The 115,343-nt window shown below is 71.3% G+C and carries 100 protein-coding genes, 1 tRNA gene and 1 pseudogene (2 of these 102 running past the window's edge); 41 read left to right on the top strand and 61 right to left on the bottom strand.

All coding sequences use genetic code 11. The annotated features are described in order from the left end of the window. From ABZ865_RS04540 to ABZ865_RS04505, 8 genes are all read left to right on the top strand, one after another. A protein-coding gene (locus tag ABZ865_RS04540; protein ID WP_361223635.1) for a hotdog fold thioesterase crosses the window boundary here: on the top strand, positions 1–234 show its 3' portion. It extends 231 nt beyond the left edge of the window; the window shows 234 of its 465 coding nt (coding positions 232–465); its start codon lies beyond the left edge, outside the window; its stop codon occupies positions 232–234. 169 nt (positions 235–403) lie between these two features. Then, positions 404–904, top strand: a complete 501-nt coding sequence (locus tag ABZ865_RS04535) for a hypothetical protein (RefSeq protein WP_361223632.1) — start codon at positions 404–406, stop codon at positions 902–904. Next, positions 901–1,509, top strand: coding sequence for a Tat pathway signal sequence domain protein (locus ABZ865_RS04530; protein ID WP_361223629.1), 609 nt, complete (start codon positions 901–903; stop codon positions 1,507–1,509). Before ABZ865_RS04535 ends, ABZ865_RS04530 begins: the two co-directional genes overlap by 4 nt. A 288-nt stretch (positions 1,510–1,797) precedes the next feature. Beyond that, positions 1,798–3,036, top strand: a complete 1,239-nt coding sequence (locus ABZ865_RS04525; protein ID WP_361223626.1) for a branched-chain amino acid ABC transporter substrate-binding protein — start codon at positions 1,798–1,800, stop codon at positions 3,034–3,036. Positions 3,037–3,145: 109 nt separating this feature from the next. Continuing rightward, positions 3,146–4,078, top strand: coding sequence for a branched-chain amino acid ABC transporter permease (locus tag ABZ865_RS04520; RefSeq protein WP_361223624.1), 933 nt, complete (start codon positions 3,146–3,148; stop codon positions 4,076–4,078). A gap of 5 nt (positions 4,079–4,083) precedes the next feature. Then, positions 4,084–5,907 carry a branched-chain amino acid ABC transporter permease gene (locus ABZ865_RS04515; RefSeq protein ID WP_361223621.1) on the top strand — a complete coding sequence of 608 codons (1,824 nt, stop codon included), beginning with the start codon at positions 4,084–4,086 and terminating at the stop codon, positions 5,905–5,907. A 5-nt stretch (positions 5,908–5,912) separates the two neighbouring features. Beyond that, positions 5,913–6,824, top strand: coding sequence for an ABC transporter ATP-binding protein (locus tag ABZ865_RS04510; RefSeq protein ID WP_361224385.1), 912 nt, complete (start codon positions 5,913–5,915; stop codon positions 6,822–6,824). Further along, positions 6,821–7,537: an ABC transporter ATP-binding protein gene (locus tag ABZ865_RS04505; protein WP_361223618.1), complete on the top strand. Its 717-nt coding sequence runs from the start codon at positions 6,821–6,823 to the stop codon at positions 7,535–7,537. The genes ABZ865_RS04510 and ABZ865_RS04505 overlap by 4 nt, the downstream gene beginning before the upstream one ends. A 96-nt stretch (positions 7,538–7,633) precedes the next feature. On the opposite strand, the gene ABZ865_RS04500 is transcribed toward ABZ865_RS04505, so the two are convergent. After that, positions 7,634–8,290: a response regulator gene (locus tag ABZ865_RS04500; protein WP_361223615.1), complete on the bottom strand. Its 657-nt coding sequence runs from the start codon at positions 8,288–8,290 to the stop codon at positions 7,634–7,636. A 94-nt stretch (positions 8,291–8,384) separates the two neighbouring features. On the opposite strand from ABZ865_RS04500, the gene ABZ865_RS04495 reads away from it, so the two are divergent. Together ABZ865_RS04495 and ABZ865_RS04490 are read left to right on the top strand one after the other, a co-directional pair. Beyond that, a tRNA-Leu gene (locus ABZ865_RS04495) sits at positions 8,385–8,468 on the top strand. Between the two features lie 80 nt (positions 8,469–8,548). Continuing rightward, positions 8,549–9,337 (top strand): helix-turn-helix domain-containing protein, encoded by a 789-nt coding sequence (locus tag ABZ865_RS04490; protein ID WP_361223612.1) that lies wholly within the window; start codon positions 8,549–8,551, stop codon positions 9,335–9,337. A gap of 13 nt (positions 9,338–9,350) precedes the next feature. Here ABZ865_RS04490 and pyk read toward each other — a convergent pair whose 3' ends face one another. Beyond that, entirely contained in the window at positions 9,351–10,787 is a 1,437-nt protein-coding gene (gene pyk / locus ABZ865_RS04485) for a pyruvate kinase (protein ID WP_361223609.1), read from the bottom strand. Between the two features lie 298 nt (positions 10,788–11,085). On the opposite strand from pyk, the gene ABZ865_RS04480 reads away from it, so the two are divergent. Continuing rightward, on the top strand, positions 11,086–12,906 hold the full coding sequence (locus tag ABZ865_RS04480) for a 5'-nucleotidase C-terminal domain-containing protein (protein WP_361223606.1): 1,821 nt from the start codon (positions 11,086–11,088) through the stop codon (positions 12,904–12,906). 10 nt (positions 12,907–12,916) lie between these two features. Here the strand turns inward: ABZ865_RS04480 and ABZ865_RS04475 are convergent, their stop codons facing one another. Beyond that, complete coding sequence (locus tag ABZ865_RS04475) at positions 12,917–14,314, bottom strand: SidA/IucD/PvdA family monooxygenase (RefSeq protein ID WP_361223602.1); 1,398 nt, start codon at positions 14,312–14,314, stop codon at positions 12,917–12,919. Further along, entirely contained in the window at positions 14,311–15,669 is a 1,359-nt protein-coding gene (locus tag ABZ865_RS04470; protein WP_361223599.1) for an aminotransferase class V-fold PLP-dependent enzyme, read from the bottom strand. Before ABZ865_RS04470 ends, ABZ865_RS04475 begins: the two co-directional genes overlap by 4 nt. A 266-nt stretch (positions 15,670–15,935) precedes the next feature. On the opposite strand from ABZ865_RS04470, the gene ABZ865_RS04465 reads away from it, so the two are divergent. After that, the gene (locus ABZ865_RS04465) at positions 15,936–16,490 is read left to right on the top strand and encodes a GNAT family N-acetyltransferase (protein ID WP_361223596.1); all 555 of its coding nucleotides are present in this window, start codon (positions 15,936–15,938) and stop codon (positions 16,488–16,490) included. Positions 16,491–16,611: 121 nt separating this feature from the next. Here the strand turns inward: ABZ865_RS04465 and pepN are convergent, their stop codons facing one another. From pepN to ABZ865_RS04450, 3 genes are all read right to left on the bottom strand, one after another. After that, positions 16,612–19,092 carry an aminopeptidase N gene (pepN, locus tag ABZ865_RS04460; RefSeq protein WP_361223593.1) on the bottom strand — a complete coding sequence of 827 codons (2,481 nt, stop codon included), beginning with the start codon at positions 19,090–19,092 and terminating at the stop codon, positions 16,612–16,614. Positions 19,093–19,250: 158 nt separating this feature from the next. Beyond that, a complete protein-coding gene (locus ABZ865_RS04455) occupies positions 19,251–19,601 on the bottom strand; it encodes a chorismate mutase (protein WP_361223590.1) in 351 nt (116 codons plus the stop codon). A 56-nt stretch (positions 19,602–19,657) separates the two neighbouring features. Beyond that, positions 19,658–20,536, bottom strand: a complete 879-nt coding sequence (locus tag ABZ865_RS04450) for an AraC family transcriptional regulator (protein ID WP_361223587.1) — start codon at positions 20,534–20,536, stop codon at positions 19,658–19,660. 177 nt (positions 20,537–20,713) lie between these two features. On the opposite strand from ABZ865_RS04450, the gene ABZ865_RS04445 reads away from it, so the two are divergent. Together ABZ865_RS04445 and ABZ865_RS04440 are read left to right on the top strand one after the other, a co-directional pair. Next, a complete protein-coding gene (locus ABZ865_RS04445; protein ID WP_361223585.1) occupies positions 20,714–22,471 on the top strand; it encodes a beta-galactosidase family protein in 1,758 nt (585 codons plus the stop codon). Between the two features lie 110 nt (positions 22,472–22,581). Further along, positions 22,582–23,463 carry a hypothetical protein gene (locus tag ABZ865_RS04440; RefSeq protein WP_361223583.1) on the top strand — a complete coding sequence of 294 codons (882 nt, stop codon included), beginning with the start codon at positions 22,582–22,584 and terminating at the stop codon, positions 23,461–23,463. Positions 23,464–23,916: 453 nt separating this feature from the next. Here ABZ865_RS04440 and ABZ865_RS04435 read toward each other — a convergent pair whose 3' ends face one another. Then, positions 23,917–25,344 (bottom strand): MFS transporter, encoded by a 1,428-nt coding sequence (locus ABZ865_RS04435; protein WP_361223580.1) that lies wholly within the window; start codon positions 25,342–25,344, stop codon positions 23,917–23,919. Positions 25,345–25,470: 126 nt separating this feature from the next. Between ABZ865_RS04435 and ABZ865_RS04430 the strand changes: the two genes are divergently transcribed. Further along, positions 25,471–25,938 (top strand): MarR family transcriptional regulator, encoded by a 468-nt coding sequence (locus ABZ865_RS04430; protein ID WP_361223578.1) that lies wholly within the window; start codon positions 25,471–25,473, stop codon positions 25,936–25,938. 27 nt (positions 25,939–25,965) lie between these two features. Here ABZ865_RS04430 and ABZ865_RS04425 read toward each other — a convergent pair whose 3' ends face one another. Then, positions 25,966–26,577 (bottom strand): TetR/AcrR family transcriptional regulator, encoded by a 612-nt coding sequence (locus ABZ865_RS04425; RefSeq protein WP_361223575.1) that lies wholly within the window; start codon positions 26,575–26,577, stop codon positions 25,966–25,968. 29 nt (positions 26,578–26,606) lie between these two features. Next, entirely contained in the window at positions 26,607–27,332 is a 726-nt protein-coding gene (locus tag ABZ865_RS04420; RefSeq protein WP_361223572.1) for a VWA domain-containing protein, read from the bottom strand. Positions 27,333–27,482: 150 nt separating this feature from the next. Between ABZ865_RS04420 and ABZ865_RS04415 the strand changes: the two genes are divergently transcribed. Then, entirely contained in the window at positions 27,483–28,361 is an 879-nt protein-coding gene (locus ABZ865_RS04415; protein ID WP_361223569.1) for a rhomboid family intramembrane serine protease, read from the top strand. Beyond that, positions 28,358–29,260, top strand: a complete 903-nt coding sequence (locus ABZ865_RS04410; RefSeq protein ID WP_361223566.1) for a chitosanase — start codon at positions 28,358–28,360, stop codon at positions 29,258–29,260. Before ABZ865_RS04415 ends, ABZ865_RS04410 begins: the two co-directional genes overlap by 4 nt. 1 nt (position 29,261) lies before the next feature. Here the strand turns inward: ABZ865_RS04410 and ABZ865_RS04405 are convergent, their stop codons facing one another. Continuing rightward, a complete protein-coding gene (locus ABZ865_RS04405) occupies positions 29,262–30,287 on the bottom strand; it encodes a hypothetical protein (protein ID WP_361223563.1) in 1,026 nt (341 codons plus the stop codon). 35 nt (positions 30,288–30,322) lie between these two features. Further along, positions 30,323–32,185: a polysaccharide deacetylase family protein gene (locus ABZ865_RS04400; RefSeq protein WP_361223561.1), complete on the bottom strand. Its 1,863-nt coding sequence runs from the start codon at positions 32,183–32,185 to the stop codon at positions 30,323–30,325. A gap of 423 nt (positions 32,186–32,608) precedes the next feature. On the opposite strand from ABZ865_RS04400, the gene ABZ865_RS04395 reads away from it, so the two are divergent. The 3 genes from ABZ865_RS04395 to ABZ865_RS04385 all read left to right on the top strand — a co-directional run bounded on the left by ABZ865_RS04395 (position 32,609) and on the right by ABZ865_RS04385 (position 35,834). Continuing rightward, positions 32,609–33,808, top strand: coding sequence for a glycosyltransferase (locus ABZ865_RS04395; RefSeq protein WP_361224382.1), 1,200 nt, complete (start codon positions 32,609–32,611; stop codon positions 33,806–33,808). A 134-nt stretch (positions 33,809–33,942) separates the two neighbouring features. Next, the gene (gene wecB / locus ABZ865_RS04390) at positions 33,943–35,127 is read left to right on the top strand and encodes a UDP-N-acetylglucosamine 2-epimerase (non-hydrolyzing) (RefSeq protein WP_361223558.1); all 1,185 of its coding nucleotides are present in this window, start codon (positions 33,943–33,945) and stop codon (positions 35,125–35,127) included. Further along, positions 35,124–35,834, top strand: a complete 711-nt coding sequence (locus tag ABZ865_RS04385) for a calcium-binding protein (RefSeq protein WP_361223555.1) — start codon at positions 35,124–35,126, stop codon at positions 35,832–35,834. The genes wecB and ABZ865_RS04385 overlap by 4 nt, the downstream gene beginning before the upstream one ends. A 108-nt stretch (positions 35,835–35,942) precedes the next feature. Here the strand turns inward: ABZ865_RS04385 and ABZ865_RS04380 are convergent, their stop codons facing one another. The 3 genes from ABZ865_RS04380 to ABZ865_RS04370 form a co-directional block, all read right to left on the bottom strand. Beyond that, entirely contained in the window at positions 35,943–37,406 is a 1,464-nt protein-coding gene (locus ABZ865_RS04380) for a glutamate synthase subunit beta (RefSeq protein ID WP_361223553.1), read from the bottom strand. Then, positions 37,399–41,994, bottom strand: coding sequence for a glutamate synthase large subunit (gene gltB, locus ABZ865_RS04375; protein ID WP_361223550.1), 4,596 nt, complete (start codon positions 41,992–41,994; stop codon positions 37,399–37,401). The genes ABZ865_RS04380 and gltB overlap by 8 nt, the downstream gene beginning before the upstream one ends. 403 nt (positions 41,995–42,397) lie before the next feature. Continuing rightward, positions 42,398–43,129, bottom strand: a complete 732-nt coding sequence (locus ABZ865_RS04370; protein ID WP_361223547.1) for a VIT1/CCC1 transporter family protein — start codon at positions 43,127–43,129, stop codon at positions 42,398–42,400. 297 nt (positions 43,130–43,426) lie between these two features. On the opposite strand from ABZ865_RS04370, the pseudogene ABZ865_RS04365 reads away from it, so the two are divergent. The 7 genes and pseudogenes from ABZ865_RS04365 to ABZ865_RS04335 all read left to right on the top strand — a co-directional run. Beyond that, positions 43,427–44,437 (top strand): annotated as a pseudogene (locus ABZ865_RS04365) (ADP-ribosylglycohydrolase family protein); the annotation flags it as partial. Positions 44,438–45,912: 1,475 nt separating this feature from the next. Further along, positions 45,913–47,028, top strand: coding sequence for an ADP-ribosylglycohydrolase family protein (locus ABZ865_RS04360; protein ID WP_361223544.1), 1,116 nt, complete (start codon positions 45,913–45,915; stop codon positions 47,026–47,028). An 8-nt stretch (positions 47,029–47,036) separates the two neighbouring features. Then, the gene (locus ABZ865_RS04355; protein WP_361223542.1) at positions 47,037–48,221 is read left to right on the top strand and encodes an ADP-ribosylglycohydrolase family protein; all 1,185 of its coding nucleotides are present in this window, start codon (positions 47,037–47,039) and stop codon (positions 48,219–48,221) included. After that, positions 48,209–49,570 (top strand): ADP-ribosylglycohydrolase family protein, encoded by a 1,362-nt coding sequence (locus ABZ865_RS04350; protein WP_361223539.1) that lies wholly within the window; start codon positions 48,209–48,211, stop codon positions 49,568–49,570. Before ABZ865_RS04355 ends, ABZ865_RS04350 begins: the two co-directional genes overlap by 13 nt. Continuing rightward, entirely contained in the window at positions 49,567–50,460 is an 894-nt protein-coding gene (gene rbsK, locus ABZ865_RS04345; RefSeq protein WP_361223536.1) for a ribokinase, read from the top strand. The genes ABZ865_RS04350 and rbsK overlap by 4 nt, the downstream gene beginning before the upstream one ends. An 11-nt stretch (positions 50,461–50,471) precedes the next feature. Further along, on the top strand, positions 50,472–51,728 hold the full coding sequence (locus tag ABZ865_RS04340; RefSeq protein ID WP_361224379.1) for a CoA transferase: 1,257 nt from the start codon (positions 50,472–50,474) through the stop codon (positions 51,726–51,728). After that, positions 51,725–52,540: a CoA ester lyase gene (locus ABZ865_RS04335; protein WP_361223534.1), complete on the top strand. Its 816-nt coding sequence runs from the start codon at positions 51,725–51,727 to the stop codon at positions 52,538–52,540. Before ABZ865_RS04340 ends, ABZ865_RS04335 begins: the two co-directional genes overlap by 4 nt. Before the next feature lie 72 nt (positions 52,541–52,612). On the opposite strand, the gene lgt is transcribed toward ABZ865_RS04335, so the two are convergent. The 11 genes from lgt to hisI form a co-directional block, all read right to left on the bottom strand. Further along, a complete protein-coding gene (gene lgt, locus ABZ865_RS04330; protein ID WP_361223531.1) occupies positions 52,613–53,614 on the bottom strand; it encodes a prolipoprotein diacylglyceryl transferase in 1,002 nt (333 codons plus the stop codon). 83 nt (positions 53,615–53,697) lie between these two features. Continuing rightward, a complete protein-coding gene (locus tag ABZ865_RS04325; RefSeq protein ID WP_361223528.1) occupies positions 53,698–54,471 on the bottom strand; it encodes a thioredoxin domain-containing protein in 774 nt (257 codons plus the stop codon). 129 nt (positions 54,472–54,600) lie between these two features. Next, positions 54,601–55,419 carry a tryptophan synthase subunit alpha gene (gene trpA, locus ABZ865_RS04320; RefSeq protein ID WP_361223525.1) on the bottom strand — a complete coding sequence of 273 codons (819 nt, stop codon included), beginning with the start codon at positions 55,417–55,419 and terminating at the stop codon, positions 54,601–54,603. After that, positions 55,416–56,699 carry a tryptophan synthase subunit beta gene (gene trpB, locus ABZ865_RS04315; RefSeq protein WP_361223522.1) on the bottom strand — a complete coding sequence of 428 codons (1,284 nt, stop codon included), beginning with the start codon at positions 56,697–56,699 and terminating at the stop codon, positions 55,416–55,418. Before trpB ends, trpA begins: the two co-directional genes overlap by 4 nt. 219 nt (positions 56,700–56,918) lie before the next feature. Continuing rightward, positions 56,919–57,113: a hypothetical protein gene (locus tag ABZ865_RS04310; RefSeq protein WP_361223519.1), complete on the bottom strand. Its 195-nt coding sequence runs from the start codon at positions 57,111–57,113 to the stop codon at positions 56,919–56,921. Positions 57,114–57,134: 21 nt separating this feature from the next. Next, on the bottom strand, positions 57,135–57,944 hold the full coding sequence (gene trpC / locus ABZ865_RS04305; protein WP_361223516.1) for an indole-3-glycerol phosphate synthase TrpC: 810 nt from the start codon (positions 57,942–57,944) through the stop codon (positions 57,135–57,137). Between the two features lie 144 nt (positions 57,945–58,088). Next, complete coding sequence (locus ABZ865_RS04300) at positions 58,089–58,589, bottom strand: DUF2752 domain-containing protein (protein WP_361223513.1); 501 nt, start codon at positions 58,587–58,589, stop codon at positions 58,089–58,091. Between the two features lie 135 nt (positions 58,590–58,724). Then, entirely contained in the window at positions 58,725–58,982 is a 258-nt protein-coding gene (locus tag ABZ865_RS04295; RefSeq protein WP_361223510.1) for an HGxxPAAW family protein, read from the bottom strand. Positions 58,983–59,180: 198 nt separating this feature from the next. After that, on the bottom strand, positions 59,181–59,819 hold the full coding sequence (locus tag ABZ865_RS04290) for a TIGR02234 family membrane protein (RefSeq protein WP_361223508.1): 639 nt from the start codon (positions 59,817–59,819) through the stop codon (positions 59,181–59,183). A gap of 72 nt (positions 59,820–59,891) precedes the next feature. After that, positions 59,892–61,370, bottom strand: coding sequence for an anthranilate synthase component I (locus ABZ865_RS04285; RefSeq protein WP_361223506.1), 1,479 nt, complete (start codon positions 61,368–61,370; stop codon positions 59,892–59,894). An 11-nt stretch (positions 61,371–61,381) separates the two neighbouring features. Then, a complete protein-coding gene (hisI, locus tag ABZ865_RS04280) occupies positions 61,382–61,783 on the bottom strand; it encodes a phosphoribosyl-AMP cyclohydrolase (protein ID WP_361223503.1) in 402 nt (133 codons plus the stop codon). A gap of 82 nt (positions 61,784–61,865) precedes the next feature. Between hisI and ABZ865_RS04275 the strand changes: the two genes are divergently transcribed. Next, positions 61,866–62,501, top strand: a complete 636-nt coding sequence (locus ABZ865_RS04275) for a TIGR03085 family metal-binding protein (protein WP_361223500.1) — start codon at positions 61,866–61,868, stop codon at positions 62,499–62,501. A 43-nt stretch (positions 62,502–62,544) separates the two neighbouring features. Continuing rightward, entirely contained in the window at positions 62,545–62,943 is a 399-nt protein-coding gene (locus ABZ865_RS04270) for a VOC family protein (RefSeq protein WP_361223497.1), read from the top strand. Positions 62,944–63,004: 61 nt separating this feature from the next. On the opposite strand, the gene hisF is transcribed toward ABZ865_RS04270, so the two are convergent. The 8 genes from hisF to hisD are packed head-to-tail and all read right to left on the bottom strand — an operon-like array spanning position 63,005 to position 68,714. After that, complete coding sequence (hisF, locus tag ABZ865_RS04265; protein ID WP_361223494.1) at positions 63,005–63,760, bottom strand: imidazole glycerol phosphate synthase subunit HisF; 756 nt, start codon at positions 63,758–63,760, stop codon at positions 63,005–63,007. Positions 63,761–63,766: 6 nt separating this feature from the next. Beyond that, positions 63,767–64,159 carry a RidA family protein gene (locus ABZ865_RS04260; protein WP_361223490.1) on the bottom strand — a complete coding sequence of 131 codons (393 nt, stop codon included), beginning with the start codon at positions 64,157–64,159 and terminating at the stop codon, positions 63,767–63,769. Next, positions 64,156–64,881: a bifunctional 1-(5-phosphoribosyl)-5-((5-phosphoribosylamino)methylideneamino)imidazole-4-carboxamide isomerase/phosphoribosylanthranilate isomerase PriA gene (gene priA, locus ABZ865_RS04255; protein WP_361223487.1), complete on the bottom strand. Its 726-nt coding sequence runs from the start codon at positions 64,879–64,881 to the stop codon at positions 64,156–64,158. Before priA ends, ABZ865_RS04260 begins: the two co-directional genes overlap by 4 nt. Before the next feature lie 3 nt (positions 64,882–64,884). Then, complete coding sequence (hisH, locus tag ABZ865_RS04250; RefSeq protein ID WP_361224377.1) at positions 64,885–65,529, bottom strand: imidazole glycerol phosphate synthase subunit HisH; 645 nt, start codon at positions 65,527–65,529, stop codon at positions 64,885–64,887. Then, entirely contained in the window at positions 65,526–65,690 is a 165-nt protein-coding gene (locus ABZ865_RS04245) for a hypothetical protein (protein ID WP_361223484.1), read from the bottom strand. Before ABZ865_RS04245 ends, hisH begins: the two co-directional genes overlap by 4 nt. A gap of 2 nt (positions 65,691–65,692) precedes the next feature. Further along, a complete protein-coding gene (hisB, locus tag ABZ865_RS04240) occupies positions 65,693–66,286 on the bottom strand; it encodes an imidazoleglycerol-phosphate dehydratase HisB (RefSeq protein WP_093478416.1) in 594 nt (197 codons plus the stop codon). Next, positions 66,283–67,392: a histidinol-phosphate transaminase gene (locus ABZ865_RS04235; RefSeq protein WP_361223481.1), complete on the bottom strand. Its 1,110-nt coding sequence runs from the start codon at positions 67,390–67,392 to the stop codon at positions 66,283–66,285. The genes hisB and ABZ865_RS04235 overlap by 4 nt, the downstream gene beginning before the upstream one ends. Beyond that, positions 67,389–68,714: a histidinol dehydrogenase gene (hisD, locus tag ABZ865_RS04230; RefSeq protein WP_361223478.1), complete on the bottom strand. Its 1,326-nt coding sequence runs from the start codon at positions 68,712–68,714 to the stop codon at positions 67,389–67,391. The genes ABZ865_RS04235 and hisD overlap by 4 nt, the downstream gene beginning before the upstream one ends. A gap of 249 nt (positions 68,715–68,963) precedes the next feature. On the opposite strand from hisD, the gene ABZ865_RS04225 reads away from it, so the two are divergent. The 4 genes from ABZ865_RS04225 (at position 68,964) to ybaK (ending at position 73,045) form a co-directional block, all read left to right on the top strand. Continuing rightward, positions 68,964–70,541, top strand: coding sequence for an oxidoreductase (locus tag ABZ865_RS04225; protein ID WP_361223475.1), 1,578 nt, complete (start codon positions 68,964–68,966; stop codon positions 70,539–70,541). Between the two features lie 140 nt (positions 70,542–70,681). Further along, positions 70,682–71,770, top strand: a complete 1,089-nt coding sequence (locus ABZ865_RS04220; protein ID WP_361223472.1) for a hypothetical protein — start codon at positions 70,682–70,684, stop codon at positions 71,768–71,770. 11 nt (positions 71,771–71,781) lie between these two features. Continuing rightward, entirely contained in the window at positions 71,782–72,522 is a 741-nt protein-coding gene (locus ABZ865_RS04215) for an LON peptidase substrate-binding domain-containing protein (protein ID WP_361223469.1), read from the top strand. 22 nt (positions 72,523–72,544) lie between these two features. Continuing rightward, positions 72,545–73,045, top strand: coding sequence for a Cys-tRNA(Pro) deacylase (ybaK, locus tag ABZ865_RS04210; RefSeq protein WP_361223466.1), 501 nt, complete (start codon positions 72,545–72,547; stop codon positions 73,043–73,045). 435 nt (positions 73,046–73,480) lie between these two features. Here ybaK and ABZ865_RS04205 read toward each other — a convergent pair whose 3' ends face one another. The 4 genes from ABZ865_RS04205 to ABZ865_RS04190 form a co-directional block, all read right to left on the bottom strand. Next, the gene (locus ABZ865_RS04205) at positions 73,481–74,104 is read right to left on the bottom strand and encodes an AAA family ATPase (protein WP_361223463.1); all 624 of its coding nucleotides are present in this window, start codon (positions 74,102–74,104) and stop codon (positions 73,481–73,483) included. 34 nt (positions 74,105–74,138) lie between these two features. Next, positions 74,139–74,960: an ABC transporter permease gene (locus ABZ865_RS04200; RefSeq protein ID WP_361223460.1), complete on the bottom strand. Its 822-nt coding sequence runs from the start codon at positions 74,958–74,960 to the stop codon at positions 74,139–74,141. A 49-nt stretch (positions 74,961–75,009) separates the two neighbouring features. Then, positions 75,010–76,023 (bottom strand): ABC transporter ATP-binding protein, encoded by a 1,014-nt coding sequence (locus ABZ865_RS04195; RefSeq protein ID WP_361223457.1) that lies wholly within the window; start codon positions 76,021–76,023, stop codon positions 75,010–75,012. Between the two features lie 73 nt (positions 76,024–76,096). Next, positions 76,097–77,311: an NYN domain-containing protein gene (locus ABZ865_RS04190; RefSeq protein ID WP_361223454.1), complete on the bottom strand. Its 1,215-nt coding sequence runs from the start codon at positions 77,309–77,311 to the stop codon at positions 76,097–76,099. 225 nt (positions 77,312–77,536) lie between these two features. Here ABZ865_RS04190 and ABZ865_RS04185 point away from each other — a divergent pair, with 225 nt between their 5' ends. Next, positions 77,537–77,701, top strand: a complete 165-nt coding sequence (locus ABZ865_RS04185) for a hypothetical protein (RefSeq protein WP_361223451.1) — start codon at positions 77,537–77,539, stop codon at positions 77,699–77,701. A gap of 71 nt (positions 77,702–77,772) precedes the next feature. On the opposite strand, the gene dnaE is transcribed toward ABZ865_RS04185, so the two are convergent. Then, complete coding sequence (dnaE, locus tag ABZ865_RS04180; RefSeq protein ID WP_361223448.1) at positions 77,773–81,312, bottom strand: DNA polymerase III subunit alpha; 3,540 nt, start codon at positions 81,310–81,312, stop codon at positions 77,773–77,775. Positions 81,313–81,481: 169 nt separating this feature from the next. Between dnaE and ABZ865_RS04175 the strand changes: the two genes are divergently transcribed. The 4 genes from ABZ865_RS04175 to ABZ865_RS04160 all read left to right on the top strand — a co-directional run bounded on the left by ABZ865_RS04175 (position 81,482) and on the right by ABZ865_RS04160 (position 86,358). Continuing rightward, entirely contained in the window at positions 81,482–82,807 is a 1,326-nt protein-coding gene (locus ABZ865_RS04175) for a DUF2252 domain-containing protein (protein ID WP_361223445.1), read from the top strand. A gap of 68 nt (positions 82,808–82,875) precedes the next feature. After that, entirely contained in the window at positions 82,876–83,619 is a 744-nt protein-coding gene (locus ABZ865_RS04170) for a hypothetical protein (protein WP_361223443.1), read from the top strand. Positions 83,620–83,723: 104 nt separating this feature from the next. Next, positions 83,724–84,539 carry a DsbA family protein gene (locus tag ABZ865_RS04165; protein ID WP_361223440.1) on the top strand — a complete coding sequence of 272 codons (816 nt, stop codon included), beginning with the start codon at positions 83,724–83,726 and terminating at the stop codon, positions 84,537–84,539. 148 nt (positions 84,540–84,687) lie between these two features. After that, on the top strand, positions 84,688–86,358 hold the full coding sequence (locus ABZ865_RS04160; protein WP_361223437.1) for an alkaline phosphatase D family protein: 1,671 nt from the start codon (positions 84,688–84,690) through the stop codon (positions 86,356–86,358). 7 nt (positions 86,359–86,365) lie between these two features. Here ABZ865_RS04160 and ABZ865_RS04155 read toward each other — a convergent pair whose 3' ends face one another. From ABZ865_RS04155 to ABZ865_RS04130, 6 genes are all read right to left on the bottom strand, one after another. Further along, positions 86,366–86,938 (bottom strand): dienelactone hydrolase family protein, encoded by a 573-nt coding sequence (locus ABZ865_RS04155; RefSeq protein WP_361223434.1) that lies wholly within the window; start codon positions 86,936–86,938, stop codon positions 86,366–86,368. A gap of 49 nt (positions 86,939–86,987) precedes the next feature. After that, a complete protein-coding gene (locus ABZ865_RS04150; protein ID WP_361223431.1) occupies positions 86,988–88,574 on the bottom strand; it encodes a Na+/H+ antiporter in 1,587 nt (528 codons plus the stop codon). Between the two features lie 163 nt (positions 88,575–88,737). Beyond that, positions 88,738–89,205, bottom strand: coding sequence for a GNAT family N-acetyltransferase (locus ABZ865_RS04145; RefSeq protein WP_361223428.1), 468 nt, complete (start codon positions 89,203–89,205; stop codon positions 88,738–88,740). Next, the gene (locus ABZ865_RS04140) at positions 89,202–90,146 is read right to left on the bottom strand and encodes an RluA family pseudouridine synthase (protein ID WP_361223425.1); all 945 of its coding nucleotides are present in this window, start codon (positions 90,144–90,146) and stop codon (positions 89,202–89,204) included. The genes ABZ865_RS04145 and ABZ865_RS04140 overlap by 4 nt, the downstream gene beginning before the upstream one ends. An 84-nt stretch (positions 90,147–90,230) precedes the next feature. Further along, the gene (gene lspA / locus ABZ865_RS04135) at positions 90,231–90,875 is read right to left on the bottom strand and encodes a signal peptidase II (protein WP_361223421.1); all 645 of its coding nucleotides are present in this window, start codon (positions 90,873–90,875) and stop codon (positions 90,231–90,233) included. 67 nt (positions 90,876–90,942) lie between these two features. Continuing rightward, on the bottom strand, positions 90,943–92,235 hold the full coding sequence (locus ABZ865_RS04130; protein WP_361223418.1) for a TraR/DksA family transcriptional regulator: 1,293 nt from the start codon (positions 92,233–92,235) through the stop codon (positions 90,943–90,945). A gap of 558 nt (positions 92,236–92,793) precedes the next feature. Between ABZ865_RS04130 and ileS the strand changes: the two genes are divergently transcribed. Further along, entirely contained in the window at positions 92,794–95,937 is a 3,144-nt protein-coding gene (ileS, locus tag ABZ865_RS04125; protein ID WP_361223415.1) for an isoleucine--tRNA ligase, read from the top strand. Between the two features lie 221 nt (positions 95,938–96,158). On the opposite strand, the gene ABZ865_RS04120 is transcribed toward ileS, so the two are convergent. The 16 genes from ABZ865_RS04120 to rsmH all read right to left on the bottom strand — a co-directional run bounded on the left by ABZ865_RS04120 (position 96,159) and on the right by rsmH (position 114,037). Then, the gene (locus ABZ865_RS04120; protein ID WP_361223411.1) at positions 96,159–97,316 is read right to left on the bottom strand and encodes a DivIVA domain-containing protein; all 1,158 of its coding nucleotides are present in this window, start codon (positions 97,314–97,316) and stop codon (positions 96,159–96,161) included. Positions 97,317–97,371: 55 nt separating this feature from the next. Continuing rightward, positions 97,372–97,659 carry a YggT family protein gene (locus ABZ865_RS04115; protein ID WP_100825710.1) on the bottom strand — a complete coding sequence of 96 codons (288 nt, stop codon included), beginning with the start codon at positions 97,657–97,659 and terminating at the stop codon, positions 97,372–97,374. Positions 97,660–97,721: 62 nt separating this feature from the next. After that, entirely contained in the window at positions 97,722–98,363 is a 642-nt protein-coding gene (gene sepF, locus ABZ865_RS04110) for a cell division protein SepF (protein ID WP_361223408.1), read from the bottom strand. Positions 98,364–98,491: 128 nt separating this feature from the next. Continuing rightward, complete coding sequence (locus ABZ865_RS04105; protein WP_361223405.1) at positions 98,492–99,211, bottom strand: YggS family pyridoxal phosphate-dependent enzyme; 720 nt, start codon at positions 99,209–99,211, stop codon at positions 98,492–98,494. A gap of 6 nt (positions 99,212–99,217) precedes the next feature. Beyond that, the gene (gene pgeF, locus ABZ865_RS04100; protein WP_361223402.1) at positions 99,218–99,946 is read right to left on the bottom strand and encodes a peptidoglycan editing factor PgeF; all 729 of its coding nucleotides are present in this window, start codon (positions 99,944–99,946) and stop codon (positions 99,218–99,220) included. After that, complete coding sequence (ftsZ, locus tag ABZ865_RS04095) at positions 99,943–101,151, bottom strand: cell division protein FtsZ (RefSeq protein ID WP_361223399.1); 1,209 nt, start codon at positions 101,149–101,151, stop codon at positions 99,943–99,945. The genes pgeF and ftsZ overlap by 4 nt, the downstream gene beginning before the upstream one ends. 278 nt (positions 101,152–101,429) lie before the next feature. Continuing rightward, positions 101,430–102,224, bottom strand: coding sequence for an FtsQ-type POTRA domain-containing protein (locus ABZ865_RS04090; protein ID WP_361223391.1), 795 nt, complete (start codon positions 102,222–102,224; stop codon positions 101,430–101,432). Between the two features lie 26 nt (positions 102,225–102,250). Further along, a complete protein-coding gene (gene murG / locus ABZ865_RS04085) occupies positions 102,251–103,339 on the bottom strand; it encodes an undecaprenyldiphospho-muramoylpentapeptide beta-N-acetylglucosaminyltransferase (protein ID WP_100825715.1) in 1,089 nt (362 codons plus the stop codon). Positions 103,340–103,345: 6 nt separating this feature from the next. Then, complete coding sequence (ftsW, locus tag ABZ865_RS04080; RefSeq protein WP_361223388.1) at positions 103,346–104,701, bottom strand: putative lipid II flippase FtsW; 1,356 nt, start codon at positions 104,699–104,701, stop codon at positions 103,346–103,348. Between the two features lie 68 nt (positions 104,702–104,769). After that, on the bottom strand, positions 104,770–106,212 hold the full coding sequence (murD, locus tag ABZ865_RS04075) for a UDP-N-acetylmuramoyl-L-alanine--D-glutamate ligase (RefSeq protein WP_361223385.1): 1,443 nt from the start codon (positions 106,210–106,212) through the stop codon (positions 104,770–104,772). Continuing rightward, positions 106,194–107,264 (bottom strand): phospho-N-acetylmuramoyl-pentapeptide-transferase, encoded by a 1,071-nt coding sequence (mraY, locus tag ABZ865_RS04070; RefSeq protein ID WP_361224375.1) that lies wholly within the window; start codon positions 107,262–107,264, stop codon positions 106,194–106,196. Before mraY ends, murD begins: the two co-directional genes overlap by 19 nt. Next, positions 107,264–108,670, bottom strand: a complete 1,407-nt coding sequence (murF, locus tag ABZ865_RS04065; RefSeq protein ID WP_361223382.1) for a UDP-N-acetylmuramoyl-tripeptide--D-alanyl-D-alanine ligase — start codon at positions 108,668–108,670, stop codon at positions 107,264–107,266. Before murF ends, mraY begins: the two co-directional genes overlap by 1 nt. Positions 108,671–108,674: 4 nt before the next feature. Further along, positions 108,675–110,330, bottom strand: coding sequence for a UDP-N-acetylmuramoyl-L-alanyl-D-glutamate--2,6-diaminopimelate ligase (locus tag ABZ865_RS04060; RefSeq protein WP_361223379.1), 1,656 nt, complete (start codon positions 110,328–110,330; stop codon positions 108,675–108,677). 54 nt (positions 110,331–110,384) lie between these two features. After that, positions 110,385–112,388 (bottom strand): penicillin-binding transpeptidase domain-containing protein, encoded by a 2,004-nt coding sequence (locus ABZ865_RS04055; protein WP_361223376.1) that lies wholly within the window; start codon positions 112,386–112,388, stop codon positions 110,385–110,387. Between the two features lie 5 nt (positions 112,389–112,393). Further along, positions 112,394–112,996 carry a septum formation initiator family protein gene (locus tag ABZ865_RS04050; RefSeq protein ID WP_361223373.1) on the bottom strand — a complete coding sequence of 201 codons (603 nt, stop codon included), beginning with the start codon at positions 112,994–112,996 and terminating at the stop codon, positions 112,394–112,396. Between the two features lie 84 nt (positions 112,997–113,080). After that, complete coding sequence (gene rsmH, locus ABZ865_RS04045; protein WP_361223370.1) at positions 113,081–114,037, bottom strand: 16S rRNA (cytosine(1402)-N(4))-methyltransferase RsmH; 957 nt, start codon at positions 114,035–114,037, stop codon at positions 113,081–113,083. Between the two features lie 358 nt (positions 114,038–114,395). On the opposite strand from rsmH, the gene ABZ865_RS04040 reads away from it, so the two are divergent. Both ABZ865_RS04040 and ABZ865_RS04035 read left to right on the top strand, forming a co-directional pair. Beyond that, entirely contained in the window at positions 114,396–115,007 is a 612-nt protein-coding gene (locus ABZ865_RS04040; protein ID WP_361223367.1) for a carbonic anhydrase, read from the top strand. 245 nt (positions 115,008–115,252) lie between these two features. Beyond that, positions 115,253–115,343 carry the 5' end (the start) of a MoxR family ATPase gene (locus ABZ865_RS04035; protein ID WP_361223364.1) on the top strand. Its footprint extends 950 nt past the window's final position, so 91 of the gene's 1,041 nt are visible here — the first part of the coding sequence; the start codon lies at positions 115,253–115,255; the stop codon falls past the right edge of the window.

The following is a 115,343-nucleotide window of genomic DNA, read 5'->3' as shown; positions in this document are numbered from 1 at the left end:
GGCTCGGTCGGCTCCATGCTGCACGGCGGCACCTCGAAGATCGCCGTCGGTGTGGACCTGAACTGCACGCACCACCGCGGGGTCCGCTCCGGGCTGGTCACCGGTGTGGCCACGCCCGTGCACCGAGGCCGGTCGACGGCGACGTACGAGATCGTGATCAGCGACGAGGACGGCCGCCGGGTGTGCAGCGCCCGGCTGACCTGCCTGCTGCGGGACGCGCCGACGGGCAACTAGCGCCTCGAGGGGCAGTGCCTCAACAGGCATAGCGCCTCAACGGGCATAGCGCCTCGAGGGGCAGGGGCATGAGGGCCGGTCCGGCGGACCGGCCCTCGGAAGCGTCCCCGCCGCCGTTGTCCCCGCCGCCCCGTTGCCCCCTCGCCGCCCCTCCCCTTAGCTTCGGCACATGGGACGGCGTGGGGACCCCCGGCCGGGGGTGAGGCTCCTGGTGCTCGGCCTGGCGCTGCCGGCACTCCTGTGGACGGCCGGCTGCGGCGGGACGGACCACGCCGGGCCGGGTGACGAGGGCGGAGCCGGCGACCCCACGCACCCGGCCCGCGGCTCAGCCACCGCCTCCATGTCGCGCACCTCCGCGTCGCCCGCCTCCGTGCCGCCCACCTCCGCGTCGCCCGTCTCCGTGTCACCCGCCTCCGACGCGGAGTTGTGCGAGAGAGTCGTCGCCTACTGGTCGCGCGAGGTGCTCGACAGCGGCACCTACGGCGACTACCAGTCCATGGGGCTGTCCAACGGACAGTACGAGATCCTGCGGGACGTCGTGGACGCGGCGCGGGCCGCCGAGCGGCGCCAAGGGGACGCTGCCGCCGACAAGTTGATCGACCGTCAGGCCCGCAGCGCCTGCACCGAGCGGTACCGGAACGGAACACCGAGCGGAGGCCCGTGGCAGTGAGCGGCATCGGCCCCCTGGAGCCCGGCGAGGGCACGCGGGCGTGGGACACCGCACCACAGGCGCCCCACGGCCGAAGACGCGCCCTGCTCTCGGCCCTGTACGCCCGCCACCGCCGCGCCGTCCTGGCCCTCGCGGCCGCCGCGCTCCTGCTCGCGGGCGGCGGCTATCTCTACGGGACCCGCCCGCAGCAACCGCCACCACCCCAAGTGCCGTACCCCGCACAGGTGGTGGCGATGTCGTTCGTGCGCGAGCGGGCCACCGCGCCCGGCGCTCCGGCCCGCAGCTTCAGCTTCGAGGTGCTGATGAGCGTGGCGTCGGGACCGCCGGTCACCGTGACCCGGGTGACCCAGCCGTACGCCGGTCTCGCGGTGTCCGCGGCGCCACATGCCCCCTTCCGGACAAAGGCAGGCGCTCCCCGCAAGATCACCATAACCATGCATGTGACGGAATGCGGAAAGGTTCCGAAGGACGCCGGGATGCCTTTCCTGGAGGTAACTCTACGTAATACGCGCGCAATGCAGATTCAGAGTTTCATCCTTGGTTCCCGCTACGCACAGCACCTCTCACGCGCCTTGAAAGTCGCCTGCAGCAACAGTGGCACGTAATCACCAAAACCCTTGAGACACCTGAACGGATCACGGTGGGTCCTGCGGGTTCTCACAATGCGGACGGGGCGAATCGACCCGAATTCCGGCGTACCCCCCACGGTGTACCGCTCTGCATTACCTCGTGTCATAACAAGAGCGTCACAGCATTGGTCAGACACTCCTCCACGTTCCCCACACGCGCCTAGAGTCACGGCCAGTCACCGCGCAGTCGGATTCTCACTTCGGCCCGGCGCGCGACTCGACCGTTTCCACGGGGATGCGGTTGTCGATCGGAAAGGACTGATCGTGCGTCAACGTTCTCTCATCGCCATCACCGCCGCCCTGGCGGCGGGTGCACTCACCCTCACCGCCTGCGGTTCGCGCGACAGCGGCGACAAGGGATCGGACTCGGGCAACGGCGGCGGCACCACCGTCACCATCGGCATCGACGCCCCGCTGACCGGCGACCTGTCCGCCCTGGGCCTGGGCATCCGGAACTCCGTGGACCTCGCGGCCAAGCAGGCCAACAAGAAGAACTACGTCAAGGGTGTGACCTTCAAGGTCGAGGCCCTCGACGACCAGGCGCAGCCCTCCTCGGGCCAGACGAACGCCACCAAGTTCGTCGGCGAGAAGGAGGTGCTCGGCGTGGTCGGTCCGCTGAACTCCTCCGTCGCCCAGTCGATGCAGAAGGTCTTCGACGACGCGAAGCTGGTCGAGGTCTCCCCGGCCAACACCAGCCCGGACCTGACCCAGGGCGCCAACTGGCGCACCTCGAAGTCGCGTCAGTACAAGTCGTACTTCCGCACCGCGACCACGGACGCCATCCAGGGCCCGTTCGCCGCCCAGTACGTCTACAACAAGGCCAAGAAGACCAAGGCCTTCGTCATCGACGACAAGAAGACCTACGGCGCCGGCCTCGCCGGCACGTTCACCGACGAGTTCAAGAAGCTCGGCGGCAAGATCGTCGGCACCGAGCACATCAACCCCGACACCAAGGACTTCTCCGCGGTCGCCACCAAGGTGAAGAACTCCGGTGCCCAGGTGGTCTACTACGGCGGCGAGTACCCGCAGGCCGGCCCGCTCAGCAAGCAGATCAAGGCCGCCGGCGCCAAGATCCCGCTGGTCGGCGGTGACGGCATCTACGCCGACGACTTCATCAAGCTGGCCGGCGCCTCCGGCACCGGCGACCTGGCCACCTCGGTCGGCGCGCCGGTCGAGACGCTCGACTCCGCCAAGGAGTTCGTCGCCAACTACAAGGCGGCGGGCTACAAGGAGGCGTACGCGGCGTACGGCGGTTACTCCTACGACTCGGCCTGGGCGATCATCGAGGCCGTGAAGAAGGTCGTCGACGACAACGGCGGCAAGCTGCCGGACGACGCCCGCGCGAAGGTCACCGCCGCCATGCAGAACGTCTCCTTCGACGGTGTGACCGGCAAGGTCTCCTTCGACGAGTACGGTGACGCGACCAACAAGCAGCTCACCGTCTACTCCGTCAAGAGCGGTGCCTGGAGCGCTGTGGAGTCCGGCACCTTCAACGGCAGCTGACCCACACCCGCACCTGCCGAGCCGCGCGGGGCGCTGTTCCACTGGCGCCCCGCGCGGACTCGCATCCGGCCTCATTCGTCGAACTTTCCGAACGCTCGGAGGACATGCGGTGAACGAACTGCCGCAGCAGCTGGTCAACGGCCTGCTACTTGGATCCATGTACGGGCTGGTCGCCATCGGCTACACGATGGTCTATGGCATTGTCCAGCTCATCAACTTCGCCCACGGCGAGATATTCATGACCGGAGCGTTCGGGGCGCTCACGGTCTACGCCTACATCCTTCCCGACGGCACCTCGATGTGGGTGGCCCTGCCGCTGATGCTCATCGGCGCCATCCTCGTCGCCGTCACCGTCGCCGTCGGAGCGGAACGGTTCGCCTACCGGCCCCTGCGCACCGCACCCCGTCTCGCTCCGCTCATCACCGCCATCGGCCTCTCCCTCGCCCTCCAGCAGGCGGTGTGGGCCTGGTACCCGGGCGCCAAGTCCGCCCGCACGTTCCCGAGCATCCCCGGCGGCCCCTTCGAGATCGGCAACGTCACCATCCAGACGGGTGACATCTTCCTGGTCTGCGCGGCGCCGCTCAGCATGGCGTTCCTCGCCTACTTCGTGATGCGCACCCGTACCGGGCGCGGCATGCAGGCCACCGCCCAGGACCCGGACACCGCGAAGCTGATGGGCGTCAACACCGACCGCATCATCGTGATCGCGTTCGCCCTCGGCGCCGCCTTCGCCGCCGTCGGATCCGTGGCCTACGGCCTCAAGTACGGCCAGATCGACTTCCGTATGGGCTTCATCCTCGGTCTGAAGGCGTTCACCGCGGCCGTCCTCGGCGGCATCGGCAACATCTACGGCGCCATGCTCGGCGGCCTCGTCCTCGGCGTCGCCGAGGCCCTCTCCACCGCCTACATCGCCGACATCCCCGGCATGGACAAGTTCGGCAGCCAGTCCTGGGCCGACGTCTGGGCCTTCGTACTCCTCATCCTCGTTCTGCTGTTCAGGCCCCAGGGTCTGCTCGGCGAGCGCGTCGCGGACAGGGCGTGACACCGATGACCACACAGACCACCACCTCCGAGACCCCGAGCACTCCCGCGGCCGCCCCGTCCGGCCTGATCGGCCTGCCCGCCCCGGTGGGACGGGCCCTCGCCACCGGCGGCGGCGTCCTGACGATCCTCTCCACCTTCCTCGCCTGGACCTGGACCGCCGAATTCCCCGGCGACCTCACCGTCTACGGCTACCCGGGCGGCCTTCAGGTCCTCGTCCTGATCGGCGGCCTCCTCACCACCGTCTTCGGCCTCGCCTCCTACGGCGTCAAGGGCCTGAGGTGGCTGACCCCGGGCAGCGCCGACAGCGCGCTGAAAATGTCCGCGCTCGGCGCCTTCGCCACCGCCTGGTACACGGTCATCGCCATCAGCGCCAAGCTGGGCGGCCTCGTGAACCTGGAGGCCGGCGGCTTCGTCGTGGCCGTCGCCACGCTGGCGGCCCTGGTCGGCGCGCTGGCCCTGCCGTTCGAGCGGCCGGCCCCCGACCCCGCCGACCCGGACGACACCGGCCTGGAGGCGTTCCGCCACCGGTCCCGCCAGAACTGGAACACCTTCAAGGCGGCCTTCGCCTCCAAGCCCCTGGCGCCGGCCCCCAAGCTGCCCGCCTACGTCGAGATCCTCGTCATCATCGCGGCGATGGCGGTCGGCCTGATCGTCTTCACCTACGGCATCGGCACCGAATACGACCAGCTGTTCATCGGCTTCCTCATCACGGCCGGCTTCGGCTTCGGAGCCCTCGCCAAGGCCGGGCTCGTGGCCCGGGTCTCGGCGATCACCGCGCGCCACCGCAACATCACCATGACCGGTGCCTTCGTCGCCGCGGCCGCCTTCCCCTTCACGCAGTCCGACGACCAGTACGCGACGATCGGCGTCTACATCCTGATCTTCGCCACCGTCGCGCTCGGCCTGAACATCGTCGTCGGCCTCGCCGGCCTCCTCGACCTCGGTTACGTCGCCTTCCTCGGTGTCGGCGCCTACACCGCGGCCCTGGTCTCCGGCTCGCCGTCCTCGCCGCTGCACGTGCACTGGCCGTTCTGGGCCTCGGCGTTGTGCGGCGCGGCCGTCGCCATGGTGTTCGGCGTCCTCATCGGCGCCCCGACGCTGCGCCTGCGCGGCGACTACCTCGCCATCGTGACGCTCGGCTTCGGTGAGATCTTCCGCATCACCGTCCTCAACATGGACGGCACCTCGGGTCCGGACGTCACCAACGGCTCCAACGGCATCTCGTCGATCCCGAACCTGAACATCCTCGGCTTCGACTTCGGCCAGGAGCACCAGCTCCTCGGCGCCACCGTCGGCCGGTTCGCGAACTACTTCCTGCTGATGCTGCTCATCACGCTCATCGTCGTCGTGGTCTTCCGGCGCAGCAGCGACTCCCGCATCGGCCGCGCCTGGATCGCCATCCGCGAGGACGAGACCGCCGCGCTCGCCATGGGCATCAACGGCTTCCGGGTCAAGCTCATCGCGTTCGCCCTGGGCGCCTGCATGGCCGGTCTCGCCGGCTCCGTCCAGGCCCACGTCACGTACACGGTGACCCCCGAGCAGTACCAGTTCGCCCACGTCGTCCCGCCCAACTCGGCCTTCCTGCTGGCCGCGGTGGTCCTCGGCGGCATGGGCACCATCTCCGGTCCGCTGGTCGGTGCCGCGCTGCTGTACCTGATCCCGGCCAAGCTCCAGTTCCTGGGCGACTACCAGCTCTTCGCCTTCGGCGTCGCGCTCGTACTCCTGATGCGCTTCCGCCCCGAGGGCCTCATCCCCAACCGGCGCCGCCAGCTCGAATTCCACGAAGAGGCAGAAGCGCCCGCCGTCCTCAGCAAGGCAGGGGCGTGACCACCATGACCACCGACACCACCACCCAGGACGCCGCCCCCGGCGCTTCCGCACCCGGCGAGGTCGTGCTCGACGCCCGCGGCGTGACCATGCGCTTCGGCGGTCTGACGGCCGTACGCAATGTCGACTTCACCGTCAACAGCGGCGAGATCGTCGGTCTGATCGGCCCCAACGGCGCCGGCAAGACCACGTTCTTCAACTGCCTCACCGGCCTGTACGTCCCCACCGAGGGCGAAGTCCGCTACAAGGGCAAGGTCCTGCCGCCCAAGTCCTTCAAGGTCACCGCGGCCGGCATCGCCCGCACCTTCCAGAACATCCGTCTGTTCGCCAACATGACGGTCCTGGAGAACGTGCTCGTCGGCCGCCACACCCGCACCAAGGAGGGCCTGTGGTCCGCGCTGCTGCGCGGCCCCGGCTTCCACAAGGCCGAGGCGGCCTCCCGCGCCCGCGCCATGGAACTCCTGGAGTTCGTGGGCCTGGAGGCGAAGGCCGAACACCTCGCCCGTAACCTCCCCTACGGCGAGCAGCGCAAGCTGGAGATCGCCCGGGCGCTGGCCAGCGAGCCCGGCCTGCTGCTCCTGGACGAGCCCACCGCCGGCATGAACCCGCAGGAGACCCGGGCCACCGAGGAACTGGTCTTCGCCATCCGGGACAAGGGCATCGCCGTGCTCGTCATCGAGCACGACATGCGCTTCATCTTCAACCTCTGCGACCGTGTCGCCGTCCTGGTGCAGGGCGAGAAGCTCGTCGAGGGCGACAGCGCGACCGTGCAGGGCGACGAGCGGGTCGTCGCCGCATACCTCGGCGAACCCTTCGAGAACGCTCCCGGCGACGAGGAGGTCGCCGAGGTCGAGGCGGCCGAGGCGCACGCCGAGGCCACGACGGACGCCGCGCCCGGCAAGGAGAACGACCGATGACCGCACTGCTCGAAGTAGAGGACCTGCGGGTCGCCTACGGCAAGATCGAGGCCGTCAAGGGCATCTCCTTCAAGGTCGAGGCCGGCCAGGTGGTCACCCTCATCGGCACCAACGGCGCCGGCAAGACCACCACGCTGCGCACGCTCTCCGGCCTGCTCAAGCCGGTCGGCGGGCAGATCCGGTTCAACGGCAAGTCGCTGAAGAAGGTCCCGGCCCACCAGGTGGTCTCGCTGGGCCTCGCCCACTCGCCCGAAGGCCGGCACATCTTCCCGCGCATGACCATCGAGGACAACCTGCGCCTCGGCGCGTTCCTGCGGAGCGACAAGCCGGGCATCGAGAAGGACATCCAGCGCGCCTACGACCTCTTCCCCATCCTCGGGGAGCGCAGGAAGCAGGCCGCGGGCACCCTCTCCGGCGGTGAGCAGCAGATGCTGGCGATGGGCCGCGCCCTGATGTCCCAGCCGAAGCTGCTCATGCTCGACGAGCCCTCCATGGGTCTGTCGCCGATCATGATGCAGAAGATCATGGCGACGATCGCCGAGCTGAAGTCCCAGGGCACGACGATCCTGCTGGTCGAGCAGAACGCCCAGGCGGCGCTCTCGCTCGCCGACCAGGGCCATGTCATGGAGGTCGGCAACATCGTCCTCTCCGGCACCGGCCAGGACCTGCTGCACGACGAGTCCGTGCGCAAGGCCTACCTCGGCGAGGACTGACCAGCCCGGATACGACAAGGCCCGCGCCCTCTTCTCCAGGGCGCGGGCCTCGTCATTCGCCGGCGTTCGCTGCTCGCCGACATTCGCCGAAATGGATCAGGCCTTCTTGGCCCTCTTCTCCTCGCTGTCCGCGATGACCGCCTCGGCGACCTGCTGCATCGACATGCGGCGGTCCATCGACGTCTTCTGGATCCAGCGGAAGGCGGCCGGCTCGGTCAGGCCGTACTCCGTCTGCAGGATGGACTTCGCGCGGTCGACCAGCTTGCGGGTCTCCAGCCGCTGGGTGAGGTCGGCGACCTCCTGCTCCAGCTGCTTCAGCTCGGTGAACCGGGAGACCGCCATCTCGATGGCCGGCACGACATCGCTCTTGCTGAACGGCTTCACCAGGTACGCCATGGCACCGGCGTCGCGGGCGCGCTCGACGAGGTCGCGCTGCGAGAAGGCGGTCAGCATCAGCACCGGGGCGATGGACTCCTCGGCGATCTTCTCGGCCGCGGAGATGCCGTCCAGCTTGGGCATCTTGACGTCGAGGATGACGAGGTCCGGCCGGTGCTCGCGGGCCAGCTCGACGGCCTGCTCCCCGTCCCCGGCCTCGCCGACGACGGTGTACCCCTCCTCCTCCAGCATCTCCTTGAGATCCAGCCGGATCAGGGCCTCGTCCTCGGCGATGACGACACGGGTCGTCAGCGGAGGCACGTGCGACTTGTCGTCGTCGGGCGCGTCTACGGGCTGGGGCGACTCGGGCGCGGTCACGGAGGCTCCTTGTTCAAGGCAGGGGTCTGCTGACAAGAGCCTACCTAGCTGCGCCTCCCATCGGTGACCCGGTACACTCCTCCAGGGTTACCGAGCCGGGTTGGCGCAACTGGTTGACGCGGAGGTCTCAAACACCTCTGTCCGCAAGGACGTGTGGGTTCGAATCCCATACCCGGCACCTGTAAGCGGAGGATCACGTTCTCGTGGTTCTCCGCTTTTCGCTGCTCGCCGTCACGATCATTGACACAGAGTGGTCGCATGAATGTTCATGGCACTGAAGTGCGACAGAAGGCCCTCACACTGCTGCGCGGTGGAGCGAAGAACTCGGTGGTGGCCCGGAAACTCGACGTGCCATTGGGAACCATCAGCTACTGGAAGCATCTGGACAGGGCCAAGCGCGGCGAATGTCCCGGGCGGCACAGTCCGCCGTGCCCCCGATGCGACGGGCGGGAACTCGATGAGGCGGCCTACAGCTACCTGCTTGGCCTCTACTTGGGTGACGGCCACATCAGCCACTACTCCGGACACCGCGTGCCCAACCTTATGATCACCTGCACTGAGTCATGGCCGGGCCTCATGGACGACTGCGAAGCGGCCATGCGGACAGTGTTCCCCGGCAACTCCGTCTGCCGGGTCCGCAAGGCTGGCTGCCGCAACGTAAAGGTGTACTCAAAGCACCTCCACTGCCTCTTCCCTCAGCACGGTCCCGGGAAGAAGCACGAGCGCCTGATCGCCCTGGAGCCCTGGCAGCAGGAGATCGTCGACGCCCACCCTTGGGAGTTCATCCGCGGCCTCATCCACTCTGACGGCTGCCGCATCACCAACTGGACCACCCGCACGGTCGCTGGCGAGCGCAAGCGCTACGAATACCCCCGATACCTCTTCGCCAACAAGTCGGACGACATCCGGCGGCTCTTCACGGACGCCCTGGACGAGGTCGGCGTCGAGTGGACCACGCTCGCCCGCGGCAGCGACCCGTTCAACATCTCCGTCGCCCGCAAAGCCTCCGTGGCCCTCATGGACGCCCACGTCGGCCCCAAGTACTGACCCCCGCCTCCCACTACTTCGGGCTGTCGTCCTCGCCGATGTGGTGGACGCGGACCATGTTGGTCGAGCCGGATACGCCGGGCGGGGAGCCCGCGGTGATGACCACGATGTCGCCCTTGCGGCAGCGGCCGTATTTCAGGAGGAGTTCGTCCACCTGGTCGACCATCGCGTCCGTGGAGTCGACGTGGGGGCCGAGGAAGGTCTCCGCGCCCCAGGTGAGGCTCAGCCGGGAGCGGGTGGCCGGTTCCGGGGTGAAGGCGAGCAGGGGGATCGGGGAGCGGTAGCGGGAGAGGCGGCGGGCGGTGTCTCCCGACTGAGTGAAGGCGACCAGGAACTTCGCGCCGAGGAAGTCGCCCATCTCGGCGGCGGCCCGGGCGACGGCGCCGCCCTGGGTGCGGGGCTTGTTGCGGTCCGTCAGGGGCGGGAGGCCCTTGGCGAGGATGTCCTGTTCGGCCGCTTCGACGATCTTCGCCATCGTGCGGACGGTCTCGATGGGGTACTTGCCGACGCTGGTCTCGCCGGAGAGCATCACCGCGTCCGTGCCGTCGATGACCGCGTTGGCCACGTCCGAGGCCTCGGCGCGGGTCGGGCGGGAGTTGTCGATCATCGAGTCCAGCATCTGGGTGGCCACGATGACCGGCTTGGCGTTGCGCCTGGCGAGCTTGATGGCGCGCTTCTGGACGATCGGGACCTGCTCCAGCGGCATCTCCACGCCCAGGTCGCCGCGCGCGACCATGATGCCGTCGAAGCAGGCGACGATGTCGTCGATGGCCTCGACGGCCTGCGGCTTCTCCACCTTGGCGATCACCGGGAGGCGGCGGCCCTCCTCGTCCATGATGCGGTGGACGTCCTTGATGTCGTTGCCGGTGCGGACGAAGGAGAGGGCGATGACGTCGAAGCCGGTGCGCAGCGCCCAGCGCAGGTCGTCCTCGTCCTTCTTGGAGAGGGCGGGGACGGAGACGGCGACGCCGGGGAGGTTCAGGCCCTTGTGGTCGGAGATCACGCCGCCCTCGACGACGCGGGTGCGGACCCGGGGGCCGTCGACGGCCGTGACCTCCAGGCAGACCTTGCCGTCGTCGACGAGGATGCGCTCGCCGGGGGCGACGTCGGCGGCGAGGCCGGCGTAGGTGGTGCCGCAGGTGTGGCGGTCGCCCTCGACGCCCTCCTCGACGGTGATGGTGAAGGAGTCGCCGCGTTCAAGGATTACGGGGCCTTCGCTGAAACGGCCGAGCCGGATCTTCGGTCCTTGAAGATCGGCGAGGATGCCGACGCTGCGGCCGGTCTCGTCGGCCGCCTTGCGCACACGCTGGTAGCGCTCCTCGTGCTCGGCGTGCGTGCCGTGGCTGAGGTTGAATCGGGCGACGTCCATTCCGGCGTCGACCAGTGCCTTGATCTGGTCGTACGAGTCGGTGGCGGGCCCCAGAGTACAGACGATCTTTGCTCGGCGCATGATTCGAGCCTAGGCCTTACCCGCGGGTAGAGAATCCGGGCGACGTGACCACTCAACAACCGTTGAGTTAAGGGTTATTGACAAGTGTTGAATTGTGCGGCGCCCCGCTCCTATGAGCGAAATTTTTCAGGCGTCCGTTCCGCGCGCGCACTTGGCGGCCTCCGCCCCGTTTCCCGCGCCGGCAACCGGAGTTCACCGAACAGGTCACCGGATCGCAACCTCGGGGACCTGTTGCCATCGGTCATGGACGGGTCAGAATCTACGCGCGTCGTTGACCATGCGCGAAGGAGAACGAGAGATGCCCTTGAACCGCCGGAAGTTCCTGAAGAAGTCCGCCGTCACCGGGGCGGGAGTGGCGATCGCCGGTGCGGCGGCGGCTCCGGCGGCCCAGGCGGCCGAGGCCGCGGCGACGCAGCCCGCGCACCCCGCCCACCCCGTGAAGCGGTACTCGCTGACCGTCATGGGCACCACCGACCTGCACGGACACGTCTTCAACTGGGACTACTTCAAGGACGCGGAGTACACCGACAAGGCGGGCAACGCCATGGGCCTGGCCCGGATCTCGACGCTGGTCGACCAGGTCCGCGCGGAGAAGGGCCGCTGCAACACGCTGCTGCTGGACGCGGGCGACACCATCCAGGGCACCCCGCTGACGTACTACTACGCCAAGGTCGACCCGATCACCGCCCAGGGCGGCCCGGTGCACCCGATGGCGCAGGCGATGAACGCGATCGGGTACGACGCCGCGGCGCTCGGCAACCACGAGTTCAACTACGGCATCGAGACCCTGCGCAGGTTCGAGGAGCAGCTGGACTTCCCGCTGCTCGGCGCCAACGCGGTCGACGCGAAGACCCTGAAGCCGGCCTTCCCGCCCTACTTCATCAAGACGTTCCACGTGCCGGGCGCCCGGCCCGTCAAGGTCGCCGTGCTCGGTCTGACCAACCCCGGCATCGCGATCTGGGACAAGGCCTACGTCCAGGGCAAGCTGGCGTTCGAGGGCCTGGAGGAGCAGGCCGCCAAGTGGGTGCCGAAGCTCAAGGCGATGGGCGCGGACGTGGTCGTCGTCTCGGCGCACTCGGGCACCTCGGGCACGTCCTCCTACGGCGACCAGGTCCCGTACGTGGAGAACGCGGCCGCCAACGTGGCCCGTCAGGTCCCCGGCATCGACGCGATCCTGGTCGGCCACGCGCACGTGGAGATCCCGGAGCTGAAGGTCGTCAACGAGCAGACGGGCAAGACGGTCATCCTGTCCGAGCCGCTGTGCTACGCCGAACGGCTCACCCTCTTCGACATCGAGCTGGTGTTCAGCAAGGGCAGCTGGGAGGTCGAGTCGGTCTCCGCGTCGCTGCGCAACTCCAACGCGGTCGCCGACGACCCGAAGATCACGCGGCTGCTGAAGGAGGAGCACGACAGGGTCGTCACGTACGTCAACCAGGTCGTGGGCCGGGCGACCGAGACCCTGACGACCGTCGAGGCCCGGTACAAGGACGCCCCGATCATCGACCTGATCACCAAGGTCCAGGAGGACGTGGTCAAGGCCGCGCTGGCGGGCACCGAGTACGCCTCGCTGCCGGTGATCGCGCAGGCCTCGCCGTTCTCCCGTACCTCCGAGATCCCGGCCGGCAACGTGACCATCCGGGACCTGTCGAGCCTGTACGTGTACGACAACACGCTGGTCGCCAAGCTGCTGACGGGCGCGCAGGTGCGGGCGTACCTGGAGTACTCGGCGGGCTACTACGTCCAGACGGCCGCCGGCGCGGCCGTCGACGTGGAGAAGCTGACGAACGCGGGCGGCCGTCCCGACTACAACTACGACTACGTCTCGGGCCTGTCGTACGACATCGACATCGCCCAGCCGGCCGGTTCGCGGATCAAGAACCTCACCTTCAACGGGGCCGCGCTGGACGACGCCCAGCAGTTCGTGTTCGCGGTGAACAACTACCGCGCCAACGGCGGCGGCGCCTTCCCGCACGTCGCCACGGCCAAGGAGGTGTGGTCGGAGTCCACGGAGATCCGCACGCGGATCGCCGAGTGGGTCACCGCGAAGGGTGTCCTGGACCCAAAGGTCTTCGCGTCCGTGGACTGGAAGCTGACCCGCAACGGCACGCCGGTGTTCTAGAGCAGTTGCTCTAGAGCAACTGCTTCGTCTGCCTGGCCCCCGGCACCCGGTTGGCCGTCGCCTCCTGAAGCCCGAAGGTGGTGAAGGCCGTCCGGGTGGCCGGTGGGTACGGCTCCTTGCCCGTGAGGGAGTTGAGGATCGTGGCGCTGCGCCAGGCGGCGAGGCCGAGGTCGGGGGCGCCCACGCCGTGGGTGTGCAGCTCGGCGTTCTGGACGTACACCGAACCGGTCACCGAGGGGTCGAGGACGAGCCGGAACTCCTCGTCGATGCACGGGCGTTCGCTGCGGTCCCGGCGCATGCAGGGTTCGAGTCCGTCGAGGATGCGGTCGACGGGGCGCTCGCGGTAGCCGGTCGCCAGGACGACCGCGTCGGTGGTGAGGCGGGAGCGGCTGCCCTGCTGGAGGTGCTCCAGGTGGAGCTCGACCTGCATGGTGGCGATCCGTCCCGCGGTGCGGACCCGGACGCCCGGGGTGAGGACGGCGTCCGGCCAGCCGCCGTCCAGGGTGCGCCGGTACAGCTCGTCGTGGATGGCGGCGAGGGTGCCGGCGTCGATGCCCTTGTGCAACTGCCACTGGGCGGCGAGCAGCCGGTCGCGCACGGGCTCGTCGAGGGCGTGGAAGTAGCGGGTGTAGTCCGGGGTGAAGTGTTCCAGACCGAGCTTGGAGTACTCCATCGGCGCGAACGCCTCGGTGCGGCCGATCCAGTGCAGCCGCTCGCGGCCGGCCGGGCGGTGGCGCAACAGATCCAGGAAGACCTCGGCGCCGGACTGTCCGGAGCCGACGACGGTGACATGCTCGGCGGCGAGGACGGCGTCGCGGTGGTCGAGGTAGTCGGCTGCGTGCAGGACGGGCACGCCGGGGGCGTCCACGAGGGGCCTGAGGGGGTCGGGCACATAGGGGGCGGTACCGACGCCGAGGACGATGTTGCGGGTGTAGGTGCGGCCCAGCGTCTCGGCCTCCCCCTCGGCGTCGAGCCGGGTGAAGTCGACCTCGAACACGTCGCGTTCGGGGTTCCAGCGGACGGCGTCGACCTGGTGCCGGAAGTGCAGCCCGGGCAGGTGCTGGGAGACCCAGCGGCAGTAGGCGTCGTACTCGGCGCGCTGGATGTGGAAGCGCTCGGCGAAGTAGAACGGGAAGAGCCGCTCGCGGGCCCTGAGGTAGTTGAGGAAGCTCCAGGGGCTGGTGGGGTCGACGAGGGTCACCAGGTCGGCGAGGAACGGCACCTGGAGAGTCGTGCCCTCGATGAGGAGGCCGGGGTGCCAGTCGAAGCCGGGCCGCTGTTCGTAGAAGACGGCGTCGAGTTCGGCGAGCGGGTGGGCGAGGGCGGCCAGGGAGAGATTGCAGGGGCCGATGCCGATGCCGACCAGGTCGCGCGGGGTGTCGGGCTCGTGGCGTGGGGGGAGGGTCATCTGGGGGTGTTTCCTTCGACGAGTTTCAGCAGGTGAGCCAGGTCGTCCGGCCGGGTGTGGGGGTTCAGGAGGGTGGCCTTGAGCCAGAGCCGGCCGTCGAGCCGGGCCCGACCGAGGACGGCCCGGCCCTCGTGCAGCAGCCCCCGGCGTACGGCGGCCACGACGTCGTCGGTGGCGCCGGCGGGCCGGAACAGGACGGTGCTGATGGTGGGCCGGTCGTACAGCTCGAAGCCCGGTCGGTCCCGCACGAGGGCGGCGAACTCCTGCGCGTGGGCGCAGACCTGGTCGACCAGGGTGCCGAGGCCGGTGCGGCCGAGGGTCTTGAGGGTGACCGCGATCTTGAGGATGTCGGGCCTGCGGGTGGTGCGCAGGGACCGGTCGAGCAGGTCGGGGAAGCCGGCTTCGGTGTCGTCGTCGGCGTTCAGGTAGTCGGCGCGCTGGTGAAGTGCGGCCAGTTCGTGCGGGCGGGCGACCGCGAGGAGACCGGCGGCGACCGGTTGCCAGCCGAGTTTGTGCAGGTCGAGGGTGACGGTGTGGGCGGCGTCGAGACCGGCGAGTTTCTCCCGGTGCCGGTCGCTGAAGAGCAGCCCTCCCCCGTAGGCGGCGTCGATGTGCAGGCGGGCGCCGTGGGCCGCGCACAGGGCGGCGATCTCGGGCAGCGGGTCGATGAGCCCGGCGTCGGTGGTGCCGGCGGTCGCGGCGACCAGCAGCGGGCCGGGGAGCCCGGCGAGGGCCTGGTCGAGGGCGGCGGGGTCGAGCGTGCCGTTCGGGGCGGGGACGACGACCGGGTCGGGCAGCCCGAGCAGCCAGGCGGCGCGGGGCAGGGAGTGGTGGGCGTTCGCCCCGCAGACCAGCCGGACGCTGCCGCCGTGGGCCTCGCGGGCGAGCAGCAGGGCGAGCTGGTTCGACTCGGTGCCGCCGGTGGTGACCAGGGCGTCGGCCAGGCCGGTCTGCCGGGCGAGGGCGCGGGTGACCTCGGCCTCCAGGGCGGAGGCGGCCGGGGCCTGGTCCCAGGAGTCCAGGGAGGGGTTGAGGACGCTCACGGCGAGGTCGGCGGCGGTGGCGACGGCGAGCGGCGGGCAGTGCAGGTGGGCCGCGCAGAGGGGGTCGGCGGGGTCGGCGGCGCCCTCGGCGAGGGCGTGCACGAGGGTGCGGAGGGCGTCGGGGTCGCCCTGGTCCGGGAGGGCGTCGCCGAGGGCGGCGGTGACGCGTGCGGCGACGGCCTCCGGCCCGCCGGCCGGCAGGGGGCCGCCGCGGGCGCGGGCGCCGGTCGTCAGGGCGTCGAGGGTGGTGTCCAGGAGGGGGCGCAGGGCGTCGGGGCCGGCGGGGCCTGAGGCGAGGGGCGGCTTGCGCATGGGCTCTCCTCCGGGCGGTGGGTGCGGGTGCGGGTGTTTTGGGTTCCCACCCGCACCACCCGTGCGGCTTTCATCGTCGGGTGCGGGTGGCCCTTGTGGGGCGGATTCGCCGTCGGCGGGTGCGGGTGGTGCTCGTGGGGGGTTCCAGGTTGTACGGGAAGGGGCGTGTGTGTCCGGACGGGACAACGAGTGGAACTCGAAAGTGGGTACTGCCGTACGGGGAAAACACGTTGGAACGATGAACGCCCGCGGTTAGCGTCGGTCGGATGGTGGACGCGTGGATGATCGACGTGCCCGGTGAGCGGGTGCTGGTGCGCGAGCCCGGCCCCGCGGACGAGGCGCCGCTGCTGAGGCTGTTCGAGGAGTGCGAGGACTGGTTCATAGCGGCGACGGGGTTGCCGTCGGGGCCGGGGGACGTGCAGAGCCTGTTCTACTCGCTGCCGGAGGGTGCCGGCCCGGACGACAAGGTGCTGCTGGTACTGGAGCGGGACGGCGTTGTCGCGGGCCTGGTGGACGTCGTACGGGACCATCCGGAGCCGGGCACGGTGGCGGTGGGCCTGTTCCTGCTGGCGCCGTGGGCGCGGGGGCGGGGCCTCGGCCGGGCGCTGGCGGAGTCGCTGCTGGCCCGCGCCGCGGACGCGTCCCGGGTCGTGGCCACGGTCCCGCCCGGCTGGCGCCCCGGCGAGCGCTTCCTGGAGCGGATCGGCTTCACCCTGGAGGCTGCTCCGGCGACGCAGCGGTCCGAGGTGGGCAACCGGCGGGCGGGACCGCGCGAAGGGGGCGTACGGCGAGCGGAGTTGCGGCGCGGGGTGGTGCGCTGAGGACAGGGCGTGTGCGTGCCGGGCCCCGTGACGCCGGGATGATCCAGCCGCCGCCCCCGAGAAAGTGCGGCCGGTCCCCCCTTGCGGGTGTCGGGGACCGGCCGTGGGTGAGGTGGTGGGGCTATGCGCCTCGGACCCGCAAGGCGCGTGCCAGGTCGTCCAGTTCGTCGACGAGCTTGCGGCGGAGGGCGACGACCGGGTCGGCGTCGCGCAGGCAGGCCTCGCCGAGGGCGAGGTTCTCCGCGTCGACGGCGTGGTGCGGGAAGGCCCACTTGCCGGCGGCGACGGCGATGGCGGGGCCCCGGCGGGCGGCGACCGCGACGACGTCCTCGTAGTAGCGCGGCACGTACTCCCGGACCAGGTCGGCCTGTTCGGGCTGCCAGAAGCCCTGGGCGGTGGCCGTGAAGAGGTAGTTCGAGAGGTCGTCGCCGGCGAACATCGCCGCCCAGGCCGCACGCTTGGCCTCGGGGTCCGGCAGGGCGGCGCGGCAGCGGGCGGCGCCCTCCTGGCCGGTGGCCGACGGGTCGCGCTCCAGCTCGGCGGCGATGGCGGCCTCGTCGGTGGCGCCGAGCACGGCGAGCCGGCCGAGGATGCGCCAGCGCAGCTCGGGGTCGAGTTCCGGGCCGCCGGGCACCGTGCCGTCGGCGAGCCAGGCGGCGATGGTGTCGGGGTGGGCGGCGACGTCGATGAAGTGCCGTACGGCGATCAGGCGCAGCCCGGGGTTGTCCCCGTCCTCGGTGCGGCGCAGCAGGTCGCGGCAGAGGGAGCCGAGGGTGGCGAGGGCGGCCGGGCGGTCCTCCGGCGTGACGTAGCGGTCGGCCACGTGGGCGGAGGCGAAGGCGAGGACGCCCTGGACGAGGGCCAGGTCGGTCTCCAGCGGGAGGTGGGCTCGGGCCGTGTCCAGGTAGGCGGCGGGCGGGAGTTCGCCGTCGCGGACGGCGTCCCTGAGGGCGTTCCAGACGACCGCGCGGGTGAGCGGGTCGGGCAGCCCGGACAGTCCGGTGCGGATCGCGTCGAAGGACTCGGCGTCGAAGCGGACCTTGGCGTAGGTCAGGTCGCCGTCGTTGAGCAGGATCAGCGCGGGGCGCTTGCCGAGGGGCTGCGGGGCGGCCTGCGGGATGTCCAGGTCGACGCGCTCGCGCAGGGCGAGGCGGCTCTCGTCGCTGAGGTCGCGGTCGTACAGGCCGACGGTGATGCGGTGCGGGCGCTCGCCGGCGCGGTCGACGGTCAGGGTGCGGTCGCCGTCGTCGGACCCGATCACGGGGGTGAGCGTGTCGACGCCGGTGGTGCGCAGCCAGGCGTCGGCCCAGGCGGGCACGTCGCGCTCGGTGGCCGCGGCGAGGGACTCGATGAAGTCGGCGAGGGTGGCGTTGGCGAACCGGTGCCGCTTGAAGTGGATGTTGATGCCGGCGAGGAAGTCCTTCTCGCCGAGCCAGGCGACGAGCTGGCGCAGGGCGGAGGCGCCCTTGGCGTAGGAGATGCCGTCGAAGTTGAGCAGGGCCGAGGCGGTGTCGGGGACGTCTTCCGGGGCCACGGGGTGGGTGGAGGGACGCTGGTCGGCGTCGTAGCCCCAGGCCTTGCGGGTGACGCCGAACTCGACCCAGGGCTCGGTGAAGCGGGTGGCCTCCAGCGTGGTCTGGTAGCCCATGTACTCGGCGAAGGACTCGTTGAGCCAGATGTCGTCGAACCACTTGAGGGTGACGAGGTCGCCGAACCACATGTGGGCCATCTCGTGCGCGATGACCATGGCGCGGGTCTGCCGCTCGGTGTCGGTGACGGCGGAGCGGTAGACGAAGTCGTCGCGGAAGGTGACCAGGCCCGGGTTCTCCATGGCGCCCGCGTTGAACTCGGGGACGAACGCCTGGTCGTAGGAGTCGAAGGGGTAGGGCTCCTCGAACTTCTCGTGGTACCGGTCGAAGCACGCGCGCGTGACCTCGAGGATCTCCTCGGCGTCGGCGTCGAGGTACGGCGCGAGGGAGCGGCGGCAGTGGATGCCGAAGGGCAGGCCGCGGTGCTCGGTGCGCACGGAGTGGTAGGGGCCGGCGGCGACGGCGACGAGGTAGGTGGAGATCAGCGGGGTCGTGGCGGCCCGCCAGCGGCCCTGGCCGACGTGCTCGGTGACGCCGTTGGCCAGCACGGTCCAGCCCTCGGGGGCGGTGACGACGAGGTCGAAGACGGCCTTCAGGTCGGGCTGGTCGAAGGCGGCGAAGACACGCTGGACGTCGTCCATGAACATCTGCGTGTAGACGTACGTCTCGCCGTCGGAGGGGTCGGTGAAGCGGTGCATGCCCTCGCCGGTGCGCGAGTAGGTCATGGCCGCGTCGACGGTCAGTTCGTGCTCACCGGCGGTGAGGTTCTTCAGCGGCAGCCGGCCGTCGTGCAGGGACTCCGGGTCGAGGGGGTGTCCGTCGAGCGTGACGGCGCGCAGCTCGGCGGGCTTCAGCTCGACGAACGTGTCCCCGTCGGACCGTGCGGTGAACCGGATCACGGTGCGGGAGTCGAAGGTCTCGTCCCCGGTGGTGAGGTCGAGCTCGACCGTGTAGCGGTGGACGTCGAGGAACTGTGCTCGGAGCTGCGCTTCGTCGCGCGTGAGTACGGACATGCAGGCCATGCTGCCTGATGGCACCGACACCGCACAGGGGTGGATCGGTACACGGCATATGTCCGGTCCTGCCGACACCCTCCCGTCGCCCTGCCGCCCCCTCCCGTCATCCCCTCCCGTCGCCCCCGCCGGTCCCCAGTCCGCAGTCCGCGCCGGGTTCAGTCGGTCGGCGCGGGCTGCCCGTTCGCGGTGTCCTCGGCGATGCGCTCGTGGTGGCGGATCACCTCGGCGACGATGAAGTTCAGGAACTTCTCGGCGAACGCCGGATCGAGCCGGGCGTTCTCGGCGAGGCTGCGCAGCCGCTCGATCTGCCGGGCCTCGCGGGCCGGGTCGGCGGGCGGCAGCTGGTGCACCGCCTTGAGCCGGCCGACCTGCTGGGTGCACTTGAACCGCTCGGCCAGCATGTGGACGACGGCCGCGTCGATGTTGTCGATGCTCTCGCGCAGCCGCTCCAGCTCCTGGCGGACCGCGGGGTCGACGTCACCGGTACCGGTGTTGCTGATGGTCATGGGCGTCCACCCTAAAGGGAGCGGCGGGTCCCGATCACCGGCTGTTCGGCATGCGGTCAGCCGTCGATCGTCGGGGGGTCGTCGGGGTCCGGTATCCGGTCGCTCCAGCCGCCGGGGACGGTGCGGCCCTGCTGGGCGCGGAAGCGGACCGGAGCGAGGCCGACACGGCGGGTGAACAGGCGGGAGAAGTAGGCGGGGTCGTCGTAGCCGACGCGGCGGGCGACGGCCGCGACGGGCAGTTCGGTGCCGGCGAGCAGCTCCTTGGCGCGGCCGAGGCGGATGCCGAGGAGGTAGTCCTTGGGGCTGCAGCCGGCGGCCCGGCGGACGGCGCCGCGCAGCTCGGCGGGGGTCATGCCGTGCACGCGCGCGTGGTCGGCGACGCTCATCGGCTTGCAGGCGTCCCGGGCGAGGGCCTGGAGCACCTCGTCGCCGTCGGGGGCGAGGTCGGCGCGGGCGCGGCGCAGGGCGACGAGGAGTTCGTGGACGGCGGCGCCGGTCTCCACCTCCAGCAGGGGGTTGCCGCGGCGGGCGGCGCGGGCGATGCGGGCGACGACCGCGCGGGGCGCGGAGGCGTCGGAGAGCGGGACGACGGGCCGCTCGGGCTCGATGTAGCCGAGTTCGGTGTAGGTCGCGGTGGCGGGCCCGGCGAAGTCGACGAAGCCCTCGTCCCAGCCGGTGTCCGGGTCGGGCCCGTAGTGGTGCGGTACGCCGGGGGTGAGCCACAGCAGCGCGGGGGCGGTGACGGTGGTACGGCGGCCGTCGGCGCCCCGGTACCAGCCGCCGCCGGTGCTGATCACGACGGCCACGTGGTGGTCGAGGGTGCGCGGGCCGACCGTGGGCAGGGCGCCGTACTGGAGGCCGACGCCGAGGCAGACCAGGCCCAGGCGGTGGTGGGCGGCGCCGGGGCTGAAGAACCGCATCCAGGTGTGGTACATCGGCGCTCCTCCCGGGGCCGGCGGCGGATTTCCGTCCAAGCGGCGTGCTATCCAGGCGGCGTTCTGCCCGAGCCACGCTTCGCCCAAGCCGACGTTTTGTCCAAGCCAACGTTTTGTCCAAGCAGCGCCGATCTTCGTCCATGGCGTCGATCACCGCCAGGGGACGAGGGTTGGCCCATGAGCCAGTTCACGGTGGGGGAATCCGGCTTCCTGCTGGACGGGCGCCCGGTGCGGCTGCTGTCCGGGGCGCTGCACTACTTCCGGGTGCACGAGGAGCAGTGGGGGCACCGGCTGGCGATGCTGCGGGCCATGGGCCTCAACTGTGTGGAGACGTACGTCCCGTGGAATCTGCACCAGCCGCGCGAGGGGCTGGTGCGGGACGTGGGGGCGGTCGGCCGCTTCCTGGACGCGGTCCGTGCGGCCGGGATGTGGGCGATCGTGCGGCCGGGGCCGTACATCTGCGCCGAGTGGGAGAACGGCGGCCTGCCGCACTGGGTGACCGCCGAGGCGGGCGCACGCGCGCGTACCCGCGACGAACGGTTCCTGTCGCCCGTGCGCGGCTGGTTCCACCACCTGATGCCGGAGATCGTCTCCCGGCAGATCGACCGCGGTGGGCCGGTGATCATGGTGCAGGTCGAGAACGAGTACGGCAGCCACGGCTCGGACGCGGAGTACCTGGAGCTGCTGGCCGGTCTGCTGCGCGCCTCGGGCGTCACGGTCCCGCTGTTCACCTCGGACGGCCCCGAGGACCACATGCTCACCGGGGGCTCGCTGCCGGGGGTGCTCGCCACGGTGAACTTCGGCTCCCACGCGCGCGTGGCCTTCGAGACCCTGCGCCGGCACCGCCCCGGGGGGCCGCTGATGTGCATGGAGTTCTGGTGCGGCTGGTTCGACCACTGGGGCGGCGAGCACGTCGTGCGCGATCCCGGGGAGGCGGCCGGGACGCTGCGGGAGATCCTGGAGTGCGGTGCGTCGGTGAACCTGTACATGGCGCACGGCGGCACGAGCTTCGGGGGCTGGGCGGGCGCGAACCGGGGCGGCGAGCTGCACGAGGGGCCGCTGGAGCCGGACGTGACCTCCTACGACTACGACGCCCCGGTCGACGAGTACGGGCGCCCGACGGAGAAGTTCCGGCGCTTCCGCGAGGTGCTGGCCGCGTACCACCAGGACCCGCTGCCCGAACCGCCGCCCGCGCCCGCTCAGTTGGATTTCCCGACCGACGTGGTGCTGACCGAGTGGTCGCCCCTGGACGCCGTGCTGGAGGCGCTGGGCGGCCCGGAGACCGTCACGCCCGTACCGCCCTCCTTCGAGGAGCTGGGTGTCGCCCGGGGCGTCGTCCGCTACGAGGTGGGCGTGCCGGGGCCGCGCCGGCCGTATCCGCTGACCGTGCGCGGGCTGCGGGATCTCGCCGTGGTGTACGTGGACGGCGAGCGGGCCGGGGTGCTCACCGAGGAGGAGGCCCGGCTGAAGGAGCCCGTCGCGGGGCCCGCGCGCGTCGAACTGTGGGTGGAGTCCCTGGGGCGGGTCAACTACGGGCCGCGCACCGGTGAGGCGAAGGGCATCACGGGGGGTGTCCTGCACGAGCGGCAGTATCTGCACGGGGTACGCGCGCGTGGGCTCGATCTGGACGCGTTCGAGGGCGGTGTGGAGCGGGTGCCCTTCGGGGCGCTCCCCGAGGACGGCGCGCCGGGCCTGTACCGGGGCACGGTCGAGGTGCGCGGGGCCGGGGACGCGCGGCTCGAACTGCCGGGTCTGACCCGGGGCTTCGTCTGGATCAACGGCTTCAATCTGGGCCGCTACTGGTCCGTGGGCCCGCAGCGGTCCCTGTACGTGCCGGGGCCGGTGCTGCGGGAGGGCCGGAACGAGGTGTGGGTGCTGGAGCTGGCGGAGGCCGGTCCCGGGGCGCCCGCGCCGCGCCTGCTCGGCCTGCCGTGACCCGGCGCGGACGTCGGGCTGCGCCTTTCCGTGGCGTGTCGGAGCATGCGGGGGCGTGCCGGGGCAGTCATACAGTGGAGAGGAGTTCCGGCGTCTTTGGGGGTGCGGGCGTGGCGAACGGTGGACCGGTCGAGCACGGCTACCCACATCTGGACACGGTGCGGGCCGCCGTCACCGCGCTGTACCGGCGGCTGTCGTACGACACCGTCCAGACCTTCTCCACCAGCGTGGCCCCCGTGGACGTGGCCTTCTGCGACACCGACGATCTCCACCTGGGCGCGCAGCGCGTGGCCCGGGAGATCGTGCGGCACTTCCGGCTGCCGGACGCCCGGCTGATCGTCGGCTTCCGGGAGATGACGCACGCGGCGAACGTCGAACTGACGGCGGGGCCCGAGTACTTCGTGGAGCTGAACGACCGCTTCCGCACCCACCGCAGGGACATCGGCGCGGCGCTCGCGCACGAGGTGGCGCACGTCTATCTGCACCGCCTGGGGCTCGCCTTCCCCACCACGGCGGAGAACGAGATCCTCACGGACACGGTGACGACCTATCTCGGCGCGGGCTGGCTGCTGCTGGACGCGTACCGCGAGGACAGCGTCACCTCCCAGAAGCTCGGCTATCTCACGCCGGAGGAGTTCGGTTACGTCCTCGCCAAGCGCTCGCTGTTCTTCCACGAGGATCCCTCCGTGTGGTTCACCAGCCCGCAGGCCTACACGGCCTACGCCAAGGGGATGGCCCGGGCCCGCCGCGACGAGCAGCAGCCTCCTCTGAAGGCCGCCGGCTGGGCGGGCCGCCGCCGCTACGCCCACGACCGCCGTCAGGCGCCCCAGATCCCCCCGGACACGCCCTACGCCTTCACCTCCGACAGCGGCGGCCACCTCCGCGTGTCCTTCCCCTGCCCCATCTGCCACCAGCGCATCAGAGTCCCGGTACGGGGCCGGGTCCGCGCCAGATGCAGCCTCTGCCGAACAGTCCTGGACTGCGACACCTGACCGTTCCTATGAACTGAGCAGGAATGAGCCTACTCAGCCGCACGCCCCGAACGGTCTTGGGCGCACTGGTCCCCGGCGTACTCGACCCCGGGGCGGCGACACGCATCCCGTGCGTGGTCCGATCCCGGGAGGCCGGCTCCCTCACGACCTGGCCAGATGGGTACGGCCAGAGGCGACGGGGAGGCCCTGAACCATCACTCCGGTGGAGCAGGGGCCCCGCACGCCAGCACCGTAACCGGCGTCCCAGATCGCACGATCACCGTAGCCCGAACGGCCCATGACGCCGCAAGCCCGGAAGCCGAGCACCACACGATCGAGTTAAACCGCCCTCGCGCATGCTCCTCGGCCGGCACCAGCAACTTCTCGGCATGCCGAGTCGGGTGGTGGGTGGGCAGGGGTGCCCGGGGTCCCAGGGGGCGGAGCCCCCTGGGACTGAGTGGGCAGGGTGAGGGGTCAGTCTGCGGCGCGGCGGGGCAGTGCGGCGCACAGCACTGCGCACACCACGAACCCGCCCACGACCCACGGCATCGACGCGGTGAGCGCTCCGGTCAGGCCTTGCCCCACGTGGCCGAAGAACACCGACCCCACGACAGCCGCCCCCAGCGCCCCGCCGAACTGCTGAGCCGTGGAGAAGATGCCCGACGCCCCGCCGGCCAACTCCCCCGGCACGGCGGACAGCACGACGTTCACCAGCGGGACCACGAGGAACCCGAGCCCCGCCCCGGCCACGAGCAGCCCCGGCACCAGCGGCCACGCCCCCGCGTGCACGGCCGGCGCCCCGTCGATCGCCGCCCACACCCAGCCGAAGCCGCCCGCCATCATCAGCGCCCCGGCGCCGAGCACCGTCCGCCCGTACCGCACCGCCAGCCCGTCCGCCGCCGGCGCAGTGAGGAAGCCGCCGGCCGAGAAGGCCACGGTGACCAGCCCGGCCTGCATCGGTGTGTAGCGCTCCCCGCCCTGCAGCCAGATCGCGAAGACGAGGAAGAATCCCTGCATACCGAGGGAGAACAGCAACTGCACCACCACACCCACCGAGAAGGCCGGCAGGCCGAAGGCGCGGGCGGGCAGCAGCGGAACCGTCCCGGGCCGGTGCCGCCGGGCCTCGTACAGCCCCAGCCCGACCACCGCGACCACCCCGCCGGCGAGGCAGAGCCAGCCCCACAGCGGCCAGCCGTTCTCCCGCCCCTGCACCAGCGGCAGCACGACCGCCACCAGACCGCCCGCCAGCAGCACACTGCCCAGCACGTCCGGCCGCCCCGCCGACCGCTCGCGCGTGGCCGGCACCAGCAGCAGTCCACCCACGAAGGTCGCGACGGCCACGGGCACGTTCACCAGGAACACCGACCGCCAGCCCCAGCCGAACAGATCGGCGTCAGTGAGCACCCCGCCCAGCAGCAGCCCGACCGCCGAGGCGAACCCGGCGACGGCGCCGTACATCCCGAAGGCGGCCCCCCGCTCCTTGCCGTGGAACAGCGTGCGGAACGAGCCGAGCACCTGCGGCACCAGCACCGCCGCCAGCACGCCCTGCACCGCCCGCGCGGCGATCAGCTGCCCCGGTGACTGGGCGATCCCGCAGGCCAGGCTGGCCAGTCCGAAGCCGGCCGTGCCGACGAGGAAGAGCGGGCGGCGGCCGATGCGGTCGCCGAGGTGACCGGAGACGATCAGGGCGGCCGCGAAGCCCAGCAGATAGGCGGAGACGAGCCACTGCAGGTCGCTCGGTGAGGCGTGCAGATCGCGGCTGATGGACGGGACCGCCACGTTGACGATCGTGCCGTCCAGCAGGTCCATCAGCGCCGCGATCATCATCACGACGGCGGCGGCCCAACGGCGCGGATACGGCTCCGCCACGGCGGGCGGCGATGTGGTGAGGGTCGTGGACATGGACGTCTCCCCCTGACTTCGGTGACTCGGATTTATTTCGTTCGGACTAACGAAAGACTTGCACCGGGACGGCCGTGATCGCAAGTCATTCGTTCGGCCGAACGAAATATTTGTTAGGCTGGGTCCATGACCGAGGGAGACGCGAAGCGGGCCGAGACCTTGCGGCGGCTGATGGAGATCGGCCGGGAGCACAGTGCCGTGACGGTCATGTTCCATTCGGCGGTCGCCGCGAAGCAGGGGCTGAACGCCACGGAGGAGAAGACCCTCGACTACCTCCAGCGCCAGGGTCCGCTCACCGCCAAGGACCTGGCCGGACTGACCGGGCTCGCCCCGGCCTCCGTCACCGGCCTGCTCGACCGCCTGGAGACCAAGGGTTTCGTCCGCAGGGTCAAACACCCGACGGACAAGCGCCGGGTGCTCGTCGAACTGAACCAGGAGAAGATCGGCGAACTCGCCGTCTTCTTCGAGGACTGGGCACGTGACGTCGTCGACGCCTGCGAGGAGTTCGGCACGGACGAGCTGGACACCGTGGTCCGCTTCCTGTCCGTGATGAGCGAACGTCAGCGCGCGGCCGCCGCCCGCCTGACGGACTGACCCCGCTGCCCCACGTCCCGCGTCACGTCATGCGCGTACGGCGATCCCGTCCAGCACCATCGACAGGTACTGCCGGGCGATCTCCTCCGGGCTGTGCTGTCCGCCCGGCCGGTACCAGGACGCGGCGACCCAGACCGTGTCGCGCACGAAGCGGTACGTGAGCCGGACGTCGAGGTCGGCGCGGAAGACCCGTTCGGCGACCCCGCGTTCCAGCGTGCCGAGCCATGCCTTCTCGAACCGGCGCTGCGATTCGGCGAGGAACGCGAACCGGTCCTGCGCCGCGAGCTGCCTGCTCTCCTTCTGGTAGATCGCGACGGCGGAGCGGTGCCGGTCGATCTCCCGGAAGGACTCGGTGACGAGGGCTTCGAGTGTCTCGCGGGGCCCGAGATCCGAGGCCAGGACGGTGTCGTAGCCGTCCCACAGCTCGTCGAGGAAGGTGCGCAGGATCTCCTCCAGCATCGACTCCTTGGAGTCGAAGTGGTAGTAGAGGCTGCCCGCGAGCATCCCGGCGTGGTCCGCGATCGTGCGGACGGTGGTGGCGTTGTAGCCCTGCTCGGCGAACACCTCGGCGGCGGTGCCGAGGAGTTCGCGGCGACGCTCGGACGCGGCGGTCACCTGGGGCTTCTTCTTGGTCGGCACGGACCCATTCTGGTCCCCCGGGGCGCGACTCACGCCGGCCGCACGATGCCCGCGGCGCGTGCGGCGGCCAGCCAGTGGGGGAACTCGCCGACGAGACGGTCGTACAGCTCGGCGTCGGAGACCCGCCGGGGATCCTGTCCGGCGTGGAAGAAGCCGGCGTTGTCCACGATCCGCTTGCCGGGAACGGCCAGTTCGTCCAGTTTCCGCAGGAACTCGAACTGCCGGCTGCCCGGGTCGCCGAAGCCGATGAACTGCCAGAACAGCGGGAGTCCGGACGCCTTGCACAGGTAGCGCTCGGCGGCGAGCTTGTTGATCGGGCCGCCGTCGGTCTGGAAGACGACGAGGGCGGGATCCGTGGCGCCGCTGTCGAGGTAGTGGTCGATGACGGCGTCCATCGCCAGGTGGTAGCTGGTCTTGCCCATGTGTCCGAGCCCGGCCGCGATCCGCTCGATGCGGCCCTCGTGGCCGTCGAGGGCGATGTCGGTGACCGCGTCGATGTCCGTGGAGAAGAACACCACCGGCACCCGGCCGTCGTCGTCCAGGTGCGCGGACAGCCCCAGCACGCGGTCGGCGAGCGTCTGCACGCTGCCGTCCTTGTAGTACGGCTTCATGGAGCCCGAGTAGTCGACGACCAGGTAGACGGCGGCACGCAGCCCGTCCAGGCCGTGTTTGGTGAGCGACACCCCGGCCGCCTTGTACGCGCCCACGAGCGCGGGCGCGGTCTCCTCCACCTTGCGCAGACTGATCGCGGCCATGGTTCCCCCCTTGGCTGTGCGGAAAGCCGAGCCAGCCGAGCCTAAGGGATCAAGAGCCCCCAGCGGTCGCCCCGTCACCACAGTTCGCTATTTTGTTCGCCGCCGTCCCCACCGGCTCATCCTGTCCCACGCTTCCCAGAGGAGCCGGCCGTGACCGCCGAGTCCGCCGTGACCACGTGCTTCCGTCATCCCAAGGTGGAGTCGCACGTCCGTTGCACGCGCTGCGACCGCTACATCTGCCCGGACTGCATGCGCGAGGCCGCCGTCGGCCACCAGTGCGTGGAGTGCGTGAAGGAGGGCGCGCGGTCGGTACGGCAGGCGCGCACGGCCTTCGGCGGCCGCATCAGCGCGGTGCCGGTGGTGACGTACGTCCTGATCGGGCTCAACGTGCTCGCCTACCTGGCGGAGCTGGCGCGTCCGTCGGTCGAGCGCCGGTTCGGCATGCTGGGCACCGTGCCGGCGGGCTACTACCCGGAGGGCGTCGCCCACGGCGAGTGGTACCGGCTGCTGACCGGCGAGTTCCTGCATCTCATGCCCACCGAGGGCATGTTCGGCATCGCGCACATCGTGATGAACATGCTGGCGCTGTGGAGAGTCGGCCGGGTGGTCGAGGCGCAGCTGGGCCGGGTGCGCTATCTCGCCCTGTACCTGCTGTCGGCGCTCGGCAGCTCGGTCATGGTGCTGCTGCTGGCCCCCGAGACGCCCACGGTCGGCGCCTCCGGCGCGCTGTTCGGGCTGGGGGCCGCGTACTACGTCATGGGCCGTCGCCTCGGTTACGACATGCGCGCGGTCAACCAGGACATGGGCAATCTGCTGCTGTGGCTGGTGATCTCCGCGTGGGTGACCTCCTGGCAGGGGCACCTCGGCGGCCTGCTGGCGGGCGGGGCGGCGACGCTGGCGTACGCGTACGCGCCCCGGGACAATCGCCGCGTCGTGATCCAGGCGGGCGCGTGCGTGGCCCTGCTGGCGCTGCTGCTGCTCCTCGCCTGGGTCAAGGTCTCCGATCTCACGGGAGGCGCTGCCGCATGAGGCGAGCCGGAATCCTGCTGTTCGCGGCCGTGCCGTTCGTCGTCACGGCCGTGCTGTACGCCGCCGGCTCCGATCCGTCCGGCTCCTCGGCGGGCAAGCCCCTCTCCGCCGCCCAGCGGGCCCGTGAGGAGGCCAAGGCGCGGGCGGAGTCGGCGCGGGCCGCGGACGCCGAGGTCATCGCCGACGCGCCGCCGGGCCTGGCCGCGCCCGCCAAGAAGGAGCTGGCGCAGCGGATCGTGGCGAGCGCGGAGAACTCCACGCTCGACTGGCGCGCCGCCTACGGCTACATCGAGGACATCGGCGACGGGCAGGGCTACACCGCCGGCATCATCGGCTTCTGCACCGGCACCCACGACCTGCTCGCCCTCGTCGAGCGCTACACCGAGGCCCACCCGGGCAACGGCCTCGCCGCCTACCTCCCCGCCCTCCGCGAGGTCGACGGCACGGACTCCCACAAGGGCCTCGGCCCGGGCTTCACCACGGCCTGGAAGGCGGAGGCGAAGCTCCCGGCCTTCCGCAAGGCGCAGGACGACGAGCGCGACCGGGTCTACTTCGACCCGGCCGTCCGCCTCGCCAAGCTCGACGGCCTCGGCACGCTGGGCCAGTTCGTCTACTACGACGCGATGGTCTTCCACGGCCCCGGCACCGGCCCCGGCAGCTTCTACGGGCTGCGCGAACGCGCCCTCCACGAGGCCGACCTGCCCTCCGAGGGCGGCAGCGAGAAGAACTACCTCGACATCTTCCTGGACGTCCGCCGCAAGGCCATGAAGGCCAAGAAGCCCACCATCGACACCTCCCGCATCGACACGGCCCAGCGGCAGTTCCTCTACGACGGCAATCTCGGCCTGGACACCCCGCTGGAGTGGCGGGTGTACGGAGAGCCGTACCGCATTCCGTAGGTCAGCGGGCCCACGTCCGGCGCAGCACCTCCTCCGCGGGTTTGCCGTGCGGGGTGTACGCCAGGCGTGCCGGTGTCTCTCCACTGTCCGGCCAGTCGTCCCACATCCACCAGCAGACGCCGGCCCACCACGCGCGGCCCTCGAAGGAGTCGAGGAGCGCCTGGTAGGCGGCGGCCTGTTCGGCGTACGCCGGATGGTCGCTGACGGTCCAGGAGTACGGGGCGGTGGTGGAGCCCCGCTGGCTGACGTAGCCGGCCTCGGTGAACAGGATCCGGCGGTGCTGGCGCCCGGAGTACGCGGCGAGCTTCTGCCGGATGGGGGCCCAGGCGCGCCTCAGCAGGGCGGGGTCGGTGGTGGGTTTCCGGGTGAGGGGCCAGTAGGCGTCGATGCCGATGACGTCGAGGGCCCCCCAGAAGTGGATGTGCTGGTACTCGTCGTAGTTGGCGGCGTAGGTCAGCGGGCCGTCGTAGTGGTCGCGGACGGCTCTGATCACCTCGGTCCAGGCGGTGGTGTCGCCGGAGACGCCGGCGAGTTCGGTGCCGACGGCGAACTGTTCGGCCCCGGTGTCGGCGGCGATGTCGGCGTAGTGGGTGAGGAAGCGGCGGTAGGCGGCGAACCAGGCGGCCCGGTCGCGGGGGCGGATCTCGGCGCGGTCGAGGTCGCCGGGGAGGTCCACGTGCGGTTTGATCATCACCTTGAGGCCGGCCGCGTGCGCGCGTTCGACGATCCCGCGCAGGCTCGCGTCGCTCGCGGTCTCCTCGGTGGTGTGCATGGCCGGGTCGGTGGCGTGTTTCTGGTACCAGGTCGGGGTGAAGGTGACCCAGCGCGCGCCGGTGGCCCTGATCCCGCGCAGATAGCGGGGTGCGGCCGGGCTGTCGTAGTCGGTGCGGTACCACGAGGGCAGGGTGATGCCGCGCATGACCGAGGCCTCCGGCAGGCGGCGGGAGGCGTGCGTGCCGCCGTGGGCGGGCCCCTTGCCCGCGCCGGTGGACACGCATCCGCTGACGGCGAGGAGGACCGCCGCCATGACGGCGACGGTCCTCCTCCTGGGGGCGGGCGCCGTCACAGCGCCGCCGGGCTGACGAAGGTGTAGCCGAGTGCCTTGATGCCGTCGATCGTGTCCTTCAGCGGCTGCACCGGGTAGTACGGGTGGTAGAAGAAGCTCGCCACTCCGTCCCGTACGGCCAGGTTGGCCTTGGCCGACGCGATGAGGTCGGCGGGCAGGCGCGCCGGGTGGTTGTTGTACGCCTCCGGCTCGTAGTTGCCGATGTTCTCGGGCAGCACCTTGGTGCCGTAGACGTCCTTCACGGTGTACGGGAACAACTGGCCGATGAACCGGTTCGGGTCGGACGGGGCTCCGCTCAGCGTCCCGGCGAAGTAGAGCGAACGCTCCAGGCGTGCCGAGAAGTTGGAGCTGAAGACCTTGTAGTCGGCCGCGGAGCCCGCGTAGTGCGGGGTGGTCCACAGAGCCGGCCTGGGCAGGCCCGCGAGGGTGAACTGGGTGAGGGCACTGGTGACCCGGGACTGCGCCCAGAGGCTGGAGTCCTCGGCCACCGGGCCGTCGTAGACGACGTTGTTCGCGGCGTCGACGTGCGCCCGGTAGAACTCGAAGTCGTCACCGGTGACGCCGTTGTAGGGGTTGGCGACGTTGCCGTACTGGTGGGTGTAGCCGTGGTCCATCAGGACCGCGCCCCTGGCCAGCATGTACTTCAGCGCGCTGACCACCTGGGGCCGCTGGGCGAGCGTGATCGTCTGCGGGACGCCGTTGCTGTAGGTGCCGTTCGGGTCCGTGTAGACGGGGATCACGTTGATGCCGTAGGGGATGTGCTGGGAGTAGAGGTAGTCGGCCATCGCGCGCAGCTCGGTGGGGTCCGCGTCGGGGCTGATGTCCTCCAGGCGCACCATCGCCCGGTGCCGTTCGGCGGTGGCCGGGGCGAGGGCGTCGAAGAGCAGGTCCTCGAAGGCGATGACGCGGTCGGTCTCGGAGACGTAGGCGAAGGGGATCTCACCGATGTAGGTGAGGTTGGACGAGCGGACCGCCCAGCCGAAGGTGTGCCCGTTCGCGCTGTCCAGGCCCTCCGCGAGCCGGGTGACGGCCGGATATCCGGTGCCCGTCAGGACGTTGGGGCGCAGCACGCCGCCGTCCTGCCCGGCCGGGATGGTGCGGGTCAGGGTCTGGCCCCGATACGTCACCTGCGTGACGTTGCCGATCGAACCGCCGTCCTCGTAGTACGACGTCGTCGGGTCCCAGCCGTACTTCTGCGTGAACGGGGCCACGCCGACCGAGTTGGCCAGGTTCCAGATGTTGGCGCCCATCCAGATCACCGGCTTGGCGCTCGCCGACGCGTCGGCGTAGAACGCGGCCGGGACGGCGTCCGGGATGGTGCCGCCGTAGTACGTCGAGCCGATGTAGACCACGGCCGAGTACGCGTCGATCATGCCGGCGGTGTACTGCTGGACCGGCTTGGCCGTCACCGTGCCGAAGTGGCCGGCGAGGTTGGCCGCGGCCATGGCGTACAGCTCGCCCAGCTGCCCGTAGGGGCCTGCCGTGTCGTAGAGGACGAGGGTGGTCGGGCCGGCGTCGGCGGCCGCGTCAGCCTGGGCGCGCCGGAGCGTCGGCCGCGGCCCGGCGGTCGCGGCGCCGACCGTGCGGCGGGCCGTGGACGCGCGGGTGGCCGGGGCGGTCTTCGGACGGGGCCGGGCGTGCCGTGCCCGGTCGGCCGTGAGCTGGGCCTTCGCCCAGCCCTTGAGGTCGACCCGGTTCAGTCCGGACCGGATACCGGCGGCCTCGCCACCGCGGTGGTGTCCCCCGGCGGCCTGGGCGTCGGTGGCCATGAAAGTGCCGCTCAGCAGAGCGGCGACAAGGAGCAGAACGACGGAAATTCGGGTGCGTGCCCGCTTCCAGGGCGGGATCACTCGTCTCACTTTGTTTCCCCCCACTTTGCCAAATGGTTGACAAAGCATTTGGCGCCAGTAAGGCCCCGATTGTTCTGGCGATCGCGAGACCTGTCAAATGTGCTTCTGGGCCCCGGAGGGTCTGCTAAGTTCACCACCGCGCGTTGGGGACGCGCACCGAATATGGGGGGACAATGTACGGACGACCAGCCCTGGGCACACTACTGCCCCTGGCAGGCGCGATGGCCGCACCGCAAGCGATACCCGGCCTACCTCTAGCCAAAGCACTACAGGCGATAGCCGGAGCCGGATTCCTGCTCTACTGCCTGACGGCGTGCCTGATCCTGCTCGCCCGCATCCACCTGCGACGCCAGGGACACAGGATGCGGACCCGCGCCGGGGGCAGCCGTGATCATTGAGTTGCTCCTGTGGTCGAGCATCACCCTGATCGTGATGGCCGGCTGCTACAACACCAGTCTTTTCCTTCTCTCGCGGCGCAGAATTCGCCGCTCTCGAACAGACCGTAAAGAACGCTTCTACGTTTTCCTGCTGGCGTGTCTGAACGAGGAGAAAGTTCTTTCCGAAAGCCTGGCGCGCATCACTTCTCTGCCCGCCGGGAATTTCATGGCCCTCGTCATAGACGACGGCTCCGACGATCGCACCAGTGAAATCGCTCTGGCCGCGGACCCGAACCTGGTCCGGCTGCACCGGCGCATTCCGCCGAACGCGCGCCGGGGCAAGGGCGCCGCGCTCAACGACGGGGTGCGGCACCTCAGGGAGTCCGGCCTGCTCGCCGGACACGACCCGGCGGACGTCGTGCTGTGCGTGGTCGACGCGGACGGGCGGCTCGACCCGCACGTCGTGCAGTCCGTCGACCCGTACTTCGACGACCCGCGTACGGGCGCGGTTCAGGTCTGCGTCCGCATGTACAACCGGCACCTGGGGCTGCTCGCCCGCATGCAGGACATGGAGTTCGTCGTCTACGGCGACGTGTTCCAGAGCGCGCGACGCTTCATCGGCAGCGTGGGCATGGGCGGCAACGGGCAGTTCATGCGCTTGTCGGCGCTCAACACACTCGACGGGGACGGCCCGTGGAGCGACAGCCTCACCGAGGATCTCGACCTCGGCGTGCGGCTGATCGCCAAGGGCTGGACCAACATGCACTGCACCACCGCCGCAGTGTCCCAGCAGGCCGTGCTCAGCCTGCGGCGCCTGATCCGGCAGCGATCCCGCTGGTTCCAGGGCCATCTGCAGTCCGCCGGTCTCGTCCCGCTCATCCTCCGGGACGTACCGACCCGGCCCGCGCTGGACATGCTCTACCACCTGTCCAGCCCGGTCCTGATCCTGCTCACCTCGCTGCTGCCCGTCTCCTTCCTGGTCGCCCTGGGTGCCACCGTCATGGCCTCCGTCCAGGTGGGGCATCCGCTGGTGTCGCCCATGTGGCTGCTCGGGCCGTATCTGCTCTCGTTCACGGCCGCCTACGCGTACGGCTTCGTGTACTTCAAGCGTGAGCGGCAGCTCGGTCTTGTGCGCTGTGTGCTCCTCGCCCATGTCTTCGTCTTCTACGGCTACATCTGGTTCTTCGCCGGCTGGTGGGGGTTCTGGCGAATGCTCACCGGCAAGCAGACCTGGCTGAAGACCGCGCGCACCTGAGGGCCACCGTCCCTCTCCCGCGGCCGTCCCGCCGCGCGTCTCGCATCTCTTCTCTCATCTCTTCTCTCATCTCCGCACCGTTCACACCCTTGCGCGGTCCCGCGACGATCGCGCATGCCCTAGGGGGGCCTTCCATGACCACACCTCCGTCAACCCTGCCCGTACGCGCCATGCTCGTGCTGGGCACCCGGCCGGAAGCGATCAAACTGGCGCCGGTGGCGCGGGCCATGGCCGACAGCGAACAGTTCGAGCCGCTCGTCGTCACCACCGGCCAGCACCGCGAGATGCTCCACCAGATGCTCGGCCTGCTCGGCGTCGACGTACGGGCCGCGCTCGACGTGATGCGCAGCCGGCAGCAGCTGTCCGACCTGACCGCCCGCCTGGTCCGCGAGCTCGGCGAGGTCATGCGGGAGCAGCGGCCGGACCTGGTCGTGGTGCAGGGGGACACCACGACCGCGCTGGCCGGCGCCCTGGCCGCCTTCTACGAGAAGATCCCGGTCGCCCACGTCGAGGCGGGGCTGCGCACCGGAGTCATCGACAACCCCTTCCCGGAGGAGCTCAACCGCAGCCTCATCGGACGCATGGCCCGCTGGCACTTCGCCCCGACACCGCGCGCGGCACGGCACCTGACCGAGGAGGGCGTCCCGGTGGAGCAGGTGTTCACCACCGGCAACACCGTCATCGACAACCTGCTGTGGGTGCTGGCCGAGGGCACCGGCACCTCCGCGTTCGGCACCGGCTCTGCCGCGTTCCGCACCGGCGCCCGACGGGTCCTGGTGACCCTGCACCGCCGGGAGAACCAGGGCGAGCGGATGCGCGGCATGGGCCGTGCGCTCGCCCGGCTGGCCGGGCGCGGAGACGTGGAGATCGTGCTGCCGCTGCACAAGAGCCCGGCCGTACGGGACGCGCTGCTGCCCGAACTCGACGGTCACCCCGGCATCTCGCTCGTCGAACCGCTCGACTACCTGGACTTCGCGGCCACGCTGGCCGAGTGCGACCTGGTGCTCACCGACTCCGGCGGCATCCAGGAGGAGGCTCCGAGCCTGAGCAAGCCCGCGCTGGTGCTGCGCACGACCACCGAACGCCCGGAGGCGGTCGAGGCGGGCGCGGCCCGGCTGGTCGGCACGGACCCGGACGCCATCGTGACCTGGGCCGAGCGGCTGCTGGACGATCCGGTGGAGTACCGGCGGATGGCGACCGCGGGCAACCCGTTCGGGGACGGACAGGCCGCCGGGCGTGTCCTCGCCCAACTGGCCGAGGACTTCGCCGCCGAAGTGCCGGTCGGCCTCACCGCGTCCGGGCCATACTCTGCGGCATGACCTCATCGCTCCTGCGCCCCCGCCGCCGGATCCCGCCGATCCCGCAGGGGCGCAGGGGCCGTCTTCTCACCACCCTGGCACTGGCTCTCACGCTGGCGGCGCTCGTGGCGGTCACCGTGACCCAGTGCCGGGGCGAAAGCGCGCCGCCGCCCAAACCCTGGATCGACGGCACGGTCCACGGCCGCTGGCTCTCGGTGTTCAACGGTCACGGCACCAACCTGGGCGACGACGACTCCCTGTCGCTCTCCCCCAGGGCCGCGGAGGATCCCGGTACCACGCACGCGGGCCTGGTGGTGAGCACCGCCTCCTACACGGACGTGCGGTACGAGGCGCGGATGCGGACGGTACGGCAGCTGCGCTACCCGAACCCGAACCCGTGGGAAGTCCCGTGGCTGGTCTGGGCGTACACCGATCCGGAGCACTTCTACTACATCACCCTCAAGCCGAACGGCTGGGAGCTGGGGAAGCGGGATCCGGCCTATCCGGGGGGCCAGCGCTTCCTGGCGACCGGGCGGACGAAGTACCCGGTGGGCCCCTGGTACACGGTCCGGGTGGAGCAGAACGGCGCGGACCTCACCGTCGAGGTGGGCGGCAGACGTCTGGTGGCCTTCACCGACGTCGAACGGCCGTACACCGGCGGCAAGGTGGGGGCGTACACCGAGGACGCGACCGTGGAGTTCGAGGGGCTGAAGGCGCGTTCACGCTGAAGAGCCACGCCGGAGAAGCGACGGCGCCCGCCCGGTCCGGTCGGGGACTTCGGGCGGGCGCCATCAGTGTTCCGTACGCCTTTGTACGGGACGTTCCTTGACGAGCCGTCAGACCGCCAGCGCGCGGTCCGTCGGGCGGATCGGGGCCGGCAGGTCGCTGGCGCCGGTCAGGTGGCGGTCGACACCGCGGGCGGCCGAGCGGCCCTCCGCGATCGCCCACACGATGAGGGACTGGCCGCGGCCGGCGTCACCGGCGACGAACACACCCGGCACGTTGGTCTGGAAGTCGGCGTCGCGGGCGATGTTACCGCGCTCGTCCAGCTCCAGGCCGAACTGCTCGACCAGGCCGTTCTCCCGGTCGGTGCCGGTGAAGCCCATGGCGAGGGTGACCAGCTGGGCCGGGATCTTGCGCTCGGTGCCCGGCTTCGGGGTCAGCTTGCCGTCGACGAACTCGACCTCGGTCAGGTGCAGCCACTGGACGTTGCCGTCCTCGTCGCCCTCGAAGTGGGTCGTGGAGACGGAGTAGACCCGCTCGCCGCCCTCCTCGTGCGCCGAGGTGACCTTGTAGAGCATCGGGAAGGTCGGCCAGGGCTGGTTCGTCGGGTGCCGCTCGTCGTTCGGGCGGGGCATGATCTCCAGCTGGGTGACGGAGGCCGCGCCCTGGCGGTGGGCGGTGCCCACGCAGTCCGCGCCGGTGTCGCCGCCGCCGATGACGACGACGTGCTTGCCCTCGGCCGAGATCGGCGCGGTGACGTAGTCGCCCTCCTGCACCTTGTTGGCGAGCGGCAGGTACTCCATCGCCTGGTAGATGCCCGTGAGTTCGCGGCCGGGGACCGGGAGGTCACGGGCGGTCGTGGCGCCGGCGGCGATCACGATCGCGTCGTACCGCTTCTTCAGGTCGCGGGCGTTGATGTCGCGGCCGACCTCGACACCGGTGCGGAACCGGGTGCCCTCCGCACGCATCTGCTCGATACGGCGGTTGATGTGCCGCTTCTCCATCTTGAACTCGGGAATGCCGTACCGGAGGAGGCCTCCGACGCGGTCCGCGCGCTCGTAGACGGCGACGGTGTGGCCGGCCCGGGTCAGCTGCTGGGCGGCGGCGAGACCCGCCGGGCCCGAGCCGATGACCGCGACCGTCTTGCCGGACAGGCGCTCCGGGATCTGCGGGGCGACGTCCCCGGTCTCCCACGCCTTGTCGATGATCGAGACCTCGACGTTCTTGATGGTCACCGGCTGCTGGTTGATGCCGAGCACACACGCCGACTCACAGGGGGCCGGGCAGAGGCGACCGGTGAACTCCGGGAAGTTGTTGGTCGCGTGCAGCCGCTCCTGGGCGGCCGCCCAGTCCTCGCGGTAGGCGTAGTCGTTCCACTCGGGGATCAGGTTCCCCAGCGGGCAGCCGTTGTGGCAGAACGGGATGCCGCAGTCCATGCAGCGGCTGGCCTGCTTGCTGATGATCGGCAGCAGACCGCCGGGGACGTAGACCTCGTTCCAGTCCTTGACCCGCTCGGCGACGGGGCGGGTCCGGGCGACCTCACGGCCGTGGTTGAGGAAACCCTTCGGGTCAGCCATTGATCGCCGCCTCCATCATCTTCTCGTGGGTCGCGGTCTCGGAGAGACCGGCTCGCTCGGCGGCGTCCTTGGCGGCGAGCACTGCCTTGTACGTGCTGGGGATGATCTTGCTGAACCGCTGGGCGGCCGTGTCCCAGTCGGCCAGCAGCTTCTCGGCGACCGTCGAGCCGGTCTCCTCGGCGTGGCGGCGCACCACGTCGTGCAGCCACTGCTTGTCGGCCTCGTCCAGGGCCTCGACCGCGTCGGCGTTGCCGACGTTGACGTTGTCGCGGTCGAGGTCGATGACGTAGGCGACACCGCCGGACATGCCGGCCGCGAAGTTGCGGCCGGTCTCGCCGAGGACCACCGCGCGACCGCCGGTCATGTACTCGCAGCCGTGGTCGCCCACGCCCTCGGAGACGACCAGCGCGCCGGAGTTGCGGACGCAGAACCGCTCACCGGTACGGCCGCGCAGGAACAGCTCGCCGCCGGTGGCGCCGTAGGCGATGGTGTTGCCCGCGATGGTCGAGTACTCGGCGAGGTGGTCGGCGGCCCGGTCCGGGCGGACGACGACGCGGCCGCCGGAGAGGCCCTTGCCGACGTAGTCGTTGGCGTCGCCTTCCAGGCGCAGCGTGACGCCGCGCGGCAGGAACGCGCCGAAGGACTGGCCGGCGGAGCCGGTGAAGGTGATGTCGATGGTGTCGTCGGGCAGGCCCGCGCCGCCGAACTTCTTCGTCACCTCATGGCCGAGCATGGTGCCGACCGTGCGGTTGATGTTGCGGATGGCGACCTGGGCGCGCACCGGCTGGGCCTCGGTGGCGTCCGAGGCGGCGAGCGCGTCCGCCGCGAGCTTGATCAGCTCGTTGTCCAGGGCCTTCTCCAGGCCGTGGTCCTGCTCGACGATCTGGTGGCGCACCGCACCCTCGGGCAGCTCGGGCACGTGGAACAGCGGCTCCAGGTCCAGGCCCTGTGCCTTCCAGTGGTCGACGGCACGGGTGACGTCGAGCGCCTCGGCGTGGCCGACGGCCTCCTCGATGGAGCGGAAGCCCAGCTCGGCGAGGATCTCGCGGACCTCCTCGGCGATGAACTGGAAGAAGTTCACCACGTACTCGGCCTTGCCGGTGAAGCGGTCGCGCAGGGTCGGGTTCTGGGTGGCGATGCCGACCGGGCAGGTGTCCAGGTGGCAGACGCGCATCATCACGCAGCCGGAGACGACGAGCGGAGCGGTCGCGAAACCGAACTCCTCGGCGCCGAGCAGCGCGGCGATGACCACGTCACGGCCGGTCTTCAGCTGACCGTCGGTCTGGACGACGATCCGGTCGCGCAGGCCGTTGAGCAGCAGGGTCTGCTGGGTCTCGGCGAGGCCCAGCTCCCAGGGGCCGCCCGCGTGCTTGAGCGAGGTCAGCGGGGAGGCACCGGTGCCGCCGTCGTGGCCGGAGATCAGGACCACGTCCGCGTGCGCCTTGGAGACGCCCGCCGCGACCGTGCCGACGCCGACCTCGGACACCAGCTTCACGTGGATGCGGGCGGCCGGGTTGGCGTTCTTGAGGTCGTGGATCAGCTGGGCCAGGTCCTCGATGGAGTAGATGTCGTGGTGCGGCGGCGGGGAGATCAGGCCCACGCCCGGCGTCGAGTGACGCGTCTTGGCGACCCACGGGTAGACCTTGTGCCCGGGCAGCTGGCCGCCCTCGCCGGGCTTGGCGCCCTGGGCCATCTTGATCTGGATGTCGTCCGCGTTGACCAGGTACTCGGAGGTCACACCGAAGCGGCCGGAGGCGACCTGCTTGATGCTGGACCGGCGCGCCGGGTCGTACAGGCGCTCCGGGTCCTCGCCGCCCTCACCGGTGTTGGACTTGCCGCCCAGCTGGTTCATGGCGATGGCGAGGGTCTCGTGCGCCTCCTTGGAGATGGAGCCGTACGACATGGCGCCGGTGGAGAAGCGCTTGACGATCTCGGAGACCGGCTCGACCTCGTCGATGGAGATCGGCTGACGGTCCGACTTGAAGCCGAACAGGCCGCGCAGCGTCATCAGGCGCTCGGACTGCTCGTTCACGCGCTCGGTGTACTTCTTGAAGATGTCGTAGCGGCCCGAGCGGGTGGAGTGCTGGAGGCGGAAGACCGTCTCCGGGTCGAACAGGTGCGGCTCGCCCTCGCGGCGCCACTGGTACTCGCCGCCGATCTCCAGCGCGCGGTGTGCGGGCGCGATACCGGAGGCCGGGTAGGCCTTGGCGTGGCGGGCGGCGACCTCCTTGGCGATGACGTCGATGCCGACGCCGCCGATCTTGGTGGCGGTGCCGTTGAAGTACTTCTCGACGAAGGCGTCGTCCAGGCCGACGGCCTCGAAGACCTGGGCGCCACGGTAGGAGGCGACGGTCGAGATGCCCATCTTGGACATGACCTTCAGGACGCCCTTGCCGAGGGCGTAGATCAGGTTGCGGATGGCCTGCTCGGGCTCGATGTCCGACAGGAAGGTGCCCGCGCGGACCAGGTCCTCGACGGACTCCATCGCCAGGTACGGGTTCACGGCCGCGGCGCCGAAGCCGATCAGCAGGGCGACGTGGTGGACCTCGCGGACGTCGCCGGCCTCGACCAGCAGGCCCACGTGGGTGCGCTGCTTGGTGCGGATGAGGTGGTGGTGGACGGCCGCGGTGAGCAGCAGCGACGGGATCGGCGCGTGCTCGGCGTCCGAGTGGCGGTCCGAGAGGACGATCAGGCGGGCGCCGTTCTCGATGGCCGCGTCGGCCTCGGCGCAGATCTCCTCGATGCGCGCGGCGAGCGCGTCACCGCCGCCGGAGACCCGGTACAGGCCCGACAGGGTGGCGGCCTTGAAACCGGGCATGTCGCCGTCGGCGTTGATGTGGATGAGCTTGGCCAGCTCGTCGTTGTCGATCACCGGGAAGGGCAGCACGACGGACCGGCAGGAGGCGGCGGTCGGGTCGAGCAGGTTGCCCTGGGGGCCCAGCGAGCTGCGCAGGGAGGTGACCAGCTCCTCGCGGATCGCGTCCAGCGGCGGGTTGGTGACCTGCGCGAACAGCTGGGTGAAGTAGTCGAAGAGCAGCCGGGGGCGCTCGGACAGCGCGGCGATCGGCGAGTCGGTGCCCATGGAGCCGATCGGCTCGGCGCCGGCCTTGGCCATCGGCGCGAGGATGACGCGCAGCTCCTCCTCGGTGTACCCGAAGGTCTGCTGGCGGCGGGTGACCGAGGCGTGGGTGTGCACGATGTGCTCGCGCTCGGGCAGGTCGGACAGCTCGATCTCGCCGGCCTCCAGCCACTCCGCGTACGGCTGCGCGGCGGCGAGGGACGCCTTGATCTCGTCGTCCTCGATGATGCGGTGCTCGGCGGTGTCGACGAGGAACATCTTGCCGGGCTGCAGGCGGCCCTTACGGACGACCTTGGCCGGGTCGATGTCGAGGACGCCGACCTCGGAGCCGAGGACGACGAGGCCGTCGTCGGTGACCCAGTAGCGGCCGGGGCGCAGGCCGTTGCGGTCGAGCACGGCGCCGACCTGGGTGCCGTCGGTGAAGGTGACGCAGGCGGGGCCGTCCCAGGGCTCCATCATCGTGGAGTGGTAGCCGTAGAAGGCGCGGCGGGCCGGGTCCATGGAGTCGTGGTTCTCCCACGCCTCCGGGATCATCATCAGCACGGAGTGCGGGAGCGAGCGGCCGCCGAGGTGGAGCAGCTCCAGGACCTCGTCGAAGGAGGCGGAGTCGGAGGCGTCCGGGGTGCAGACCGGGAAGATGCGGTCCAGCTTCTCCTGGGGACCGAACAGGTCCGAGAGCAGCTGGGACTCGCGGGCGCGCATCCAGTTGCGGTTGCCCTTGACGGTGTTGATCTCACCGTTGTGCGCGACGAAGCGGTAGGGGTGCGCGAGCGGCCACGACGGGAAGGTGTTCGTGGAGAAGCGTGAGTGGACGAGCGCGACGGCCGAGGCGAAGCGGCGGTCGGACAGGTCCGGGAAGAAGGGCTCCAGCTGGCCGGTGGTCAGCATGCCCTTGTAGACGATCGTGCGGGCAGACAGGGACGGGAAGTAGACCCCGGCCTCCCGCTCGGCGCGCTTGCGCAGCACGAAAGCCTTGCGGTCCAGCGCGATGCCCTCGCTGGCGCCGTCGGCGACGAAGATCTGCCGGAAGGCGGGCATGGTGGAGCGGGCGGTGGCGCCCAGCAGTTCGGGGGCGACCGGCACCTCGCGCCAGCCGAGGACCGTGAGGCCCTCCTCGGCCGCGATCGTCTCGATCTGTGAGACGGAGTCCTGGGTCCCCTGCTCCGGCAGGAAGGCGATGCCTACCGCATACGAGCCCGCCGCGGGAAGGTCGAATCCGGCCACCTCACGGAAGAAGGCGTCCGGCACCTGGGAGAGGATGCCCGCGCCGTCGCCGGAGTCCGGCTCGGAGCCGGTGGCGCCGCGGTGCTCGAGGTTGCGCAGGACGGTCAGCGCCTGCTCGACCAGCGCATGGCTCGCCTCGCCGGTGAGGGTGGCCACGAAGCCGACGCCACAGGCGTCGCGCTCGTTGCGGGGGTCGTACATACCCTGCGCAGCAGGGCGAGCATCCATGAAGGACCAGTTCCGGCCATTCGTGGAGTGCTGGGACGGCTGGCGCGTCGTACGCATCGGCTCTCCCGTCGTCGTCAAGTGGCAATTTCAGGTGCCGAGGGACGACGTTGGCCCTCTGCGGAGCTGCAAAATTTCACGCAGATTACATGATGGGGGCATACCCGGGAACCGGATACTCCGTTCCAGCATGCGGACGCCGCGGGGTGGCGGCAGGTGCCGTGGGTTCACGGCCGGGGCCGCGCTCGGCGGCCGGAAGTATGAGGGGGACCGAACCGGACAAGATCGATCAGATCGCTGCCGGTCGGACCGGGAGGGGGCGGGAGGAGCGCCTTCGCCCATCCCACGAGTGCGCCGCAGGCGTCATTGCCCACAGCGTTTACGGCTCATGCCCGGTGGTTAAGGATTCGAAACCAGCGAGTAACGGCTACTTATGCGGCCCAACGCATAAGTCGCATCCACGTCATCCTACGGCGGTTCCGAACAGGCTACCCAGGGCGTACGTCACACCGGCAGCGGCGCCACCCAGCGCGAGCTGCCTGAGGCCGCTGAACCACCAGGTCCGCGCGGTCACCTTGGCGACCACGGCGCCGCAGCCGAACAGCCCGGCGAGGGCGAGGAGCACGGCCGGCCAGAGAGCGGTCGCGCCCAGCAGGTACGGCAGGACGGGCAGCAGGGCGCCGAGCGCGAAGGATCCGAAGGAGGACACGGCCGCGACCAGCGGCGACGGCAGATCGCCGGGGTCGATGCCCAGCTCCTCGCGGGCGTGGATCTCCAGCGCCTGCTCGGGGTCCCTGGACAGCTGCCGGGCGACTTCGCGGGCCAGTTCGGGCTCGACACCCCGGGCCGCGTAGAGTGCCGCGAGCTCGTCCTGCTCGTCCTGGGGGTGCTTGCGCAGTTCGCGCCGCTCGACGTCGAGTTCGGCCTCGACGAGTTCGCGCTGCGAGGCGACGGAGGTGTACTCGCCGGCCGCCATGGAGAAGGCGCCGGCGGCGAGGCCCGCGAGGCCGGTGAGCACGATCGTCTGCTGGCCGACGGATCCGCCGGCGACGCCGGTCATCAGGGCGAGGTTGGAGACGAGGCCGTCCATGGCGCCGAACACGGCGGGACGCAGCCAGCCGCCGTTGACGTCCCGGTGCGTGTGGTTGTCGCGGTGCGCCGCGTGCAGCGGTGCCTCGGTGTCGATGATGGCCATGCGGGATCCCCCAGGAAGCTTAGCCAAAGCTAACTTTGGACGCGTTCTACTTTTCGACAACACCGAACCTACGCCGATAATTTCCGCCGCGCCAGCAAGGAAAGGCTGAGCTAACCTGCGGCTTTACCTTCTTTGCTCATCCGTGCCGGTGTTTGCTCAGATGCCGAGCGGGTGACGCTGGGCCTCCGGAGGCAGGCGCGGGCCCATCCCGTGGGACACATCCGCAAAGGGCGCGCACAGGGCCTCGCGCACCGGGGCCGGGTGGCCCGCGCTGAGGTCCCTGAAGGAGAGGCGTCCATGGCATCGATCGCGTGCACTCCCCGGGCGCCGGCGCCCGGGGACTCGGCGGGACTGCGGGAGCGGGCGCGCGGCGCGCTGCTCGGCCTGGCCGTCGGCGACGCGCTGGGGGCGCCCGCGGAGAACCTCCGGCCCTCCGAGATCCGCGCCCGCTGGGGCCGCATCACCGGGTACGTCACCGAGCGCCCGTCGGGCACGGACGACACCGAGTACGCGATCTTCTCCGGGCTGCTGCTGGCCCGGCACGGCTCGGCGCTCACGCCCGCGCATGTCGAGGCGGCCTGGCACGAGTGGATCGCGGACCGGGCCGAGGGCCCCTTCCGGGGCGCGGGCTTCAGCGAGCGCGGCACGCTGGAGAACCTCCGCCGGGGCCTCGCCGCCCCCATCTCCGCCCAGCACCGGCACGCCTGGAGCGACGGCCTCGCGATGCGCGCGGCGCCCTTCGGCGTCTTCGCCGCCGGACGCCCCGCCGAAGCCGCCCGCCTGGTGGCGATCGACGGCTCGGTCAGCCACGAGGGCGAGGGCATCTACGGCGGCCAGGCGGTCGCGGCGGGCGTGGCGGCGGCGATGGCGGGCGCGTCCCCTCCGGTCGTGATCGCCGCCGCCCTCGCCGCCGTCCCCGACGACTCCTGGACCGCCCGCTCCCTGCGCCGCGCGGTCGCCGTCGCCCACCGCGGCGAACGCGCGGTCCGCTCCGCGGTGGTCATCGGCGGCTACCCCTGGACCGACCTGGCCCCCGAGGCCGTCGCCCTCGCCTTCGGCGCGTACGCGGCGGCCGACGGCGACTTCCGCGAGGCGGTGCTCACGGCCGTCAACATGGGCCGCGACGCGGATACGACGGCAGCGGTGGCGGGCGCCCTGGCCGGCGCCACCCAAGGCATCTCTGCGATCCCCTCCACCTGGGCCACCGCCATCGGCCCGGCCCGCGGCCGCTGCCTCCCCTCCATGGCCGGCCACCACATCCTGGACGTGGCCGAACTCCTGGTCCCGGAAGAGGGCGGCAAGTGGGGCGAAGGCGTACTGATCCCGGACTTCCTCCCCCTCGCCCTCCAAACCCTCCCCCCAACCCCCCACCCCACCGCCCCACCCACACCCCAGCCCACCCAGCACCCCTCACCCCTCCCGGCCACTCTCCAGCCCACCGAACCGCTGCCGGCCCTCTCGGCCACCCTCCACCCCACCGAACCGAGCCCACCCCTCCGACCAACGCTCCAGCCCACCGAGCCCCCCACCCCCCTCCCACCCACACCTCAGCCCACCAAGCAGCCCTCACCCCTCCCGGCCGCCGCCCAGCCCACGCAGCCAACCGAGCCCTCCAGGCCCCTGCCGGCCACCCTCCAGCTCACCAACCAGCCCTCACCCCTCCCGGCCGCGCCCCAGCCCACCCAGCCGACCGAGCCCCCCACGCCCCTGCCGGCCACCTTCCAGCCGGCCGACCCAACCACCACCCCCCAGCCCACCGAACCGCTGCCGGCCCTCTCGGCCACCCTCCACCCCACCGAACCGAGCCCACCCCTCCGACCCGCGCTCCAGCCCACTGACCCCCTCACCCCCCTCCCGGCCACCGCCCGACCGGACGACTCACGCACCGCCCAGCCGGCAGAACCCACCGAACCGCAGCCGCCCCTCCCGGCCACGCTCCAGTCGGCCGACCCAACCACCACCCCCCAGCCCGCCGAACCGCAGCCGCCCCTCCCGGCCACGCTCCAGTCGGCCACCCTCCGCCCTACCGACCACCCCACCGAACCGAGCCCACCCCTCCGACCCACGCTCCAGCCCACCGACCCAGCCACCACCTTTCAGCCCATCCAGCCGACCGAGCCCTCCAGGCCCGCCCGACCAGACGGCCCACATAGTCCCCAGCCCGCCGAACCGCTCCCAGCTCTCTCGGCCACCCTCCGCCCCACCGACCGCCCCACCGAACCGAGCCCACACCTCCGACCCACGCTCCAGCCCACCGAGCCCCCGGCCCCCCTCCCAGCCACCGCCCGACGACACGAATCACGCACCGCCCAGCCGGCAGAATCCACCGAACCGCACCCGCCCCTCCCGGCCACCTTCCAGCCCACCGAGCCCCCCACCCCCATCCCGGCCACCACCCGACGCCACGACTCACCCGCCCCCCAGCCTGCGGAACCCACCGAACCGCAGCCGCCCCTGCCGACCACCTTCCAGCCCACCGAGTCGGGTGGTGGGTGGGCGGAGGACCGGGGGTCCAGGGGGCGGAGCCCCCTGGTCGGGGCGAGGGACACCGGGCAACGAGACGGCGGAGGTCAGCTGGTGGGTGCGGGAGGCACTGTGCAGCAGGACGGCGGAGGTCAGCTGGTGGGTGCGGGAGGCGCTGCGCAGCAGGACGGCGGAGGTCAGCTGGTGGGTGCGGGAGGCGCTGCGCAGCAGGACAGCGGAGGTCGGCTGGTGGGTACGGGAGGCACCGCGCGGCAGGACAGCGCGGGGAATGCCGGGAGCGGCGATGGTGAGGGGCGGCCGTGACGCGGCGTATCGAGGGGCTGTTGCTCGGGCTCGCCGCCGGGGATGCCGCAGGGTGGCCCGCCGCCCGGCACCGCGCGGCCCGGATGCCGGAGTGGACCCGTCGGCTGACCCGGGAGCTGGACACCTTCGCCGAGCACAACGCCACGACCACCCTCCCCGTCCCGATCGCCCTCAATCAGCCCCCGGAACCCCTGCGCCTCGGCCCCTCCGACGACGCCGAATGGGCGGCCTTCGCCGCGGAGGCGGTCCTGCGGGCCGGCGACGACGACGTCCTCGGCGACCTCAGCCGGGACCGCCGTATGCGCGCCGCCATCGACCTCACCTGGACCGCCGTCGCCTCCGAGGTCGCCGCCGCCGCGGACCGCGCCCCGGAGATCGAGTCCGCCGTCCTCCCCCTCCGCGCCCGCATCTCGGTCCGCGCGGGCCTCGGCAATCTCGCCGCCGGCCTGCGCCCGCCCGCCACCGGCCACGACAACCCGCACTACTTCGACGACGCCGCCTGCGTCCGCGCCTGCGTCCTCGCTGTCGCCCACCCCGGCGACCCCCGCCGCGCCGCCGACCTCGCCGAGTTCGACGCCCGCTACACCCAGGACGGCGACGGCGTGCACGGCGCCCGCGCGATGGCGGCGGCCCTTGCCCTCGCCCTGTCCGGCGCCGACACCGACGACTGCGTGGCGGCGGCCCTCGCCGAACTGCCCGCGGAGACGGAGATCGGCCGCAACACCCGCCACGCGCTCGTCCTGGCCCAGGACACCGGCACCGCCTTCGCCCTCGTCCCCCTCCTGGAACACCAGATCGTCGACCACGTCTACAGCTACGGCATCGCCGCCGCCGAGACGGTCCCCGTCGCCCTCGCCCTGACCGCCGCCGCCCGCGGCCGCATCGCCGAGGCGGTCCCCGCGGCGGCCTGTCTGTCCCGGGTCGCCGACTCCGCCCCCGCCCTCGCCGGCGCGCTCACCGGCGCCCTGGGCGGCGGCGCGGCCGTCCCGGAAACCTGGCGGGACGCCTGCCGCACCCTCTCCGGCTGCGCCCTGCCCCGCCTCACGGGCACCGACCTGGTGGAACTCGCCGGACTCCTGGAAGCCGTGCAACGGGCCCGACCAGGAGGATGATTCGGGGCATGACCCCCACAGGAGAAGAAAACGGCGAAAGGTGCCCGAGCGGTCTCGATGAGCGGATCACCGGTGCCCTGGTCGGAGCCGCCGTCGGCGACGCGCTCGGCGGCCCCGTCGAGGGGTACTCCCCCGACCAGATCACCGAGCGGCACGGCGGCCGCGTCCACGGCATCGTCGGCCCCTGGCACGGCGACGCCTGGCGCACCGCCCGCCCCATCGCCCCGTACCACAAGGGCGACGGCCACGTCACCGACGACACCCTGATGACCCACGCGCTGGTCCGGGTCTACGCCCGCGTCCGCGACCACCTCGACGCGTACGCCGTCGCCGACCACCTGGTCCCGGACCTGATGACCGACCCGCGCTGGATCCCCGAGCTGGAGGCCGAGGCGCTGCCCCTGCAGCGCCTGTTCCTCGCCGAGAAGTGGCTGGTGGCACGGCTCGCCTACGGCCATGTGGACCCCAGGGAGGCGGGCGTCGGCAACATCGTCAACTGCGGCGCGGCGATGTACATGGCCCCGGTCGGCCTGGTCAACGCGGCCAACCCGGCCGCCGCGTACGCCGAGGCACTCGACATCGCCGGCGCGCACCAGTCGTCGTACGGCAGGGAGGCCGCCGGGGTCTTCGCCGCCGCCGTCGCCGCCGCGACCGCGCCGGACGCGACCCCGGACTCGGTCGTCGCCGCCTGTCTCTCCGTGGCGAAGGACGGCACACGGGAGGCGATCGAGAAGGTCTGTGAAGTGGCCCGCGGACACGGCGACTTCGAGTCGGCGCTGGTTCCCCTCCGGGAGGCGGTCGCCCCGTACGACACGGTCGGTCCCGACTACCGCGCCCCCTCCCTCGCCGCGCGCCGCCCCTCCCGTCTGCACTCCATCGAGGAACTCCCCGTCGCCCTGGGCATGCTGCTGGTCTCCGGCGGCGACTACCGCCACGCGGTCCTGGGTTCGGTCAACTACGGCCGCGACTGCGACTCGATCGCCACGATGGCCGGCGCCCTCGCGGGTGCCCTCGGCTCGCCCGTGCCCGAGGACTGGTCGAAGACGGTGGCGGAGGCGAGCCGCCTGGATCTGTGGGCACCGGCCCGCGAACTGGCCGAGGTCGCGCGCGAGATCTTCGCACGGGACGTCCGCCGCCGCCGTGCCCACGAGCGCGCCTTCGCCTCCCTGGGAGGCACGGCATGCTCCGACTGACCTGGGTCCAGCCCGAGGACCTTCTGGGCCACGAGCTCCGCCAAGCCCGCCTGGACGGCCGCGAACCGTCGCGAATCGAGGCGCGCTGGCGGGCAGCGGGCGGCCTGGACGCCCCCGAGCGTGCGGGAGCCTCCCCGGAGCGCCCCTCCCGCTACCTCCGTCTCCTCGCCGAGGACCTCCTGGACGAACTCGCCGACCTGCCCAGCACGTTGGCGGACGACGAACCGACGGACCTGGCGAGGATCAAGGCCGCCTGTCCCGACTGGCCCGCGTCACGCGTCTCCACCCGGACGACTCCGCCCGCCCTCGAAGCGGCCTGGCTCGGCCGGGCCATCGGCTGCCTCCTCGGCAAACCGGTCGAGAAGCTCCCCCTGGACGGCGTCCGCACCCTCGCCCGGGCCACCGGCAACTGGCCCCTCACCACCTGGTTCACGGCCAAGGGCGTGCCCCAGGACCTCCTCGCCCAGTACCCCTGGAACCGGCGCTCGGCCGCCACCTCCCTCGCCGAGAACATCGACGGCATGCCCGAGGACGACGACCTCAACTACCCCCTCCTCAATCTCCTCCTCCTCAGACGCCACGGCAGAACCTTCACCACCACCGACGTGGCACGCCTCTGGCTCGACGAGCTCCCGCCCGGCCGCACCTTCACCGCCGAACGCGTCGCCCACCGCAACCTCCTCTGCGGCATCGAACCCCCGCACACCGCCCGCCACCGCAACCCGTTCCGCGAATGGATCGGCGCCCTGATCCGCGCCGACGTGCACGGCTGGACCAACCCGGGCGACCCGGCGGCCGCCGCCGAGCAGGCGTACCGCGACGCGGCCCTCACCCACACCGCCAACGGCGTCTACGCGGCGATGTTCACGGCCGCCACCATCGCCGCCGCGGCCACCGGCACCCAGGCCGTCCACTCCTGCCTGCACACCGGCCGCACGGTGGTCCCGCCCCGCTCCCGCCTGGCCCTGGCGATCGACCACGCCCTCCATCTGGCCGGGAAACACCAGGACTTCGACGACGTGGTGGACGCGCTCCACGCCCGCTACGGCCCCACCCACCACTGGGTCCACGCTCTCCCCAACACCGCCCTGATCACCGCCGCCCTCGCCCACGCGAACGGCGACTTCACCGGCTCCATCTGCCGTGCGGTGTCCGGCGGCTGGGACACGGATTCGGGCGGCGCGACCGCCGGCAGCATCGCCGGCCTCCTCGCCGGCACCCCGGACGCGCTGCCCGACCGCTGGCGGACCCCGCTGAAGAACCGGCTCGCCACCTCCGTCGCCGACTTCGACGGCACCGGCTTCGACACCCTCGCCCACCTCACCCACCTGGAGGCGACCCGCCCATGACCCATATCGTCGTCCTCGGCAGCACGAACATGGACCTCGTCACCTACGTCAGCAAGGCCCCGCAGCGCGGCGAGACCGTGACCGGACGGGAGTTCCGTACGATCCCCGGCGGCAAGGGCGGCAACCAGGCGATCGCCGCCGCACGCGCCGGCGCCACGGTGTCGATGATCGGCGCGGTCGGCAACGACGCGTTCGGCGCCCGGCTGCGCGACACCCTTGAACACTCCGGTGTGGACACCGACTCCCTGCGCACGGTCGAGGGCCCGTCCGGCACCGCGCACATCGTGGTGGACGACGAGGGCGGCAACGCGATCGTCGTCATCCCCGGCGCGAACGGCACCGTCGACCACCTCTCCCCCGGCGACGAGGGCGTGATCGCGTCCGCCGACGCCCTGCTGCTGCAACTGGAGATCCCGATGGCCGCGGTCGTCGCGGGCGCGCAGGCGGCCCGCCGGCACGGTGTGCGCACGGTGCTCACACCCTCCCCCGCGCAGCCGCTGCCGCCCGAACTCTTCGAAGCGACCGAGATGCTGGTGGCGAACGAGTACGAGGCCGTCACCCTCACCGGCCGCACCGACCCGCGCGAGGCGGCCGCCGCCCTGCTGGAGGTGGTGCCGGAGGCCGTCGTCACCCTGGGCGCGTCGGGCAGCCTGTACCGCTCCCGGGGCACCGAGCCGCTGTTCGTGCCCGCGCCCCAGGTGACCGCGGTGGACTCGACGGGCGCGGGCGACACGTTCGTGGGTGCGCTCGCGGTCGCCCTCGCCGAGGAGAAGCCGGTGCGGGAGGCGCTGGCCTGGGCGGCCGCGGCGGCGGCGCTGTCCGTGCAGCGGGAGGGTGCGTCGGCGTCGATGCCGTACCGCCCGGAGATCGATGCGCAGTACAGCGCATGAGCACCCACCGCATGAGCACGCTCCCCGAGAGCACACCCCGCACGCCCACGGCCGCCTCTACGGCCACCGCTACGACCTCGCGCCCCCAGTCCCTCGACGGTCTGCGGGTCCTCGACCTGGCCACCCTCTTCGCCGGCCCCATGGCCGCCACCCTGCTCGGCGACTTCGGCGCCGAGGTGATCAAGGTGGAGCATCCCGGCCGGCCCGACCCGTCCCGGGGACACGGCCCGGCGAAGCACGGGACCGGCCTGTGGTGGAAGGTGCTCGGCCGCAACAAGCGCACGATCACCCTCGACCTGTCCAAGCCCGGCGGGCGCACGACCCTGCTCCGGCTCGCCGCCACCGCCGACGTGGTGATCGAGAACTTCCGCCCCGGCACCCTGGAGAAGTGGGACCTGGGCTGGGCCGAGCTGTCCGCCGCCAACCCACGGCTGATCCTCACCCGGGTCACGGCCTTCGGACAGTTCGGCCCGTACGCGCACCGGCCCGGCTTCGGCACCCTCGCCGAGGCGATGAGCGGCTTCGCGGCCCTGACCGGCGAGCCGGAGGCGCCGCCGACGCTGCCGCCGTTCGGGCTGGCGGACTCGATCGCGGGCCTGGCGACGGCGTACGCCGTGCTGACGGCCCTCGCCGCCCGGGAGCGGACCGGCGAGGGCCAGGTCGTGGACATGGCGATCATCGAGCCGATCCTCGCGGTCATCGGCCCCCAGCCCACCTGGTACGACCAGCTCGGCTACGTCCAGAAGCGCACCGGCAACCGCTCCGCGAACAACGCCCCGCGCAACACCTACCGCACCGCCGACGGCCTCTGGGTCGCCGTCTCCACGTCCGCGCAGTCGGTGGCCGAGCGGGTGATGCGGCTGGTGGGCCGTCCGGAGCTGATCGAGGAGCCGTGGTTCGCCACGGGTGCGGAGCGCGCCGCGCACGCCGATGTCCTGGACGCGGCGGTGGGTGCCTGGATCGGGGCCCGCAGCCGGGACGAGGTGCTCGCGGCCTTCGAGAAGGCGGAGGCGGCGATCGCCCCGGTCCAGGACGTACGGGACGTCATGGCCGACCCCCAGTACCAGGCCCTGGACACGGTCACCACCGTCGACGACCCCGAGCTGGGCCCCCTGCGGATGCAGAACGTCCTCTTCCGCCTGTCCGCCACCCCCGGCGCGATCCGCTGGGCGGGCCGCCCGCACGGCGCCGACACGGAAGCGGTGCTCACCGAGCTGGGTCTCACCCCGGCCGACCTGCACGCCCTGCGCGAGGAGGGCGCGCTGTGACCCCGCCGTTCCCGCTCACCTGGCTCTACGTCCCCGGCGACCGTCCGCACGTCGTGGCCAAAGCGCTGGCCGCGGGCGCGGACGTGGTGGTGATCGACCTGGAGGACGCGGTCGCCCCGGACCGCAAGGAGTACGCCCGCGAGGCCACCGCGGACCTCCTCGCGGACCCCCAGCCGCTCCCGGTCCACGTCCGCGTCAACGCCCTGGACACCGACTGGGCCGCCGCGGACCTGGCCCGACTCGCCTCCCTGCCCGGCGTCCGTGGCCTGCGTCTCCCCAAGGTGACCTCCCCCGACCAGGTACGACAGGTCGCCACATCCACACCCGTCCCTCTCTACGCCCTGCTGGAGTCGGCCCTGGCCATCGAGCGTGCCTACTCCATCGCCTCCGCCCACCCGTCCCTGCGAGGCGTCTCCCTCGGCGAGGCCGATCTCCGGGCCGACCTGGGGGTACGGGCCGACGCGGGACTCGACTGGTCCCGCTCCCGCGTGGTCGTCGCCGCCCGCGCGGCCGGCCTCGCCCCGCCGGCCCAGTCCGTCCACCCCGACATCCGCGACCTGGACGGCCTGGCCGCCTCCTGCGCCCACGGCCGCACCCTCGGCTTCCTCGGCCGCGCGGCCATCCATCCCCGCCAGCTTCCCGTGATCGAGCGGGCCTACCTCCCCACCGAGTCGGAGATCGAGCACGCGGAAACCATCATCAAAGCCGCCGCCACCAACGAAGGCGCCCAAGCCCTCCCCGACGGCCGCTTCATCGACGCCGCCGTCGTCACCATGGCCCAGCGAACCCTTGCCTTGACCAGGAGGGGGTGAGCAGCGCTCCTGCACGCACCGAGGGCGCCCGGAAACGTTCCGGGCGCCCTCGGCGTCGTCGTACGGCGCGTGTCAGCTCTTCTTGGTCGCGGACTCGGTCTCGTCCTGCGGCTCCGCCTCGGGCTCGGGCTCGGGCTCCGCATCCGGCTCGGCCTTGTCCTCGGCCTTGTCCTTGACCTCGTCAACGGTGTCGTCGGCCTCGGCGGCCTCGGTGGCGGCCTCGCCGTCAGAGGGGCCCTCGGGGGAACCGTCGGAGACGGCCGCCGGTTCGACCACGGCCTCGCGGCCCGGGCGCTGCTTCGCGGAGATCACGATGTACGTGACCGCCAGCAGGAACAGGATCAGCGCGGTCCAGTCGTTGAGGCGGAGGCCGAGGATGTGGTGGGCGTCGTCGACGCGCATGTACTCGATCCAGCCACGGCCCACGCAGTACGCGGCGACGTACAGGGCGAAGGCACGGCCATGGCCCAGCTTGAAGCGACGGTCGGCCCAGATGACCAGGAGGCCCACGCCGATGCACCACAGCGACTCGTAGAGGAAGGTCGGGTGGTAGTAGCCCGGCACCCGGCCGCCCTCGGAGGAGGTGATGTGCAGCGCCCACGGAAGATGCGTCTCGCGCCCGTACAGCTCCTGGTTGAACCAGTTGCCCCAGCGGCCGATGGCCTGCGCGAAGGCGATGCCGGGGGCGATGACGTCGGCGTAGGCGGGCAGCGGGATGCCCCGGCGCCGGCAGCCGATCCACGCGCCCACCGCGCCGAGCGCGATCGCGCCCCAGATGCCCAGGCCGCCCTCCCACACCTTGAAGGCGTTCACCCAGTCACGGCCCTCGCTGAAGTACAGCTCGTAGTCCGTGATCACGTGGTAGAGACGGCCACCGACGAGGCCGAAGGGCACCGCCCAGACCGCGATGTCGGCGACCGTGCCGGAGCGCCCGCCGCGGGCGATCCAGCGCTTGTTGCCGAGCCAGACGGCAACGAAGACGCCGGCGATGATGCAGAACGCGTAGCCGCGCAGCGGAATGAGACCGAGGTGCCAGACCCCGTGCGACGGGCTGGGAATGTAGGCAAGTTCCATGGCAGGGTCGACGCTACCGTGCCGGGCCGCACCGACGGCAGGCAGCCCGGCTACGGGTCCATAACGGGCGGGTGAGAAACAGCTCACCCTTGCTGGGCCTCCACCATCTGCTTGAGCTTGTCCGGCGTCAGCGTCTGGTCCTGGTAGATGTTCTTGCCGCCGAACAGCACCGTGGGCGTCCCGCCGAAGTGACCGGCCTTGAAGGCCGCGTGGGACTTGTTCACCCAGCTGTTGTGGGTGCCGTCCTTGACGCACTTCCGGAACGCGGGGGTGTCGAGACCGTTCACCTTGCCGGCCAGTTCGATCAGCTTCGCGTCGTCGCCGAAGGCGTCGTCGGTCTCCGGGGGCTGGTTCTCGTACAGCACGTCGTGGAAGTCGCGGAACTTCCCGGCGTCCTGGGCGCAGGCCGCCGCGTTGGCCGCGCGCAGCGAGCCGGTGCCGCCGAGGTTGCCGTCGATCAGCCGGACCAGGTGGTAGTCGATTCTGAGCTTGCCGGCGTCGACCAGTTCGTGGAGCACGGGGCGGTACCGCGTCTCGAAGCTCTGGCAGGCCGGGCAGCGGAAGTCCTCCCAGACCGTGAGCGTGGACTTGGCACCGTCCTTGCCGACCGGGATCGCGAGGCTGTCCTTGCCCTGCGCGCCCGAGGGCGCCACGACCGGGCCCGCGCTCTTCTCGCCCTTCTCCTTGCCCGCGTTCGCGGCGATCACGCCGATCACCGCCGCGAGCCCGAGGACGCAGACGACACTGGCCCCCACGATCAGCGCGCGCCGCCGCTTCTCCGCGGCCTTCTGCTTCTCGCGCTCCACCGCCAGCCGCTCCCGGGCGGTGCGCTTTCCGTCACGGTTCTTCTCGCTCACACCCCCAGAACGAACCGGGGAGGCGCAGCGCGCCTCCCCGGCCGGAGGTCCACCCCTTCGAGTGACCGCATGCCCTACCAGGGGAAAGTGACGATCAGTTATGAAGAGTGACGGACAGTCGCAGGCGTGTCACGCCTGGCGGCGCACGCCCTTCGCCAGGTCACCGGCGAGCTCGCGCACCGCCTCGATCCCGGACGCGTGATCCGCGGCGTCCAGCATCCGCTTCACGAACGCCGAGCCGACGATGACGCCGTCCGCGAAGCCGGCGACCTCGGCGGCCTGGGCCGCGTTGGAGACGCCGAGGCCGACGCAGACGGGCAGGTCGGTGCCGGTGGCGCGGGTGCGCCCCACCAGGTCCTGGGCCTGCGCGCCGACGGACTCGCGGGTGCCGGTGACGCCCATCAGCGAGGCCGCGTAGACGAAACCACTGCCCGCCGCGGTGATCTGGGCGAGGCGCTCGTCCTTGCTGCTGGGGGCGACCACGAAGACCGTGCCAAGGCCGTGCTTCTCGGCGTGCTCCCGCCACAGGGCCGACTCCTGGACCGGCAGGTCGGGCAGGATGCAGCCCGCGCCGCCCGCGTCGGCCAGCTCGGCGGTGAAGCGCTCCACGCCGTAGCGGTCGATGGGGTTCCAGTACGTCATGACGAGGACCGGCTTGCCGGTGGCCTCGTGCGCCTCGCGGACGGTCCGCATGACGTCCGCGATCTTCACTCCGCCGCGCAGCGCGATGTCGTCGGCGGTCTGGATGACCGGGCCGTCGAGAACGGGGTCGCTGTGCGGCAGGCCGACCTCGACGACGTCGGCGCCGCCGTCGAAGGCGGCCTTGATCGCCTCGATGCCGCCGTCCACGGTCGGGAACCCGGCCGGGAGGTAGGCGATGAGCGCGGCCCGGCCCTCGGCCTTGGCGGCGGCGAGGGTGTCGGACAGCAGCTGGAGGTTCCCGCTCACTTGGCGTCCCCCTCGATCTCGGCGGTGTCGGCTTCGTTGGCGGCCACCTCGGCGTCGGTGTCGTAGAGGCCGAAGTAGCGGGCGGCGGTGTCCATGTCCTTGTCGCCGCGGCCGGAGAGGTTGACGACGATCAGGCCGTCCTTGCCCAGCTCCTTGCCGACCTCCAGGGCGCCGGCCAGGGCGTGGGCGCTCTCGATGGCCGGGATGATGCCCTCGGTGCGCGACAGCAGGCGCAGGGCCTGCATGGCGGCGTCGTCGGTGATCGCGCGGTACTCGCCGCGGCCGGAGTCCTTGAGGTAGGAGTGCTCGGGGCCGATGCCGGGGTAGTCGAGGCCGGCCGAGATCGAGTACGGCTCGGTGATCTGGCCCTCCTCGTCCTGCAGGACGTAGGAGCGGGAGCCGTGCAGGATGCCGGGCTCGCCCGCGGTCAGGGTGGCCGCGTGCTCGCCGGTCTCCACACCGTGCCCGGCCGGCTCGCAGCCGATCAGGCGGACCCCCGCGTCGGGGATGAAGGCGTGGAAGAGGCCGATGGCGTTGGAGCCGCCGCCGACGCAGGCGACGGCGGCGTCGGGGAGGCGTCCGGCGCGCTCGAGGAGCTGGCGGCGGGCCTCCACGCCGATGACGCGGTGGAAGTCGCGGACCATCGCCGGGAAGGGGTGGGGACCCGCGACCGTGCCGAACAGGTAGTGGGTGTGGTCGACGTTGGCGACCCAGTCGCGGAAGGCCTCGTTGATGGCGTCCTTCAGCGTGCGGCTGCCGGACTTCACCGCGACGACCTCGGCGCCGAGCATGCGCATGCGGGCCACGTTGAGGGCCTGGCGCTGGGTGTCGATCTCGCCCATGTAGATGGTGCAGTCGAGGCCGAACAGGGCGCAGGCGGTGGCGGTGGCGACGCCGTGCTGGCCGGCGCCGGTCTCCGCGATGACGCGGGTCTTGCCCATGCGCTTGGTGAGCAGGGCCTGCCCGAGCACGTTGTTGATCTTGTGGGATCCGGTGTGGTTGAGGTCCTCGCGCTTGAGGAACACCCGGGCGCCACCGGCGTGTTCGGCGAACCGCGGCACCTCGGTGAGGGCGCTGGGGCGGCCGGTGTAGTTCACGAGCAGGTCGTCGAGCTCGCGGGCGAACTCGGGGTCGTGCTTCGCCTTGTCGTACTCGACGGCGACCTCGTCCACGGCGGCGACCAGCGCCTCCGGGATGAACTTGCCGCCGAAGGCGCCGAAGTAACCCTCGGCGCTGGGGACTTGACCCTCGGGGTCGGGAATGAAGAACTGGCTGGGCATGCGGATACCTCGCAGGGGCTGAGCCCCGGGTTGCTGGACTTGGGGTACGTGCTGGGCGTGCGCGCGCTGTGCTCGGGCGTGCTGTCCCACCTGCCCGCCGCGCTGTCGGCACTGCGGCCGGACGGCGGCGGGGCCGGCGAAGATCTCACAGGACCGGCGGTAGCCCCATCGTGCACCAAAAGCCCACAAAGGCAACCGGAGTTCGAAGGGAGAGGCGGCTCAGCTCACCGCGGGTGACACGCGCGCACCCTCGTGCCATCGCATGCCGTTCACCTGGCCGGGCTCGTCACCGATCACATAGCGGACCCGCCGCCCGTGCACCCGCCGCGCGGGGGCACGGCAGCCACGGGGCCGGCAGCCGCGGGCGAGGCGGGCATAGGGGTCCCGCGTCGCCGTGGTGATCGGAAGAGTCATCGGGGCCAGCCTAGCGAAGGATCAGCCGCGGCCGTGCCGCAATGCGGGGTGCTCGCCCGCCGCGACCAGGTCGGCGACGGCCGTCTTGGGGTCGCGTCCGGTCACCAGGGACTCGCCGACCAGGACGGCGTCGGCGCCCGCGTTGGCGTAGGCGATCAGGTCGTGCGGCCCGCGCACGCCGGACTCGGCGACCTTCACGATGCCCTCGGGGATCTCCGGGGCGACCCGCTCGAAGGTGCCGCGGTCGACCTCCAGGGTCTTCAGGTTGCGCGCGTTGACGCCGATGACCTTGGCGCCGGCGTCCACCGCGCGCTCGGCCTCCTCCTCGTCGTGGACCTCGACGAGCGGGGTGAGGCCGATGGAGACGGCACGCTCGATCAGCGACTCCAGGGCCGGCTGGTCCAGGGCGGCCACGATCAGCAGCGCGAGGTCGGCGCCGTACGCGCGGGCCTCCCACAGCTGGTACGACGTGACGATGAAGTCCTTGCGCAGCACCGGGATGTCCACGCGGGCGCGGACGGCCTCCAGGTCGGCGAGCGAGCCGCCGAAGCGGCGCTGTTCGGTCAGGACGGAGATGACGGCGGCACCGCCCGCCTCGTAGTCGGCGGCGAGTCCCGCCGGGTCGGCGATGGCGGCCAGCGCGCCCTTGGACGGGCTGGAGCGCTTGACCTCGCAGATGACCTTGACCCCGTCGCCCTTGAGGGCGGCGACGCCGTCCTTGGCGGCGGGAGCCTTGGCCGCGCGCTCCTTGAGCTCGTCGAGGCTGACGCGTGCCTGCCGCTCCGCAAGGTCGGCCCGGACTCCGTCGATGATCTCGTCGAGCACACTCACGCGAGCGGCCCCCTTTCAGACGGTGGTTCCTGCGGTTGCCCGCCGGGTTCGAAAACCCATGGTCACTGCGATGGTATCCGGAGGAGGGGCAAGGGTTCGCATCCGGTGGGAGCCGGTCCCACTACCTGGACGTTCGCTGTTGGATCAAGGATGCAGCCAGCCACCGAACGGCAGGTTCCGGACAGCGCTGAAGACCAGCAGCAACGCGCCGACGGCCCACATCTGGACCTTCCCGAGCCCGATCCGCACCGGTCGGCCGCGCACCGCGCGGACCACCCAGAAGGTCCACACCACCGCGAAGACCAGGTAGGCGGCCACGCCCGCCGCGTTGTCCCGCAGGGCGCCGAGCAGGTCCCCGTGGATGAAGGCGTGGGCGCTGCGCAGTCCCCCGCAGCCGGGGCAGTACAGCCCGGTGAGCCGGTACAGCGGGCACACCGGGTAGTGGCCGGGCTCGTTCGGATCGACGGCACCGACGTACGCGAAGGCCCCGGCCACGGCCGCGAGGACGCCGGCCGGCACGGCGAGCCGCCGCCAGAGAGGGTCCCCCCGCTCGAGCGCAGCGGGGAGCGGGGGAGGCTCGGGCGGCCCCGCCACCGGTCCGGCGGGCGCGAACGTACGCGGGGTGGTCCCGCTGTCGGCAGTCACCCTCGCATTCTGCCCGCCGTCGCGGCCTCCCGCGCGAGGGACCCCGCCCCACAGGCCCCCGACCCCCGGGAACGCGCGAGGGGCGGCCCGGCACCCTCTTGGTGCGCGGGGCCGCCCCTCGGGACGTGCCTGATGTCAGCTCTCGGCGGCGACCGGCTCGCGGGTCGCGGCGGGGGCCACGTGCGCGACGGTGTGGTTGTTCTTCGGCTGGCCGAGGCCCATGGCGCGCATGACGGCGCCGACGACGCCGCCGAGGACCACGATCGCCATGCCGGCCCAGAAGCCGACCGGCTGGGCCATCACCATGAAGGCGCCCGCTACGCAGAAACCGATGAAGGCGATGGTGACGCCGGTCCAGGCGGCCGGGGTGTGACCGTGGCTGCTGCCCGCCATGACTTGCTCCTCGTTGCTGTGGACGTGTCCGTAGTACGCGTCGTACGTGTCGTACGTTTCCGAGCCCGCCCGTCACTCGCCGAGCCGGACGCTCGTGGTCCATTGTCCCGTACGCGAACGCGCGACGGACGCGGGGGTGACGTCTGGTTCGCCACATCCAGCGACACCCGGGCGACGGCCCGCGGGTGCGGTCGTGGGTCAGCCGCCGGTCGGGTCCTCGCCGCGGTCCAGGGCCTTCCAGATCTCCTCGGGGCGCTCGGGGTCGGCCGGGCGCGCCGTGCGCCGCGGGCGGTCGGCGCCGCGCTCGTAGCGGCCCGACATGGCGGGCCACAGGCGGCCGTAGCGCAGGGCGAGCAGCCCGGCGAGCAGGATCAGGACCCCGCCGACGGCGGCGACGTACGGCCAGCCGGTGTGGGTGAGCGCGGCGACCGTGGCGGAGGTGTCACCGGTGGCCTCGGCGGCCTTGTCGTCCAGCGCGGAGCTGTCCGAGGCGCCGGCGAGCGCGGCGGCGACGATGCCGGCGCCGGAGAGCGCGAGCAGCCCGGCGACGACCATGCGGCCGGCCCGGCGGACGGCGAACACGGCAACGAGCGCGGCGAGGCCCACTATGGCGAGGGCCGCGGGAACACCGGTGACGTCGCTGCCCCTGGCGGTCAGCGGGAAGGCGCCGCCGGCCACCGTCGCGGTGCCCTCGGACCAGCGCTGCCGGGTCGCGAGCAGCGCCACGGCCGCGCCGAGAGCACCGAAGAGCAGGGCCATGGCGAGGCTCCGCCGCCCGGACCGGGTGGGTGCGGCGGCGTCGGAACGGGGGTGAGGTACGGCAGTCACGTACTCCACTATCGCCCGAACCCCGGGTGAACCGTCACCCGGGGTTCCTATGAGAAGCGCCCCATCGACGTGAGAAAGGCCCTATCGACGCAGCCGGTTGGCCGTGTGCACGGCGCGCAGGACCGCCGCCGCCTTGTTGCGGCACTCCTGGTCCTCGGCGACCGGGTCGGAGTCGGCGACGATGCCCGCGCCGGCCTGGACGTAGGCGGTGCCGTCCCGCAGCAGGGCCGTACGGATGGCGATGGCGGTGTCGGAGTCGCCGGCGAAGTCGAGGTAGCCGACGCAGCCGCCGTACAGGCCGCGCCGGGACGGTTCGAGTTCGTCGATGATCTGCATCGCGCGGGGCTTGGGGGCGCCGGAGAGGGTGCCCGCCGGGAAGCACGCGGTGAGCACGTCGAAGGCGGTGCGGCCCGCGGAGACCTTGCCGGTGACCGTGGAGACGATGTGCATGACGTGCGAGTAGCGCTCGATCGACATGAAGTCGACGACCTCCACCGAGCCGGGCTCGCAGACCCGGCCCAGGTCGTTGCGGCCGAGGTCGACGAGCATGAGGTGCTCGGCGCGCTCCTTGGGGTCGGCGAGCAGCTCCTCGGCGAGGGCCTGGTCCTCCTGCGGGGTGGCGCCGCGGTGCCGGGTGCCGGCGATGGGGTGGACCATGGCGCGCCCGTCCTCGACCTTCACCAGCGCCTCGGGCGAGGAGCCGACGACGTCGAACCCCTCGAAGCGGAACAGGTACATGTACGGGGACGGGTTGGTGGCCCTGAGGACCCGGTAGACGTCCAGGGCGCTCGCGGTGCACGCGGTCTCGAAGCGCTGGGAGGGCACGACCTGGAAGGCCTCGCCCGCGCGGATGCGCTCCTTGATGTCCTCGACGGCCGCCTGGAAGTCGGGGCCGCCCCACAGCGCGGTGTACTCGGGCAGTTCGGAGGGCGGCAGGACGGCCGGGGGCTGGGCGACCGGCCGGGTCAGGTCGGCCTCCATGGCGTCCAGACGGGCCACGGCGTCGGCATAGGCCTCGTCCACGCCGGTGTCCAGGTCGTTGTGGTTGATCGCGTTGGCGATCAGCAGGACCGAGCCCTCCCAGTGGTCCATGACGGCGAGGTCGCTGGTGAGGAGCATGGTCAGCTCGGGCAGTCTGAGGTCGTCGCGCTCGCCGGGGCCGATCTTCTCCAGGCGGCGGACGATGTCGTAGCCGAGGTAGCCGACCATGCCGCCGGTGAAGGGCGGCATGCCCTCGTGGTGCGGGGTGTGCAGGGCCTGGATGGTGGCGCGCAGGGCGGCGAGCGGGTCGCCGTCCGTGGGTACGCCGACCGGTGGGGTGCCGAGCCAGTGCGCCTGTCCGTCGCGCTCCGTCAGTGTCCCGGCGGACCGGACACCGACGAAGGAGTAGCGGGACCAGGAGCGGCCGTTCTCGGCGGATTCCAGGAGGAAGGTGCCGGGGCGTTCGGCGGCGAGCTTGCGGTAGAGCGCGACCGGCGTGTCGCCGTCGGCGAGGAGCTTACGGGTGACCGGGATGACGCGCCGGTCGGTGGCGAGCTTGCGGAAGGTCTCGAGGTCCATGGCGGCAGACCTTACTGATCCTGGCCCGGCGTGCCGGAGACTTCGTCCTTCAGCAGGACGTCGGCATCGAAACACGTGCGGGCGCCAGTGTGGCAGGCGGCACCCACCTGGTCCACCCTGACCAGCACGGTGTCGGCGTCGCAGTCCAGGGCGACGGACTTGACCCACTGGTAGTGGCCCGAGGTGTCACCCTTGACCCAGTACTCCTGGCGGCTGCGGGACCAGTACGTGCAGCGGCCGGTGGTCAGGGTGCGGTGCAGGGCCTCGTCGTCCATCCAGCCGAGCATCAGTACCTCGCCGGTGTCGTACTGCTGGGCGATGGCGGGGACGAGCCCGTCGGCGCTGCGCTTGAGGCGTGCGGCGATCTCGGGATCGAGGCTGGTGGGGCGGGGGTTGCCGGACGTACTGGTCATGGGTGCCATTGTGCCGCTTGGCGGGGGCGGTGACGGTGGGTGTCCGGTGTGCGGACTTTCCGTATGGTCGTAGGCTGATCTCATGTCGACCTTCGCCAAGCGTGAACGGCTGCTGCTCGCCGACCTCTTGGAAACCGTCGGTCCGGACGCCCCGACGCTGTGCGAGGGCTGGGCGGCCCGGGACCTGGCCGCGCACATCGTGGTGCGCGAGCGGCGCCCGGACGCGGCCGGGGGCATCCTCGTCAAGCAGCTCGCCGCCCGCCTGGACCGGGTGATGGAGGAGTTCGCGGCGAAGCCGTACGAGGAGCTGCTCGCGCTGATCCGTACGGGTCCGCCGCGGTTCTCGCCGTTCGCGGTGAAGCAGGTGGACGAGGCGTCGAACACGGTCGAGTTCTACGTCCACACGGAGGACGTGCGGCGCGCCCAGCCGGACTGGAGCCCGCGCGAGCTGGACCCCGTGTTCCAGGACGCCCTGTGGTCGCGTCTGGAGCGGATGGCCCGCCTGCTGGGCCGGGGCGCGCCGACCGGTCTGGTGCTGCGCCGCCCGGACGGCCAGACGGCGGTGGCGCACCGGGGCACTCCGGTGGTCACGGTGACCGGTGAGCCGTCGGAGCTGCTGATGTTCGCGCACGGCCGCAAGGACGTGGCCCGGGTGGAGCTGGAGGGCGACGCGGACGCGATCACGAAACTGCACGAGTCCAGGCAGCTGGGCATCTAGTCCAGGCAGCTGGGCATCTGAGGGACACGGGAGCCGCCCCGCCATGATCAAGGTCGCGATGACGAGCGTCTACGTGGACGACGTGGCGAAGGCGCACGCCTTCTACACGGAGGTCCTGGGCTTCGAGACCCGGGTGAACATGGACCTCGGCGGCGGCACGCTGTTCGTCACGGTGGGCGCGCCGCACGGGGCCCAGCGGGATCTCCAGCTGCTGCTGGAGCCGGGCCAGGGCCCGATCGCCGAGCCGTACCGCACGGCGCTGTACGCGGCGGGGATCCCGAGCATCGTCTTCTCCGTGGAGGACCTGCCCGCGGAGTACGACCGGCTGCGCGGCCTCGGGGTCAGGTTCCCGCATCCGCCGCGGGAGCAGGGGCCGGTGCTGGCGGCGGTGTTCGACGACACGGTCGGCAATCTGGTGCAGCTGACCCAGCCGCTGGGGTGAGCGTGCGGTACGGGCGTCCCGGGTGACCCTCAGGCCGCGAGACGCCCGCCTCCACCTCGGACTACCGGACGGGGTGTCCCGCCTCCCGCAGGGTCTGCTTGACCTCGCCGATGCGCAGGTCACCGAAGTGGAACACGGAGGCGGCCAGGACCGCGTCCGCGCCCGCCTCGATGGCCGGCGGGAAGTCGGCCAGCTTGCCCGCGCCGCCGGAGGCGATCACCGGGACGGTCACGTGCTTGCGGACGGCCGCGATCATCTCCAGGTCGTAGCCGTCCTTGGTGCCGTCGGCGTCCATGGAGTTGAGCAGGATCTCCCCGGCGCCCAGCTCGGCGGCCCGGTGCGCCCACTCGACGGCGTCGATGCCGGTGCCCTTGCGGCCGCCGTGGGTGGTGACCTCGAAGGAGCCGGACTCGTTCCGGCGCGCGTCCACGGACAGCACCAGCACCTGCCGGCCGAAGCGCTCGGCGATCTCCCGGATCAGGTCGGGGCGGGCGATCGCGGCCGTGTTCACGCCCACCTTGTCGGCGCCCGCCCGCAGCAGCTTGTCCACGTCCTCGGCCGTGCGGACGCCGCCGCCGACCGTCAGCGGGATGAACACCTGCTCCGCGGTGCGGCGCACCACGTCGTACGTCGTCTCCCGGTTGCCCGAGGACGCGGTGATGTCCAGGAACGTCAGCTCGTCGGCGCCCTCGGCGTCGTACACCTTCGCCATCTCGACGGGGTCGCCCGCGTCGCGCAGGTTCTGGAAGTTGACGCCCTTGACGACCCGGCCGTTGTCCACGTCCAGGCAGGGGATGACTCGGACCGCCAGGGTCATGACTGCTCAGGCTCCTCTGAATGCTTCAAGCTCTACTTCGACCAGGATGCGCGGATCGACGAAGCCCTCGACCACGATCAGGGTCGAGCACGGGCGCACGGAGTCGAACAGCTCCTTGTGGGCCCGCCCCGCCTCGTCGACGTCGCGCACATGGCTCAGGTACATGCGGGTGCGGATCACGGACTCGAGGCCGAGTCCGAACTCCTTCAGTGCGTCGAGGGCGTTGCCGAAGGCGACCTTGGTCTGCTCGTACGGGTCGCCCTCGCCGTAGAGCACCGTTCCCTTGAAGGACGTGGTGCCCCCGACGGACACGCGGTCGCCCGCCGCGACGGCGCGCGCGAACCCGAAGCTCTCCTCCCAGGGACTTCCGCTCTGCACGCGCCGCACGGCATCGGTCATGACGACACAGCCTCCAAGGCCTCTTCCAGGGTGAACGCCTTCGCGTACAGGGCCTTCCCGACGATGGCCCCCTCGACACCGAGGGGTACCAGCTCGGCGATGGCGCGCAGGTCGTCCAGCGACGACACGCCGCCGGAGGCCACGACCGGGCGGTCCGTCGCGGCGCACACGTTGCGCAGCAGCTCCAGGTTGGGGCCCTGGAGGGTGCCGTCCTTGGCGATGTCGGTGACGACGTAGCGGGCGCAGCCCTCCTTGTCGAGGCGCTCCAGCGTCTCGTAGAGGTCGCCGCCGTCGCGGGTCCAGCCGCGGCCGCGCAGGGTGGTGCCGCGCACGTCCAGGCCGACCGCGATCTTGTCGCCGTGCTCGGCGATGACCTTGGCGACCCACTCCGGGGTCTCCAGGGCGGCGGTGCCGAGGTTCACCCGGGTGCAGCCGGTGGCGAGGGCGGCGGCGAGGGTGTCGTCGTCGCGGATGCCGCCGGACAGCTCCACCTTGATGTCCATCGCCCGGGTCACCTCGGCGATCAGCGCCCGGTTGTCACCGGTGCCGAAGGCCGCGTCCAGGTCGACCAGATGCAGCCATTCGGCGCCCGCGCTCTGCCAGGCGAGGGCGGCCTCCAGCGGGGAGCCGTAGGACGTCTCGGTGCCGGACTCGCCGTGCACGAGGCGGACGGCCTGGCCGTCGCGGACGTCGACGGCGGGGAGCAGTTCGAGCTTGGCCATGGTCTACAGGGTTCCGATCCAGTTGGTGAGGAGCTGGGCTCCGGCGTCGCCGGACTTCTCGGGGTGGAACTGGGTGGCCCACAGGGCGCCGTTCTCCACGGCGGCCACGAAGGGCTTGCCGTACGTCGACCAGGTCACCTTCGGCGGGTGCATGAGCGGGTTGAGCGTCTCGAAGGTCCAGTCCTGGACGGCGTACGAGTGTACGAAGTAGAACCGGGCCTCGGGGTCGAGACCGGCGAACAGCTCCGAGTCGGCCGGGGCGTCCACGGTGTTCCAGCCCATGTGCGGGACGATGTCGGCCTCCAGCGGTCCGACCGTGCCGGGCCACTCGTCCAGGCCCTCGGTCTCCAAGCCGTGCTCGATGCCGCGCGCGAACAGGATCTGCATGCCGACGCAGATGCCCATCACCGGGCGCCCGCCGGACAGCCGGCGGTCGACGACCCAGTCGCCGCGTGCGTCGCGCAGGCCCCGCATGCAGGCGGCGAACGCGCCGACGCCCGGCACCAGCAGGCCGTCGGCGTTCATCGCCTTGTCGAAGTCACGCGTGATCTCGACGTCGGCGCCCACGCGCGCGAGGGCCCGCTCGGCGGAGCGGACGTTGCCGAAGCCGTAGTCGAAGACGACGACCTTCTTGCCGCCGGTGCTCAATTCCACACCTCCAGCCGCAGGACGCCCGCGACCAGGCACAGGCCCGCGGAGATCGACAGCAGCACGATCAGGCTCGTGGGCATCTTCTGCTTGACGAAGGAGATGATCCCGCCGACCAGGAAGAGGCCGACGACGATCAGGATGGTCGACAGACCGGTCATGGTTACAGCGCGCCCTTCGTCGACGGGAGGATGCCGACGGCGCGCGGGTCGCGCTCGGAGGCGTAGCGCAGGGCCCGGGCGAGCGCCTTGAACTGGCACTCCACGATGTGGTGGGCGTTGCGTCCGTAGGGCACGTGCACGTGCAGCGCGATCTGCGCCTGGGCGACGAAGGACTCCAGGATGTGCCGGGTCATCGTGGTGTCGTACTCGCCGATCATCGGCGCCATGTTCTCGGGCTCGGTGTGCACGAGGTAGGGGCGGCCGGACAGGTCGACGGTGACCTGGGCGAGGGACTCGTCCAGCGGGACCGTGCAGTTGCCGAAGCGGTAGATCCCCACCTTGTCCCCGAGCGCCTGCTTGAAGGCGGCGCCGAGCGCGAGGGCGGTGTCCTCGATGGTGTGGTGGGAGTCGATGTGCAGGTCGCCGTCGGTCTTGACGGTCAGGTCGAACAGACCGTGCCGGCCGAGCTGGTCGAGCATGTGGTCGTAGAAGCCGACGCCCGTCGCGATGTCGGTCCTCCCGGTCCCGTCGAGGTCTATCTCGACGAGGACCGAGGTCTCCTTGGTGGTGCGTTCCACGCGTCCCACGCGGCTCATGCGTCCAGCTCCTTCTTCAAGTCACGTACCGCGTCGAGGAACGCGTCGTTCTCCTGCGGGGTTCCGGCGGAGACCCGCAGCCACCCCGGTACGCCGTTGTCCCGGACCAGGACGCCCCGGTCGAGGATCTGCCGCCAGGCGGTGTGCGCGTCCTCGAAACGTCCGAACTGCACGAAGTTGGCGTCGGACTCGATGACGTCGTAGCCGGTCGCGCGCAGTTCGGCGACCAGCCGGTCCCGCTCCGTCTTCAGCTGCTCGACGTACTTCAGCAGCGTGTCGGTGTGCTCCAGGGCGGCCAGGGCGGTCGCCTGGGTGATCGCCGAGAGGTGGTAGGGCAGCCGTACGAGCTGTACGGCGTCCACGACCGCGGGGTGCGCGGCGAGGTAGCCGAGGCGCAGGCCGGCGGCGCCGAAGGCCTTCGACATGGTCCGCGAGATCACCAGGTGCGGCCGGCCTTCGAGCAGCGGCAGCAGCGAGGCGCCGTGGCTGAACTCGATGTAGGCCTCGTCCACGACCACCATGGACGGCTTGGCCGCCTGGGCCGCGTCGTACAGCGCGAGGACCGTCTCGGGCGGAACCGCGTTGCCGGTGGGGTTGTTGGGGGTGGTGATGAAGACGACGTCGGGCTTGTGCTCGGCGATGGCCCGCTCGGCCACCGCGAGGTCGATGTCGAAGTCCTCGTTTCGGGGACCCGAGATCCAGCCCGTGCCCGTGCCGCGCGCGATGAGCGCGTGCATCGAGTACGACGGCTCGAAGCCGATGGCGGTGCGGCCCGGTCCGCCGAAGGTCTGCAGCAGTTGCTGGATGACCTCGTTGGAGCCGTTGGCGGCCCACACGTTCTCGACGCCGAGCGGGTACTTGCCGGTCTTCGTCAGGTACCTGGCCAGCTCGGTGCGCAGCTGGACCGCGTCCCGGTCGGGATAGCGGTTCAGGTTCCGGGCGGCCTCCCGCACCCGCTCGGCGATCCGCTCGACCAGCGGTTCGGGCAGCGGGTACGGGTTCTCGTTCGTGTTCAGCCGTACGGGGACGTCCAGCTGGGGCGCGCCGTAGGGGGACTTGCCGCGCAGCTCGTCCCGTACGGGGAGATCGTCGATTCCGAAGTTCACTTGCTCGTCGGTACCTTCCAGCCGAACCTCGCCTTGATCGCCGCGCCGTGCGCGGGCAGGTCCTCCGCCTCGGCCAGCGTCACCACGTGGTGGGCGACCTCGGCCAGCGCGTCCTTCGTGTAGTCGACGATGTGGATGCCACGCAGGAAGGACTGGACGGACAGACCGGAGGAGTGGCAGGCGCAGCCGCCGGTGGGCAGGACGTGGTTGGACCCGGCCGCGTAGTCGCCCAGCGAGACCGGCGCCCAGGGGCCGATGAAGATCGCGCCGGCGTTCCTGACCCGGTCGGCGACGGCGGCGGCGTCGGCGGTCTGGATCTCCAGGTGCTCGGCGCCGTACGCGTCGACGACCCGGAGGCCCTCCTCGATGCCGTCCACGAGGACGATCGCGGACTGCCGGCCGGCCAGGGCCGGGCGGATGCGGTCCTCGATGTGCTTGGTGGCCGCGACCTGCGGCTCCAGCTCCTTCTCCACCGCGTCGGCCAGCTCGACCGAGTCGGTGACGAGGACGGCCGCCGCGAGCGGGTCGTGCTCGGCCTGGCTGATCAGGTCCGAGGCCACGTGCACCGGGTCGGCGGTGTCGTCCGCGAGGACCGCGATCTCGGTGGGGCCGGCCTCGGCGTCGATGCCGATCTTGCCCGTGAAGTAGCGCTTGGCCGCGGCGACCCAGATGTTGCCGGGGCCGGTGACCATGTTGGCGGGCGGGCAGGACTCGGTGCCGTGGGCGAACATCGCGACGGCGGTGGCGCCGCCGGCCGCGTAGACCTCGTCCACGCCGAGCAGGGCGCACGCGGCGAGGATGGTCGGGTGCGGCAGCCCGCCGAACTCGGCCTGGGCCGGGGAGGCGAGCGCGATCGACTCGACACCGGCCTCCTGCGCGGGCACCACGTTCATGATCACGGAGGACGGGTAGACCGAGCGGCCACCGGGCGCGTACAGGCCGACGCGCTCGACCGGCACCCACTTCTCGGTCACGGAGCCGCCGGGCACGACCTGGGTGGTGTGCGTGCTGCGGCGCTGCTCACGGTGGACCAGCCGGGCCCGGCGGATGGACTCCTCCAGGGCCGCGCGCACGGCGGGGTCGAGGGCCTCCAGCGCGTCGGCGAGCGCCTGGGCCGGGACACGGACGGATTCCAGCCGTACTCCGTCGAACTTCTCGGCGAAGTCGATCAGCGCCGCGTCGCCCCGATGATGCACGGCCTCGCAGATCGGACGCACCTTCTCCAGGGCGGCCTGAACGTCGAAGTCGGCTCGGGGCAGCAGGTCGCGCAGGGCGGGGCCCTCGGGAAGGGCGTCGCCGCGCAGATCGATTCGGGAGATCACGGTCCCAATTCTCTCAGACCGCCGCCGGGAGCCGTCGGCGCGTATCAATGGCTGATACAGAACGTGGCCGAATTCGGAAGATCCCCTTCACCTCTCGTGTTCCACACGTCACTCAGCGGGCATGAACGGCTGTACGAAAGCGCCTGTCGTAGGGGCGGTTGAGGGTGGAGCGCCGATGGTGGAGCCGGTGGTGGAGCTGATGGCGGAGCCGAGGCCGGAGCGCCGACGGCGGAGGGAGAAGGAACAGCGGTGACCGAGGGGGCCGGCGTGGTCGCCGGGGACCTGCCGGACGACCTGACCGCGGCCGAGGCGGGCATGTGGCAGGCCTTCCGCAACGGCAGTGTGTACGACCTGAGCAGCGGGGACGCGGTCGTGGACGATCCGCACGGCGGCCATCCGTGGGGTCCCGAGCGGAGCGTGCGGGCGCGGATCCTCTGCTGGCTGCTGCTGGACGGCCCGCCGGCGCTCGCGGGCCGGGTGTCCGCGCTGAAGCTGACCGGCGTGCGGATCACCGGCACGCTGGACCTGGCGGGCGGCATGGTCACGCCGTACGTGGAGCTGCGCGGCTGCCGCTTCGACGAGGAGGTCCTGCTGCCGGAGGCCCGCTTCACGACCCTGCGCCTGGTGGACTGCGCGGTGCCGCGCCTGGAGGCGGCCCGGGTGCACACCGAGGGCGATCTGCACCTGCCGCGCTGCCGCTTCCAGAACGGGGTACGGCTGACCGACGCGCACATCGGCACGGATCTGCTGCTCAACCAGGCGGTCGTGTACCGGGACCGCAGCGGCCGCTCCATCGCGGCGGACGGCCTGACCGTCGGCCAGGACCTGCAGGCGGAGCTGCTGGAGTCGCACGGGGAGCTGAGCCTGCGCAGCGCCAAGGTGGGCGTGTCGCTGAGCCTGCGCGGTGCGCACCTGTCCAACCCCTACGCCCGGTTGGCCCTGAACGCCCCCCAGCTGACGGTGGGGCGCACCCTGTACCTGACCCCGGCCGGGGTGGGCAGCGCGCTGCTGAGCGGGACCACGCCCGCGCGCGGGACGCGGATCCAGCGGTTCGAGTGCCGGGGCGGGCTGCGGCTGGACGACGGACGGTTCGGGGACGCCGTCGACCTGGAGCGGGCCCGGTTCACCTTCACCGACGACCAGGAGCTGGCGCTGCGCCGCGTCCAGACGCCGGAGCTGCGCTTCCTCGGGGACCGGCCGCCGCGCGGCAAGGTGGTGCTGTCCGGCGCCCGGATCGTCAACCTCGTGGACCACGCGGGCAGCTGGCCGGAGCCGGGCAATCTGCACATGGGCGGCTTCACGTACGAGAACCTCGTCCCGCAGGGCCCGTTCCCGCTGACGCGGCGGCTGGACTGGGTGGCGGCGGCCACCGCCGAGTACAACCCGGAGCCGTACGAGCGGCTGGCCGCGGTGCTGCGCGCGGCCGGCGAGGACGAGGACGCCCGCGAGGTGCTGCTCGCCAAGCAGCGCCGGCGCCGCGAGACACTGCCGCTGGCCGCCAAGTTGTGGGGGTACGCCCAGGACTGGACGGTCGCCTACGGCTACCGGCCGGGCCGGGCCGCGGTGTGGATGGCGGTGCTGTGGGCGGCGGGCACGCTGGCGTTCGCGCACGCCGCCCACCCGCCGATGAACTCCGGCGGCCATCCGACCTGGAGCCCCGCCCTGTTCACGCTGGACCTGCTGCTCCCGGTGATCGACCTCGGCCAGGTCGGCCAGTGGCAGCTGCGCGGCGGCTGGCAGTGGCTGGCGGCGGCGATGATCCTGCTGGGCTGGATCCTGGCGACGGCTGTCGCGGCGGGGGCGACGCGGCTGCTGCGACGGGGGTGACCCTGGCGGGGGAACGTAGCTGGAGTGGCATGAGTGACAGTGGTTGAACTATCAAGATTTACGCTTCTTTGACCCCACGGCATACAACTTTCCACAACTTGCCCAGACCCTCTGGCGCGCTCCCGACCTGCGGTCATTCAATGGTCAGCACCATGGCTCTGCTGCCCGCGTTCCTCCGGACCGCCCGGATGACCCGTCAGGCATCCCGCCTCGCCGCCGCCCCGCCACCGGCCGACGACGAGGCGGTCCTCGACGCGCCCGACGACCGCCTCTCCCCCGCGCTGGTCGCGGCCGGACGCGGCGAGTACGACGCCGCCGCCGCGCTGCTGGCGGCCACCCGCCGGGCGGCAGCCTGGGAGGACCGCGACCGGTACGTGCGCCGCCTGGCCGCCTTCGCCCGGTCCCGCCCCGAGTGGTTCGAGGACTGGCGCGCGGCCGCCCCGGACGACCCCGACGTCCTGCTGGTGGGGACCCAGCTGGCGGTGGACCGCGTCTGGCCCTCGCCGGCCCGGGCCGAGCTGCTGCGCGAGGTGAGCCCCCTGATCACGGCCGCCGCCCGCGCCGACGACCGGGACCCGGTGCCCTGGCGCATCGCGCTGGACCACGCGCGCGGCTCCCGGGCCGGCCACCGGTACTTCGAGGAGCTGTGGGAGGCGGCGGTCCGGCGCGCCCCGCACCACTACGGCTGCCATGTGGCCGCCCTGCGCTATCTGGCCGCCTTCTGCTGCACCGTGTGGGGGGACACTCCCCACACCCCCCACGGCTCCCACCACGAGTGCTTCGACTTCGCCGAGCTGGCCGCGCTCGACGCCCCGGCCGACTCGCTGGTCCAGGCGCTGCCGGCCCGGGCGGCCCTCGGCTATCTGACGGCGGACCGCGGCCCCGAGGTCCCGCGCGAGCGGCTGGACGCGGCGGCCGACCGTGCCGTGGCGCTCTCCGGCCGGTTCCCGGCGGCCGACCCGTGGCCCGCCGAGGTCCGCAACAAGCTGCTCTACGTCCTCGTGGGGCTGGAGCGCTGGGACGACGCCCGCGCCCAACTGCACCTGATCGGCCCCTACGCCACCTCCTACCCCTGGAACCGGGTGTCCGACGACCCGCTCGGCCACTTCATGCGACTGCGCGTGCACCTCCTGACCGGTGCTCCGCACACCGCCCCGGCCGGGTTCCTGCCGACGTCGCCGAGGCCCTCGGGCGAGCACCGCGGACACGTCACCGCCCCCGACCATTAGGCTGGGGCGCCGTGACCACCGTCCGTCTGCCCCTCTTCCCGCTGAACTCGGTGCTGTTCCCGGGACTCGTCCTCCCCTTGAACGTCTTCGAGGAGCGCTATCGCGCCATGATGCGCGAACTTCTGAAGACCCCCGAGGACGAACCGCGCCGGTTCGCCGTCGTCGCGATCCGCGACGGCCACGAGGTGGCGCCGAGCGCCCCGGGCATGCCGGACCCGACCGCGCTGCCCGAGCGGGGCCCGGGCGCGGGCTTCGGGCCCGACCCGCACAAGGCCTTCCACGGGGTGGGCTGTGTGGCGGACGCGGCGACGATCCGGGAGCGCGACAACGGCACGTTCGAGGTGCTGGCGACCGGGACGACTCGGGTACGTCTGCTGTCCGTGGACGCGTCGGGGCCGTTCCTGACGGCGGAGCTGGAGGAGCTGGCGGAGGAGCCCGGCGACGAGGCGGGCGCGCTCGCCGAGGGCGTCCTGCGGTACTTCCGCCAGTACCAGAAGCGGCTGGCGGGCGCCCGTGAGCGCTCCCTGTCCACGAGTGGCGAGCTGCCGGACGACCCCAGCGTGGTGTCCTACCTGGTGGCCGCGGCCATGGTCCTGGACACGCCGACGAAGCAGCGGCTCCTCCAGGCGCCGGACACCGCCTCCCGCCTGCGGGACGAGCTGAAACTGCTTCGCGCGGAGACGTCGATCATCCGTAGCCTGCCGTCGTTGCCCGCGTTCGAGCTGACGCGGACGCCGACCAGTCTCAACTGAGCGAACGAGGCCGACACTCCCGATGGCGAAGAAGTCCAAGAAGCAGCAGTCCGGCGGCACACCCGCGACCGTGGCCCTCACGGCGGCGGGCGTGGCCTTCACGGTGCACTCCTACGACCACGACCCCGCCCACCCCTCCTACGGCGAGGAGGCGGCGGAGGCCATGGGCGTCTCCCCCGACCGCGTCTTCAAGACCCTGGTCGCCGACGTCGACGGCACCCTCACGGTGGCCGTGGTCCCCGTCTCCGGCACCCTCGACCTCAAAGCCCTGGCCTCGGCGGTGGGCGGCAAGCGGGCCACCATGGCCGACCCCACCCTCGCCGAACGCACCACCGGCTACGTCCGAGGCGGCATCTCCCCCCTGGGCCAGCGCAAAAAGCTCCCCACGGTCCTGGACGACTCGTCCACCGACCACCCCACGATCTGCATCTCGGCAGGCCGCAGGGGCCTGGAAGTCGAACTCTCCCCAACCGACCTGGCGAACCTGACGAACGCGGTCCTGGCCCCGATCGGCCGAGGCTGACCCCACCCTGAGCCGAGGCTGACCCCAGCCTGAGCCGAGACCCAACCCAGCCTGACGCCGAGACGGAACCCGCCCCAAGGCCGAGACTCAACCCACCCCAAGGCCGAGACCGAACGCAGCCCGGAACCGAGACTCCACCCACGCGACGCCGAGCCCGAACCCACCCGGGACCGAGACTCCGCCCGGCCTGACGCCGAAACGGCCCCCCACGGACCGAAACCGAATCCACGCCGAAACCGAGACTCAACCCACCCGAGACCGAACCCGAACCCACCCGGGACCGAGCCCGAACCCGCCCCGAGACCGAGACTCGACCCCGCCCTGAGACGGCATCCATCCAGCCGACCGAGACGGGTGGGCGGGTGGGCAAGTGGGGTCCAGGGGCGGAGCCCCTGGCGGGGTCTGGGGCAGCGCCCCAGCTACGGCAACTCCCGCCTACGTCAGCTCGGGATCCCGAGGTCCGAACAGCGCGGTCAACCCCAGGTGCACCAACAGCGCGGCGAACGGCCACGCCAACAACGCCCCCTTCGCCCCCAACTTCAGCGGCGCCGAGAAGGTGACCCCCTTCCCCACCGCCCTCGCGTGAGCGATCACGTCGGCGTCGGGCCCGAGCCACACCCCCAGCCGCCACGCCAGCACCGACCCGAGCAGCCCGCCGACCCCGAGCGCCACCACCGACGGCACGCCGCCACGCCGCCGCAGCAGAAAGACGACCAGCGCGCTGACCACTCCGAAGGCCAGCCCCAGCAGCGTGAACGTCCCGTCCACCCCGGCCGCCTGCTCCCCCTCGGAGTCCTTGAGGTACACGACCCAGCTGCGCCCGACCTCGTCCCCCACCAGCGGCACGTGCGGCGCCAGCCACCACCACAGCAGCCCCAACAGCACCCCGCCCAGCGCCACGGCCACCGTGATCACGGCGGCTTCCCGCACTTCGGTCTTCATTCCGGGGCCGTCCTGTTCGTACATGCCCGCGACCGGCGCCCCGGCGGGCGGTCCCTGCCAGATCTGGTGCGCGGAGTCGTCGTGCGGCGGCGGAGGCGGAGTCAGCGGTGCGGTCACCCTGACATCGTGCCAGGTCGCGTCGCGCGCCGCGTCACCGGACGGCGGCCCTGCGGTAGGCCCGGGTGGCCACGGCCAGCGAGATCACCCCGACACCCGCGCACACCCCCAGGTCAGCGAGGACGGCCGCCCAGTCCGGATGCGCCCCGAACGTCCGCGCGTACGCCTCCACGCCGTAGGTCGACGGCAGCAGATCCCGCGCCAGCCGGACGATCTCCGGCATCCGGTCGGCCGGCAGCACACCGAGCAGCAGCGCCGCCGACATGCCCAGCTGCCCGAGCAGGGTGGCCAGTTCGGGCCGCGGCGCGAGCAGCCCGCAGGCGGCGCCGAGCCCGGAGAGCGCGGCGCCGGCGAGCGGGATCACGGCCGCCAGGATCCACAGGTTGGACAGCGGCAGCCCGAACAGCACGCATCCGAAGACCGCGGTGACCAGAGTCCCGGGCACGGTGAAGGAGGCGTACGCCGCCGCCGCGCCGAGCACCACCGCCGCCGGCGGCACCGGCAGCGTGGCGTAGTGGTCGAGCCCGCCGCTGGCCCGCAGCTGCCCGAAGTACTGCGACAGCAGGTTCAAGGCCACGTACGCGACGACCAGCACCGACGACCCCGCCACCACGGACCGCGCCTCACCACTGCTGTCCACGACGCCCCGCATCATCACGGCGATGCCGACGGACTGGAAGGTGGCCACGAACAGCAGCGGGATGCGCGCCACCCGGGCCCGGGACAGCTGGGCGCGGTAGACGGCCGCCAGCGACGGCCACAGCCGCGCGGGCGGCCCCAGCTCGGCGGCGGCCCGGGCCGTCTCCGGCACCGTCCGGCCGCCGCTCGGCAGAACCTCCGCGGGTACGACACTCACGACGAGCTGCTCCTCTTCCCGACGGCCCCGACGGCCCCAACGGCCCCGCTCACGCCTTCACCAGCCCCTGCCGTGCCGCGCCGCCCAGCGCCAGGTACACGTCCTCCAGGCTGGGCGTGGCGAGCGTGAAGTCGTCCAGGGCGGCGAAGGCGGCCCCGCCGGTCACGGTGGCGACGGCGGCCCGGGCCTCCTCGGGCGCGAGCCGCAGGGTCCAGCGCCGGCCGGACTCCAGGGCCCGCTCGCGCAGCACGGCGATCTCGGGCACCTCCAGCGGCGCCCGCTCCCGCCACACCAGTTCCACCCGCACCTCGCCGGAGACCTGTTCCTTGAGCCCGGCGGGGGTGTCGCAGGCGATGACCCGGCCCTGGTCCAGGACGGCGACCCGGTCGAGGACGGTCTCGGCCTCGATGACGTTGTGGGTGACCAGCAGCACGGTCGTACCGCGCTCGGCCCGCCGCCGGTCCACGGCGGCCCAGACGGCGCGCCGGGCCACCGGGTCCATGCCGGTGGTCGGCTCGTCCAGCACGAGCAGCGGCCGTTCCCCGACGAGCGCGGCGGCGAGGCAGGCGAGCCGCCGCTGTCCGCCGGACAGCTTCTTCAGCGCCCGCGCGGCGATCGGCGTGAGCCCGAGCTCGTCGAGTACGGCGTCCCGCTCGGCCCGTGCCCGCCGTGCGTCCAGGCCCCGCAGCCGTCCGGTGGTCTCGACGGCGAGGGAGACGGTCAGCTCGTCCAGGGCGGTGGAGTCCTGCCCCAGGTAGGCGAGGATCCGCGCGGCCCGCTCGGGGTGCCGGACGATGTCGTGCCCGAGGATCTCCACGGTCCCGCTGTCCGGCCGCAGCAGGCCGGTGAGCTGGCGTACGAGGGTCGACTTGCCGGCGCCGTTCGGCCCGAGCAGCCCGAAGACCTCCCCGCGCCGCACCTCCAGCCCCACCCCGTCGGTGGCCCGCACCTCGGGGGCCCCCGGTGCCCCGCGCCGCTCCTTCACGGCCGGATAGGTCTTCCTGAGCCCGCGCACGCGTACGACCTCGTCGTACCGAAGTGCCTGTCCCGCGCGCGTACTCACAAGGGACGAGACTACGGGGTCCGTCCCCTTCACTCGCCTTTGGGGCCTCTTCTCACCGCTCCACGCCCCCGCCCTACTCCCCCGCGGATACGTTCTCCGCGGCCGCCGGCACGTCGATCTCCCGCCAGAACCCCGCCCGGATGGCGTAACGGTCGTGCTCGTCGATCTGGTCGTCCTTGTGGGCGAGCAGCCCGAAGCGCGCGGCGTACCGCAGCAGCTCGCCGTCGATGCGGTGCGGGACGCGCGGGTACATCGCGGACAGCCGCTGCAGATGGCTCTGGTCGCCGAGCCGGGACATCCAGCGGCGGGCGAAGACCTGCCCCACCTCGTACGGGTCGCCGCCGACGGTGGTGATGTCCTCCTCCCGGTCGGCCCACCGCTGCTCGGCGGTGGTGAGCTGGGCCAGTGTCGGCATGGAGGCGACCTCGGGCGGCTCGGGGACCGCGCCCGGGCGGTCCACCCAGCCCTTGTCGGAGGACCATCTGAGGGTCGCGGTCGCCGGATGCTGCACGGCTGGTGCGCCCGGTCCGCGCAGCGCCGCGAGGTCCTTGGGGGTGGGTACGCCCTTGGACGCGGGCACCCGCTCCTGGTCGCCCTCCGCCGCGGTGGCCGGCGGATGCGCGCCCTCCTCGGCGGTCCGCTCGGCGGCTCCCGCGAGCGCGGAGTCGGGCAGTGGCGCGGAGAGGATCGCGGCGATCTCGGGGCGGGGCGCGGGCGGCGGCGCACAGACACCGGTCAGTTCCTTGGCCCGGACGGCCTGGGTGATCCAGGCCCGGTCCAGCACGCGCCGCTCGTCGGCCTCGGCGACCAGGTCCTCGGACTGGTTGTAGTCGCCGTCGGCGGCCTGGACGGCCCACAGGTGGACGGCGACGCCGTGTTCCTTGGCGGCCATCATGCCGGGCAGCAGGTCGCCGTCGCCGGTGACCAGGACGACGTCGGAGCAGGCGCGGTTGCGGGCCAGCTCGGTCAGCTCGGCGTGCATGGCGGCGTCCACGCCCTTCTGCGCCCAGCGTCCGTCGCTGCGGGTGAGGGCGCCGAGCCGGACGGTGACCCGGGGCATCACGCGCAGCCGGCGATGCTCCGGCTGGGGGACCCGGTCGGGGGCGCCGTCGAACCAGTAGATGCGCAGCAGGGGGCGCTCGGTGTCCGACTCCGCGCGTTCGCGCAGGGCCTGGATCAGCGCGGCGTGGTCGACGGTGATCCGGGACCGCGAGGGCTCTCCCGCGAGGAGGCTGGCGGCGGCTCCCAGCAGATACCCGGCGTCCACCAGGACGATGCAGCGGTCCACGCGACTCACCCTCTTCCCGGGAGGTTTTGCTTCGGACTTCCTTCGAGTCTGCCCGACGGCGCGGGGGTTAACGGCCCGAACTCGATCTTCGGCGTGGCGTTTGCGGGTCCGGCTCGCCCACGCACCCTGTCACACACGGTAATTATCCGACATGCGACTGATGTCAGCGTATGTGAATCTGGTCCCGGCCCTGGCCCCTAGATCCCCCACAGGAGGCAGATCCCCATGGCCAAGAACAAGAAGCAGGATCGTAAGCAGCCGCAGTCCGAGCGCGGTCAGCAGCAGGCCCAGCACACCTCGCCCGCGTCGCAGGCCGAGCAGCACATGTCCCCGGCGACGCCCGCGGACATGTCGCGCAAGGGCAAGCAGAAGAGCTTCGGCCACAACTAAAGGGCAGTTGAAGCCCAGGCACACGGAAGGGGCGCACCCGCCTGGGGTGCGCCCCTTCCCGCTTCATCCGCTCAGCCCGCCAGGCAGGAGGGGCCGAGCAGCACCTTCAGGTCGCCGAAGAGGGCCGGGTCGGGCTTGACCCGGTGCCGGTCCAGGCGCAGCACGGTGGTCTTGCGCGGGCCCTGGAGCTTGATGCGGACCTCGCTGTCGCCCTTGTGGTGGCTGAGGATCTCGCCGAGGCGGCTGACCATGGGCGGGGTGACCTTCACGGCGGGGATGGTGAGGATCACCGGCGCGTTGGTGCCCGCGTTGGACAGGTCCGGGACCATCAGCTCCATGGCGACGAGCCGGGGCACGTCCTCGCGCTTGTCGAGGCGGCCCTTGACGAACACGACCGCGTCCTCGACCAGTTGGGTCGAGATCAGCTGGTAGGTCGCCGGGAAGAACATGCACTCGATGGAGCCCGCGAGGTCCTCGACGGTGGCGATCGCCCAGGCGTTGCCCTGCTTGGTCATCTTGCGCTGCAGGCCCGAGATGATGCCGCCGATGGTGACGACCGCGCCGTCCGCGTGCTCGCCGCCGGTGAGCTGGGCGATGCCCGCGTCCGCCTTGTCGGAGAGCACGTGCTCCAGGCCGAAGAGCGGGTGGTCGGAGACGTACAGACCGAGCATCTCCCGCTCCTGGGCGAGCAGATAGGTCTTGTCCCACTCGTCGTCGGTGAACTGCACGTCGAGTCCGAAGCCGGGCTCGCTGCTGGTCTCCTCGCCCATGCCGCCGAAGAGGTCGAACTGGCCCTCGGCCTCCTTGCGCTTGACCGCGACCACGTTGTCGATCATCGGCTCGTACTGCGCCATGAGCCCCTTGCGGGTGTGCCCCATGGTGTCGAAGGCGCCGGCCTTGATCAGCGATTCCGTGGTGCGCTTGTTGCAGACCACCGCCTCGACCTTGTCGAGGTAGTCGGGGAAGGAGGCGTACTTCCCCTTGGCCTTGCGGCACTTGATGATCGACTCGACGACGTTGGTGCCGACGTTGCGGACGGCGGAGAGGCCGAAGAGGATCACGTCGTCGCCCTGGGCGGCGAAGTTGGCCTCGGACTCGTTGACGTTCGGCGGGAGCACCCGGATGCCCATGCGGCGGCACTCGTTGAGGTACACGGCCGACTTGTCCTTGTCGTCCTTGACGGACGTGAGGAGCGCGGCCATGTACTCGGCGGGATGGTTCGCCTTGAGGTACGCGGTCCAGTACGACACCAGGCCGTACGCGGCGGAGTGCGCCTTGTTGAAGGCGTAGCCGGCGAAGGGGACCAGCACGTCCCACAGGGCCTGGATGGCCTCGTCGCTGTAGCCGTTCTTGCGGGCGCCGGCCTGGAAGATGGTGAAGTTCTTCGCCAGCTCCTCGGGCTTCTTCTTGCCCATCACGCGGCGGAGGATGTCGGCCTCGCCGAGCGAGTAGCCCGCGATGATCTGGGCGGCCTTCTGCACCTGCTCCTGGTAGACGATCAGGCCGTAGGTGACGTCCAGGACCTCCTTGAGCGGCTCCTCCAGCTCGGGGTGGATGGGCGTGATCTCCTGCTGCCCGTTCTTGCGCAGCGCGTAGTTCGTGTGGGAGTTCATGCCCATCGGACCCGGGCGGTACAGGGCCGACACGGCGGAGATGTCTTCGAAGTTGTCGGGCTTCATCAGGCGCAGCAGCGAGCGCATGGGGCCGCCGTCGAACTGGAAGACGCCGAGGGTGTCGCCGCGCTGGAGCAGCTCGAAGGTCTTCGGATCGTCGAGCGGGAGGGCCAGGAGGTCGATGTCGATCCCCTTGTTGGCCTTCACCATCTTGACGGCGTCGTCCATGATCGTGAGGTTGCGCAGGCCCAGGAAGTCCATCTTCAGCAGGCCGAGCGACTCGCAGCTCGGGTAGTCCCACTGCGTGATGGTCACGCCGTCGGTGTGCCTCACCCAGACCGGGACGTGCTCGGTGATGGTCTCGCTGGACATGATCACGCCGGCGGCGTGCACGCCCATCTGCCGGACCAGGCCCTCCACGCCGCGCGCGGTGTCGATGACCTTCTTCACGTCCGGCTCGTTCTCGTACATCCCGCGGACCTCGCCGGCCTCGCTGTAGCGCGGGTGGCTGGGGTCGGTGATGCCGGACAGCGGGATGCCCTTGCCGAGGACGTCGGCGGGCATGGCCTTGGTGATGCGGTCGCCCATCGCATACGGGTAGCCCAGCACGCGCGCGGAGTCCTTGATCGCGTTCTTGGCCTTGATGGTGCCGTAGGTGCCGATCATGGCGACCTTGTCGGCGCCGTACTTCTCGGTCACGTAGCGGATCACCTCGACGCGCCGGCGCTCGTCGAAGTCGATGTCGACATCGGGCATCGAGATGCGCTCGGGGTTGAGGAACCGCTCGAAGATCAGGCCGTGCGGGATCGGGTCGAGGTCGGTGATGCCCATGGCGTAGGCGACGATCGAACCGGCCGCGGAGCCTCGGCCGGGGCCGACCGCGATGCCCTGCTTCTTGGCCCACATGATGAAGTCGGCGACCACGAGGAAGTAGCCGGGGAAGCCCATCGAGATGATGGTGTCCATCTCGTACTCGGCCTGCTTCTGGCGGTCCTCGGGGATGCCGCCCGGGAAGCGGCGCTCCATGCCGCGGCGGACCTCCTCCTTGAACCACGTGACCTCGGTGTAGCCCTCGGGGATGTCGAACTTGGGCATGAGGTCGCGCTTCTGGAACATGCCGGTGGTGTCGACCATCTCGGCGACGAGGAGCGTGTTGGCGCAGCCCTCCTGCCAGGCGTCCGAGGAGTCGATGGCGTACATCTCGTCCGTGGACTTCAGGTAGTAGCCGGTGCCGTCGAACTTGAAGCGGTCGGGGTCGGAGAGGTTCTTGCCGGTCTGGATGCAGAGCAGGGCGTCGTGGGCGCCCGCCTCGTGCGCGTAGGTGTAGTGCGAGTCGTTGGTGACCAGCGGGGGGATGCCGAGCTTCTTGCCGATCTCCAGGAGGCCGTCGCGGACCCGGTGCTCGATGTCGATGCCGTGGTCCATCAGCTCCAGGAAGTAGCGGTCCTTGCCGAAGATGTCCTGGTAGTCGGCGGCCGCCTTGAGGGCCTCGTCGAAGTGGCCGAGGCGCAGCCGGGTCTGCACCTCGCCGGAGGGGCAGCCGGTGGAGGCGACGATGCCCTCGGACCACTGGGAGATGGTCTCCTTGTCCATCCGGGGCCACTTCTGCAGCCAGCCCTCGGCGTACGCGTCCGAGGACAGCCGGAAGAGGTTGTGCAGGCCGGTGCTGTTCACGGCCCACATCGTCTTGTGGGTGTAACCACCCGAGCCGGAGACGTCGTCCCGCTTCTGGTGCGGCTGGCCCCACTGGATCTTGCGCTTGTTGCGCCGGGACTCCGGGGCGACATAGGCCTCGATCCCGATGATCGGGGTGATTCCGGCCTTTTGCGCGGAGTGGAAGAAGTCGTACGCCCCGTGGAGGTTGCCGTGGTCGGACATGGCGATGTGTGTCATGCCCATCTCGTTGCAGGCATTGAACATGTCCTTGAGCCGCGCGGCACCGTCCAGCAGCGAGTACTGGGTGTGGACGTGCAGGTGCGTGAAGGGCGGCTTTGACACGGTGAGGCCTCCAGGGGAAACACTCGGCGACGGGCGGCGGACAGTTCTGGGGTCAGCGTCGAAGTCTATGCCTCGGGACTGACACCGGACGGGCACTCCCGCGTACCTTCGTGCGTTGGAGACGGCAGAAACGCTGTCGTACATGTCATGCACCAGGAGGCACCCCGCGATGTCGGTACCCCAGCTCAGCGACGAGCAGCGCGGCGAGGAGATCCTCGCCGTCTTCGACACCGCCTTCGGCCGGCTCCTGGCCGCCGACCCGGCCGCGTTCCGGGTGAAGTTCCGGAAGATGGCGGCGTCGGCCTTCGCGTTCTACCGGGGCACGGCGTGCCTCTTCTACCACGACCTCGACGCCGAGAAGCGCGGCGGCCCGTTCCTGGACGACCGCACCTCGCGCGTGTGGATCCACGGCGACCTGCACGCCGAGAACTTCGGCACGTACATGGACTCGAACGGCCGCCTGGTGTTCAACGTCAACGACTTCGACGAGGCCTACGTCGGCCCGTTCACCTGGGACCTCAAGCGCTTCGCGGCCTCCATCGCGCTCATCGGGTACGCGAAGGCGCTCAGTGACGAGCAGATCACCGAGCTGGTGACGATCTACGCGGCCGCCTACCGGGAGCGCGTCCACTCCCTCGCCACCGGCGCCAAGAGCGACGAGGTGCCGCCGTTCACGCTGGACACCGCGCAGGGTCCCCTGCTGGACGCGCTGCGTGACGCCCGCTCGCTGACCCGCTTCGCGCTGCTGGACTCGATGACCGAGATCCGCGACTTCGAGCGCCGCTTCACCGCGGGCGGCGGTTCCATCGAGCTGGACGCGGCCACCCGCTACAAGGTGCTGGCCGCCTTCGACGGCTACCTGGAGACGCTGCCGGACTCCTCGCTGGCCCGCCCGGACTCGTACCGGGTGAAGGACGTCGTCGGCCGCCGCGGCATCGGCATCGGCTCGGCGGGCCTGCCGTCGTACAACATCCTCCTGGAGGGCCACAGCGACGCCCTGGAGAACGATGTGGTGATCTACATCAAGCAGGCCCAGACCCCGGCCGTCTCCCGGCACATCACCGACCCGGCGATCAGCGGGTACTTCCAGCACGAGGGCCACCGCACGGTGATCTCCCAGCGCGCCCTGCAGGCGCACGCCGACCCGTGGCTGGGCTGGACCGAGCTGGACGGCACGGGCCAGCTGGTCGCCGAGGTCTCGCCGTACGCCGTCGACCTGGACTGGGGCGACATCGACGACCCGGAGGAGATCGCGGCCGTCGTCGCCGACCTGGGCCGGGCCACCGCCACCATGCACGCGGCGGCGGACGACACCTCCGGCGAGTCCCTGGTGCCGTTCTCCACCGAGCGGGCCATCGACGCGGCGCTCGCGGCCGACGAGGAGGGCTTCGCGCCCCTGCTGGTGGACTTCGCGCACTCCTACGGCGCACGCGCGCGTGCCGACCACCAGATCTTCGTGGACCTGTTCCGCAACGGCCGGATTCCGGGGCTGTAACCTTCCCGGACTCACAGGCAGTCTTTAGGGGTCCCCTACCTCGGTACGTGACAGACTCTCCTCTCGCTATGGACATATCCGGGACCCAGCTCAGAGCCGTGCGCGCGGCGCTGTTCACGGCCTTCGTCGTGACGCTCAGCACCGCGTCGCACGTGCTGCTGTCCCGGGCACCGCTGCCGATGGGGACCGTGCTCGCGGTCGCCGCCGGGGTGTTCGTCGCGGCGTACGCGCTGGCGGGCCGCGAGCGCGGCTTCGGTCGGATCGCCGCCCTGCTGATCCCGCTGGAGCTGGCCGCGGACACCGTGTTCACCACCGGCCAGCACGCCTGCTACGGCCGGGCGGGCGGCCCGGTCGCCGGCCCGCTGCGCGCGTTCGGCCTGGACCTGCTGTGCCAGGGCGGCGCCATGGGCACCCCGCTGGCCCGGGTGACCGGAGGCTCCGGCCGCGCCGACGCGCTGCTCGCGCACGCGAACCCGGCCGCCCCCTGGCTGCTGCTCGCCGCGCACGTCGGGGTGGGCCTGCTGGCCGCCGCCTGGCTGCGCCGGGGCGAGCGCGCCCTGACCCAGCTGCTGCGCGCGGTCGCCGCGACCACGTTCCGGCCGCTGCTGGTGGCCGCGGCCGCCGTCTCGGTACGGCCGGCCCCCGCCCGCCCGCTGCCGCGTCCGGCCGCCCCGCGCCGGGCCGCCGCCCGCGATCTGCTCCTCGCGCACGCCCTGGGACGGCGTGGACCGCCGTGCTCCCCCGCTCCCGCCCCCGCCCTCGCTCCGGCCTCTCGGGTGAGCTTCCCCGCCTCTCGGGTGAGCTTCGCCTGAGCCACGGCACCGGCCCCCGCCCGAGCGACGGCATCTGAGCACAAGCAGTCCCCCACACGTATCCCGCGTACGACATGTGCGCGTCCCACATGGAGATCACCAACATGAGCAAGCGGAACAGCCAGGCGGCGAAGACGGCGGCCCGGGAGCGGCTGCGCCAGGAGCGCGAGCGGCAGGCCAAGCGCGACAAGGCCAGGCGGCAGATCATCGTGGCCGCCTCGGTCGTCGGCGTGCTGGCCGCGGCCGGCGGCATCGGCTACGCCGTCGTCCAGATGAACAAGCCCAGCTACTGGGAGGGCCTGAAGGACGCCAAGGTCACCGCCCCGGCCAACACCACGGGCGACAAGGGCACCACGGTCGTCATCGGCAAGGACACCGCCAAGAAGACCCTCAAGATCTACGAGGACCCGCGCTGCCCGATCTGCGCCCAGTTCGAGCAGGGCGTCGGCTCGACCGTGAAGAAGGACATCGACGACGGCAAGTTCAAGATCCAGTTCATCGGCGGCACGTTCATCGACCGCAGCGACAACGGCGAGGGCTCCAAGAACGCGATGAGCGCCCTCGGTGCCGCGCTCAACGTCAGCCCCGAGGCGTTCCTCGACTACAAGAGCGCGCTCTACTCGGCGCAGTGGCACCCGGACGAGCAGACCGACAAGTTCAAGGACGACAGCTACCTGATCAAGATCGCCGACACCGTGCCGGCGCTGAAGAACAACACGAAGTTCCAGGACGCGGTCAAGAAGGGCACCTACGACGCCTGGGCGATGGCCATGTCGAAGACCTTCGACACCAACAAGGACGGGGTCACCGGCACCCCGAGCTTCGTCATGGACGGCAAGCAGCTCAAGACCTCCAACCCCAACCAGCCGTGGACAGAGGCCGAGTTCACCAAGGCCGTGGACGCCGCCCTCAAGGGCTGATCTCCGGCCGGTCTCCGGCCGATCTCCGGCTGATCCCGGGCTGCCTCTCCGGCTGATCCCCCCTCAGAAAACGATCATCGAATGAAGAGTGGGTGAACTTTCGAAGTTCGCCCACTCTTCCGCATACCGATCAGTAACCTGATCGGTCGTGACCAGTCGATACAGATCATCCGAGGCCTCCCAGCGCCTCAACTCCCGCACCCCGAGCCGCCGTACGGTCGTCAAGGCCGCGGCGGCCACTGCTGTCCTGGCCGGCCCCGTCGTCGCCGCTCTCCCGGCCCGCGCCGCCACGGACGCCCCCGCCTTCCTGCACGGTGTCGCCTCCGGTGACCCGCTGCCCGACGGTGTCCTGCTGTGGACCCGGGTGACCCCCACGCCCGAGGCGATACCCGGCTCCGGGCTCGGCCCGGACACCGAGGTCAGCTGGGTCGTCGCCAGGGACAAGGCGCTGACGAACGTCGTGGCCAAGGGCTCCACCACCGCGACGGCCGCCTCCGACCACACGGTGAAGGCCGACATCCGCGGCCTGGCCCCGGCCACCGACTACTGGTTCCGCTTCTCGGCCGGCGGCACCGACTCCCCGGTGGCGCGTACCCGCACCGCGCCGGCGGCGGACGCGGCGGTCTCCGGGCTGCGCTTCGGCGTGGTCTCCTGCGCCAACTGGGAGGCGGGCTACTTCTCCGCCTACCGCCACCTCGCGGCCCGCAGCGACCTGGACGCCTGGCTGCACCTCGGCGACTACATCTACGAGTACAAGTCCGGCGAGTACGCGGCCCGCGGGGCGGTCGTCCGCCCGCACGCGCCGGCCAACGAGATCCTCACCCTCGCCGACTACCGCACCCGGCACGCGAAGTACAAGACCGACCCCGACCTGCAGGCCCTGCACCTGAAGGCGCCGGTCATCGCGATCTGGGACGACCACGAGTTCGCCGACAACGCCTGGTCGGGCGGCGCGGTCAACCACACCGAGGGCGCCGAGGGCACCTGGACGGGCCGTCAGGCCGCCGCCAGGCAGGCCTACTTCGAGTGGATGCCGGTCCGCCCCGCGATCGCCGGCACCACCTACCGCCGGCTGCGCTTCGGCAAGCTCGCCGACCTGTCCCTGCTGGACCTGCGTTCCTTCCGCTCCCAGCAGGCGGTCACGGCCAGCGGCTCGGTGGACGACCCGAACCGTACGATCACCGGGCGCGCCCAACTGGACTGGCTGAAGGCCAACCTGAAGGCCTCCGACACCAAGTGGCGGCTGGTCGGCAACTCGGTGATGATCTCGCCGTTCTCCTTCGGTTCCCTCTCAGCGGACCTGTTCAAGCCACTCGCCAAGCTGCTCGGGCTGCCGCAGGAGGGCATCGCCGCCAACACCGACCAGTGGGACGGCTACACCGACGACCGCCGCGAACTGCTGGACCACCTGCGCACCAACGCCATCGGCAACACCGTCTTCCTGACCGGTGACATCCACATGGCGTGGGCCAACGACGTGCCCTACGACGCGGGCACCTACCCGCTGTCGGCGTCGGCCGCGACCGAGTTCGTCGTCACGTCGGTCACCTCCGACAACCTCGACGACATCGTGAAGGTCCCCGAGGGCACGGTCTCCGCGATCGCCTCGCCGGTCATCAGGGCCGCCAACCGGCACGTCCACTGGGTCGACACCGACCGCCACGGCTACGGCGTCCTGGACATCACCGCCGACCGCGCGCAGATGGACTACTACGTCCTGTCCGACCGCACGAACGCCAACGCGACCTCCAGCTGGGTGCGTTCGTACCGCACCCGCAGCGGCACGCAGAAAGTCGAGCGGACCTACGACCCGGTGTAGCCGCCGCTCACTCCAGGCTGTCGAGGAAGCCGAGCGCCACCCGCCAGGTGGCCTCGGCGGCCTCCTCGTCGTAGTCCGGCAGTTCGGGGTCGGTGTAGAGGTGGCCGGCACCGGGGTACCGGTACACCTCGATGTCCGCGCCGGTCCTGCCCATCTGCAGGTACCAGGCGCTCAGCCAGTCGTCCGTCTCGAACGGGTCCGGCTCCGCCACGTGCAGCTGCACCGGCAGCTCGTCCACCTGCGCGTTCGGGGCGATGTCCGACGTGCCGTGCAGAAGCAGCAGCCCGCGCGCCTTGTCGTCGCCGAGGGCCAGGGTCTGCGCGATCGACGCGCCCAGGGAGAAGCCCGCGTACACGAGCCCCCGCTCCGAGTAGGGCGCGGCCGCCAGCACGGCCCGCTTCAGCAGCTCCTCCTTGCCGAGGCTCTCCTTGAACTCCATGCCTTCCTCGACGTTGTCGAAGGTGCGCCCCTCGAAGAGATCCGGCGTCCACACCTCATGACCGGCCGCCCGCAGCCGCTCCGCGGCCGCACGCACCGCGGGCGTCAGCCCGTAGGCCGAGTGAAAAAGCACGATGTTCATGCCCCCATCGTGCCAGCAACCCCGCACCCCGCCGCTCACGCACGGCCCCTCAGCGCAGGCTGCGCACATCGAGATGCCGCAGCACCCGGTCCACGATCTCCGGGTCCGCCCCCGGCTCGTTGCGCGCCGCCAGCACCTCGTGCCGCGCCGCGCTCATCATCTCCCCCTGGATCCGCCGCACCTTCTTCAGCCGCCGGGCCCGCTGCTCATGAGCCTCGCGCCGCTCCTCCTCCCCCATGTCGGGGCTGATCCGGATCCCGATGTCATAGGCCCGCCGCAGCATCTGCTCCGACAGCTCCTCCGGCAGCTCCTCCACCTGCTCGATCTCCCGCAGCCTCGCCCGCGCGGCCTTCATCGCCCGTACGGCCAGCTCCTTCTCGAACTCCTTCTCCTGCGCCGAGTCGGCCCGCACCCCGAGCCGCTTCACCAGCCAGGGCAGGGTCAGCCCCTGGAGCACCAGCGTGGCGACGATCACCCCGAAGGCGATGAACACGATCTCGTTCCGGTCGGGGAAGGGCGACCCGTCGTCGGTCCGCAGCGGAATCGCGAGCGCCAGCGCCACCGAGGCCACCCCGCGCATCCCGGACCACCACATCACGACGGTCTCCCGCCAGCCGAGCGGGATCTCCTCGTCGTAGTCACGGCTCGCGTGCAGCCGCATGGTCAGCCAGGTCGCGGGCAGCAGCCACAGCAGTCGTACGACGATGACGACGCCCGCGACGGCCGCCGCATAGCCGATCAGCCGGCCCCAGCGCCCGGGCGCCGCCGAGATCGCGTTGTGCAGTTCGAGCCCGATCAGCCCGAAGGCGACCCCGGTGACGAGCGTGTCGACGATGTCCCAGAAGGTGTGCCCGGCCAGCCGGGTCAGCACGTCGTCGGCGTCGGTGGCGTACTGGGCGAGGAAGAGGGAGGTGGTGAGCACGGACAGGACCCCGGAGCCGTGCAGCTCCTCCGCCAGCACGTAGGAGGCGTAGGGCACCAGCAGGGTCAGCCCGATCTGCAGGGTCGCGTCGCCGAGCTTGTCCAGCAGCTTGTTCGCGCCCCAGCCGAGCGCCAGCCCGACGACGACCGCGACCACGGCCGACAGCACCAGGTCCAGCCCGGCGCCCCACACCGAGAAGTGCCCGCTGACGGCCGCGGCGATCGCCACGTGGTACAGCACGATCGCCGTGACGTCGTTGAAGAGCCCCTCGCCCTCCAGGATCGACACCAGGCGGCGCGGCAGCCCCAGCCGTCCGGCGACGGCGGTGACGGCGACCGGGTCGGGCGGGGCGATCAGCGCGCCCAGCGCCACCGCGGCGGCGATCGACAGCCCGGGCACCAACGCGTGGGCGGTGGCCGCCACACACAGCATGGTCACGAACACGAGGGCGACGGCCAGCAGGAAGATCGGGCGTCTGTTGGCGGCGAACTGCCGCCAGGAGGTCCGGCGTACGGCGGCGTAGAGCAGCGGCGGCAGCACCGCGGGCAGGATCAGCTCGGGCGGGATGGTCACGTTGGGGACGAAGTCGGCCACCGCCAGGACCCCGCCGAACAGCGTCATCAGCACCGGCGCCGGCAGCCCGAGGCGGTCCCCGACCGGGACGCTCACCACGGCCCCGAGCAGCAGCAGGAACAACAGAGCCAACTGGTCCACGGCCGGCACTCCGGGAGTCGACGATCACATGGCGAGCCTCCAGCCTGCCATGTGACCCATCTCACCGGCCTTTTCGGCGCCCCGGCCACGGAGCGAGCCGCTCCGCCCCCTCAGCCGCCCTGCAGAGCGCGCCTTGTCGCCCTGCAGAGGGCGCCCTGTCGCCTTACAGAGCGCGGCGCATCGCCCGGTGCGGGATCCCGGCGTCCGGGAACTCGGGGCCGTAGGCCTCGTAGCCGAGGCGCTCGTAGAAGCCCAGGGCGTGGGTCTGCGCGTGCAGGTCCACCGCCGCCAGGCCACGCGCGCGTGCCGCCTCCTCGATGGCCCGCACCAGGGCCACGCCGACGCCGAGCCCGCGCGACTCCCGGGTGACGGCCAGCCGCCCGAGGGAACCGACCGTGGGGTCCCCACCGGTCTTCGCGGCCGCCGCCTCGCCGTACAGCAGGCGCCCGGCACCGAGCGGCACGCCGTCCTCGGTGACCGCCAGCACATGCAGGGCCACGGCGTCGTAGGCGTCGTACTCGATGTCCTCCGGGACCTCCTGCTCGACGACGAAGACCGCCTTGCGCACCGCGAAGCAGGCCTCGCGGTCGGCGGGGTCGTCGGCGATCCGGACGGTGTACGGCGTGCTCACGCGTACGTCTCCTCACGGACCTGGTCGAGGGCCTTCTGCAGGTCCTCGGGGTAGTCGCTCTCGAACTCGACCCACTGCCCGTCCCCGGGGTGCTCGAAGCCGAGCCGGACGGCGTGCAGCCACTGGCGGTGCAGCCGGAGCCGCTTGGCGAGGGTGGGGTCGGCGCCGTAGGTCAGGTCGCCGACGCAGGGGTGGCGGTGGGCGGCCATGTGGACGCGGATCTGGTGGGTGCGGCCGGTCTCCAGCTTCACGTCGAGCAGGGAGGCGGCGCGGAAGGCCTCGATGAGGTCGTAGTGGGTCACGGAGGGCTTGCCGTCGGCCGTGACCGCCCACTTGTAGTCGTGGTTCGGGTGGCGGCCGATGGGCGCGTCGATCGTGCCGCTCGTCGGGTCGGGGTGGCCCTGGACCAGGGTGTGGTAGCGCTTGTCGACCGTGCGCTCCTTGAACTGGCGCTTGAGCGACGTGTACGCGTACTCGGACTTGGCGACCACCATCAGGCCGGAGGTGCCGACGTCGAGGCGGTGCACGATGCCCTGGCGCTCGGCGGCGCCGGAGGTCGAGATCCGGTAGCCGGCGGCGGCGAGCCCGCCGATGACGGTCGGCCCGCTCCAGCCCGGCGAGGGGTGCGCGGCCACGCCGACCGGCTTGACGATGACGACCACGTCATCGTCGTCGTGCACGATGTCCATGCCCTCGACCGGTTCGGCGACCACCTGCACCGGCGCGGGCGCCTGCGGCATCTCGACCTCGAGCCAGGCGCCGCCGCGCACCCGCTCGGACTTGCCGACCACCGAGCCGTCGACCTGGACCTTGCCGGCCGCGGCCAGCTCCGCCGCCTTCGTGCGGGAGAAGCCGAACATGCGGGAGATGGCGGCGTCGACGCGCTCGCCCTCCAGGCCGTCGGGCACGGGCAGGGTACGGATCTCGGGAATCGTGCTCACCCGACGAGTATGCCGGACGGCTCCGACGCCCCCGCACGAGCCTGTGGACAACCGCCCCGCGCGGGGGCCGGGTCCGGGCCGGTCTCAGTCCTTGTGGACGGTGCCGTCCGGGTCCAGGCCGCGGAAGGAGAGCAGCACGATCAGGATGCCGCCGCACACGATCGCCGAGTCGGCCAGGTTGAACACCGCGAAGCCCTTGGGCGCGATGAAGTCCACGACCTCGCCCTCGAAGATCCCCGGCCACCGGAAGATCCGGTCGGTGAGGTTGCCGAGCGCGCCACCGAGGAGCAGGCCGAGCGCGATGGCCCAGGGCAGGCTGTAGAGCTTGCGGGCCAGGCGGATGATCACCACGATCACGGCGGCCGCGATCACCGTGAAGATGATCGTGAAGGCCGCGCCGAAGCCGAAGGCCGCGCCCGGATTGCGGATGGCGTGCAGTTCGAGCAGATCCCCGACGAGCTGGATCGGCGCGTGGTGCTCCAGCTTCGCGACCACGAGCATCTTGCTGATCAGGTCGAGGGCGTACGCGAACGCGGCCACCGCGAACAGCACGCCGATGCGGCGCCCGCGCCCCGTCCGGCGCTGCGCGACGGCGTCCTGCTCGCCCGCGGGGGACGCGCCGGACTCGGGGGACGCGCCGGAACCGGCGGACGCCTGCGCGTGCGTCGCCCGCTCGTCGCCGTCGTCCGGGGTGTCCGGCGTACCGATGATGCGCTCCGCCTCTGCCACGTGAGTCCCTCAACCTAGGTGCCTGACTGACGACGAGACTACGGCACGCCCGGGCGGACCCCCCTGCTCAGGAGCGGCGTTCCTGCTTCTGCTTGCACTCCACGCACAGGGTGGCCCTGGGGAACGCCTGCATGCGGGCCTTGCCGATGGGGTTGCCGCAGTTCTCGCACAGACCATAGGTGCCCGCGGCCAGCCGCTCCAGCGCCCGCTCGGTCTGGATCAGCATCTCGCGCGCGTTGGCGGCCAGCGCCAGCTCGTGCTCGCGCGTGATGTTCTTGGTGCCGGTGTCGGCCTGGTCGTCGCCGGCGCCGTCCCCGGAGTCCCGCATCAGGCCCACGAGGGACGCCTCGGAGGAGCTGATCTCGGTCCCCAGCCGCTCCGCCTCGGCCAGCAGCTCCGCACGGGCCTCCTCGACCTCCTCGGGGGTCCAGGGATCCTCGCCGGGGCGCACCGCCAGCTCGCCGGGCTCCGCCGCGGCGCCCCGCGCCTTGGGAACGGCGGTCTGCGCCGCCGTGGCCGTGCCAGGAGTCTTCTTCGCAACCACCGTCGTGGCTCCCGTCTGCTTCGCGGCCCGCGCCGCGCCCGCTTTCTTGGCCGTGCTGCTCTTCTCGACTTCCGTGACCTTCTCGGCCGCCTTCTTCGCGGCTGCCTTCCTCGCCGCTGCCTTCTTGGACGCCGTTTTCTCGGCTGCCACCTCCTTCGTCGCCTTCTTCGTCGCCTTCTTCGTCGCCTTCGTCGGGGCCTTCGTCGGGGCCTTCTCCGGGGCCTTCTTCACAGCCGCCCGCTTGGCCGGCTCCGCCTTCTCGGCCGCCGGCGCCTTCGCGGTGGTCTTCCTGGCAGCGGCTTTCTTGACGGTGGTCTTCTTGGCGGCTGCCTTCTTGGTGGCAGGCTTCTCCCCCACCTCCGGGGCCGCCGCCACCGCCGTCCGCGCCTCGGCCGCCGCCTCCCCGGCCACCGCCTTCTTCGCCGCTGCCTTGACCGCTGCCTTCTTGGCCGCGGCCTTCTTGCCCGCCGTTTCCTTCCCAGCCGCCTTCTTGGCCACCGTCTTCTTGGCGGCAGGCTTCGCGCCGGCGGCCTCCTTGGCCGTCGTCGGCTGCTTCTTCGCGGGAGGGTCCGTGTCCATCGCGGCGGGGTCCCCGTCCGAGGACAAGGCCGGCTTCTTCGTCGGATCGGCATCCGCCATCCGGAGGGTCTTCACCGGCACCGCCCGCCCGGCCGACGCCGTACGCGCGCGCGTGCTCTTCTTGCCGCCGGCGCCCTTGGCCTCGCCGCCGGAGGCTGCTGCCGTACCGCCAGGGGCGGCCGGGCCCCCGGCCCGGCCGGTCGCCGGCTGCCCTACGGCGGTCTTCTTCGCCACCATGGCCGCGGCCCCTTCACATATTGTGATCTTGCTCGCGAATCGTGCTGGGACGATAAATCGACTTGAGTCCCGCGGCAACGGGGCACACCGCCCGATTCGCCCGCCCGCACCCCCGCGCAGCGGACCTGCATGCGTTGTGCCCAGCTCCCCGCCGGGTAATCCGGGCCGGCGGCCGGCCCTCGCCCCGCCGACCGGCCGAACGCCGGGAAAAGCGGTCGGCCGCTGTCCGCTCGGCGCCGTACACTGGGCGGAGCGAAAAGCGTGGATGGGGACGAGTAGCGTCGTACGCAGCCCAGAGCGACCCGGGGACGGTGTGAGCCCGGGGGCGAGCGCGATGTGAAGATCACCCCGGAGCCGCCGGAAGAAAGCCCAGCCGTCAGGGCCAGGGCCAGTAGAACCGGCTTCGCGACCCCAATGAGGGGGCTCACCGGCGCGTACGGCGCGGCGGAGGGCCAAGGAGGGTGGTACCGCGGGAGCGCGCCGCACACGGCGTGGACATGATCGAAGGCTCTCGTCCCTCCGACGGAAGGCAGCAAGTCCGTTGGAGGATGCTCGCAGATGACAGCGCCGACGTACCGCCAGGTGCCCGCCCAGGTCGACCTGCCCGCGCTTGAGCACGCCGTGCTCGACTTCTGGCGCGACCAGAAGATCTTCGCCAAGACCCTGGAGCAGTCCGAGGGCCGCCCCGAGTGGGTGTTCTACGAGGGCCCGCCCACCGCCAACGGCATGCCTGGTGCCCACCACATCGAGGCGCGTGTCTTCAAGGACGTCTTCCCCCGCTTCCGCACCATGCGCGGCTACCACGTGGGCCGCAAGGCCGGCTGGGACTGCCACGGTCTGCCGGTGGAGCTGGCCGTCGAGAAGGAGCTGGGCTTCTCCGGCAAGCAGGACATCGAGGCGTACGGCATCGCCGCGTTCAACGCCAAGTGCCGCGAGTCGGTGACCCGGCACACGGACGCCTTCGCCGAGCTGACGACCCGCATGGGCTACTGGGTCGACCTGGACGACGCCTACCGCACGATGGACCCCGAGTACATCGAGTCGGTCTGGTGGTCGCTGAAGGAGATCTTCAACAAGGGCCTGCTGGTCCAGGACCACCGCGTCGCCCCCTGGTGCCCCCGCTGCGGCACCGGCCTGTCGGACCACGAGCTGGCGCAGGGCTACGAGACGGTCGTCGACCCGTCCGTCTACGTCCGTTTCCCGCTGACCTCCGGCCCGCTCGCCGGCGAGGCCTCCCTCCTGGTGTGGACGACGACCCCGTGGACCCTGGTGTCCAACACGGCGGTCGCGGCGCACCCGGACGTCACCTACGTCGTCGCGACGAACGGCGAGGAGAAGCTCGTCGTCGCCGAGCCGCTGGTCGCCAAGGCGCTCGGCGAGGGCTGGGAGACCACCGGCCTGAGCTTCACCGGCGCCGAGATGGAGCGCTGGACCTACCAGCGCCCGTTCGAGCTGGTTGAGTTCCCGGAGCCGGCGCACTTCGTGGTGAACGCCGAGTACGTGACCACCGAGGACGGTACGGGTCTGGTCCACCAGTCCCCGGCCTTCGGTGAGGACGACCTCAAGGTCTGCCGCTCCTACGGCCTGCCGGTCGTGAACCCGGTCCGCCCGGACGGCACCTTCGAGGAGGACGTCCCGCTGGTCGGCGGCGTCTTCTTCAAGAAGGCCGACGAAAAGCTCACCGAGGACCTCCAGCAGCGCGGCCTGCTCTTCAAGCACATCCCGTACGAGCACAGCTACCCGCACTGCTGGCGCTGCCACACCGCGCTGCTCTACTACGCGCAGCCGTCCTGGTACATCCGCACCACGGCCGTCAAGGACCGCCTCCTCGCGGAGAACGAGAACACCAACTGGTTCCCGGAGACGGTCAAGCACGGCCGCTTCGGCGACTGGCTGAGCAACAACATCGACTGGGCGCTGTCCCGCAACCGCTACTGGGGCACCCCGCTGCCGATCTGGCGCTGCGAGGACGACCACCTCACGGTCGTCGGCTCCCGCGCGGAGCTGACCGAGCTGACCGGCACCGACCAGTCGGCCCTCGACCCGCACCGCCCGTACATCGACGAGGTCACCTTCGCCTGCCGTCACGACGGCTGCGGCAGGACGGCCACGCGCGTGCCGGAGGTCATCGACGCCTGGTACGACTCGGGTTCGATGCCGTTCGCGCAGTGGGGCTACCCGTACAAGAACAAGGAGCTGTTCGAGAGCCGGTACCCGGCCCAGTTCATCTCCGAGGCGATCGACCAGACCCGCGGCTGGTTCTACACGCTGATGGCCGTCGGCACCCTGGTCTTCGACAAGTCGTCGTACGAGAACGTCGTGTGCCTCGGCCACATCCTCGCCGAGGACGGCCGCAAGATGTCCAAGCACCTGGGCAACATCCTGCAGCCGATCCCGCTCATGGACCAGCACGGCGCCGACGCGGTGCGCTGGTTCATGGCGGCCGGCGGTTCCCCGTGGGCGGCCCGCCGCGTCGGTCACGGCACCATCCAGGAGGTCGTGCGCAAGACGCTGCTGACGTACTGGAACACGGTCGCCTTCCAGGCGCTGTACGCCCGTACGTCCCAGTGGGCGCCGAGCGCGGCGGACCCGGCCCCGGCCGAGCGTCCGCTGATCGACCGCTGGCTGCTGTCCGAGCTGCACGCGCTCACCGGCGAGGTCACCGAGGCGCTGGAGTCGTACGACACCCAGCGCGCGGGCAAGCTGCTGTCCGCGTTCGTCGACGACCTGTCCAACTGGTACGTCCGCCGTTCGCGGCGCCGGTTCTGGCAGGGCGACAAGGCCGCGCTGCGCACGCTGCACGAGGTGCTGGAGACGGTCACGAAGCTGATGGCGCCGATCACCCCGTTCATCACCGAGCGGGTGTGGCAGGACCTGATCGTGCCGGTGACCCCGGGCGCCCCGGAGTCGGTGCACCTGGCCGCCTGGCCGCAGCAGGACCCGTTCTCGATCGACCCGGAGCTGTCGAAGCAGATGGTCCTGGTCCGCCGGCTGGTGGAGCTGGGCCGGGCCACGCGCGCGGAGTCGGGCGTCAAGACGCGTCAGCCGCTGTCGCGCGCGCTGGTCGCAGCGGCCGGCTTCGAGTCCCTCGACCCCGAGCTGCACTCGCAGATCACGGAGGAGCTGAACGTCTCCTCGCTGGCATCGCTGTCCGAGGTCGGCGGCTCCCTGGTGGACACGACCGCCAAGGCCAACTTCCGCGCCCTGGGCAAGCGGTTCGGCAAGCGGGTGCAGGACGTGGCGAAGGCCGTCGCCGCGGCCGACGCCGCCGCGCTCTCCCTCGCCCTGCGCGAGGGCACGGCGTCGGTGGAGGTCGACGGTGAGACGGTCACCCTCGCTCCGGACGAGGTGATCATCACGGAGACCCCGCGCGAGGGCTGGTCGGTGGCGTCCGACTCCGGTGCCACGGTGGCCCTGGACCTGGAGATCACCGAGGAGCTGCGGCAGGCGGGCCTGGCCCGTGACGCGATCCGGCTGATCCAGGAGGCCCGCAAGAACAGCGGTCTGGACGTCGCCGACCGCATCGCCCTGCGCTGGACCTCCACCGACCCGGCGGTCCTCGCGGCGCTCACCGAGCACTCCGCCCTGATCGCCGAGGAGGTCCTCGCGACCGACTTCGCCCAGGGCGAGGCGGACGAGACGTACGGCGAGCCGTTCACCGACGAGGGCCTGTCGCTGACGTTCCGCCTGCGCAAGGCGTAAGCGCCGGCCGATCGAGAAGGGCATCGAGAAGGGCCCGGTCTCCCCTGGGGAGACCGGGCCCTTTCCGGCTCCGGGCCGACACGCTGCTCAAGGCCGACACCCTGCTCACCGCCGACACCCTGCTCAACACGCGTAAAAAGGGCGGGACCCCGGACCGAAGTCCGGGGTCCCGCCCTGTGCGCTGCCGACGCCTCGTGCGTACTACTGGCCACGCGTGGCCGTCAGTTGTCGTCCTCGTCGATCAGGAAGCCGCGCATCGGCGAGGGAGCCTGACCCATCGGGGACGGGCCCTGCGGACGGACCGGGGCCATGGGCTGGGTCATGGCCGGGGTCATCTGCTGCTGGCCGCCGTAGGACGGAGCGGACGGACCGGGGTTGCCACCCATCGTCTGGTTGCCGCCGTAGGACGGGGCGCCCGCGCCGGCCGGTGCCATGGAGGGCGCCGGGGACGGCGGGAGGGACGCGGTGGCCGGGGTGCGCGGCGGGGCCAGGGAGTCGTCGGCCTGGGTCTCCAGCTGACGCAGCTGGGACTCGAGGTACGACTTCAGGCGCGTGCGGTACTCGCGCTCGAAGCCGCGCAGGTCCTCGACCTTGCGCTCCAGCGTGGCGCGGGCGGACTCCAGGGAGCCCATCGCGACGCGGTGCTTCTCCTGCGCGTCCCGCTCCAGGGCGTCCGCCTTGGCACGGGCGTCACGCTCCAGACCCTCGGCGCGGCTGCGGGCCTCGCCGACGATCTTGTTGGCCTCGGAGCGGGCCTCGGCGATCGCCTGGTCGGCGGTCTGCTGGGCCAGCGAGAGGACACGGGCGGCGCTGTCGCCACCGGGGGCCTGACCGGGGCCGCCCATCGGGCCGCCCATGGGGCCACCCATCGGGCCGCCCATCTGCTGCGGCATGGGCGGCTGACCACCCATGGGGCCCTGACCCATCGGACCCTGACCCATGGGGCCCTGACCCATCGGACCCTGGCCCATCGGACCGGGACCCTGCGGGCCACCCTGACCGCCGGGACCGGCGGGCAGCTGCGGGGCGCCGCTCGGCAGCTGGGGCGGGCCGCCCATGGGGCCGCCCATCTGCTGCTGCGGCGGGCCCGATATGCCGGCGGGCACCGGAGCGCCGGGGCCTCGCATCCCCTGCTGAGGCATGCCGCCCTGCTGCTGGTCCTGCGGCTCCGGAGGCTTGCGCATGTTCTGCTGGTTCTGGGCAGCGGCGCGCGTGGCCGCGGCCAGCTTGGCCCGCAGGTCCTCGTTCTCGCGGAGCAGACGGGTCAGTTCGGCTTCGACCTCGTCGAGGAAGGCATCGACCTCGTCCTCGTCATAGCCTTCTCGGAGGCGGACGGTCGTGAACTGCTTGTTCCGCACGTCCTCGGGGGTCAACGGCATCTCTTCACCTCAGCGTAGTCATCGGCAGTCGGCAAGACCGTATCGTCCGTCCTCATCAGATGAAGCTCCGTGCAACGGAGATGAGGATGTAGACGATGATCATCAGTACGAAGAAGGACAGGTCGAGCGCCACGCCCCCGAGACGCAGCGGCGGAATGAACCGCCGCAGAAGCTTCAGCGGTGGATCGGTGACAGTGTAGGTGGCCTCCAGTACGACCACCATCGCCTTGCCGGGTTGCCATGAGCGGGCGAACTGGAACACGTAGTCCATGACCAACCGGAAGATGAGCACGACGAGGAACACCATCAGCGCGATGTAGATCACCTGCGCGAACACGCTCATGGTCTGGGCTTCCCTCTCCCCTGTTCCGTACTTCTTACGTGCCTTTTATCCGGTTGTGCGTCTCAGCTCTGGTTGAAGAACCCGCCCTCTGCGATGCGGGCCTTGTCCTCCGCCGTGACATCGACGTTAGCAGGCGACAACAGGAACACCTTCTGCGTCACCCGCTCGATGCTGCCGTGAAGACCAAACACCAAACCAGCCGCAAAGTCGACAAGTCGCTTCGCATCTGTGTCGTCCATCTCAGTCAGATTCATGATCACCGGGGTGCCCTCACGGAAGTGTTCCCCGATGGTACGGGCCTCGTTGTAGGTCCGCGGGTGAAGCGTGGTGATCCGGTACGGCTCTCGTTCGGACACGACCTTGGGCATGATCACCGGTGCGTTCTTCTCCAGGGACTGACGTTCTTGTGTGATGGACGCCACGGGCGCGATCCGCGCCGGACGTCCGGATTCCGCGGCGAGCGAAGTCGAACGGGCCACCGGTTCGCGCGGCGCGGGCGGTTGTACGATTCGCACGTCTTCGTCCCTTTGGGACTGATGTGCGCTGTGCGACTGGTGTGACGCATCGTGCCGTCGGTGGTCCCGCTCGGGCTCCGGGTCCAATTCGGGCTCGAAGTCGTCGTCGGGGTCGAATCCGCGGCCGTCGTACCCATCGTCCTCCACGAGGCCGAGGTAGACCGCCATCTTGCGCATCGCGCCGGCCATGCTCTGAGTCCTCCGCTCTGTGGTGGATCGGCTGACGACTGCCAAGTGCCCGCGATCCACGTGGTCGTTGTGCCCGCTTTCGGCGGCATTGACCATATTTTCTGCTGTGGTCCGACTTCCTGGCGACGTTACCGGAGCCTGGGGCGGACTCCGAGTACCGCAGTGCCGACGCGCACATGTGTCGCCCCGGCCGCCACGGCCTGCTCGAGGTCCGCACTCATCCCTGCCGACACCATGGTTGCAGCCGGATGAGCCCGGCGCAGGTCAGTCGACAAATCCATGAGCCGTTCGAATGCCGCCTGTTCGCGTCCGGCGTACTCGCCGGTGAGCGGGGCCACGGTCATCAGACCGTCGAGCCGCAGTCCGGGTGCCCCGGCGATGAGGTCGGCCAACTCTTCGATTCCGCCGGGCGCCACGCCCCCGCGCTCACCGCGCGCGCTCTCGCCGGCGTCGAGCGCGACCTGCACGAGACAGCCCACTTCGCGCCCCGCGCGCACCGCCTCCCTCGACAGCGCCGAGACGAGCCGGGCACGGTCGACGGACTGCACGACATCGGCATAACCGACCACGGAACGCACTTTGTTGGTCTGCAACTGCCCCACAAAATGCCAATTCAGTGGCAGATCCGCACAAGCCGCCGCCTTCGGCGCCGCGTCCTGGTCGCGGTTCTCGGCGACATGACGCACACCGAGTTCCGACAGAATCCGCACATCGCTCGCCGGGTAGGTCTTGGTGACCACGATCAGGGTCACCTCCTCCCGCGCCCGCCCCGCCGCCACACACGCGGCGGCGATGCGCTCCTCCACTCTCGCCAGGTTTGCGGCGAGTTCGGTCTTACGGTCCGTCATGCCCCATCAGTCCAGCCAGACATAGCTCGCGAGCCGCCCCGTGGTGCGGTCGCGGCGGTACGAGAAGTGGTCGCCCGACTCCAGCGTGCACACCGGCGACTGCGCCCGGTCGCACACCCCGAGCCGGTCGAGCTGCGCGTGCACTCCGGCGCTCACGTCGACCGCGGGCGTACCCCAGCTCGTCTCGGCGTGCGCCGCCGGCTCGACGGCGGCCACTTCGGCGCGCATCGGCTCCGGCACCTCGTAGCACCGGCCGCAGACGGACGGTCCGGTGCGGGCGACGATCCGGCCCGGTTCGGCGCCGAGTTCGGCCATGGCCCGTACGGCGGCGGGGACGACCCCCTTGACCATGCCAGGCCGGCCCGCGTGGGCCGCGGCGACGACTCCCGCGACGGGGTCCGCCAGCAGCACCGGCACGCAGTCGGCGGTGAGGACGGCCAGGGCGAGCCCGCGGCGGGCGGTGACGATCGCGTCGACCTCCGGCACGGGACTTTCGCCCCAGGGTGCGTCCACGACGGCCACGTCGGCGCCGTGCACCTGGTTCATCCAGACCACCTGTGCCGGGTCGAGGCCCAGCGACTTGGCGGCGAGTTCACGGTTGGTGCGGACGGCGCCCGGGTCGTCGCCGACCGCGCCGCCGAGGTTCAGCTCCTCATACGGAGCGGCGCTCACCCCGCCCCACCGGTCGGTGAAGGCGAAGTGCGCGCCGCTCACGCTCTCGCGCTGTCCTATCACTTCAGGAAGTCCGGAACGTCCAGTTCCTCGGCCGCGCTGTCCGCGTAGGTCCGCGGCGCCGGCGCGACCGGCGGGGCGACCGGGATGTCGGCCACCGGCTCGGGCGCGGGCTCCGGCTCCTCCTTCGGGGTCACGCTGCCGAGCGAGCCGAAGGACGGGGAGACCGGCGTCTGGTGCCGGGCCGGGGCGGGCTCGTCGCGGCGGGGCGCGGAGGAGGCGGAGGCCGAGCCGAGGACGGTGTCCCGGCGGGCCGGCGGCTGGCCGCCGTCGAAGCCGGCGGCGATCACGGTGACGCGGACCTCGTCGCCGAGGGCGTCGTCGATGACCGCGCCGAAGATGATGTTGGCCTCGGGGTGGGCGGCCTCGCTGACCAGCTGCGCGGCCTCGTTGATCTCGAACAGGCCGAGGTCGGAGCCGCCGGAGATGGACAGCAGCACGCCGCGGGCGCCGTCGATGGACGCCTCCAGCAGCGGCGAGGAGATCGCCATCTCGGCGGCGGCCACCGCGCGGTCGTCGCCGCGGGCCGAGCCGATGCCCATGAGGGCCGAACCGGCCTCGGACATGACCGACTTGACGTCGGCGAAGTCGAGGTTGATCAGGCCGGGGGTGGTGATGAGGTCGGTGATGCCCTGGACACCGGAGAGCAGGACCTGGTCGGCCGACTTGAAGGCGTCCAGGACCGAGACCTGGCGGTCCGAGATGGACAGCAGCCGGTCGTTGGGGATGACGATGAGGGTGTCGACCTCTTCGCGCAGCTCGGCGATGCCGTCCTCGGCCTGGTTCGCGCGGCGCCGTCCCTCGAAGGTGAACGGGCGCGTGACCACGCCGATGGTGAGGGCGCCCAGCGAGCGCGCGATGTTGGCCACGACGGGCGCGCCGCCGGTGCCGGTGCCGCCGCCTTCACCGGCCGTCACGAAGACCATGTCGGCCCCCTTGAGGACCTCCTCGATCTCCTCGCGGTGGTCCTCGGCGGCCTTGCGGCCGACGGCCGGGTTGGCTCCGGCGCCGAGTCCGCGGGTGAGTTCGCGGCCGACGTCGAGCTTGACGTCGGCGTCGCTCATCAACAGCGCCTGTGCGTCGGTGTTGATGGCGATGAACTCGACGCCCTTGAGACCGACCTCGATCATCCGGTTGATGGCATTGACACCACCGCCGCCGACACCGATGACCTTGATGACTGCGAGGTAGTTCTGCGGTGCTGCCACGTCGAAGGCCTCTCGCCTCGAATTACGTTGTCGCCGTCGGGCGGTTCCCCGCGCCGGGACGACAGATGCCGAATGGGACGGTCCGAACGCCGACCCGAACCCTAACCCTGAAGTTTAGGGTTACCAGTGTGTCTGTTCCCTGGACTCTTCCGAACAGGACACTAAGTCGACAAGTGGCGCCCGTTCAACGAACACGCCGAACCTCCCGTTTTTCTTTTCACCCTATGTGATCAGCCGTAGCAGTGCCCAACCAGGGTGCTGGCCTGCGCTGATGTGCGTCAACTCGCCGATGACGCAGGGGCGGTGGGCACGCTGACATCGAAGTGCCGTGCGCCGGGAGCTGCTTTCATGAGAGCTGTGAGGGCTCGTGCCTTGGCGCGGCCGTTCTCGCTGCTGCCCCATGCCACCGTGCGGCCGTCGGCCAACTTCAGCGAGATGGCGTCGTAGGACCGGACTTGGACGCTCCGGGTGTCCTTCGCGACCGCGGCCGGCACGTCACCGGCGACCCGGACCGCCTCGCGCACCAGCCGGTCGGTGCCGAAGCGCCGGAGGCTCGCGGCACTCGAACCCGACCGGGACGCGGTCAATTCCAGCGCGGGGACGCCTTTCGGAGCCTCGGAAACGGTGGCGAAACGGACACCTTGTCTGTCGACTTCGATGAACTTTCCGGCTTTTCGGACAATGAGCACCGGGGTGCGCTCGGTGACTTTCAGGCCGATTCCATGGGGCCAGGACCGAACGACATCAACGGTGTCAATTCGGGTCAATTTCTGGCGAAGTCGGGCTTCGATCGCATCGGTGTCGACGGAAATGAGCGGCTCCCCGAGCGGCACGGAGGCGGCCCCGCGCACCTCGGCGGGGGTCAGCACCCGCGTGCCCGACACCGAGACCCGCTCCACGCGCAGCCACTCGCTGCCGTACAACACCCACGTGGTTCCGGCCCCGAGGAGCACGAGCGCCACGGCCAGAACGACGATCGTACGAAGGCGCGGTCGCCTCAACCGGCGGGCGAGCGGCGGGCCGGACGACTCCTGCTGGCGTTCACCGCGCTCGGCGGTCGTCGGTCCGGCCACGCTTACTACCCTTTCGTCATACGGTCCTAACGGCGCGAGGCGATCGCCTCGTACACCATGCCGACGAGCAGCTCGTCGGCGTCCCGGCGGCCGAACTCGCTCGCGGCGCGGGACATCTCGTACAGCCGGTGCGGGTCGGCGAGGACGGGCAGCACGTTCTGCTGCACCCACTCGGGCGTGAGCTCCGCGTCGTCGACGAGGAGTCCGCCACCGGCCTTGACCACCGGCTGGGCGTTCAGCCGCTGTTCGCCGTTGCCGATGGGCAGCGGGACGTAGGCGGCCGGGAGCCCGACGGCGGAGAGTTCGGCGACGGTCATCGCGCCCGCGCGGCAGAGCATCATGTCGGCCGCGGCGTACGCGAGGTCCATCCGGTCCAGGTAACTTACCGGGATGTAGGGCGGCATTCCCGGCATCTGGTGCACCTGCGGCAGTTCGTTCTTCGGGCCGACCGCGTGCAGGATCTGGATGCCGGCCTGCTGGAGCCACGGGGCGACCTGCTGGACCACCTCGTTGAGGCGCCGGGCGCCCTGGGAGCCGCCGGAGACGAGCAGCGTGGGCAGGTTCGGGTCCAGGCCGAAGCGGGCGCGGGCCTCGGGGCGGGCGACGGCGCGGTCCAGGGTGGCGATGGAGCGGCGCAGCGGGATGCCGATGTAGCGGGCGTCGCGCAGCTTGCTGTCCGGGGTGGAGACGGCGACCCGGGCCGCGTACCGCGAGCCGATCTTGTTGGCCAGGCCGGGCCGCGCGTTGGCCTCGTGGATCACGATGGGCACACCGAGGCGCTTGGCGGCCAGGTAGCCGGGCAGGGCGACGTAGCCGCCGAAGCCCACCACGCAGTCGGCCTTGGTGCGCTCCAGGATCTGCTCGGCGGCCTTGATGGTGCCGCGCAGCCGGCCCGGGACGGTGATCAGCTCGGGCGTGGGCTTGCGGGGCAGCGGCACGGCCGGGATCAGCGCCAGCTCGTAGCCGCGCTCCGGTACGAGCCGGGTCTCCAGGCCCCGCTCCGTGCCCAGGGCCGTGATCCCCACGGTCGGGTCCTGCCTGCGCAGGGCGTCCGCGAGGGCGAGCGCGGGCTCGATGTGGCCCGCGGTACCCCCGCCGGCGAGTACGACATGCACCGAAATTCACCGCTCTCCGGACGAACGCGCCGCCGAGGCACGCCGTCGCATCGTGTTCCATCTCCGGGGTCCCGAAGAACCCCCGGCTCCCCGCTTTCTACCAAAGCGAGGTTGCCGCATCGCAAGCGCCGCCCGCGCAGCGGGCTCGTCCCGCGCGAAGGCGATCAGCAACCCGATGGCGAACATGGTCGGCAGCAGGGCGGACCCTCCGTAGGAGAACAGCGGGAGGGGGACGCCGGCGATCGGCAGCAGACCGAGCACCGCACCGATGTTGATCACCGCCTGGGCGGTGATCCAGGTGGTCACGCCTCCCGCGGCGTACCTCACGAAGGGGTCCTCCGTGCGTCCGGCCACGCGGATACCCGCATAGCCTAGAGCCGCGAACAGGGCGAGTACCGACAGCGTCCCCGCCAGGCCCAGTTCCTCACCGGTGACGGCGAAGATGAAGTCGGTGTGGGCTTCGGGGAGTTGGCCCCATTTTTCCACACTCGCACCGAGTCCGGATCCGAAGATTCCGCCGGAGGCGAGGGCGTAGATCCCGTGCACGGCCTGCCAGCAGTCGGCGACGCCCGCCTTGGGCTCGGTGGCGCCGATGCAGGCGAGGCGGGCCATCCGGTTGGGGCTCGTCTTGATCAGGATCACACCGATCGCGCCCGCGACCGTCAGCACGCCGGCGAACAGCCGGGTGGGCGCCCCGGCGAGCCACAGCAGGCCGAACAGGATCGCCGTCAGGATGATCGCCGTCCCCATGTCGCCGCCGAGCATGATCAGTCCGAGCAGCAGGAAGGCGACCGGTACGAGCGGTACCAGCATGTGCTTCCACTGGGCCAGCAGCTTCTTCTCCTGTTTGCGGGCGATCAGGTCCGCGCCCCACAGCACCAGGGCGAGCTTGCCGAACTCGCTGGGCTGGATCTGGAAGGAGCCGCCGAGGGAGATCCAGTTCTGGTTCCCGTTGACCGCCATCCCTATCCCCGGCACCTGCACCAGGACCATCAGGAAGACCGCGCCGGCCAGGATCGGGTAGGCCAGCGCGCGGTGCAGCTTCACCGGCATGCGGGAGGCCGCGAACAGCAGTGCCCCGCCGATGAGCGCGGCGAGGAACTGCTTGCGGAAGAAGTACGAGCCGGGCAGCGAGAGCTGCAGCGCGGTGATCTGGGAGGCCGAGTAGACCATCACCAGGCCCAGCACGGTGATCAGCAGGCTGCCGCCGAGGATCAGGTAGTAAGCGGTCAGCGGGCGGTCCCAGGCCTTGCGCGCGCGGATGTAGAGCCGCCGTACGGGGTTGTCGCGCGGCGGCCTCGGGGCGGCGGGGCGGCGGGCCGCCCGCTGCACGGGTGGCCGGCCGGTACGGCTACCGGGCATCAACGCCTCCACTGAACGTCGACCGTGCCACGCGTCCCTCCCAAGATCCGCCCGGCGGGCGGCCGGGGTCAGGCGTCGAGTCCGCGGACCGCCTCCGCGAACGCGTCACCGCGCTGGTTGTAGTTGGTGAACATGTCCATCGAGGCACAGGCCGGGGCCAGCAGCACCGTGTCGCCGGGCTGTGCGAGCCGCTGCGCCTCCGTCACGGCCTGGAGCATCGCCCCAGTGTCGGTCCGGTCGAGGTCGACGACGGGTACTTCCGGGGCGTGTCGCGCGAGGGCCTCGCGGATCAGCGCGCGGTCCGCGCCGATGAGAACCGCGCCGCGAAGTCGCTTCGCCGACGCGGCGACCAGCTCGTCGAAGACCGCGCCCTTCGCCAATCCGCCCGCAATCCATACGATCGACTCATATGCCGCCAACGAGGCTTCCGCGGCGTGGGTGTTGGTCGCCTTGGAGTCGTCCACGTACGCCACCCCGTCCACGTCGGCGACGTGGGCGATGCGGTGGGCGTCGGGGCTGAAGGCCCGCAGTCCGTCGCGCACGGCCGTGGCGGGGACCCCGAAGGAGCGCGCGAGGGCCGCCGCGGCAAGGGCGTTGGCGATGTTGTGCGGGGCCGGCGGGTTGACGTCGGAGACCTCGGCCAGCTCCTGCGCGTTCTTGTGCCGGTTCTCCACGAAGGCGCGGTCGACCAGGATGCCGTCCACGACGCCGAGTTGGGAGGGACCGGGGGTGCCGAGGGTGAACCCGACGGCCCGGCAACCCTCTTCGACGTCGGCCTCGCGCACCAGGTCCTCGGTGCGCTTGTCGGCCACGTTGTAGACGCAGGCGACCCGATTGCCTTCGTAGATACGGCCCTTGTCGGCCGCGTAGGCCTCCATCGAGCCGTGCCAGTCGAGGTGGTCCGGGGCGAGGTTCAGCACGGCCCCGGAGTGGGCGCGCAGGGAGGGCGCCCAGTGGAGCTGGTAGCTGGACAGTTCGACGGCCAGGACGTCGTACCGTTCCTCGCCGAGGACGGCGTCCAGCAGGGAGACGCCGATGTTGCCGACGGCGGCCGTGCGCAGGCCCGCGGCCTTCAGGATCGACGCCAGCATCTGGACGGTGGTGGTCTTGCCGTTCGTGCCGGTGACGGCGAGCCAGGGGGCCGCGTCGGGGCCCCGCAGGCGCCAGGCGAGCTCGACGTCGCCCCAGACGGGCACACCCGCCTTCTCGGCCGCCAGGAACAGCGGCTTGTCCGGCTTCCAGCCGGGCGCGGTGACGATCAGCTCGGTGCCCTCGGGAAGCGTCGCGCCGTCGCCGAGGCGCACGGTGATGCCGAGCGCCTCCAGCTCCGCGGCCTGCTCACGCGCGCGTGCGTCGTCGCCGTCGTTGACGACCGTGACGATCGCCCCGCGCGCGTGCAGCACCTTCGCCGCCGGGACGCCGGAGACGCCGAGCCCGGCGACGGTGACGTGCTTGCCCTGGAAGTCGGAAGACCCGGAAGGCACCGAGGAGGTCACTTGTCCGCTGCCCATCCTGCGTAGAAGAGTCCAAGTCCGACAATCACACAGATTCCCTGGATGATCCAGAAGCGGACCACGACCAGGACTTCGGACCAGCCCTTGAGTTCGAAGTGGTGCTGAAGCGGTGCCATGCGGAAGACGCGCTTCCCGGTGAGCCGGAAGGAGCCGACCTGGATGACGACCGACATGGTGATGAGGACGAACAGGCCGCCCATGATGGCCACCAGCAGCTCCGTGCGGGAGAGGATGGCCAGGCCCGTCAGGACACCACCGAGGGCGAGCGAACCGGTGTCGCCCATGAAGATCTTCGCCGGCGAGGTGTTCCACCACAGGAAGCCCAGGCAGGCGCCCATCAGGGCGGAGGCGACCACGGCGAGGTCCAGCGGGTCGCGCACCTCGTAGCAGGCGGCCGGGTTGGTCAGCGTCTGCGCGTTGGCGCAGGACTCCTGGAACTGCCAGACGCCGATGAACGTGTAGGCGCCGAAGACGAGGACGGAGGCGCCGGTGGCGAGGCCGTCCAGACCGTCGGTGAGGTTCACGCCGTTCGACATCGCGAGGATCATGAACAGCGCCCAGACGACGAACAGCACCGGGCCGATGGACCAGCCGAAGTCCGTGATGAACGACAGCTTGGTGGAGGCCGGGGTGTTGCCCCGGGCGTCGGCGAACATCAGCGACAGCACGGCGAAGGCGATGCCGACGATCAGCTGGCCGGCCATCTTCGCCTTGGCCCGCAGACCCAGCGAGCGCCGCTTGACGATCTTGATGTAGTCGTCCAGGAAGCCGACCAGGCCCATGCCGAACATCAGGCCCAGGACCAGCAGGCCGGAGTAGGTGGGCGGGTAGCCGGTGATGAGCTTGCTCAGGAAGTACGCGGCGATCGTCGCCAGGATGAAGGCGATACCGCCCATGGTGGGCGTACCGCGCTTGCTGGCGTGCTCGCGCGGGCCGTCGTCACGGATGTACTGGCCGTAGCCCTTGCGGGCCAGCAGTTTGATCAGCAGCGGGGTCCCGATCAGGGTCAGGAAGAGGCCGATGACTCCCGAGAACAGGATCTGCTTCATCATCGGGCGGCAACCTCACCCTCGGCACCGGTCTCGATCAGCGCCTGGGCCACACTCTCCAGCCCCACCGACCGGGACGCCTTCACGAGGACGACGTCCCCCGGGCGCAACTCGTTGCGCAACAGGTCGACCGCCGCCTGTGCGTCGGACACGTGCACCGACTCCTCACCCCACGAACCCTCGTTATATGCGCCCAGTTGCAGCCAGGAGGCCTCAATCCCCCCGACCGCGACGAGCTTGCTGACGTTGAGCCGGACGGCGAGCCGTCCGACGGCGTCGTGCTCGGCGAGCGCCTCGTCCCCCAGCTCGGCCATCTTGCCGAGCACCGCCCACGTGCGGCGCCCCTTGCCCATGGCCGCGAGTGCCCTGAGGGCGGCCCGCATGGACTCGGGGTTGGCGTTGTAGGCGTCGTTGACGATGGTCACGCCGTCCGGGCGCTCGGTGACCTCCATCCGCCAGCGGGAGAGGGTGTCCGCCTCGGAGAGCGCGGTGGCGATCTCTTCCGCGGACATGCCCAGCTCATGGGCGACGGCGGCCGCGGCGAGCGCGTTCGACACGTGATGCTCACCGTACAGGCGCATGGTCACATCGCTTGCACCGGAGGGTGTGTGAAGCCTGAAGGAAGGCTGTCCGCTGTCCGTGAGTCGCACGTTCTCGGCGCGTACGTCCGCTTCGGCCGACTCTCCGAAAAGGACCACCTTCGCCTTGGTACGGGACGCCATCGCGCGCACCAGCGGGTCGTCGGCGTTGAGGATCGCCGCCCCGTCCTCCGGAAGGGCCTCCACCAGTTCGCCCTTGGCCTGCGCGATCTGCTCACGCCCGCCGAACTCGCCGATGTGGGCGGTGCCGACGTTGAGCACCAGGCCGATCCTGGGCGGGGTGAGGCCGGTGAGGTAGCTGATGTGCCCGATGCCGCGGGCGCCCATCTCCAGCACGAGGAACTTCGTCTCCTCGGTGGCGGTCAGGGCGGTCAGCGGCAGCCCGATCTCGTTGTTGAGCGAGCCGGGCGTGAACACGGTGGGGGCCTTGCGCTGCAGCACCTGGGCGACGAGGTCCTTGGTGCTGGTCTTGCCGGCCGAGCCGGTCAGCGCGACGAGGGTCGTGCCGAGCCGCTGGACGACATGTCGGGCGAGGGCGCCGAGGGCGGTCTGGACGTCCTCGACGACGATCGCGGGCACGCCGACGGGGCGCGACGCCAGTACGGCGGCCGCGCCCGCCTCCACGACGGCCCGCGCGTAGTCGTGGCCGTCGACCCGCTCGCCGACGAAGGCGGCGAACAGGCTGCCGGGGACCACCTCGCGGGAGTCCCGGACGACCGGTCCGGTGACCTGGACGGACGGATCCGGTATGTCGTGCGTCTGCCCGCCGACGACAGCTGCGATCTCGGCGAGGGAGAGGGCGATCACAAGTTCATCCCTGGGTCTTCTGGATAGCTTCGCGAAGCACCTGGCGGTCGTCGAAGGGACGGACCACCCCGGCGATGTCCTGGCCCTGCTCGTGGCCCTTGCCCGCGACCAGCACGGTGTCGCCCGGTCCGGCACGGCCCACGGCGGCGGCGATGGCGGCGGCCCGGTCCTCGAAGAGGAGCACCTCGCCACGCTCGTGCGCGGGCACGGAGGCCGCGCCCTGGAGCATGGTCGCGAGGATCGCGAGGGGGTCTTCCGAGCGGGGGTTGTCGGAGGTCAGTACGGCCGTGTCGGCGAGCCGGGCCGCCGCGGCGCCCATCGGGGCGCGCTTGGTCCGGTCGCGGTCGCCGCCGCAGCCGATGACGACGTGCAGGCGGCCCTTGGTGACCTTGCGCAGCGCCTTGAGCACCGACTCGACCGCGTCGGTCTTGTGCGCGTAGTCGACGACGGCGAGGTAGGCCTGCCCGGCGTCCACCCGTTCCAGGCGGCCGGGGACGCCCGGTACGGCGGCGATGCCGTCGGCGGCGGTCTGCGGGTCGAGGCCGGCCGCGGCGAGGGAGACGAGGGCGGCGAGGGTGTTCGCCACGTTGAAGGGGCCCGGCAGCGGCGACTTGGCGTGGACGCGCTCGCCGTTCGGGCCGACGACCGTGAACACCGAGTCCATGGGGCCGATCTGGACGTCCTCGGCGCGCCAGTCGGCGTCGGGGTGGCCCTCGGCGGAGAAGGTGACGACCGGGACGGCCGCCTCCCGCGCGAGCCGGCGGCCGTACTCGTCGTCGATGTTGATCACGCCGAGCTTGCTGCGTTCCGGCGTGAACAGGTCCGCCTTGGCCCGGAAGTAGTCCTCCATGTCGGAGTGGAACTCCATGTGTTCCGGGCTGAGGTTGGTGAAGACGGCGATGTCGAAGACGCAGCCGTCGACCCGGCCGAGGACCAGGGCGTGGCTGGAGACCTCCATGGCCACGGCCTCGACGCCCCCTTCGCGCATGACGGCGAACAGGGCCTGGAGGTCGGTGGCCTCGGGGGTGGTGCGCTCGGACTTGATGCGCTCGTCGCCGATGCGGATCTCGACGGTGCCGATGAGCCCGGAGGGGCGGGACGCGTCCAGGCCGCCCTCGACGAGATAGGCGGTGGTGGTCTTGCCGGAGGTGCCGGTGATGCCGATCTGGAGCAGGTCGCGGCCCGGGTGGTGATAGATCGTGGCCGCCAGCTCGCCCATCCGTCCGCGCGGGTCCTCGACGACCAGGACGGGCAGTCCGGTCGCGGCGGCGCGCTCGGCGCCCGTGGGGTCGGTGAGCACGGCGACGGCGCCCAGGCTCGCGGCCTGGGTGGCGAAGTCGGCGCCGTGCAGACGGGCGCCCGGGAGGGCTGCGTACAGGTCGCCGGGGCGGACGGCGCGCGAGTCGTGGGTGATCCCCGTGACCTCGGCGGCGCCCTCCGGTGCGGTGACACCCAGCTGGTCGGCGAGCTCCGCCAGGGGTGTGGCGGGGAGCAGCGTCGGCCTGGGCAGTCCCGGATATGTCACGGAAGCGCCCTTCTGGGGAGTTTGGGACTGATCAGCGTGTGGCACGGCGGTGAGCGTACCGGGCGCACCCGCTCCGGAGCGAAGTGAGGGGCTCGGGGCGCCCTGGTTCCCGGGGTTCGGGGTGATCGTTGTCACGAGTTCGTTCCTGAGTCTTTCCGGGGTCGTTCCGGGGTCGTTCCGGGGGGCTGATCAGGGCTTGTAGTCGACGGGCAGGTTCGCCGGCCTGGCGCCGGTCGGCGGGACCTGGAGGGTCTTCAGGGCGAACTCCATCACCTGCTTGTAGATGGGACCGCAGATCTGGCCGCCGAAGTAGTTGCCGGACGTCGCGTTCTGGATGGCGCAGTAGACGGTGATGCGAGGCTTGTCCGCGGGCGCGAATCCGGCGAAGGACGAGGTGTAGCCGTGGTAGCGGCCGGTGGCCGGATCCACGCGGTTGGCCGTGCCGGTCTTGCCCGCGACCCGGTAGCCGGGGATGCGGGCCTTGATGCCGGTGCCGTGTTCGTCGTCCACGACGGACTCCAGCATCTGGGCGAGGGTTCGGGCCGTCTTCTCGCTGACCACGCGGGTCTTCTTGGGCTGCGGCGCCGGTGTGAAGCGGCCGTCGGCGCCCTTGGTGCCGCGCACCAGGGTCGGCTCGATGCGGACGCCGCCGTTGGCGATCGTCGAGTACACCGAGGCGGCCTGCATGGCGTTGATGGAGAAGCCCTGGCCGAAAGGGATCGTGTACTGCTGCGACGTGGACCACTTCGCGGCGGGCGCGAGGATGCCCGGGGTCTCGCCGGGGAAGCCGAGCCCGGTGTAGCCGCCGATGCCGAACTTGCGCAGGTACGAGTAGAGGACCTTGTTGGCCTCGGGCTGGGTCTTGCCGAGCTGTCCGGCGGCGAGGATGGTGCCGATGTTGCTGGACCTGGCGAGCACGCCGTTGAGGGTGAGGTACCAGGTCCGGTGGTCCATGTCGTCCTGGAAGAGCCGGTCGCCGCGGTGCAGCCGGTTCGGTACGACGACATGGGTGAGCGCGGTGGCCGCGTTCTCCTCCAGCACGGCGGCCATCGACATCACCTTGGCGGTGGAGCCGGGCTCGTAGGCGTCCTGCAGGGCCGCGTTGCCCATGGCCTCGGAGCGGGCCTTCGTCAGGTCGTTCGGGTCGAAGCCGGGCGAGTTGGCCATGGCCAGGACCTGGCCGGTGCGGGTGTCCTGGACGATGACGTAGCCGCGGTCGGCCTTGGACTTCTTCACCTGCTGGGTGATCGCGTTCTGCGCGGCCCACTGGATGTCGCGGTCGATGGTCAGCTCGACGTCCGAGCCGGGCACGGCGGGCGTCTCGGTCGAGCCCACGGTGGGCACCTCACGGCCGCCGGACTGGGCGTAGCGGACCTTGCCGTCCTTGCCGGACAGCAGCTTGTCCAGCGACTGCTCGATGCCCCCGCCGCCCCGGCCCTCGGCGTTGACCCAGCCCAGTATCCCGGCGGCGAGGTTGCCGCCCGGGTACACGCGCTGGCTGCTGGGGTCGGCGAAGACGCCGGCGAGCACGTTGACCGAGTGGGGGTCGGTGTCGGCCTTCTTGGCGAGGGCGGCCTTCAGGTCCTTGATCTGCTTCCATACCTGGGGGGTCTGGCGGGAGGCGAGCTTGGCGTAGCGCGACTCCTTGTTCTTCGGCCTGAGCTTTCCGACGATCGTGGCCTGGTCCTGACCGAGGATCGGCGCGAGCAGCGCGGCGGCCTGTTCGGGTCCGTCGCCGATCTTCAGCTGCTTGGTGCCGAACATCATGGGGTCGGCCGTGATGTCGTACGCGTCCTCGCTGACGGCGAGGGCCACGCCGTTGCGGTCGGTGATGCCGCCGCGGGCGGCGGTGAGGGTGTGCACGACGTACCGGTTCTGTTCGGCCTTCGCGGTGTACGTGCTCGCGTCCACCGCCTGGACCTGGAGCAGCCGGACGACGAAGGCGACCAGGACCAGGGTGAGCGCGAGGCTGACCATGCGCAGCCGGGGCCGGGGGCTGCCGAGCCGGAGGACGGGCGGGGCCGGGGGCCGGGTCCCGGCCGGACGGCGGACGGGACGGGCACCGGGGCCGGGCTGCCGGCGCACGGGTCCCCGGGGCCGGGCGGGGCCGCCCCGGTCCGAGCGGAGCCGGGAGCTCGGGGACGGCTGGGCGGGCCCTGGCACGCGGCGGCGCGGCGGTTCCCTGTCGGACACTTCCGTCACCTGCCGGGGGTCGGGGTGGGGGCGGGCTGAAGGGTGGACGCCGGGGGCGCCGCCGGGGCGGCGGCCGGCGCCGAGGAGGTGGAAGCGGGGGTGGCGGGGGCGGCGGTGTCGGGCGCTCCGGCGGGCGGGGCCGACGGGACGGTCGGGGCGGGCGGGACGGTCGAGTGGACCGGGGCGGGGCCGGCGCCCGGAGTCATGGCCTCGGGGGCGAGCGGCTCGGTGAGGGCGGCGGTCCGGGGGGCGGCGCTCGGTACGCCCTTGACGGTGCCGCCGGGACCGAGGAAGGCCGGGTCACCGCCGGGGACCATGCCGAGTTCGCGGGCGCGCCGCTGGAGGGCGTCGGGGGACGAGTAGGCGTCGATGTCCCGCTGGAGCGCCTGTTCCTCGTCGGTGAGGCTCTTCGTGCGCTTCTGCAGGTCGTCGAGCTGGAACGAGCCTTCGCTGAGCGCGGAGTTCAGCACCAGCAGCCCGATGAGGCCGCCGCCGAGGAGCAGGACCACGAGGAACACGAACGGGGTGCGGGCCGCCCGGGCACGGCCGGCCGGGAAGAGCCGGGCGAGCTGAGCGGCCCTCCCCCTCAGTTCGGGTTTCCTACTCACTGGCCCTCCGGCGGGTCTCGGTGGCCCTCCGGAAGGTGTCCCGGCTCCCGAGGAGGGTCCGGAATCCCAACCGACCCCGTTCGCTCACTCGGCGTCCTCCCTGATCCGCTCGGCACCGCGCAGCCTGGCCGGGGCGGCCCGGCGGTTCTCGGCGATCTCCTCCTCGGTGGGAAGTTCGGCACCGCGCGTGAGCAGCTTGAGCCGGGGCTGGTAGCGCTCGGGCACGACGGGCAGCCCGGGCGGGGCGGTGTTCGCGGCGCCGGCCGCGAAGACCTGCTTCACCAGCCGGTCCTCCAGCGAGTGGTACGACAGCACAGCGATGCGGCCGCCGACGTCGAGGGCCTTCACGGCCGCCGGAATGGCCCGCTCCAGGACGGACAGCTCGCCGTTGACCTCGATGCGCAGCGCCTGGAAGGTGCGCTTGGCCGGGTTGCCGCCGGTGCGCTTGGCGGCCTGCGGCAGGGCGTCCCGGATCAGCTCGACGAGCCGCGCGCTGGTGGTGAACGGCTCCTTCTCCCGCTCGCGGACGATGGCGGCGACGATCCGCTTGGCCTGCTTCTCCTCGCCGTACGCGCGCAGGATCCGCACCAGCTCGCCCGGCGGGTAGGTGTTGAGGACCTCGGCGGCGCTGATACCGGTCGTCTGGTCCATGCGCATGTCGAGCGGGGCGTCCTGGGCGTAGGCGAAGCCCCGGTCGGCCTCGTCCAACTGCATGGAGGAGACGCCGAGGTCGAACAGGACGCCCTGCACGCGCGGGATGCGCAGCCGGTCCAGTACGTCGGGCAGCTCGTCGTAGACGGCGTGCACGAGGGTGGCGCGCTCACCGAAGGGGGCGAGCCGTTCGCCGGAGAGCTTGAGGGCCTCCGTGTCCCGGTCGAGGCCGATCAGCCGCGCCTCGGGGAACCGGGTCAGCAGTGCCTCGCTGTGGCCGCCGAGGCCGAGGGTGCAGTCGACGACCACCGCTCCCGGGCGCCGCAGCGCGGGTGCCAGCAGATCCAGGCACCGCTGGAGCATCACCGGGACGTGTCGACTCTCGGTCAAGGGGGCCTCTCAGGTCCGGCGCGGGCGTACGCACCGCCGGGTCCCCGCCCGCTCGGTGAAGGGGAAGGCCTGCCGGCGCCGGAAGCGACAGCCGACCGGGAGCGGGAGGAGGCCGAGCCGTACGTACGCGCCGCGCACGCGGGGAGACGGTCCGGGCGGGTGCCGGGGTCTCCGGGGGGTTTCACCAGCGAGGAGAGCCAGGCCTCCCGCTTCGCGTCACTTTAGTCCACCCTGTCTCGCGGTCAATCAACCGGCCTGCGCGTCGCGTACCGCATCCCGGCCAGGGCCGCAATTCGACGGGATTCACCCGTCCGGCCCGGGTTTGCCCTCCGTGTGGGTTAGCTCACAACAAGCCACGATGACGTTCTTTGTCCGCTCTCACACGAGGCCAGTTCCGGCGGTGACCAGTACCGTCGTGGTTATGACGACTTCCGCAGCAGTACCCACTGGGCCCGAAGGCGCCATACCCCGCACCGACACGGTGACGGACCGCCTGGTGGAGGCCAACGGACGCTACGCCACCTCCTTCACCGATCCCGGCATGGACGCCCGCCCCGTTCTGCACGTGGCCGTGGTGGCGTGCATGGACGCCCGCCTCGACCTGCACGCCGCGCTGGGCCTGGACCTGGGCGACTGTCACACCATCCGCAACGCGGGCGGAGTCGTCACCGACGACGTGATCCGCTCCCTCACCATCAGCCAGCGGGCGCTGGGCACCCGCAGCGTCGTCCTCATCCACCACACCGGCTGCGGCCTGGAGACCCTCACCGAGGACTTCCGGCACGAGCTGGAGATGGAGGTCGGCCAGCGTCCGGCGTGGGCGGTGGAGTCCTTCCGGGACGTCGACCAGGACGTACGGCAGTCCATGCAGCGGGTGCGCACCTCGCCGTTCCTGCCGCACACCGACGACGTACGGGGCTTCGTCTTCGACGTCCACACCGGTCTGCTGCGCGAGATCGACCCGGCCTGAGCCCCGCCCCGCCCCGCCCCGGAAGAACTCCGCCGCACGGTATCGAAAGCGCGGTCGAAATGGCCGTAAGACCGACATCCTGAGGGCAGTTGTCCACAGGCGAGTGACACGAATCGGTAACGGCAGCAAGAATGCGGGGTGTGTGGCGTCGCGCGGAACTGTTTCCGCGCGGTGCCCGTGTTTCGGGGTGGGCCGGTTTCGCGTCAGTGCGTCGGCCCGGGCAATAACGGGCCGAGGAGGGCCGGGTGACGACCTATGACGATCGATCGAGCCTCGCTGATCTGACCGACACTGTGGAGCGCGTCCGCAGTTCGGTGGAGGGCGTGATCGAGGGCA

This window comes from Streptomyces sp. NPDC047085 (assembly GCF_040643735.1).
In the GTDB taxonomy this organism is placed as follows: domain Bacteria; phylum Actinomycetota; class Actinomycetes; order Streptomycetales; family Streptomycetaceae; genus Streptomyces.
This window is presented reverse-complemented; position numbering and strand designations above follow the sequence as displayed.

Coding starts and splice junctions, on each gene's coding strand:
- hisB (WP_093478416.1), bottom strand. CDS start 66,286: ATGAGCCGCGTGGGACGCGTGGAACGCACCACCAAGGAGACCTCGGTC.
- ABZ865_RS04395 (WP_361224382.1), top strand. CDS start 32,609: ATGGCCGGCTGCTACAACACCAGTCTTTTCCTTCTCTCGCGGCGCAGA.
- ABZ865_RS04505 (WP_361223618.1), top strand. CDS start 6,821: ATGACCGCACTGCTCGAAGTAGAGGACCTGCGGGTCGCCTACGGCAAG.
- sepF (WP_361223408.1), bottom strand. CDS start 98,363: ATGGCCGGCGCGATGCGCAAGATGGCGGTCTACCTCGGCCTCGTGGAG.
- ABZ865_RS04155 (WP_361223434.1), bottom strand. CDS start 86,938: ATGAACATCGTGCTTTTTCACTCGGCCTACGGGCTGACGCCCGCGGTG.
- ABZ865_RS04105 (WP_361223405.1), bottom strand. CDS start 99,211: ATGACGGACCGTAAGACCGAACTCGCCGCAAACCTGGCGAGAGTGGAG.
- ABZ865_RS04310 (WP_361223519.1), bottom strand. CDS start 57,113: ATGACTCTTCCGATCACCACGGCGACGCGGGACCCCTATGCCCGCCTC.
- ABZ865_RS04450 (WP_361223587.1), bottom strand. CDS start 20,536: ATGTACCACACCTGGATGCGGTTCTTCAGCCCCGGCGCCGCCCACCAC.
- ABZ865_RS04120 (WP_361223411.1), bottom strand. CDS start 97,316: ATGCCGTTGACCCCCGAGGACGTGCGGAACAAGCAGTTCACGACCGTC.
- ABZ865_RS04270 (WP_361223497.1), top strand. CDS start 62,545: ATGATCAAGGTCGCGATGACGAGCGTCTACGTGGACGACGTGGCGAAG.
- hisI (WP_361223503.1), bottom strand. CDS start 61,783: ATGACCAGTACGTCCGGCAACCCCCGCCCCACCAGCCTCGATCCCGAG.
- ABZ865_RS04340 (WP_361224379.1), top strand. CDS start 50,472: ATGAGCACGCTCCCCGAGAGCACACCCCGCACGCCCACGGCCGCCTCT.
- ybaK (WP_361223466.1), top strand. CDS start 72,545: ATGGCGAAGAAGTCCAAGAAGCAGCAGTCCGGCGGCACACCCGCGACC.
- ABZ865_RS04175 (WP_361223445.1), top strand. CDS start 81,482: ATGTCGGTACCCCAGCTCAGCGACGAGCAGCGCGGCGAGGAGATCCTC.
- ABZ865_RS04455 (WP_361223590.1), bottom strand. CDS start 19,601: ATGACCATCAGCAACACCGGTACCGGTGACGTCGACCCCGCGGTCCGC.
- ABZ865_RS04480 (WP_361223606.1), top strand. CDS start 11,086: ATGCCCTTGAACCGCCGGAAGTTCCTGAAGAAGTCCGCCGTCACCGGG.
- ABZ865_RS04260 (WP_361223490.1), bottom strand. CDS start 64,159: ATGACCGATGCCGTGCGGCGCGTGCAGAGCGGAAGTCCCTGGGAGGAG.
- ABZ865_RS04475 (WP_361223602.1), bottom strand. CDS start 14,314: ATGACCCTCCCCCCACGCCACGAGCCCGACACCCCGCGCGACCTGGTC.
- rbsK (WP_361223536.1), top strand. CDS start 49,567: ATGACCCATATCGTCGTCCTCGGCAGCACGAACATGGACCTCGTCACC.
- ABZ865_RS04490 (WP_361223612.1), top strand. CDS start 8,549: ATGAATGTTCATGGCACTGAAGTGCGACAGAAGGCCCTCACACTGCTG.
- ABZ865_RS04350 (WP_361223539.1), top strand. CDS start 48,209: ATGCTCCGACTGACCTGGGTCCAGCCCGAGGACCTTCTGGGCCACGAG.
- ABZ865_RS04445 (WP_361223585.1), top strand. CDS start 20,714: ATGAGCCAGTTCACGGTGGGGGAATCCGGCTTCCTGCTGGACGGGCGC.
- ABZ865_RS04465 (WP_361223596.1), top strand. CDS start 15,936: ATGGTGGACGCGTGGATGATCGACGTGCCCGGTGAGCGGGTGCTGGTG.
- hisF (WP_361223494.1), bottom strand. CDS start 63,760: ATGACCCTGGCGGTCCGAGTCATCCCCTGCCTGGACGTGGACAACGGC.
- gltB (WP_361223550.1), bottom strand. CDS start 41,994: ATGCGTACGACGCGCCAGCCGTCCCAGCACTCCACGAATGGCCGGAAC.
- ABZ865_RS04410 (WP_361223566.1), top strand. CDS start 28,358: ATGAGGCGAGCCGGAATCCTGCTGTTCGCGGCCGTGCCGTTCGTCGTC.
- ABZ865_RS04115 (WP_100825710.1), bottom strand. CDS start 97,659: ATGAGCGTGTTCGCGCAGGTGATCTACATCGCGCTGATGGTGTTCCTC.
- ABZ865_RS04185 (WP_361223451.1), top strand. CDS start 77,537: ATGGCCAAGAACAAGAAGCAGGATCGTAAGCAGCCGCAGTCCGAGCGC.
- ABZ865_RS04535 (WP_361223632.1), top strand. CDS start 404: ATGGGACGGCGTGGGGACCCCCGGCCGGGGGTGAGGCTCCTGGTGCTC.
- ABZ865_RS04435 (WP_361223580.1), bottom strand. CDS start 25,344: ATGTCCACGACCCTCACCACATCGCCGCCCGCCGTGGCGGAGCCGTAT.
- mraY (WP_361224375.1), bottom strand. CDS start 107,264: ATGAAGCAGATCCTGTTCTCGGGAGTCATCGGCCTCTTCCTGACCCTG.
- ABZ865_RS04040 (WP_361223367.1), top strand. CDS start 114,396: ATGACGTTCTTTGTCCGCTCTCACACGAGGCCAGTTCCGGCGGTGACC.
- ABZ865_RS04355 (WP_361223542.1), top strand. CDS start 47,037: ATGACCCCCACAGGAGAAGAAAACGGCGAAAGGTGCCCGAGCGGTCTC.
- ABZ865_RS04275 (WP_361223500.1), top strand. CDS start 61,866: ATGTCGACCTTCGCCAAGCGTGAACGGCTGCTGCTCGCCGACCTCTTG.
- ABZ865_RS04245 (WP_361223484.1), bottom strand. CDS start 65,690: ATGACCGGTCTGTCGACCATCCTGATCGTCGTCGGCCTCTTCCTGGTC.
- wecB (WP_361223558.1), top strand. CDS start 33,943: ATGACCACACCTCCGTCAACCCTGCCCGTACGCGCCATGCTCGTGCTG.
- ABZ865_RS04430 (WP_361223578.1), top strand. CDS start 25,471: ATGACCGAGGGAGACGCGAAGCGGGCCGAGACCTTGCGGCGGCTGATG.
- ABZ865_RS04420 (WP_361223572.1), bottom strand. CDS start 27,332: ATGGCCGCGATCAGTCTGCGCAAGGTGGAGGAGACCGCGCCCGCGCTC.
- lgt (WP_361223531.1), bottom strand. CDS start 53,614: ATGGAACTTGCCTACATTCCCAGCCCGTCGCACGGGGTCTGGCACCTC.
- ABZ865_RS04510 (WP_361224385.1), top strand. CDS start 5,913: ATGACCACCGACACCACCACCCAGGACGCCGCCCCCGGCGCTTCCGCA.
- priA (WP_361223487.1), bottom strand. CDS start 64,881: ATGGCCAAGCTCGAACTGCTCCCCGCCGTCGACGTCCGCGACGGCCAG.
- ABZ865_RS04385 (WP_361223555.1), top strand. CDS start 35,124: ATGACCTCATCGCTCCTGCGCCCCCGCCGCCGGATCCCGCCGATCCCG.
- pepN (WP_361223593.1), bottom strand. CDS start 19,092: ATGTCCGTACTCACGCGCGACGAAGCGCAGCTCCGAGCACAGTTCCTC.
- ABZ865_RS04165 (WP_361223440.1), top strand. CDS start 83,724: ATGAGCAAGCGGAACAGCCAGGCGGCGAAGACGGCGGCCCGGGAGCGG.
- ftsW (WP_361223388.1), bottom strand. CDS start 104,701: ATGCCCGGTAGCCGTACCGGCCGGCCACCCGTGCAGCGGGCGGCCCGC.
- ABZ865_RS04285 (WP_361223506.1), bottom strand. CDS start 61,370: ATGGACCTCGAGACCTTCCGCAAGCTCGCCACCGACCGGCGCGTCATC.
- ABZ865_RS04370 (WP_361223547.1), bottom strand. CDS start 43,129: ATGGCCATCATCGACACCGAGGCACCGCTGCACGCGGCGCACCGCGAC.
- ABZ865_RS04220 (WP_361223472.1), top strand. CDS start 70,682: ATGGTCAGCACCATGGCTCTGCTGCCCGCGTTCCTCCGGACCGCCCGG.
- ABZ865_RS04295 (WP_361223510.1), bottom strand. CDS start 58,982: ATGGCGGGCAGCAGCCACGGTCACACCCCGGCCGCCTGGACCGGCGTC.
- pyk (WP_361223609.1), bottom strand. CDS start 10,787: ATGCGCCGAGCAAAGATCGTCTGTACTCTGGGGCCCGCCACCGACTCG.
- murD (WP_361223385.1), bottom strand. CDS start 106,212: ATGGGCAGCGGACAAGTGACCTCCTCGGTGCCTTCCGGGTCTTCCGAC.
- ABZ865_RS04380 (WP_361223553.1), bottom strand. CDS start 37,406: ATGGCTGACCCGAAGGGTTTCCTCAACCACGGCCGTGAGGTCGCCCGG.
- ABZ865_RS04405 (WP_361223563.1), bottom strand. CDS start 30,287: ATGGCGGCGGTCCTCCTCGCCGTCAGCGGATGCGTGTCCACCGGCGCG.
- ABZ865_RS04515 (WP_361223621.1), top strand. CDS start 4,084: ATGACCACACAGACCACCACCTCCGAGACCCCGAGCACTCCCGCGGCC.
- ABZ865_RS04470 (WP_361223599.1), bottom strand. CDS start 15,669: ATGCGCAAGCCGCCCCTCGCCTCAGGCCCCGCCGGCCCCGACGCCCTG.
- ABZ865_RS04130 (WP_361223418.1), bottom strand. CDS start 92,235: ATGGTGGCGAAGAAGACCGCCGTAGGGCAGCCGGCGACCGGCCGGGCC.
- trpB (WP_361223522.1), bottom strand. CDS start 56,699: ATGCCCAGCCAGTTCTTCATTCCCGACCCCGAGGGTCAAGTCCCCAGC.
- ileS (WP_361223415.1), top strand. CDS start 92,794: ATGACAGCGCCGACGTACCGCCAGGTGCCCGCCCAGGTCGACCTGCCC.
- ABZ865_RS04170 (WP_361223443.1), top strand. CDS start 82,876: ATGGACATATCCGGGACCCAGCTCAGAGCCGTGCGCGCGGCGCTGTTC.